General features: G+C 39.4%; 98 protein-coding genes and 2 tRNA genes (2 of these 100 cut by a window edge). 57 read left to right on the top strand and 43 right to left on the bottom strand.

From position 1 onward, the window contains the following. From AB657_RS09975 to tsaB, 5 genes are all read left to right on the top strand, one after another. Positions 1-897, top strand: partial view of an ABC transporter permease gene (locus AB657_RS09975; protein ID WP_047246354.1) — the 3' portion only. It extends 333 nt beyond the left edge of the window; the window shows 897 of its 1,230 coding nt (coding positions 334-1,230); its start codon lies beyond the left edge, outside the window; its stop codon occupies positions 895-897. A 1-nt stretch (position 898) separates the two neighbouring features. Further along, positions 899-2,161: an ABC transporter permease gene (locus tag AB657_RS09970; RefSeq protein WP_047246353.1), complete on the top strand. Its 1,263-nt coding sequence runs from the start codon at positions 899-901 to the stop codon at positions 2,159-2,161. Positions 2,162-2,185: 24 nt separating this feature from the next. Continuing rightward, positions 2,186-3,322 (top strand): efflux RND transporter periplasmic adaptor subunit, encoded by a 1,137-nt coding sequence (locus tag AB657_RS09965; RefSeq protein ID WP_047246352.1) that lies wholly within the window; start codon positions 2,186-2,188, stop codon positions 3,320-3,322. Between the two features lie 27 nt (positions 3,323-3,349). Next, positions 3,350-4,699, top strand: coding sequence for a TolC family protein (locus AB657_RS09960; RefSeq protein ID WP_047246351.1), 1,350 nt, complete (start codon positions 3,350-3,352; stop codon positions 4,697-4,699). 75 nt (positions 4,700-4,774) lie between these two features. Then, positions 4,775-5,449, top strand: coding sequence for a tRNA (adenosine(37)-N6)-threonylcarbamoyltransferase complex dimerization subunit type 1 TsaB (tsaB, locus tag AB657_RS09955; protein WP_047247919.1), 675 nt, complete (start codon positions 4,775-4,777; stop codon positions 5,447-5,449). A gap of 67 nt (positions 5,450-5,516) precedes the next feature. Here tsaB and AB657_RS09950 read toward each other — a convergent pair whose 3' ends face one another. The 4 genes from AB657_RS09950 to AB657_RS09935 form a co-directional block, all read right to left on the bottom strand. Next, a complete protein-coding gene (locus AB657_RS09950) occupies positions 5,517-6,341 on the bottom strand; it encodes a mechanosensitive ion channel family protein (RefSeq protein WP_047246350.1) in 825 nt (274 codons plus the stop codon). A gap of 75 nt (positions 6,342-6,416) precedes the next feature. Further along, entirely contained in the window at positions 6,417-8,465 is a 2,049-nt protein-coding gene (locus tag AB657_RS09945) for a thioredoxin domain-containing protein (protein WP_047246349.1), read from the bottom strand. A 128-nt stretch (positions 8,466-8,593) separates the two neighbouring features. Next, the gene (locus tag AB657_RS09940) at positions 8,594-8,794 is read right to left on the bottom strand and encodes a dodecin family protein (RefSeq protein ID WP_047246348.1); all 201 of its coding nucleotides are present in this window, start codon (positions 8,792-8,794) and stop codon (positions 8,594-8,596) included. Positions 8,795-8,865: 71 nt separating this feature from the next. After that, the gene (locus AB657_RS09935) at positions 8,866-9,774 is read right to left on the bottom strand and encodes a NifU family protein (protein WP_047246347.1); all 909 of its coding nucleotides are present in this window, start codon (positions 9,772-9,774) and stop codon (positions 8,866-8,868) included. Between the two features lie 126 nt (positions 9,775-9,900). Between AB657_RS09935 and AB657_RS09930 the strand changes: the two genes are divergently transcribed. Then, positions 9,901-10,923 (top strand): PorP/SprF family type IX secretion system membrane protein, encoded by a 1,023-nt coding sequence (locus AB657_RS09930; protein WP_047246346.1) that lies wholly within the window; start codon positions 9,901-9,903, stop codon positions 10,921-10,923. 46 nt (positions 10,924-10,969) lie between these two features. Here the strand turns inward: AB657_RS09930 and AB657_RS09925 are convergent, their stop codons facing one another. Together AB657_RS09925 and AB657_RS18235 are read right to left on the bottom strand one after the other, a co-directional pair. Beyond that, on the bottom strand, positions 10,970-11,752 hold the full coding sequence (locus AB657_RS09925) for a hypothetical protein (protein ID WP_316933218.1): 783 nt from the start codon (positions 11,750-11,752) through the stop codon (positions 10,970-10,972). Between the two features lie 44 nt (positions 11,753-11,796). Continuing rightward, positions 11,797-12,144 carry a hypothetical protein gene (locus tag AB657_RS18235; protein WP_316933217.1) on the bottom strand — a complete coding sequence of 116 codons (348 nt, stop codon included), beginning with the start codon at positions 12,142-12,144 and terminating at the stop codon, positions 11,797-11,799. 205 nt (positions 12,145-12,349) lie between these two features. On the opposite strand from AB657_RS18235, the gene AB657_RS09920 reads away from it, so the two are divergent. From AB657_RS09920 to AB657_RS09890, 7 genes are all read left to right on the top strand, one after another. Beyond that, positions 12,350-14,554 (top strand): histidine kinase, encoded by a 2,205-nt coding sequence (locus AB657_RS09920; RefSeq protein ID WP_047246345.1) that lies wholly within the window; start codon positions 12,350-12,352, stop codon positions 14,552-14,554. Beyond that, positions 14,551-15,282, top strand: a complete 732-nt coding sequence (locus AB657_RS09915) for a LytR/AlgR family response regulator transcription factor (protein ID WP_047246344.1) — start codon at positions 14,551-14,553, stop codon at positions 15,280-15,282. The genes AB657_RS09920 and AB657_RS09915 overlap by 4 nt, the downstream gene beginning before the upstream one ends. A 28-nt stretch (positions 15,283-15,310) precedes the next feature. Beyond that, entirely contained in the window at positions 15,311-15,826 is a 516-nt protein-coding gene (locus AB657_RS09910) for a gamma carbonic anhydrase family protein (RefSeq protein WP_394332523.1), read from the top strand. A 69-nt stretch (positions 15,827-15,895) separates the two neighbouring features. Beyond that, positions 15,896-16,777, top strand: a complete 882-nt coding sequence (fabD, locus tag AB657_RS09905) for an ACP S-malonyltransferase (protein ID WP_047246343.1) — start codon at positions 15,896-15,898, stop codon at positions 16,775-16,777. Between the two features lie 162 nt (positions 16,778-16,939). Next, positions 16,940-20,968: a Calx-beta domain-containing protein gene (locus tag AB657_RS17665; RefSeq protein ID WP_052958672.1), complete on the top strand. Its 4,029-nt coding sequence runs from the start codon at positions 16,940-16,942 to the stop codon at positions 20,966-20,968. A 28-nt stretch (positions 20,969-20,996) separates the two neighbouring features. Beyond that, positions 20,997-21,965: a PorP/SprF family type IX secretion system membrane protein gene (locus AB657_RS09895; protein WP_316933216.1), complete on the top strand. Its 969-nt coding sequence runs from the start codon at positions 20,997-20,999 to the stop codon at positions 21,963-21,965. An 11-nt stretch (positions 21,966-21,976) separates the two neighbouring features. Next, positions 21,977-23,893, top strand: a complete 1,917-nt coding sequence (locus tag AB657_RS09890; protein WP_047246342.1) for an OmpA family protein — start codon at positions 21,977-21,979, stop codon at positions 23,891-23,893. A gap of 4 nt (positions 23,894-23,897) precedes the next feature. Here the strand turns inward: AB657_RS09890 and AB657_RS09885 are convergent, their stop codons facing one another. The 8 genes from AB657_RS09885 to AB657_RS09850 all read right to left on the bottom strand — a co-directional run bounded on the left by AB657_RS09885 (position 23,898) and on the right by AB657_RS09850 (position 34,730). Beyond that, positions 23,898-24,089, bottom strand: a complete 192-nt coding sequence (locus AB657_RS09885) for a hypothetical protein (RefSeq protein ID WP_047246341.1) — start codon at positions 24,087-24,089, stop codon at positions 23,898-23,900. 95 nt (positions 24,090-24,184) lie between these two features. Further along, on the bottom strand, positions 24,185-25,438 hold the full coding sequence (locus tag AB657_RS09880) for an NRAMP family divalent metal transporter (RefSeq protein WP_047246340.1): 1,254 nt from the start codon (positions 25,436-25,438) through the stop codon (positions 24,185-24,187). A 38-nt stretch (positions 25,439-25,476) separates the two neighbouring features. Next, positions 25,477-26,112 carry a SanA/YdcF family protein gene (locus AB657_RS09875; protein ID WP_047246339.1) on the bottom strand — a complete coding sequence of 212 codons (636 nt, stop codon included), beginning with the start codon at positions 26,110-26,112 and terminating at the stop codon, positions 25,477-25,479. Between the two features lie 421 nt (positions 26,113-26,533). Beyond that, positions 26,534-28,162: a carboxylesterase/lipase family protein gene (locus tag AB657_RS09870; RefSeq protein WP_047246338.1), complete on the bottom strand. Its 1,629-nt coding sequence runs from the start codon at positions 28,160-28,162 to the stop codon at positions 26,534-26,536. A gap of 242 nt (positions 28,163-28,404) precedes the next feature. After that, positions 28,405-29,553 (bottom strand): alpha-hydroxy acid oxidase, encoded by a 1,149-nt coding sequence (locus AB657_RS09865; RefSeq protein WP_047246337.1) that lies wholly within the window; start codon positions 29,551-29,553, stop codon positions 28,405-28,407. Positions 29,554-29,651: 98 nt separating this feature from the next. Continuing rightward, positions 29,652-30,311 (bottom strand): class I SAM-dependent methyltransferase, encoded by a 660-nt coding sequence (locus tag AB657_RS09860; RefSeq protein WP_047246336.1) that lies wholly within the window; start codon positions 30,309-30,311, stop codon positions 29,652-29,654. Between the two features lie 93 nt (positions 30,312-30,404). Further along, positions 30,405-31,700: a RagB/SusD family nutrient uptake outer membrane protein gene (locus AB657_RS09855; RefSeq protein ID WP_198146895.1), complete on the bottom strand. Its 1,296-nt coding sequence runs from the start codon at positions 31,698-31,700 to the stop codon at positions 30,405-30,407. Between the two features lie 51 nt (positions 31,701-31,751). Then, entirely contained in the window at positions 31,752-34,730 is a 2,979-nt protein-coding gene (locus AB657_RS09850) for a SusC/RagA family TonB-linked outer membrane protein (RefSeq protein WP_047246334.1), read from the bottom strand. A gap of 208 nt (positions 34,731-34,938) precedes the next feature. On the opposite strand from AB657_RS09850, the gene AB657_RS09845 reads away from it, so the two are divergent. The 3 genes from AB657_RS09845 (at position 34,939) to AB657_RS09835 (ending at position 37,578) form a co-directional block, all read left to right on the top strand. Next, entirely contained in the window at positions 34,939-35,688 is a 750-nt protein-coding gene (locus tag AB657_RS09845; protein ID WP_047246333.1) for a DeoR/GlpR family DNA-binding transcription regulator, read from the top strand. 280 nt (positions 35,689-35,968) lie between these two features. Then, positions 35,969-36,670: an NUDIX hydrolase gene (locus AB657_RS09840; RefSeq protein WP_047246332.1), complete on the top strand. Its 702-nt coding sequence runs from the start codon at positions 35,969-35,971 to the stop codon at positions 36,668-36,670. 29 nt (positions 36,671-36,699) lie between these two features. Continuing rightward, positions 36,700-37,578 carry a sugar phosphate isomerase/epimerase family protein gene (locus AB657_RS09835; RefSeq protein WP_047246331.1) on the top strand — a complete coding sequence of 293 codons (879 nt, stop codon included), beginning with the start codon at positions 36,700-36,702 and terminating at the stop codon, positions 37,576-37,578. A gap of 272 nt (positions 37,579-37,850) precedes the next feature. Here the strand turns inward: AB657_RS09835 and AB657_RS09830 are convergent. From AB657_RS09830 to mutS, 3 genes are all read right to left on the bottom strand, one after another. Continuing rightward, positions 37,851-37,934 (bottom strand) — tRNA-Leu (locus AB657_RS09830). A 56-nt stretch (positions 37,935-37,990) separates the two neighbouring features. Further along, positions 37,991-38,063 (bottom strand) — tRNA-Gly (locus AB657_RS09825). A gap of 95 nt (positions 38,064-38,158) precedes the next feature. Beyond that, a complete protein-coding gene (mutS, locus tag AB657_RS09820; protein ID WP_047247915.1) occupies positions 38,159-40,741 on the bottom strand; it encodes a DNA mismatch repair protein MutS in 2,583 nt (860 codons plus the stop codon). 147 nt (positions 40,742-40,888) lie between these two features. Here mutS and AB657_RS09815 point away from each other — a divergent pair, with 147 nt between their 5' ends. Then, positions 40,889-41,419, top strand: a complete 531-nt coding sequence (locus tag AB657_RS09815) for an RNA methyltransferase (RefSeq protein WP_047246330.1) — start codon at positions 40,889-40,891, stop codon at positions 41,417-41,419. A gap of 115 nt (positions 41,420-41,534) precedes the next feature. On the opposite strand, the gene folK is transcribed toward AB657_RS09815, so the two are convergent. Beyond that, on the bottom strand, positions 41,535-42,680 hold the full coding sequence (folK, locus tag AB657_RS09810; protein WP_047246329.1) for a 2-amino-4-hydroxy-6-hydroxymethyldihydropteridine diphosphokinase: 1,146 nt from the start codon (positions 42,678-42,680) through the stop codon (positions 41,535-41,537). Positions 42,681-42,751: 71 nt separating this feature from the next. On the opposite strand from folK, the gene sppA reads away from it, so the two are divergent. From sppA to AB657_RS09795, 3 genes are read left to right on the top strand one after another with little or no spacing between them, the layout of a single operon-like run. Continuing rightward, positions 42,752-44,512 carry a signal peptide peptidase SppA gene (sppA, locus tag AB657_RS09805; RefSeq protein WP_047246328.1) on the top strand — a complete coding sequence of 587 codons (1,761 nt, stop codon included), beginning with the start codon at positions 42,752-42,754 and terminating at the stop codon, positions 44,510-44,512. Position 44,513: 1 nt separating this feature from the next. Continuing rightward, positions 44,514-45,224 (top strand): queuosine precursor transporter, encoded by a 711-nt coding sequence (locus tag AB657_RS09800; protein WP_047246327.1) that lies wholly within the window; start codon positions 44,514-44,516, stop codon positions 45,222-45,224. 44 nt (positions 45,225-45,268) lie between these two features. After that, a complete protein-coding gene (locus AB657_RS09795) occupies positions 45,269-48,019 on the top strand; it encodes an AsmA family protein (RefSeq protein WP_047246326.1) in 2,751 nt (916 codons plus the stop codon). Here the strand turns inward: AB657_RS09795 and AB657_RS09790 are convergent. Beyond that, positions 48,012-48,806, bottom strand: coding sequence for a DUF2797 domain-containing protein (locus AB657_RS09790; protein WP_047246325.1), 795 nt, complete (start codon positions 48,804-48,806; stop codon positions 48,012-48,014). The genes AB657_RS09795 and AB657_RS09790 overlap by 8 nt on opposite strands. Positions 48,807-48,883: 77 nt before the next feature. Here AB657_RS09790 and AB657_RS09785 point away from each other — a divergent pair, with 77 nt between their 5' ends. Further along, positions 48,884-50,422: a GH3 auxin-responsive promoter family protein gene (locus tag AB657_RS09785; RefSeq protein ID WP_047246324.1), complete on the top strand. Its 1,539-nt coding sequence runs from the start codon at positions 48,884-48,886 to the stop codon at positions 50,420-50,422. Between the two features lie 211 nt (positions 50,423-50,633). Further along, a complete protein-coding gene (locus tag AB657_RS09780) occupies positions 50,634-51,203 on the top strand; it encodes a hypothetical protein (protein ID WP_047246323.1) in 570 nt (189 codons plus the stop codon). Positions 51,204-51,217: 14 nt separating this feature from the next. Here AB657_RS09780 and clpX read toward each other — a convergent pair whose 3' ends face one another. The 6 genes from clpX to AB657_RS09750 all read right to left on the bottom strand — a co-directional run bounded on the left by clpX (position 51,218) and on the right by AB657_RS09750 (position 56,651). After that, the gene (gene clpX, locus AB657_RS09775; protein ID WP_047246322.1) at positions 51,218-52,453 is read right to left on the bottom strand and encodes an ATP-dependent Clp protease ATP-binding subunit ClpX; all 1,236 of its coding nucleotides are present in this window, start codon (positions 52,451-52,453) and stop codon (positions 51,218-51,220) included. An 84-nt stretch (positions 52,454-52,537) separates the two neighbouring features. Further along, positions 52,538-53,218: an ATP-dependent Clp endopeptidase proteolytic subunit ClpP gene (gene clpP, locus AB657_RS09770; protein ID WP_047246321.1), complete on the bottom strand. Its 681-nt coding sequence runs from the start codon at positions 53,216-53,218 to the stop codon at positions 52,538-52,540. Positions 53,219-53,307: 89 nt separating this feature from the next. Next, positions 53,308-54,630, bottom strand: coding sequence for a trigger factor (gene tig / locus AB657_RS09765; RefSeq protein WP_047246320.1), 1,323 nt, complete (start codon positions 54,628-54,630; stop codon positions 53,308-53,310). 111 nt (positions 54,631-54,741) lie between these two features. Beyond that, positions 54,742-55,086 (bottom strand): phage holin family protein, encoded by a 345-nt coding sequence (locus AB657_RS09760; RefSeq protein ID WP_047246319.1) that lies wholly within the window; start codon positions 55,084-55,086, stop codon positions 54,742-54,744. Between the two features lie 72 nt (positions 55,087-55,158). Then, positions 55,159-55,941, bottom strand: a complete 783-nt coding sequence (locus AB657_RS09755; RefSeq protein WP_047246318.1) for an alpha/beta fold hydrolase — start codon at positions 55,939-55,941, stop codon at positions 55,159-55,161. After that, positions 55,938-56,651, bottom strand: a complete 714-nt coding sequence (locus AB657_RS09750) for a pyridoxine 5'-phosphate synthase (protein WP_047246317.1) — start codon at positions 56,649-56,651, stop codon at positions 55,938-55,940. The genes AB657_RS09755 and AB657_RS09750 overlap by 4 nt, the downstream gene beginning before the upstream one ends. Positions 56,652-56,743: 92 nt before the next feature. Between AB657_RS09750 and AB657_RS09745 the strand changes: the two genes are divergently transcribed. From AB657_RS09745 to AB657_RS09715, 7 genes are all read left to right on the top strand, one after another. Continuing rightward, complete coding sequence (locus tag AB657_RS09745) at positions 56,744-57,400, top strand: CBS domain-containing protein (protein WP_047246316.1); 657 nt, start codon at positions 56,744-56,746, stop codon at positions 57,398-57,400. A 1-nt stretch (position 57,401) separates the two neighbouring features. Then, on the top strand, positions 57,402-58,283 hold the full coding sequence (locus AB657_RS09740) for an NAD kinase (RefSeq protein WP_047246315.1): 882 nt from the start codon (positions 57,402-57,404) through the stop codon (positions 58,281-58,283). A 109-nt stretch (positions 58,284-58,392) separates the two neighbouring features. Continuing rightward, positions 58,393-59,079 (top strand): type IX secretion system protein PorG, encoded by a 687-nt coding sequence (gene porG, locus AB657_RS09735; protein ID WP_047246314.1) that lies wholly within the window; start codon positions 58,393-58,395, stop codon positions 59,077-59,079. Positions 59,080-59,087: 8 nt separating this feature from the next. Next, positions 59,088-59,828: an isoprenyl transferase gene (locus AB657_RS09730; protein WP_047246313.1), complete on the top strand. Its 741-nt coding sequence runs from the start codon at positions 59,088-59,090 to the stop codon at positions 59,826-59,828. Between the two features lie 4 nt (positions 59,829-59,832). After that, positions 59,833-62,427, top strand: coding sequence for a BamA/OMP85 family outer membrane protein (locus tag AB657_RS09725; RefSeq protein WP_084696408.1), 2,595 nt, complete (start codon positions 59,833-59,835; stop codon positions 62,425-62,427). Positions 62,428-62,531: 104 nt separating this feature from the next. Continuing rightward, on the top strand, positions 62,532-63,395 hold the full coding sequence (locus AB657_RS09720; RefSeq protein ID WP_047246312.1) for an OmpH family outer membrane protein: 864 nt from the start codon (positions 62,532-62,534) through the stop codon (positions 63,393-63,395). Between the two features lie 64 nt (positions 63,396-63,459). Continuing rightward, the gene (locus tag AB657_RS09715; RefSeq protein WP_047246311.1) at positions 63,460-63,969 is read left to right on the top strand and encodes an OmpH family outer membrane protein; all 510 of its coding nucleotides are present in this window, start codon (positions 63,460-63,462) and stop codon (positions 63,967-63,969) included. Positions 63,970-64,027: 58 nt separating this feature from the next. On the opposite strand, the gene AB657_RS09710 is transcribed toward AB657_RS09715, so the two are convergent. The 4 genes from AB657_RS09710 to gcvP all read right to left on the bottom strand — a co-directional run bounded on the left by AB657_RS09710 (position 64,028) and on the right by gcvP (position 69,495). Then, positions 64,028-64,882, bottom strand: a complete 855-nt coding sequence (locus tag AB657_RS09710) for a glycosyltransferase family 2 protein (RefSeq protein WP_047246310.1) — start codon at positions 64,880-64,882, stop codon at positions 64,028-64,030. Positions 64,883-64,891: 9 nt separating this feature from the next. After that, positions 64,892-65,422: a class I SAM-dependent methyltransferase gene (locus AB657_RS09705; RefSeq protein WP_047247913.1), complete on the bottom strand. Its 531-nt coding sequence runs from the start codon at positions 65,420-65,422 to the stop codon at positions 64,892-64,894. Position 65,423: 1 nt separating this feature from the next. Then, positions 65,424-66,479: a 3-oxoacyl-ACP synthase III family protein gene (locus AB657_RS09700; RefSeq protein WP_047246309.1), complete on the bottom strand. Its 1,056-nt coding sequence runs from the start codon at positions 66,477-66,479 to the stop codon at positions 65,424-65,426. 166 nt (positions 66,480-66,645) lie between these two features. Continuing rightward, a complete protein-coding gene (gene gcvP / locus AB657_RS09695) occupies positions 66,646-69,495 on the bottom strand; it encodes an aminomethyl-transferring glycine dehydrogenase (RefSeq protein WP_047246308.1) in 2,850 nt (949 codons plus the stop codon). 127 nt (positions 69,496-69,622) lie between these two features. On the opposite strand from gcvP, the gene AB657_RS09690 reads away from it, so the two are divergent. Then, positions 69,623-70,447 (top strand): UbiA prenyltransferase family protein, encoded by an 825-nt coding sequence (locus AB657_RS09690; protein ID WP_047246307.1) that lies wholly within the window; start codon positions 69,623-69,625, stop codon positions 70,445-70,447. Between the two features lie 225 nt (positions 70,448-70,672). Here the strand turns inward: AB657_RS09690 and AB657_RS09680 are convergent, their stop codons facing one another. The 4 genes from AB657_RS09680 to AB657_RS09665 all read right to left on the bottom strand — a co-directional run bounded on the left by AB657_RS09680 (position 70,673) and on the right by AB657_RS09665 (position 75,302). Then, positions 70,673-71,227, bottom strand: a complete 555-nt coding sequence (locus tag AB657_RS09680; RefSeq protein WP_047246305.1) for a sigma-70 family RNA polymerase sigma factor — start codon at positions 71,225-71,227, stop codon at positions 70,673-70,675. Positions 71,228-71,563: 336 nt separating this feature from the next. Beyond that, positions 71,564-73,585, bottom strand: a complete 2,022-nt coding sequence (locus AB657_RS09675) for a M3 family metallopeptidase (protein ID WP_047246304.1) — start codon at positions 73,583-73,585, stop codon at positions 71,564-71,566. 67 nt (positions 73,586-73,652) lie between these two features. Next, positions 73,653-74,144, bottom strand: coding sequence for a 5-(carboxyamino)imidazole ribonucleotide mutase (purE, locus tag AB657_RS09670; protein ID WP_047246303.1), 492 nt, complete (start codon positions 74,142-74,144; stop codon positions 73,653-73,655). Positions 74,145-74,147: 3 nt separating this feature from the next. Continuing rightward, a complete protein-coding gene (locus tag AB657_RS09665) occupies positions 74,148-75,302 on the bottom strand; it encodes a 5-(carboxyamino)imidazole ribonucleotide synthase (RefSeq protein WP_047246302.1) in 1,155 nt (384 codons plus the stop codon). Between the two features lie 102 nt (positions 75,303-75,404). On the opposite strand from AB657_RS09665, the gene AB657_RS17855 reads away from it, so the two are divergent. From AB657_RS17855 to AB657_RS09630, 8 genes are all read left to right on the top strand, one after another. Then, positions 75,405-76,517: an adenylate kinase gene (locus tag AB657_RS17855; protein WP_084696407.1), complete on the top strand. Its 1,113-nt coding sequence runs from the start codon at positions 75,405-75,407 to the stop codon at positions 76,515-76,517. Between the two features lie 83 nt (positions 76,518-76,600). Next, positions 76,601-76,738: a hypothetical protein gene (locus AB657_RS17975; protein ID WP_157491667.1), complete on the top strand. Its 138-nt coding sequence runs from the start codon at positions 76,601-76,603 to the stop codon at positions 76,736-76,738. A 103-nt stretch (positions 76,739-76,841) separates the two neighbouring features. Continuing rightward, the gene (gene obgE, locus AB657_RS09655) at positions 76,842-77,843 is read left to right on the top strand and encodes a GTPase ObgE (protein WP_047246301.1); all 1,002 of its coding nucleotides are present in this window, start codon (positions 76,842-76,844) and stop codon (positions 77,841-77,843) included. Between the two features lie 12 nt (positions 77,844-77,855). After that, positions 77,856-78,566: an ion transporter gene (locus AB657_RS09650; protein WP_052958671.1), complete on the top strand. Its 711-nt coding sequence runs from the start codon at positions 77,856-77,858 to the stop codon at positions 78,564-78,566. Positions 78,567-78,597: 31 nt separating this feature from the next. Then, positions 78,598-79,119, top strand: coding sequence for a DUF4136 domain-containing protein (locus AB657_RS09645; protein ID WP_047246300.1), 522 nt, complete (start codon positions 78,598-78,600; stop codon positions 79,117-79,119). A gap of 260 nt (positions 79,120-79,379) precedes the next feature. Next, on the top strand, positions 79,380-79,586 hold the full coding sequence (locus tag AB657_RS09640) for a hypothetical protein (protein ID WP_047246299.1): 207 nt from the start codon (positions 79,380-79,382) through the stop codon (positions 79,584-79,586). 266 nt (positions 79,587-79,852) lie between these two features. Continuing rightward, complete coding sequence (locus tag AB657_RS09635) at positions 79,853-80,923, top strand: sensor histidine kinase (protein ID WP_047246298.1); 1,071 nt, start codon at positions 79,853-79,855, stop codon at positions 80,921-80,923. Next, complete coding sequence (locus AB657_RS09630; protein ID WP_047246297.1) at positions 80,920-81,651, top strand: LytR/AlgR family response regulator transcription factor; 732 nt, start codon at positions 80,920-80,922, stop codon at positions 81,649-81,651. Before AB657_RS09635 ends, AB657_RS09630 begins: the two co-directional genes overlap by 4 nt. A 22-nt stretch (positions 81,652-81,673) precedes the next feature. Here AB657_RS09630 and AB657_RS09625 read toward each other — a convergent pair whose 3' ends face one another. The 3 genes from AB657_RS09625 to AB657_RS09615 form a co-directional block, all read right to left on the bottom strand. After that, positions 81,674-87,727 carry an alpha-2-macroglobulin family protein gene (locus AB657_RS09625; RefSeq protein WP_047246296.1) on the bottom strand — a complete coding sequence of 2,018 codons (6,054 nt, stop codon included), beginning with the start codon at positions 87,725-87,727 and terminating at the stop codon, positions 81,674-81,676. A gap of 137 nt (positions 87,728-87,864) precedes the next feature. Next, positions 87,865-88,650, bottom strand: coding sequence for an SDR family oxidoreductase (locus AB657_RS09620; RefSeq protein WP_047246295.1), 786 nt, complete (start codon positions 88,648-88,650; stop codon positions 87,865-87,867). Positions 88,651-88,658: 8 nt separating this feature from the next. Beyond that, positions 88,659-88,976 carry a cupin domain-containing protein gene (locus tag AB657_RS09615; RefSeq protein WP_047246294.1) on the bottom strand — a complete coding sequence of 106 codons (318 nt, stop codon included), beginning with the start codon at positions 88,974-88,976 and terminating at the stop codon, positions 88,659-88,661. A gap of 99 nt (positions 88,977-89,075) precedes the next feature. Between AB657_RS09615 and AB657_RS09610 the strand changes: the two genes are divergently transcribed. The 7 genes from AB657_RS09610 to AB657_RS09580 all read left to right on the top strand — a co-directional run bounded on the left by AB657_RS09610 (position 89,076) and on the right by AB657_RS09580 (position 96,138). After that, entirely contained in the window at positions 89,076-90,434 is a 1,359-nt protein-coding gene (locus tag AB657_RS09610; RefSeq protein ID WP_047246293.1) for a UDP-N-acetylmuramate--L-alanine ligase, read from the top strand. A gap of 75 nt (positions 90,435-90,509) precedes the next feature. After that, a complete protein-coding gene (gene radC / locus AB657_RS09605) occupies positions 90,510-91,208 on the top strand; it encodes a RadC family protein (RefSeq protein WP_047246292.1) in 699 nt (232 codons plus the stop codon). A gap of 48 nt (positions 91,209-91,256) precedes the next feature. Then, positions 91,257-92,504: a polysaccharide deacetylase family protein gene (locus AB657_RS09600; RefSeq protein WP_232304871.1), complete on the top strand. Its 1,248-nt coding sequence runs from the start codon at positions 91,257-91,259 to the stop codon at positions 92,502-92,504. Further along, positions 92,497-93,186 (top strand): YjjG family noncanonical pyrimidine nucleotidase, encoded by a 690-nt coding sequence (locus AB657_RS09595; RefSeq protein ID WP_047246290.1) that lies wholly within the window; start codon positions 92,497-92,499, stop codon positions 93,184-93,186. The genes AB657_RS09600 and AB657_RS09595 overlap by 8 nt, the downstream gene beginning before the upstream one ends. 57 nt (positions 93,187-93,243) lie before the next feature. Then, a complete protein-coding gene (locus tag AB657_RS09590; RefSeq protein WP_047246289.1) occupies positions 93,244-93,789 on the top strand; it encodes a hypothetical protein in 546 nt (181 codons plus the stop codon). After that, a complete protein-coding gene (locus tag AB657_RS09585) occupies positions 93,786-95,222 on the top strand; it encodes a DUF5723 family protein (RefSeq protein WP_047246288.1) in 1,437 nt (478 codons plus the stop codon). The genes AB657_RS09590 and AB657_RS09585 overlap by 4 nt, the downstream gene beginning before the upstream one ends. 64 nt (positions 95,223-95,286) lie before the next feature. Continuing rightward, on the top strand, positions 95,287-96,138 hold the full coding sequence (locus tag AB657_RS09580; RefSeq protein WP_157491665.1) for a hypothetical protein: 852 nt from the start codon (positions 95,287-95,289) through the stop codon (positions 96,136-96,138). Here the strand turns inward: AB657_RS09580 and AB657_RS09575 are convergent. Further along, the gene (locus AB657_RS09575) at positions 96,135-97,412 is read right to left on the bottom strand and encodes a replication-associated recombination protein A (RefSeq protein ID WP_047246286.1); all 1,278 of its coding nucleotides are present in this window, start codon (positions 97,410-97,412) and stop codon (positions 96,135-96,137) included. The genes AB657_RS09580 and AB657_RS09575 overlap by 4 nt on opposite strands. Positions 97,413-97,548: 136 nt before the next feature. Between AB657_RS09575 and AB657_RS09570 the strand changes: the two genes are divergently transcribed. Further along, positions 97,549-98,295 carry a rhomboid family intramembrane serine protease gene (locus AB657_RS09570; RefSeq protein ID WP_047246285.1) on the top strand — a complete coding sequence of 249 codons (747 nt, stop codon included), beginning with the start codon at positions 97,549-97,551 and terminating at the stop codon, positions 98,293-98,295. Here AB657_RS09570 and rlmB read toward each other — a convergent pair. The 6 genes from rlmB to AB657_RS09540 form a co-directional block, all read right to left on the bottom strand. Then, positions 98,292-99,026, bottom strand: a complete 735-nt coding sequence (rlmB, locus tag AB657_RS09565; RefSeq protein WP_047246284.1) for a 23S rRNA (guanosine(2251)-2'-O)-methyltransferase RlmB — start codon at positions 99,024-99,026, stop codon at positions 98,292-98,294. The genes AB657_RS09570 and rlmB overlap by 4 nt on opposite strands. A 76-nt stretch (positions 99,027-99,102) precedes the next feature. Continuing rightward, the gene (locus AB657_RS09560; protein ID WP_047246283.1) at positions 99,103-100,467 is read right to left on the bottom strand and encodes an aryl-sulfate sulfotransferase; all 1,365 of its coding nucleotides are present in this window, start codon (positions 100,465-100,467) and stop codon (positions 99,103-99,105) included. Between the two features lie 73 nt (positions 100,468-100,540). Further along, positions 100,541-101,944, bottom strand: a complete 1,404-nt coding sequence (locus tag AB657_RS09555) for a PQQ-dependent sugar dehydrogenase (RefSeq protein WP_047246282.1) — start codon at positions 101,942-101,944, stop codon at positions 100,541-100,543. A 151-nt stretch (positions 101,945-102,095) separates the two neighbouring features. Continuing rightward, positions 102,096-102,980, bottom strand: coding sequence for a hypothetical protein (locus tag AB657_RS09550; RefSeq protein ID WP_047246281.1), 885 nt, complete (start codon positions 102,978-102,980; stop codon positions 102,096-102,098). Positions 102,981-102,992: 12 nt separating this feature from the next. Beyond that, entirely contained in the window at positions 102,993-104,684 is a 1,692-nt protein-coding gene (locus AB657_RS09545) for a SusD/RagB family nutrient-binding outer membrane lipoprotein (RefSeq protein WP_047246280.1), read from the bottom strand. A gap of 12 nt (positions 104,685-104,696) precedes the next feature. Continuing rightward, on the bottom strand, positions 104,697-107,903 hold the full coding sequence (locus AB657_RS09540) for a SusC/RagA family TonB-linked outer membrane protein (protein ID WP_047246279.1): 3,207 nt from the start codon (positions 107,901-107,903) through the stop codon (positions 104,697-104,699). Positions 107,904-108,306: 403 nt separating this feature from the next. Here AB657_RS09540 and rpsL point away from each other — a divergent pair, with 403 nt between their 5' ends. The 11 genes from rpsL to rpsC form a co-directional block, all read left to right on the top strand. Next, positions 108,307-108,681: a 30S ribosomal protein S12 gene (rpsL, locus tag AB657_RS09535; RefSeq protein WP_027078345.1), complete on the top strand. Its 375-nt coding sequence runs from the start codon at positions 108,307-108,309 to the stop codon at positions 108,679-108,681. 22 nt (positions 108,682-108,703) lie between these two features. Next, positions 108,704-109,180 carry a 30S ribosomal protein S7 gene (gene rpsG, locus AB657_RS09530; RefSeq protein WP_047246278.1) on the top strand — a complete coding sequence of 159 codons (477 nt, stop codon included), beginning with the start codon at positions 108,704-108,706 and terminating at the stop codon, positions 109,178-109,180. Positions 109,181-109,186: 6 nt separating this feature from the next. Beyond that, entirely contained in the window at positions 109,187-111,319 is a 2,133-nt protein-coding gene (gene fusA / locus AB657_RS09525) for an elongation factor G (protein WP_047246277.1), read from the top strand. Positions 111,320-111,328: 9 nt separating this feature from the next. Beyond that, the gene (gene rpsJ, locus AB657_RS09520) at positions 111,329-111,634 is read left to right on the top strand and encodes a 30S ribosomal protein S10 (protein WP_007094989.1); all 306 of its coding nucleotides are present in this window, start codon (positions 111,329-111,331) and stop codon (positions 111,632-111,634) included. Between the two features lie 148 nt (positions 111,635-111,782). Beyond that, positions 111,783-112,400 (top strand): 50S ribosomal protein L3, encoded by a 618-nt coding sequence (rplC, locus tag AB657_RS09515; protein WP_047246276.1) that lies wholly within the window; start codon positions 111,783-111,785, stop codon positions 112,398-112,400. Then, positions 112,400-113,032, top strand: coding sequence for a 50S ribosomal protein L4 (gene rplD / locus AB657_RS09510; protein WP_047246275.1), 633 nt, complete (start codon positions 112,400-112,402; stop codon positions 113,030-113,032). The genes rplC and rplD overlap by 1 nt, the downstream gene beginning before the upstream one ends. Before the next feature lie 4 nt (positions 113,033-113,036). Continuing rightward, a complete protein-coding gene (rplW, locus tag AB657_RS09505; protein WP_047246274.1) occupies positions 113,037-113,327 on the top strand; it encodes a 50S ribosomal protein L23 in 291 nt (96 codons plus the stop codon). Positions 113,328-113,336: 9 nt separating this feature from the next. After that, positions 113,337-114,161: a 50S ribosomal protein L2 gene (rplB, locus tag AB657_RS09500; RefSeq protein ID WP_047246273.1), complete on the top strand. Its 825-nt coding sequence runs from the start codon at positions 113,337-113,339 to the stop codon at positions 114,159-114,161. A gap of 14 nt (positions 114,162-114,175) precedes the next feature. Then, positions 114,176-114,454 carry a 30S ribosomal protein S19 gene (gene rpsS / locus AB657_RS09495; protein WP_047246272.1) on the top strand — a complete coding sequence of 93 codons (279 nt, stop codon included), beginning with the start codon at positions 114,176-114,178 and terminating at the stop codon, positions 114,452-114,454. A gap of 3 nt (positions 114,455-114,457) precedes the next feature. Next, the gene (gene rplV / locus AB657_RS09490; RefSeq protein ID WP_047246271.1) at positions 114,458-114,865 is read left to right on the top strand and encodes a 50S ribosomal protein L22; all 408 of its coding nucleotides are present in this window, start codon (positions 114,458-114,460) and stop codon (positions 114,863-114,865) included. Position 114,866: 1 nt separating this feature from the next. Continuing rightward, positions 114,867-115,343 carry the 5' portion of a 30S ribosomal protein S3 gene (rpsC, locus tag AB657_RS09485; RefSeq protein WP_047246270.1) on the top strand. 243 nt of this gene lie beyond the right edge of the window, so only the first 477 of its 720 coding nucleotides appear in the window; it begins with the start codon at positions 114,867-114,869; its stop codon lies beyond the right edge, outside the window.

Genomic DNA, 115,343 nt, shown 5'->3' with positions numbered 1-115,343 from the left:
GTAAAATATAAGAACGAATCCAATAATTATACGACACGGGGTGTTAGCGAGGCGTATCAGTTTGCCGAAAAGACCATTATAATGAAGGGGCGATACCTCAACAAGCAAGACATCAAAGAAAAAGCAAAATATGCCGTTATCGGCAGACTTGTGGAGAAAGATCTTTTTAAAAACGAGGATGCCCTTGGTAAGTATATAGATATAACGGGCAGTGTATTTAAGGTCATCGGGGTTTTTCAAGACGATGCAGGTGACGATGAGGAGCGTAGAATATATATACCCTATACCACGCGGCAGTTGATCGAGAAAAACACCGATAAGATCAATCAGATCGTAATCGGTTTTAAGCCCGAAATAGGATATGCCGGGGCTATGGCTTTTGAAAGAAAGTTGGGAGATTTTATTAGGGAGAAAAAATTTATAGACCCCAATGATCAGCGTGGGTTTTTTATCCGAAATGTTGCCGACCAATTAAAGCAGAACCAACAGTTTGCTGGGGTTTTGCAAATTATAGTGGGCTTTGTGGCATTCGGCACCATTATCGCCGGTATTATCGGTATTAGCAATATTATGGTTTTTGTGGTCAAAGAACGAACCAAAGAAATTGGTATACGTAAAGCCTTGGGGGCCACACCTAAATCTGTAATCAGTACCATACTGTTAGAGTCTGTTTTCATTACTACGGTTTCTGGTATTGTGGGTATGGTCTTGGGGGTGGCAATGCTAAGTTCTTTAGGTGATTCTTTAAAGGACTACTTTATTACCAATCCTTTTATTAATATGGGCACCGCCATTTTTGCAACGGTAGTTTTAATATTCTTTGGCGGTTTGGCCGGTTATATACCTGCACGAAGAGCGGCCAGAATAAAACCAATAGTAGCTTTAAGAGACGAATGATATGAAATTTATTTTTGATAGAAATACATGGCAAGAGATATTCGGTTCTATAAGTAAGAACAAGACCAGAACCATTATAACCATTGTAGGTGTGCTTTGGGGAATCTTTATATACATCGCATTGTCCGGTGCGGCAAAGGGTATGGACAATGGTTTCGAAAAGGTTTTTGAAAGCGTGTCGATGAACAGTATGTTCGTTTGGGGGCAGAGTACCAGTATGCCTTATGAAGGTTTTAAAACGGGTCGTCCCATGCAGTTGAAATTAAGTGATGTTACGACACTGGAAAATAGGATTCCCGAAATACAGAATATCGCACCCCGTATTACATTGGGTAATTTTGGTTCTGATCCCGTCTTTACCGTAAGAGGACAAAAATCGGGTTCTTACCCCGTAAATGGGGACTATCCGGTTTATACGAGAATAGCCACCAAAAAAATATTTGATGGCGGACGTTTTATTAATGATGAGGATATTGCCCAGGCAAGAAAGGTGTGTGTGATCGGTGAAAGAAATCTGCAAGAGCTTTTTGAAAAGGACGAAGACCCTATAGGTCAGTTTATACGAATAGGAGATGTGTATTTTCAGGTGGTCGGGGTTCATAAACTGTCCCAAGGTGTCAGTTTCGATAACGATAACGCCATTTTTATTCCTTTTACCACCTTTCGGAAATTATACAATACGGGAGAGAACGTAGATTATTTTTGTATTGCCGCTTATGATGATGTTGATGTAGTACAGGTAGAAAAGGATGTAAAATCCCTATTAAGAAATATACACCGAGTAAACCCTGAAGACGAAAGGGCATTTGGCTCTTTCAATCTAGGTGAAATGTTCACTAAGGTTTCTGGTTTCGCCAAAGGTATGACCTTTTTGAGTCTGGTGGTGGGTATTGCCACTATTTTGGCAGGGGTCATTGGTATCGGTAACATTTTATTGATATCTGTTAAAGAACGTACCAAAGAGCTGGGAGTAAGAAGGGCTCTGGGAGCCACGCCAAAAGAGGTGCGGTCACAGATTATTTTAGAATCGGTTTTTTTAACAATGATCGCGGGCGTAATGGGGATCATATTGGGGGCGGGCGTATTGTCCATTATCAATAGCTTGACCAAAGATCTCGATTTTCCGTATACCAATCCGACAGTGCCCATACCCTATGTTTTGGGAGCACTTTTAATTATGGTAGTATTGGGCACTTTGATAGGGTTGATACCTGCACAGAGAGCCGTAAGTATAAAACCTATTGACGCATTAAGAGAAGAGTAACAACCAATTTAATAAACATTTAAAATGAATAAGATCGTAAAGTATATTTTAATAGGAGTACTGGTGCTTGGAGCACTATGGGCAGCTGTGTTCTTTATAAAATCAAACAGTAAATCTGCTATTACGTACGAAACAAGTCAACCTTTTATATCTAGTATAGAAAAGAAAACAGTGGCCACTGGTAAGGTTGTTCCAGAGGATGAGATAGAAATAAAACCTCAGATTTCAGGTATTATAGAGAAAATTTATCTGGAAGAGGGTGCAAAGGTAAAGGCTGGAGACTTGATCGCCGTGATCAAAGTGGTGCCCAATGAGCAATCTTTAAACCAGGCAAGCGGTCGTGTAAGAAATGCGGAGTTGGCCCTGAACAATGCCAAAATTGAATTTGATAGAAATAAAAAACTATTCGATAAAGGGGTTATAAGTAGTCAAGATTTTAACAATATTCAATTGACCTACAATCAGGCAGAGCAAGAGCTGAACAATGCCAAGGCCGATTATCAGATTATCAGAAGAGGTTCGGCAGGTGGTTCTACCAGTGCCAATACCAATATTAGGGCAACTGTAGATGGTACTATTTTAGAAATCCCGGTTGAGGAAGGTTTTCAGGTAATACAAAGTAATAACTTTAATGATGGTACTACGATTGCGACCATTGCAGATTTGAGTAGAATGATATTTGAAGGAAAAGTAGATGAGGGTGAGGTCGGAAAACTCAAGTTAGGAACTCCTTTGAAGATAAGTTTAGGCGCAATAGAAGGGGTAGAATTAGATGCAAAACTAAGGTTTATCGCCCCAAAAGGCATTGAGGAAACCGGTGCGGTGCAATTTAAGATCGAGGCAGATGTTGATGTAACGGACGATATTTTTATTCGTGCAGGATATAGTGCCAATGCTTCTATGGTCCTAGAAAAGAAAGAGGATATATTGGTGATACCCGAGGCTTTGCTACAGTTTGATAAAGAAACCGACAAGCCTTATGTAGAAGTGGCCGTTGGTTCTGTAGATGAACAAAAGTTTGAGAGAAGAGATGTGGAAACAGGTATTTCAGATGGTGTAAACGTTGAAATTATTTCCGGCCTTTCAGAAGAAGACAAAGTAAAGCATTGGAACAAAACGGAACCTATTAAAAAAGGTGACGAAGAAACAGAAGAAGAGTAATCATCATCAATCAAAAATAAATAAAACATGAAACTTAAGATAACCATAATGTTTCTGCTGATGGCAGTTGGCACAACACTGGCCCAAAATAAGAAGTGGACTTTGGAAGAATGTGTTAACTACGCAGTGGAAAACAACCTATCGGTAGAGCAGTATGAGCTGGACCTAGAAAGTGTGAAGATAGATGAGAAAGATGCTTTTGGTAATCTTTTGCCCAATCTTAATGCCACTGCATCGGTTTCCAGTAATACCGGTTTTTCTATAAACCCCACCAATAACCTACCTACAAACAGTACGGCAAATAATGTGAATGCCGGATTTTCTTCCAGTGTCACGTTGTTCGATGGTCTGCAAAATATAAAAAGGGTACAAAGGGCAAAATTGGCGGCATTATCCAGTCAATACCGTTTAGATGACCTTAAAGATGATATTCGTCTCAATGTGGTGAATGCTTATCTGCAAATACTTTCGAACAAAGAGGCGCTTAAAGTGTCGAGGGCCCAGTATGCCGTTACCGAACAAGACTTAAAAAGAACCAAAGAATTGGTGGAATCTGGAGTAGTGCCAAGGGGAGACTTGTTGGAAATAGAGGCTACGGCCGCAAACCAAGAACAGCAAATTGTCAATAATGAAGGCTTGGTGTTGATCTCTAGAATAAACCTTGCCCAATTGTTACAGATTACGGATTATGAAAATTTTGATATTGCGGACGAGTCGTTTGATATTCCACTATCCGATATTCTGAATAACACACCTAAAACTATTTTTTCCAAAGCACTGGAATTTAGAAATGATATCAAGTTTTCCGAGTCAAATGTAGACTTGGCGGAAAAAGATCTGGAAATTGCAAAAGGTGCTTATGCACCAACGCTATCAGCTTTTTTTCAATATGGTACCAGATATTCTGACGTAACACAGATCCCTGATGCTACCGGCATGCCTTATACCCCAAGTTTTACAGATCAAATGTGGATTTTTGATGGTATATCCTATGGTGCACAGCTTAACGTACCAATATTCAATGGTTGGAGTACGCGCAACAATGTTAAACGTTCACAAATAAGTTTAGAGAAGTCAAAATTACAGTTAGAGCAAGACAAACTTGCCTTGGAGTCAACGGTGAACCAAGCTTACATAGATGTTACTACATTTCGTAAGTCTTATGAGGCGGCCGAGAAAACACTTGAGGCAAGAAAACTGGCGTATGAGTATTCTAAAGAGCGGTTTGATGTAGGCTTGATGAATTCTTTTGATTTTAGTCAGGCCCAGGCCAGGGTAGATGATGCGGAAGCCCAAGTAATAAGAACCAAATATGAATATATTTTTAGATTAAAGTTGTTGGAGTTCTATTTCGGAATTCCGATTACCTTAGATTAGTTTTAATAGGTGTAATTAAAAACCTGCAAACATTTATTTGCAGGTTTTTTTATGCTTATTCAATACCTTTGGGCTATGGGATTGATTTTAAATTTAGAGACCGCAACTACCAATTGTTCGGTGAGCCTTGCCCTTAATGGTGATGTTGTTGCCATTAGGGAAAACAATACACCAAATTACTCACATGCTGAACAGCTACACGTATTCATTAAAGAATGTTTAGAAGAGGCAAAGAAATTACCTGGTGATATAGATGCGGTAGCCGTTAGCAAGGGGCCGGGGTCGTATACCGGTTTACGAATAGGTGTGTCGGCGGCAAAAGGGCTGTCTTTTGCTTTGAATGTTCCATTAATTTCCATTGCTACCCTAAAGAGTATGGCGTCGCAGTTGAATGTGGAAAGGGATGATGTTATTGTTCCCGTGTTGGACGCCAGAAGAATGGAGGTGTATTCAGCGGTATTTGATGCAAAATTACATGAGGTAAGAGAAACCCGTGCAGAGATTATAGATGGGGGGTCTTTTAAAGAATACACTGCTAACGGTAAAGTTTATTTTATTGGTAGTGGGGCCGAAAAAATAGAATCTACCTTAGATGGTGATAATTTGGTTTTTAAGACTAAGGCGGTACCTTCTGCAAAAGAAATGGCAGTGTTGTCCTATCAAAAATTCTCTTCAAAAGATTTTGAGGACGTAGCCTATTTTGAGCCTTACTATCTAAAAGATTTTTTAGTTACCAAGAAAAAGGGGTAGGGCCTACAAATAATAAAAAGCCCCTTAGACTTATCTAAGGGGCTGTTTCTTTTTTTACGGTTATGGCTTATTCTTTCATCTGGTGCACAACTCTTTGTGGAAAAGGAATTTCAATACCTTCGGCATCGAACCTGTATTTAATTTCTTCCATTACGTAAAAATGAGCTTTCCAAAAGGTATCGTTATCGGCCCAAAACCTAAGTGTTAGGTTTACGGAACTATCGGCCAATTCACCTACATATACTTCGGGCGCCGGATCTTTGTGTATATCCTTATTGTCGTTACAAATTTGAAGTAGTATGTCTTTTGCCTTTTTAATGTTGGAATCATAGCCTATACCTACGTCAATTTTGTCTCTTCTGGAGTTTTCGGCGTTATAGTTAATAATGTTGTTGTTCGACAATTGGCCGTTTGGAATAATGGCTATTTGGTTACCAAAGGTTTTTAGCTTTGTGGTAAATATGGATATTTCCTTGACCGTACCATCTACCCCTTGGGCGGAAATAAAGTCACCGACCTTAAAGGGTTTAAAAAGTAATATAAGCACCCCTCCGGCAAAATTGGCCAAAGAGCCTTGTAGGGCCAGGCCAACAGCAAGACCTGCGGCACCTATTATTGCTACCAGTGAAGATGATTGTACCCCCAATTGGGTTATGACCAGTACAAATAGAAGAATCTTGAGAGCTATGGATATTAAGCTCTGCAAGAATGTTTCTAAAGAGGGGTCGTAGTCTTTTTTTGCGAAGAACTTACGTATTAGTTTGTTTATGACCCGAATAATATACGTACCCACTACTAATAACAAAATAGCCAACAGTAAGTTTGGTAGGGCATCCCAGAACCATTTAATGGCCTTGTCAACATGTTCTTGATAGTTCATTATCTCTTCCATAAATAAATTTAAATTTTAGGGCACGAACTTATATGATCTTAGTGCCTTGAACAAGAAATTTTATTTAAACAATTGTTAATGCAGGCTGTTTTTGAGCAGTTGCGTCAAAGCTTTGTCCGTATGAGTCAAAGGCAACTGGCAGGCGCCATGGCTGCATATACATATATGGGTGCTTTTGTCTATATATCTATTCTTTAACAAAGAAATGCCTCCTTCTTTTTCTGCTCCGCAAATAATGGTGTGCGGCAAATAGTTTTTGTTGATTTCCATGGCTTTTTCTACATAGTCGTCGCCAACAATGGCAATCTCGTAAAAAGGCAATTGTTCGTTGAGTACCAGATCCAACCAATTGGCGTAGCTCTGTGTGTTTTGCGAAAAATTATCCTGCACGTTTTTTAGCATTTTTATATAAATGTCGGTATAGCCTAGCTCTGGGTAGTACTTTGACAATTTTAATAGGTTTTTTGCCATGATGGAATTGGAAGAGGGTATAACGTTGTCACCAACTTCTAATGTTCTTCGTATTACATAGGCGTCTTTTTTTGAGGTAAAGAAGAACAGTCCACTTTCGTCATCCATAAAATTGGATAAACAATAGGATGTTAAATTGTTGGCCTGTTGGATCCAATGTTCGTTAAAGGTTACTTCATAAAGGCCTATAAAGGCATCTATAACGGCGGCATAGTCCTCAAGGTAACCATTAATGGAGCTTTTTCCATTTTTATGGTTATGGTAAAGACCGCCATCATTTCTAAAGAGATTTTTGGTAAGAAACTTGGCGTTTTTTAGGGCAAGGTCCAAAAAAGTCTCTTTTTGCAAATACTTGTATGCATCGGTAAGGCCTTTTAACATTAAACCGTTCCAAGAGGTTAGTATTTTATCGTCCAATCTTGGTTTGGGCCTATTGTTCCTTTCTTTTTTTAAAGTTGCTTGGCATCTTTCTAACAATGCTTCTAGTTCTTTGTGGGACAATGCGTGTTTTTTTAAGAAGTCTTCATCAGAGGTGTCCCTTATCAATACATAGTTGCCTTCTTCCCATTCTCCGTAAGGATTTATATTGTAGTATTCTTTAAACAGTGCGTAGTCTTTTTTGAGAAGGGATTGCAGCTCTTGTTCTTTCCATACATAATAGGCCCCTTCTTCCAATATTCCTTTTTCGTTTAAGCTATCGGCATCTAAAGAAGAGTAGAAGGCATGGTCGTTAGACATGAGCTCTTCGGTTACAAATGCAATGGTCTTCTCTACGGTTCGTTTGTAAAGGTCGTTTTTCGTCGCGGCATACGCTTTGGCATATAGGCTTGTTAACAGGCCATTGTCGTACAGCATTTTTTCAAAGTGGGGGATATGCCATTTCGTATCAACGGCATACCTTGAGAATCCTCCCCCTACATGGTCGAAAATACCTCCATAGGCCATTCTGGTCAAAGTAGTGTTTACGTAATCCATTATGGTTTCGTCTTTTAACGATGTCGCATAATGAAGTAAAAACTCCATGTTTACGGGCATCATAAACTTTGGTGCTCGTTTGTAGCCTCCTAAAAAAGTATCAAAATATTGTGACCAATTTTCTACGTCTTCCTTAAGGTTTTCAATGGAATATATAAAGGTGTTCTGTTGGTCTTCAATGATGTTTATTTGTTGTATTCCTTCGGCCATTCGCTGTGCGTAGCCCAAAACTTTTTCGGTATCGGATCTATATAGCTCAGATAGGTCCTTAAGCACTTTAATCCAGTCTTCTTTTCTTAGATAGGTGGCCCCCCAAAAAGGACGTCCATCGGGCAGGGCGACAATATTAAGTGGCCAACCACCACTACCGGTCATCATCTGAAGCGCATCCATATAAATATGGTCAATGTCCGGGCGCTCTTCGCGGTCCACTTTTATATTTACATAGTGTTGGTTCATTACTTTGGCTACCTCTTCGTCTTCAAAACATTCATGCTCCATAACATGGCACCAATGGCAGGCCGCATAACCAATACTAATTAAGATCAGTTTGTTTTGCTTTTTTGCCTTTTCCAAGGTCTGTGGGTTCCATGCGTGCCAGTCAACAGGGTTATGGGCATGCTGTAACAAATATGGACTTGTTTCTTTTATGAGGTCGTTCGTGAATTTTTGGGCCATATAGCAATTAGTTTAAACGGTAATTATTGTTTGTTCAAAGTGTGTGTTTTCTCAAAGATAGCCTTTGGTGTATCGAAACAAAAAAAGCACCCAAGGGTGCTTCTCTAAAACGTATTTCAAAATTACGGTTATTTGACCTCGAATGTAATTTTTACATTGACTCGGAAATTCACCATTTTACCGTCCTCGACCACCGCACTCTGTTCGTTAATGTATACAGACCGGATGTTTTTAACGGATTTTGATGCTTGCTCTACCGCATTTTTTGTTGCGTCTTCCCAACTTTTGTCGGAATTAGCCAATACTTCTATAACTTTTAATACTGCCATAATTAGTGTTTTTAATGTTCTTTACAATTTAACGATTAATCATGGCTTAATTGACTGATTTACAATTTTTTTTAGCCGTTCAGCGCAACGACTTCGTTTACCTTGTCCCCCATCATATTCTTTAACATGGTTTCTATACCGTTCTTTAAGGTAAATGTGGAAGACGGGCATCCGCTACAGGCGCCTTGTAGAATTACGTTTACGGTTCGGCTTTCTGCATTATAGGATTTAAAAAGAATATTTCCGCCGTCACTTGCCACTGCAGGCTTCACGTACTCTTCTAAGATATCTATGATTTCCAGAGAGGTGTCGTCCAAATCTTCGGGTATGTTATTATTTGTAACGGTAGGGGCCTGGGTACCGCCAACAGGTTTTGCATTGTCGTTGACAATTTCTTTTCCTTCGGCGATAAAGTTTCTTATCAACTCTCTAAGCTCAATGGTAATATCTTCCCATTCGGCCACTTCGTATTTGGAAACGGAAACATAGTTTTCATCGATAAAAACTTCCTTTACAAAAGGAAATTGGAACAGCTCCATAGCCAAAGGCGATTCTCTGGCCTCGTCGATGTTTTTATACTCAAAAGTGGAACCGACAATTTTTTTACTTGCCACAAATTTCATGGTAGCGGGGTTCGGGGTTACTTCTGCGTAGACAGTAACGGCAATTGGCTTATCGCTATCTTCTTCTATGACAATGGGCTCTCCCGCGTTTAAATACTCTACTAGTTGTTGGGCTACTTCATCCTTTACGTCTTGCCATTCCACAATATCATATCTTTCCAAACCGATAAAATTACCGGAGATATACACCGTTTTTATAAACGGAAGGTGAAAAAGCTGTTGCGCCAGAGGTGAATTTTTGGCCTCATCAATATTTTTGTACTCGTAGTTTTTGCGTTTTACGAGCATATGGTTAGATTCGAACTTTAGTATGGTAGGGTTGTTGGTCTTAACTACGGTAATAGAATACTCTTTCATCTCAATTTTAGTTTGAGTACAAAAGTACAAAGGAAATCTAAGTTAAGGGCTATATAATAATGTTACCTATATGTCGTTATACTATATATTTAGAGCAATTTGAACCTATATCCTCATTTCCCACAGATGAAATTTAAGCTGATACTTTTGTTTTCTTTCCTAGTTTTTGGAATGAAATCCAATGCTCAGGAAGGAATACCTGTTTATTTTGATTATTTATCTGATAACTATTACTTGGTTTTTCCTTCTATGGCAGGTATTAGTCAGGGTGGAAAAATCAGGGCAACGGTAAGGAAGCAATGGTTCGATGTAGATGATGCACCTAACTTACAGACAATAAACGCACATTTTAGGTTGGGCGATAGCCCCAGTGGTATTGGAGCCATCGTTTTTAACGATGCAAACGGGTACCATTCTCAAACCGGACTCAAAACAACGTATGCCCATCACTTAAGAATGGGAAGCCAAGATATAAGGGTGTTGAACCAATTGTCGTTTGGCCTTAGCGCCACGGTATTGCAAAGTAGCCTTGACGAAACGGAGTTTAGGTCTGCAACACCCGATCCTGCCATAGCCGGTATAAAATTAAGTTCTACCTATTTTAATGTAGACTTAGGGGTGTCTTACAGTTATCAAGAATTCTATGCCCATTTTGCCGTTACCAATGCCCTTACGGGTAGTCAAAGAAATGTGTATTATAGAGACAGGCAAGATAATCCGGATGCATTGGTGATAGATAATATTAGAAGATTTTTGATCTCTACGGGGTATGTATTCGGTAAAAGTGAATGGCAAGTAGAGCCTTCGGTACTTTTTCAATTGACCGATTTTACCAAGGAAAAAACGATGGATGTAAATGCCAAAGTTTATAAAGATGTCGATTTTGGTCGTATTTGGGGAGGACTTTCCTACCGAAGAAGTTTTGATGGTGCTCAATATCAAACGACCGATAGTTTTGGGGAGCAGCGTTTACAGTTGATTACTCCTATTATTGGCGCCAACATCAAAAATTTCTTGGTCTCCTATAATTATTCTTATCAAATGGGAGATATCCGTTTTGATAATGGCGGGTTTCACCAGATTACTTTAGGGTACGATTTCGGACAAAAAGAACGTAAGTACGATTGTTACTGTCCTGCGGCTAACTAATTGTTAAGAGGCCTTTTTTTTGATAAAAAAGACCTCTTGTATTTGTTTACTCCCAGGTATAATTTTTTACGGAAGCCTGTCTTTTAATGGCTTTTAACATGGCGCTTTCCAACTCGCCTTTGTTGCTCTCATCTTGTTTTTCAGAAATGTAAAGCTCTCGTTTTTTATTGAGTTCGGCAATCTCCTTTTGTATTTTTTCTCGTTCGGTTTGCTTGTCTTTTATATATGCTTCTATTTCTTTTTCCGATTTACCTTGTAGGTGTTCTGGAAGTTCATTGTCTTTCAGCTCGCCAAGTTCAAATTCTTCGTCGGCATAGGCGTCCACTAAGTCCCAATTTTTATTGTTGTACAATCTAGAGCTTTTGCTAACGGCCCTTTTTACGGCCACCGTTTCTTCCATGGCCATTGCGTTTTGGTCTTGGGTGCGTTGCATTTCCATTTTTGAAGCCCCCAGACTACCATAAGAAATATAGGTCTTATTGAGTTTTGAGTTTAGTTGTATAATGATATCGTCATAAGGTGTTTTAATATGTACCACTTCTCTGTTGTGGTCAATGGCCATATATTCGCCCCCTGTCAATACGGCCCCCTTTTTCCATTCGGTACGGATGCCTTGTTCGTAGTTACCGCAGAAAATGGTATTCACGACAATATCTTTTTCCTTGGCATTGGTAATGGCATCCCTATAATTTAATTTTCCTTGTGTAAAGGGTTCGTTGCCAGCAATGAATATCATTTTTAGATTATCCGGATTTTTGCCCCATTCCAGTTGTTTTATAGAGGTTTGTATCACTTCTCCACAAAATTCTTCGCCCCCGTTGGTGGTCAATGAGAATAATTTTTCTGAAATCTCGTCCAGGTCGTTACTGAAATTCAGTACCTGTTGAATGTATCCTTCCCTAGAAGACAGGTTGTCGTTGCCGTATTGATAAATGGCAATTTGCAGTTCGGGTCGGGTTTCGTTTCCGCATTTGGCATGTGTAAATTCGTTGACAATATCCCAAAGTCTGATTTGGCTTGGTTTATTAAACCGTCCATGCTATTGCTGGTATCTAAGAGCAATGCTATTTTGACCGTGTTTTTATTTGAAGTTTTTACCAATGGGGTAGCTTGAGCCAATAACACTTTTTTGTTGGTGTCCTTTCTCGTCTCACACCCATAACCCATGGCCATTGTTAAGGCCAGGAAACTTAGAACACCTATTTTTTGATGCTTTTTCATAACATATATTTTAAAGTTTACGAGATAAATCTATGTGTAAACTATAGGTTAAAATAGGGGCTTTGAGGGAAACGATGGTTTAAATGAGTAAAGAGGGCCTTTGCCTTCGTAAAGGCTTAAAAAGCACTCCGATTACTACGTAATATGCAATATCTATATTTTTTAGTGAGCTATAAATCAGCTAAGTTTACGGTAATTATAAACGATGCACAAACAGGGTTTTTACATATTTGTTTTATTTCTTTTGGTTGGCTTTGCAGGTTTTTCCCAGCATAACCAAACGTCACGCTTTACCGTTAAGGGCAGCGTGGAAGCCAAAGAGACCCACGATCCTATTTCGGGGGTGTCGGTTACTACCAGTGCCGGTGCACAGACTTTTACCAATGCCTTGGGGGAGTTTAAGATAGTTACTGCCATCGGTGAAGAGTTGATTATTGAACATTCCGGTTTTCAAACGGTAAGGTATCAGATTAGGGGTAAAGACGATATTAAGGTGCAGGTGGAGGGTTATGGAGACAGGCAGAAAAGAAGTTCAGATAGCCAATACTCCTCTAGAAAACCTGGAGCAAGTAGAATGTACTTGGATTCTGCACAATTTTACAAGAAAAATGATATCGCCAAAAGTATAGATTATGTGGCCAGATATATAGAAACTCTGGGCAGTAATGGTAGTAAAGACGAATTGGCTAGGTCATTGACAACCTTGGGGGAGATTTATCTTTTTCATAAACAGTACGATTTGGCCATCGATAATTTTGAAGATGCCTTGGAGGCCAATAAAACCATAGCCACTTCTTTACTTTTGGCGGAGACCTATGTATTGACAGACCAATTGGAAAAGGCCGAAGAAACCCTAAAACCGATACAGGAAATTCGTAGTATGCTGCCTTTTCAAAGGGTAGCGCTCTATGAAATACTGGGCGATATTAAAAGGAAAAAGAACGATGTGGATATGGCCGTTAAATTTTACAATGAAGGGTTAACGGTGGCTACCAAAAACCAGATTACGCCCAAAATGACAGATTTAACTTCTAAGATCGCAGATACCTATGCGCAGGGCAATAGGTTAACGGAAGCGGAAGCCTATTACGATAATTCTGTAGAACTGGCCACCAAAATGGCGGCTAAAAGAGCCTTGCAAGAGAAAGAGAAAGTCGCCGATTTTTATAATAAAAAAAATGAATACCAAGAGGAGATCGCCATTCGTAAAAATAGCTTGGCCGAATTGGACAAATTAAATAAAGTACAAGGGCAAGCTTCTGAAGCTGGGGTAGGCGATACCATTACTTCCCAAAGAATAAACTATAAAATCGCCAATGCCTACATTGCCCAAGATAAATACACCGAGGCGATTCCCTATTTGGAAAGAAGTATCGTTCAGGCAGATTCTAAGAACGACCTGGTGGTGCAAAAAGATGCTACAAAAAAACTATCGGAGGTGTATGGCCATAGGGGGGACTATAACAAGGCACTGGAAACATACCAAACCTATGTGGCCCTGGTAGATACCTTGTACAAGCGTAAAGAGCAAGAAATTTCAAGGGCCGCCCGTTTTAATAGAGAGATAGCAAGTACACAAAGTAGAATTACCGGGCTAGAGCAAGAAAGAGAGCTTTCACAGAGCAAATATGATTTGGCGTTGACCCAGCAAGAGTTGGCCGAAGAAAGTTATAAGCGGCAACGGTGGGTAATTTATTCCCTCATCTTTGGGTTGCTGCTAACAATCTTGGCAGCCTTCTTTTTTTACAGAAGCAACCAACAACAAAAATTGGCGAACAACCTATTGGCATTAAAATCTTTGCGTTCGCAAATGAATCCCCATTTTATTTTTAATGCCCTTAACTCTGTCAATAACTATATCTCAAAAAGTGATGAACGTAGTGCTAATAGGTATTTGAGCGATTTTTCTAAACTGATGCGCTCCGTGTTGGAGAATTCGGAAGAAGACTTTATTCCCTTGACCAAAGAGTTGGAGCTTTTAGAGCTGTATATAAAATTGGAGCATTCCCGTTTTCCCGATAAATTTGACTATACCATAACGGTAGACGAACATTTGGACGTCTCCTCATTTCAAATACCCCCTATGCTTTTACAGCCCTATATCGAAAATGCAATTTGGCACGGACTTAGATACAAAGAGGGGAAAGGCCTGTTGGAAGTGAACGTGGGTTCTGAGAATGAAAGGGAACTAAAGATCGTTATTACAGATAACGGGATTGGTAGAACCAAATCAGCGGCCTTAAAAACCAAAAACCAAAAGAGTCAGAAATCTAAGGGAATGGGAAATATAAAACAACGATTGGCAATTTTGAACGATATGTATAAAGACAAGGTCGATGTTTCCATTTCCGATGTAACTTTAAACGGTGAAGGAACACGGGTTGTTTTCACGCTAAAAAAAGATAAATGAAATTAAAGGCCATTTTAATAGAGGACGAAGCCAACAGCCGAGAGATTTTAAGAAATTATCTTAAAAAATATTGTGCCAACGTTGAACTTTTGGGGGAGGCCGCTTCTATTAAAGAGGGGCTGGAACTGATAGAAAAAAATAAACCGGACCTTGTTTTTTTAGATGTGGAAATGCCTTTTGGCAATGCTTTTGATCTGTTGGACCAAGTGCCCGATCGTACTTTCGAAACCGTTTTCGTTACCGCTTATGACCATTATGCCAAAGATGCCCTAAACCATCATGCGGCATATTATTTGACCAAACCCATCAATATAGATGAGTTGATAATGGCGGTGGAATATGTAGAGGAAATTAAAGCCAAGGAAGACAACTTGCAGGAGAAAGTTTTAAATACGAATTCAAAAAATATAAAGGGTAAGTTAACTTTGCCACAACAAGATGGTTTTCAGATCTTGAATGTGGAAGATATTCTGTATTGCAAGGCAGATGATAATTACACAGAGATATTTTTGGAGAACAAAAAGATATTGGTAAGCAAGACCCTAAAGTATTTTGAGGATGCCTTGGTGGATTTTCCGTTTGCACGCATCCATAAATCATATTTGGTAAACGTAAACGAAGTAGTTAAATATAAAAAGGGAAAAGGAGGTAGCGTAGTGGTCTCAAACGGAAAAGAACTACTTGTTTCGGCCTCCAAAAAGAAGGAGTTTCTTTCTTTTTTTGATTGAATCGAATTTAATAGAGAATAAGAACATAATGATTAAAGGAGTAAGGGGCAAAATGCCCAAGATCGGTGAAGATTGTTTTATAGCCGAAAATGCAACCATTGTAGGAGATGTTACTATAGGCAATCAATGCAGTGTATGGTTCAATGCCGTTTTAAGGGGCGATGTACACTATATAAAAATGGGCGATAAGGTGAACGTGCAAGATGGGGCGGTCATACATTGTACCTATAAAAAATCGCCCACGAATATTGGTAACAATGTTTCTATAGGTCACAATGCCATTGTGCACGGTTGTACTTTAAAAGACAATGTACTTATAGGTATGGGGAGTATTGTAATGGACGATTGCGTGGTAGAAAGTAATAGCATCATAGCTGCCGGTGCCGTACTTACCAAAGGCACCCATGTACCTTCGGGCAGTGTATTTGCAGGCACACCAGCAAAGAAAATCAAGGATATAAGTCCGGAGCTGAGTTCGGGCGAAATAAATAGGATCGCAGAGGCGTATACCATGTATTCTGGATGGTTTAAAGAAAATGATTAACCTGTTCCGTTAACGTAGATTGCGCTTACATTCAATATTATTACTTTTGCACACTTAAATTTAAAACACATGAACGCATATATATTTCCCGGACAAGGGGCTCAGTTTGTAGGAATGGGATTGGATCTTTATGAAAAATACCCAGTTGCCAAAGAAATGTTTGAAAAAGCCAACGAAATTCTTGGCTTTAAGATTACCGATATTATGTTCAACGGAACCAAAGAGGGGTTGCAACAAACCAAGGTAACCCAGCCCGCCATATTTTTGCACTCTGTAATATTGGGCAAGGTAATGGGCGATAGCTTTAAACCCGATATGGTCGCAGGCCATTCTTTGGGTGAATTTTCCGCTTTGGTCGCCAACGGCACCTTGAATTTTGAAGATGGTCTAAAATTGGTTTCAAAAAGGGCCTTGGCCATGCAAAAAGCCTGTGAAATGCAATCGAGTACCATGGCCGCCGTATTGGGCTTGGACGATGCCGTGGTAGAAAAAATATGTGAAGAAACCGAAGGTGTCGTGGTAGCTGCCAATTACAATTGCCCTGGGCAATTGGTTATTTCGGGAGAGGTGGAAGCGATAAACACCGCTTGTGAGAAATTAAAGGAAGCAGGTGCCAGAAGAGCCTTAGTGCTGCCTGTGGGGGGTGCTTTCCATTCCCCGTTAATGGAACCTGCCCGTGAGGAGTTGGCTTCCGCTATTGAGAATACCGTATTTGCAGAACCTAGTTGTCCGGTATATCAAAATGTAACCACTACGCCGGTAAAGGATTCTTCCGAGATAAAGAAAAATTTGATGCTGCAATTGACGGCTCCCGTAAAATGGACCCAAAGTGTTAAGAACATGGTGGCCGACGGAGCTACCGTATTTACCGAAATAGGGCCTGGAAAGGTATTACAGGGCTTGGTCAGGAAAATAGATTCGAGTGTAGAAACACAACAGCCTGCGTTATAATGTAGGTATTTTCGGTACAACCGGTATTTTATCAAGAAAATATTCTTTTTAATCTGTTAATTAAGAGATTAGGAATATTTTTTTAGTATTATTGACCCCCATTTATCCATGGTGCCTTTAGTGTGCGTAGAACACCGCTAGAGTGCTTTTAAAGGGAATGCTATGAAGTTGAAAAATTATCCTGTATTGCTTAGTGGTTTGCAAAAAAGCAACGTAAAAAAATCGCTATCGGTTTTTGTGTTTTTGTTTTTTGCGGTTACGCTGTTTGGTGTGTATGGTCAGACCGTTTCCATTTCGGCATCCCAACCCAATGCCGATGAGAATGGCCCTGTTGATGGTGAATATACTATAGCGGTCACAGGAGCAGGTGGGATTACTGGTACAATTGATGTTTTCTTAGCTGTTAGCGGTGGAAGTGCGGATTCCGGTGATGATTTTACGCCGTTACCAACCATTGTTACCGTTGGTTTGTTTTTGGGTGATGGTACAGCAATCGTACCACTTGAGGTTATCGATGATAATTTTGTAGAAACTACGGAAAATGTAGTTTGGAATATCATTGATACGGGAGATTATGATGTTGCAATAGGGAGTGGGTCTGCCACGATTAACATAATAGACAATGATGTCGCTGGGGTAAATGTAAGTGCCATAAGCGGTAATACCACCGAAGCTGGTGGTACGGCCACGTTTAATGTATCCCTTACCAGCCAACCTACCGCGGCTGTAACGATAGCACTTTCTAGTAATGATACTGATGAAGGTACCGTTCCAGCGTCTGTGACCATACCTGTCGCCAGTTGGAATACAGGGGTGCCGGTTACCGTAACGGGAGTGGACGATGATGTTGTTGATGGAAATGTAAATTATACTATTAATACAGGAAATGTCACTTCTGCAGATCTTAATTATAATGCCTTGGGAGGTGGGGCGGTTGCCGATGTTTCGGTAACCAATATAGACGATGATGTCGCCGGGGTAATTGTTGGGCCCATAAGTGGCAATACCACCGAGGCAGGGGGCACGGCCACCTTTACGGTATCCCTTACCAGCCAACCTACCGCAGCTGTTACGATAGCACTTTCTAGTAATGATACTGATGAAGGTACCGTTCCAGCGTCTGTGACCATACCTGTCGCCAGTTGGAATACAGGGGTGCCGGTGACGGTAACGGGAGTGGATGATGCCATAGCCGATGGTGATCAAACATATAATATAATAACGGGAAATGTCACTTCTACAGATCCCAATTACAATGCTTTGAACGGTGGGGCGGTTGCCAATGTGGTGGGCATAATCAACGAAGACGATGAGTTTACGGCAACCATTACGGCTAGTGACGGTGCTGCGGCAGAGACCGCCGCAGGTAATAACAACGGAACATTTACAGTTAATCTAGATGAGGTAAATACCACGGGTGGCGGTGTGGTCGTAGATTATACTGTCACGGGTACGGCAGATATTGGAGTGGATTACACGAGCATTGGCACCAGTGTTACCATACCCAACAACCAACAAAGTGCTACCATTACCATTGCACCTATAGATGATGCGATCCAAGAAGGTGCGGAAACCGTAATAGTTACCTTGAATGCAGGTACGGGTTATGCCCTCGGAGGGGCTGCAACAAGGTCGGCGACCGTTACTATTGCAGATAATGATCAGGCAAGTTTAAGTATTGCGGATCAAGCGGTCAATGAAAATGTTGCTTCTGGGAATATGCAGTTCGATGTTGTACTGGATATTGCCGTTGACGGAGGTACTTCGGTTGCGTATTCTTTTTCCGATGATACCGCTACGGGTGGTGGGGTAGATTATATCGCTACAAACGGAACCCTTAACTTTAACGGCACCGCCAATGAGGTACAAACCATTACGGTAGGTATTGTAAATGACCAAATTTTAGAAGATACAGAAACCTTTACGGTACAGTTGGCGACACCTTCAAATAATGATATTAATCTGACCAATGGGGGCACGGCCAAGGGCACTATAAACGATGATGACAATTGTGTGGCGGCTCCTATTTTAAATACAGATGTAGAGACTGTTTTTTGTGGTGCGCCGGGTGATCCTATTTTTGCAAATAGTTCTGTAAGTAGTCTAAACGATTATACCGATTCTACGCCTCCCGCCGGAACAACATTGACCTGGAGTAGAGATTCCGACCCGTTAAATGAAGGTTCTTATTTAGAGCCTGCGGAGCTGTCAGATCCTGGAAATACAGGTTCTTATTTTGGATTTTTCTTGGATGATAATGGTACTCCGACCGATTATTCGGATGACTGTGCCAGTAGTGTAATAGAAGTGGAGTTGGTGTTGAATGTAACTCCCGATAATCCCGTAGCGGAAGATGTGGAACGCTGTGGTCCGGGAACGGTGCTATTATCGGCTACTAGTTCTAGCCCTACCGCTACGATCAATTGGTATGCTTCCGAAGATGCCGATACGCCACTAGGGTCAGGTAGTAATTTTACGACCCCTAGTTTAAATACGACCACTTCTTTTTATGTGGAAGCAGTGGAGAACGATTGTCCTTCCGATAGGGTCGAGGTGGTGGCCAGTATAGCTTTTCAGCCTTCGGCAGGTACGGCAACGGATGTTTCTTTGTGTAGTACGGCATTGGATTCCAATACGGCAATATTGGATCTAGACACTACTTTGTCCGGTCAAGATGAAGGGGTGTGGACCATTACGACAGATCCATCGAACGCTATTCAGATAAATGCTGAAAATGAGGTGGATTTTACAGGGCTCCAAGATGGTAGTTACGTGTTTACCTATACTACTATTGGTGCTGAAGCTCCATGTACGAATGAATCGGTAGATGTGACGGTTTTATTGAACACGAGTGAAACGGATGATGATAACGATGGTCTTACCGGTTGTGAGGAAGCCACCATAGGTACCGATCCAAATGAAGCCGATAGCGATGGTGATGGTATTAATGATGGTGATGAGGTTGGGGGTGATGTTACTAACCCGTTGGACGAGGATGGTGACGGAATCATAGATGCCTTGGATTCTAATATATTGGATTCTGATGAAGACGGGGTGAACGATCAACAAGACCCTGCCAATTTAAATCCGTGTATTCCCGATAATTCCAGTCCCGATTGCCCTGTGGACCTGGCTATTACAAAAGATGCTGATCTATTGGATGCCACACCTGGTGATACGGTAGTGTTTACGGTTACGGTCAGTAATTTAACAGATAAGGTGACCAATGAAGCTACGATCGGTGAGCTTCTGGAAACAGGTTTTGCATATGTATCACATACGGAGTCCTTGGGTACATATGATAATGAAACAGGTATATGGACGATTGAAGATCTGCCGGCCTTAGGGGAAGCGACCTTGGATATTACGGTAGAGGTGTTAGATGATGGGGTGTATACCAACACCGCTGAATTGTTGAACTCCACACCGTTGGATGAAAATCCGGATAATGACACGGCAACGGTAACCATAGAAACCGAAGTACCAGAGGGTATAGATATAGCCATAATCAAAGAAGCAAGTTCTGAGGCTCCGCTTGTGGGTGAAACGATAACGTTTACCATAACGGCCGTCAACAACTCCCAAGATGATTATGTAGTGTCGAACATAGTTATCACAGATTCTATTCCCAACGGTGTAAATTCGGGTTTTGTATACCAAAGCCATGAGGCCAGCGTAGGTACTTATGATCCCAATACCGGATTGTGGACCATAGAGTCTTTAGAGACAGGTGAAGCTAATGCCGCTACCTTAAAAATAACGGTGCTGGTGCCTGTAGAAGGGAAGTTTACAAATACCGCAAGCTTGGTGCGCTCTTCACCTAGAGATAACACCAATTTAGATGATAACGAAGATTCGGTGGAGGTAACCGTAAGTGCTCCAACACCGGCAGATCCCGGCTTTTTATACAATCAGTTTTCGCCGAATGGAGATGGTACGAACGATGTGCTTAGGATAAACATGACTAATTTTGATTCGGGTGAAACAGTATCTGTAAGTTATAATATTAAGATATTCGATAGGTATGGTAATAAGGTGTTTGAAGCTAAAAAAGTAAATGACCCTGATATATGGGACGGTACTTATGAAGGAAAAGAGGCGCCTAGGGGAACGTATTTCTACATTCTATGGTACAGTGTCAACGGAGGAGAGCCGATATTGGATAAAGGATGGATTCAGTTGATTAGATAAAGCAGGTATGAATTACAAAATATTCAAATTGAAAACATATATAGGCCTTTCTTTTATGATGTTGGCTACTGTTTTTTTTAACCTTGTTTACGGCCAAAAAGAACCGCAGTACACCCAATATATGTATAATATAGGAAGTTTTAACCCTGGTTATGTGGGGTCTGTGGAGACACCCGAAATTATAGGGTTGTATAGGGCACAGTGGGTAGATATTCCCGGAGCGCCAAGAACGATCCGTTTTGGAGCAAATTTGCCCTTTAAGAACGAAAAGATGGGCATGGGCTTGAATGTCGTCAACGACCAATTGGGGCCATCGACCCAGACCTATGTAGATGTATCGTATTCATACCAAATAAATGTTTCCGATGAAACCCTATTGTCTTTTGGGATGGATGCAGGCGGCTCTTTTTTAAATGTGGATTTCTCCAAAGGTACTTTTGAAAACCCCGGAGAACCACTTAATGAAGAGATGGTAAACAAGTTTTATCCGACCATAGGGGCAGGCTTGTTCTTGTATAGCGATCATTGGTATTTTGGAACATCGATTCCTAATTTTTTGACAGAAGGTATCTATAACGATGATGTGGCCTCTATAGTCGAGGATAAACTGCAGTTCAATTTTATAGGGGGGTATGTGTTCGACCTCTCCGATAACTTAAAATTTAAACCTGCATTTTTAATAAATACGTTAAAAGGAGCTCCGGTTAATATCAATGTCTCCACAAATTTTCTAATTTCAGATGTGTTTACGGCCGGTGTTTCTTACCGAGTGGATAATGCATTTAGCGGTTTGGCGGGCTTTCAAGTTTCGAACAGCACGTTCATAGGCTATTCATACGATTATAATACCAATATATTGGGAGAATACAATAATGGCTCCCATGAGATAATATTGAAATTTTTCTTAGGAAAAGGTAGTGGTAAAAGCTCCAAGGATTCGAAAAATAAAAATGCAAAAGGAAAACCAAAACAAATTGATACACCAAGATTTTTCTAAAGCGGACAGGTATGAAATTTAAAGTATTAGTCTTATTTCTTCTAATGGTACCATCATTGATGCTGTCGCAGGATAAAAAATCCAAAGGGGATGTCTATTTCTATGGGTATCAATACGAGAAGGCCATAGAAGAATATAGAAAAGAGATGGCAAAAGGTCCGTTGACCAACCGTCAGCTTTTAAACCTGGCCGATTCTTATTTTAAAGTAGGTAGCTATAGCGATGCTTCCGAGCTTTATATGGAAGTAAATAAGAACGATACCATTATGTCTGTTCACCAGTTCAACAAATTGTTGCAAAGTCTATCCAAGAGTATGAAAGGTGAAAGGATAGAGAGCTTTTTGCGCTCCAAGTCGTCTTTGCTGTCAAAAGAACTGTTGGAAAATGCCGAGTTTAACTATAAACTTTTAAAAGAGCATGGTGCTCCAGACAATACTGTGGTCAAAAATCTTTCGGTGAACACGCCGCAGGCCGATTTTTCTCCGGCTTTCTATAAGAACAAAATTCTTTTTAGTAGTAGTAGACCGTTAAAATCAAAAGAAGTATATGAGCCATCGGGGGAATCTTATTTGGATATTTTTGAAGCTACGGTAGATAAAAACGGGAACCTCTCCAATGCAACGGTTTTTAATAAGATCCCAGATTCTAAGTTTCATAAATCTACACCCTACTATTCGAGTAAGTTAAATAGGTTCTTTTACATTCTATCAAATACAGAGGAAGGGGATCTGGCCTTTGACGATAATGGTAAAAATGCATTGGCCGTAGGCATGTTGTATGACTCGGGGCAGTTTAGGTTTCTCTTAAAAGATTTGAGCACCTCTTTTTACTATCCCTTTTTTGATGAGAATACGGACAGGCTGTATTTTGCGGCGAATTTTGATGATAGTTTTGGTGGTACGGATTTATATTATGTTATGACCAATAATGGGCAAATTATGTCGGCACCTATAAATTTGGGGCCAAGGATCAATTCCCCTGGAAATGAAATAGCTCCCTATATATATAATAACAGTCTTTACTTTTCTTCCGATGTTTTTTATGGTCTTGGTGGCATGGATGTGTACAAGGCCAATATACTGGGCGACAATAGCTATAGTATACCTGTAAATATTGGAGAGGGAATTAATTCTAAAAATGATGATTTTGGTTTTATAATAAAGGAAAATGAAGGAAATGAGTTTGTTGGTTTTTTCGCCTCTAACAGAAGCGGTGGAAAGGGAGGCGATGATCTTTACGGTTTTAAAATGAACAAACTTCCGGGCCTAAAAACATTTATTTTAAAAGGGAGTGTCGTTAATTTATCTTCAAAGACAGGTATCTCTAAAGCACAGGTTTTATTGTTAAACAATACGGGAGAAGTTCTAAAGGAGGTTTACTCATCGGAAGATGGATCTTTTTCGGCAGAGATTCCTTGGGAAGAACAAATAACGGTAAAGGCGACCAAAGAGTCCTTTTCCATTTTTTCAAAGACCTATTCGGAAAAAGAGATGGAGGAGGTTCAAAAATCTGCTTATGATATAGGATTGGTTTTGTTAGATGACCTGGTAGAAGAGGTAGAAGGTAAGCGTGTGCTAAAATTGAGGAAATTCTATTTTGATAAAAACAAAAGCGAGGTAACCGCATCTGTGGCTACCGAATTGAAAAAAGTAATAGAGGCCGTTGCCAGCTTTCCGGACCTTAGGCTAAGGATAGAAACACATACCAACAGTAAAGGTAGCAATGCCTTTAATAAAAAACTATCGCAGCAAAGATCCGATGCCATTAAAAATTACCTTCTTAAGAACGGATTGTCTTCAGAAAATATATTGGAAGCCATAGGCTATGGGGAAGAAAAGATAATAAACAATTGTACCAATGGTGTTTATTGTCTAGACTTTTTACATAAGCAGAACGAGCGTACTTTAATAGAGGTCTTAAATAGGTAAAACCCTATCTCGCAAGAACGCATTTGTGGCAATCTTTTGTCTTGCCATAATAGGTTTCCCTATACTTATGTAAGGTTTTAATGGGGATGCCCAACAATGTCTTCTTGATATAGGTGACATTGGTGTAGAGAATTCCCATTTTTTTGGTATACCTTTTTTCTTTTTTGGTTTTTCTTTCAACAGTAATCAATTTCATAGAACCCTTTTTTTGTTTTTACAAAGGTTTATAACACAGAAACCAATCACAAATTGAAACTGTTAAGTATAATATAAAGTCTTTTTTTTACGTTTTTATTTAAAAATAACGATCCAGAAATAGTAGATAGAAAACAGGGACAAAAAAACAATACCTAAATAAGTAAGTATCCGTAGGTTGGTTTTGGGTCGGTAAGAGACGGGAACATCCTCGCTCATTACATTCTTTAAATTCATATATCCTATAATCGGAGCAACTACAAAAGAGACAAAGGTCGCAAGGGCCACTAAATTGCCCATATTGGCAGAAAATAAGGCGATTACCAAATAATTTATTAGTGCAAGTAACACAACTATGAGTGCAAAATTAAATTTTGTCTGTCTTGTGGTGTTGGACGGAAACAGTAGGTCAATAATGTCTAGGCTTACCCTGCCAATAGCGTCGTGGGCCGTCATACAGGTACTGAACATAGTGGCAAAGGCAGAAATGGCAATAAAAATGTAGGCCCATGAACCAATGTGTGTAGTGAACAGGGTCACCACCTGATCTGCAAAACTAACGGCATTGTTGCTAAGTTGGGTGTTGGTGCCATACAGGGTAAATAAACCAATAAGCATAAAAAAGATAGCCAACAACCCTGTTATAAAATAACCGATTCTAAATTCTTGCAATGATTCTTTTAAAGTCGGTTTCTTTTTCGTTTTCCATTTTTCTATACTCCATAGACTTACCCAGCTAGAAGCTTCTACGGTCGTGGGCATCCACCCCATAAGGCCAATTAAAAAAAGGATGCCGGCTTCGTTAAAGACAGAGGGCGCTTCAAAGTCGTCTACGGGGATTACCGGCCCTTGAAACAATACCAATGCCGTGGTAACCAATAAAGCAACAAATAGAATACTGACAACGAATTTCAAGCTAATTTCCAAGAATCTATATTTACCTACGATCAGCAGAATACTGATCAGGACAAAAAGCCAAAGTGAGACACTACCAATAGAAACCCCTGTTACTTTGAACAGGTTGATAAAGAGGCCTGCGGTAACCGTATATAAGGCCGCTAATATCGTAAATGTAGAAAATAGGGTAATGATGGCATAAAACCACAAGTAGCCTTTACCCCTGTTTAAATAACCTTCAATAAGTGTTTTGTTCGTGACACTGGTGTATCTGACACCAAATTCAAAAAAGGGGTATTTAAGTATATTGGCCAGTACAATGGGTATGATCATTAGCCAACCGTATTGGGCACCCGCCTTGGTAGAAAGTACCAGGTGTGACGTGCCTATAGCCATGCTGGCAAAAAGTAATCCGGGACCCAAGTTTCTGAACAATATTTTTAGTCTGGTCATGGTCGGTGGTCATAAAGACTTCATAGACACTAAAATAATCATTCAATTTTAATTTTGTCGCCTATAAATTTTGGTCTCGTTTTAAGTATCAAGTCGATAAAAACCTTGACCCTGGCGAAATATTCCCTGAACTGTACTTTTAGACCCGATTCCAATGATATGTCCTCCGCATTGAAGCCAATTGCTTTAAGGTCATTTTTATAGGCAAGGTATATGGCCCGTTCATTATGGAATTTTTGGGATATCACCGTTAGTTCGTTCAAACCAAATACCTCTTTGGCCCTTACCATAGAATCTAAGGTTCTAAATCCTGCGTAATCTAGAAAAATCTTTTCTGAAGGTATGCCTTGGTCTACAAGGTCGTTCTTAATAGTGGTAGGTTCATTGTAATAAATACTGCCGTTATCGCCACTTACCAGAACATAATCTATTTTACCTGCTTTGTACAAGGCAATGGTGGCCGTAATTCTATTGGCGTAATAAGGGTTTGGAGCTCCTCCTTTTAACTTTTTGGCGGTACCTAGAATCAATCCCACTTTATTCTTCGGAACTTCTTGCACAGAACTATATGTTTTTCCTTCACCAAAAGAATTTATGATATAGTTACAAATTATCAAAGCCAGTAAAGGAATGCTTAGTGCTACGATCGTAAATTTTAGTAGTTTACTTTTCATTTTAAATAGCTGGTCCTTTAGGTTTTTATCGAAATATAATTTGTGTCATATGGGTAAGGATATGACAGTAGGGTTACGGAAGAATCTAACCACATCACCAGCTAAAAAACACTTCTTCTGTCTCTTTTCAAAAATAGGCAATCTTTTTAATTGGTATCGTCTTTATCGTAAGAACCAGAATTCAATTTTAGGGTGAGATGTATAGTGTTGATACACTGATTGATAAGGGGGTGTTGAGGGAGTGGTATACAAGAAAATGTCTAGTGTAAGTAGTAATTGTGGGCCTGCGGTTTATTGAAAAAAAAGTAAGAAAGGTAAAATACCTTTCTTACTTTTTTGTTTTTCATTGCACTGTAATCTATTGCTGTTCCATTTGAAAACACAAGAACTATAACTATATATTTGTAGTAGTGATATGGTTTTATTTGTTGTATATTTTGTCCAATAGCTCGTATCGAGCATCGTTCTGTGCCTCTATCAGCTTGCTTTGGGTGTCTATGACCATTACGGAAGGAGTTTTATCCTTGGGGCTTACGGGTTCCCAGTTTGGTAAACCTTCCCCATTAGGATTTCCTGTTTTAATAAAATTGGCAAAATAGGTCATCATTTCTTTTGATACTTTATAATCGTCGGTAGTCCATGCATAATCTTTTACCAAATGAAGGTTACCCATACAATATTCAATTTCACAGGCATGAGGTGCCCCGATGGGTTCTGGCATTTTTGGTGCTTCGGAACCCTTTTCTATGGTGCCTCCGGCAAGACCCGAAGCTAAGGAGTTATCTACTAGGGGAGGCCTTAGTTTACTATATAGATAGCGATAAACAGGTTGGTCGCTATTTTTTCTATGTAGATCAAACCATTTCCAGGTACTATACGATATAAAGCGATCGGAAGCTAGATCGGTAGCGGATCTTTCAATTTCTTTTGTAGACCCATAAGGGTACAGCTTTAAAATTTTATCGTGGTATTGAGGAAATGCTTCTTTTACCTTTTCAACGTAGTTTTCTTTGGTATAGGGGCCTTGTGTAAAGGCCATGCCCGGAATTTCGGCCGAGTTCCAACCTAGTAACAGGGGAACCATTGCCTGTTCTTTGTTCTCGAAAATTTCTGGAAGATTTTTCGGTAAAAAATAACCATCTAAAACGGCGGGAAAACCGAACCTTTTTGACTCGTTATATATTTCGTATACCTCTCTGGTACTTAATTTTCGTAATGCTCCCAGGGATGAGTATCCTGCTTTTTTAGCAAATTCAAATCCTATGTTTTCTGCTTCTTTTAAGGGGACAGCAGTCATTGTGGGGTTAATGGCTGCTCCACTTTCACCTATTGCTCCCGCAATTAGATGTTTAGATAAGGGAGAGGCCATATGCTGGCTTACCCCTATGGATCCGGCAGACTCGCCCGCAATGGTAACTTTGTTTGGGTCGCCACCAAAGGCGGCTATATTTTTGTGTACCCATTTAAGAGCTGCATTTTGGTCTAGTAGCCCGTAGTTTCCAGAAGCTTTATACGGCGCTTCGGCACTTAATTCAGGATGTGCCAAAAAACCAAAAATATTAAGTCGATAATTGGCTGTTACCACAACAATACCTTCTTTGGCCATGCTTTCACCATCATAGCGAGGTTCCGATGCATCACCGGCAACATTTCCACCACCATAAAAATAGACCAGAACAGGTAGGTTTTTGGTGTTTCTTTTGGCCGGGGTCCAAACATTTAAATAAAGACAATCTTCGCTAACTCCGTTGGATCTAGACTTCATGTCCCCAAAGACCATGGTTTGTATGGGTCTTGGGCCAAATACCTTTGTTTCTTTGACACCATCCCAATTAGTAAGCGGTTGAGGTGCTTTCCAACGCAGTTCTCCTACGGGAGGTTTTGCAAATGGAATTCCAAAATATCGTTGAATACCTGTATGCGTATCATAATTACCTTCTATGGTGCCATTTTCGATGGTTACCTGTACGGGAAAAGAGTTTGTTTCTTGGGCATTGCCATGGCTGTAGAACAAAATCAATAGGACGAGTAGAATTTTAAATGTTTTCATTTTATTTTTTATTGTCTCATTTTGTGACAATAATACGATAAATTTTTTAAAATTGATAATATGATAAATTTAGTGGGTGAGTACTGATGAATTTATTGTCGATTATTGTTGATGTGTGAGAAAATCGTAAAGACGGGATAGGTGAATTGTTTGTTTTTTACTGCTCTTCTGATTAATGAGAGGGTAAATAGGTGTCTACTGATAATTGGATAAAGTTGATACATGTAGCTATGTACCGTTGATTATTGTTTGATCAGGTGTTTTGGTAAATCCTCGACACGTTCGCAACAAAGTTGGTCCATTACCTGTTTAAATTGGGTCTTTAGCATAGTAATAGTGTGGTCGCCTCCTTTGTTTCCCAATGCGCCTACGCCGTACATAAAGGATCTGCCCATAAAGGTAAATCTTGCTCCACAGGCCAAGGTTCTGGCTATGTCAGGACCCGAACGCAGGCCACTGTCCATCATAATTTCAATTTGGTCACCGTATTTATGGGCAATATTTTGAAGTGTGGCAATAGTGGATTGTGCGGCGTCTAACTGCCTGCCTCCGTGGTTGGATAGAATAATACCGTCGAACCCCATTTTTATGGCATCTTGCGTGTCTTTTTCAGAAGCAACCCCCTTCAGTACCAATTTGCCTTTCCATTTGTCCCTTATCGGTTTTATTTTTTCTTCGTTCAGCCTACCGGAGAAAGTTCTGTCCATAAAAGCACCCAGTTGCTTTAGGTTCAATCCTTCTGGGGTGTAGGGCTTTAGGTTTTCAAAAGTTGGTTGTCCAAATTTTAGAGTATTGTACGCCCATGTTGGCTTGCCGAGAATTTGTAGAATATTTGAAATTGTCATTTTTGGCGGCAGCGCCAATCCGTTTTTAAAATCCCTTGGTCTAAACCCGAATGTGGGAACATCGCAAAGTAGTACCAGTACCGGGCATCCGGCTGCATCGGCTCTTTCTATGATGTTGTCACGAATGCTATCTTCTACGGGATTGTATAATTGAAACCAAGCATTTCCTTCTGTAAGTTCACAGGCCTTTTCAATATTCATCGTGGTGACCGTACTCAGAATAAACGGGATATTGTGGTTATAAGCGGCTTTTGCGAGTATAGCAGGGGAATTGGGCCACATTAACCCTTGTAGTCCAACTGGTGCTATGCCGAACGGGGCATCGAATTCCATGCCCAAAATTTTTGTCTTACTAGAACTGGAACCGTAATTCTGAAGATACCTTGGCTCTAGTTGCACCTCTCTAATTTCTTCCGTATTTCTTGTAAGGCTTACATCCTCGTTGCAACCACCGTCTAAATACTCGAAGGCAAATCGCGGTATTCTTGTTTTTGCTTTTTTTCTTAGATCGTCTACTGAGGGGTAATTGGTATCAAAGCCTTGCATTGGAGGAGAATATTTAATATCAAAAGGTACATATTTTTTTAGCAATATCTCCCGGCTTTTTCTATCGAATGTGTTAGCTTGTAATATTCGACAAGCAATTACATTATTTTTAGAATCAATGATATTGGATGGTCTTGGTCATTGGTCACCTCTTTCATGTATGATGTGTACAAGCCTGCGGCTTGGATAACTTTGGTCCAATCCTCGAACGTGCGGGCATACCAACCATGGCCATCCGTAAAATTTCCGGGGAGGCCTTTCCATGAATCGGATATTAATTGGCTCTGGTATTGTAACCCATTTGCTATTATAAAATAGGGGTGAAGGGTCTGTATTATAATACTCCCATCTGGCGTTAAGAGCTCTTTTACTTTCTTTAATAGTATATCCAGCCCTTTTTCTTGGTATAGGCTAAAGTTGAAAATGGCCGTATCAAACGGTGCAGGTGGGTGGGCCTTTCCATTTACGATTTCATCATAGGTTATATTGTAATATTCTTCACTACCTTTTTTTCGGGCATTTTTCAATAATGCTTCCGTGGCGTCCAAACCAACGGCATGTTTGCCCATATTCGAAATACTTCGTGTTAGCCAACCTTCTCCACAACCTATATCCAAAATTTTTTGGCCACTATCTTTTTCTATTGTTTTGATGATGGCTTTGTTCGTAAAGACTCTTGAAGGTATTTTGTCATTATCGATAATTTTGATCCATTCTTCTGCGTTTTTGTTCCATGAATCTAAAATGGGTCTGTCCATAGGGCTATTGATTACTTTTGATATACAATTAAAAAAAGGCCTGTCAATAAATATAACAAGCCTTGTTTTTAGTTTAAAATCACTTACGCTTTTTTATATGCTAGGGTCATCGGGAGTGTTAGGGTTACTATTTCTCTCCGTATCCGGATAGGGGTAAAAATTCCTGTTTCTCTCCTCGTCGTAATTCATAGAGGCGCCGCTTGGCTCTGGTCTTCCAAATCTTCTACTGTCTTCTAAACTTAAGCCAGAAAGAAAAAGTTCTGCCCTTCTGTTCTTGTACGTTTCCAGAAGCAATGCTTCTACGGTACTGGCTCCACTATAGGCAGCTGCATTGGCGTTGATGCCGAATACATCGTCCGTATCTGTCAAGACATCGTTTAAAGCGTTTATGGCCGCTGTTATATCCGGACTGCTTTTTCTAAGATTGGCTTCGGCCAAAATTAAATTCATTTCATCGGGTATATAAAGAGGGATAGATCCGGTGTTCACATTAAAGAATCCGGAAAGATCCTCGATTGGCAATCCATTTTGATTGGTCTCGTCTAGAGGAACCAGGTAAAAATCGAATCTGCCGTCTGCAGGGTCAAATACAAACTCTGAAGGAAGTCCAAAATTGTCCCTAGGTTTAAAGTTAGGTGCGTTATTTAAAAAGACCCTATTCCATATTGGGTTTAGGTTTTGCGAATCATACGCAAAAGTAGAGGTAGAGCTTGGATCAACGTCATTTGCCGCCGTAATGGCCGCTTCATAGTTGCCTGCAAATAGGTTGTACCTCGCCAAGTAGGCATTGACCGTATTGGTTAAATCTATATTGCCCAAGGTAACGGCATTCGTAAATTCCGATGATACGGGAGTGGTTGCTATGGTGCTTTTAGCTTCGTTCAATAAAGAGATGGCAGTTTCGTATGCCTGAATACGAGAAACGAATTCTGCGCTATTGTCATTATTGGTCTCAACTACCACTTGTTCAAAATTCTGGGCTAAACTTCCAATGGCCATGGCCTTAAAAAGTTTGGCGTGGGCTATTAGGCCTGCTTGGGTGCCTGCTTCCAAATCTATGTTCAATGCATTGCTCTCAATATCCTCTGCAATTTTAACTACCCGCAGCATTGTGGACCAAAGACCTTGTACATTTGAGTTGAAGTTTGGTAGGGCGGTGCCTCCATCCTCTAATTCTATCATATTTTGATAGGTTGTGGTAATACCTCCTTCTCTTGTTGTAATAGCGGGTGTTTCAACGATCCATCTAACACCAGTGGTAGAGTAGAGTTGTTGTAGGCCTACGGCAGAGGCTAAAATTCCTTCCCTTGTAGAGAATGTTTCCTCGGCCGTTGCGGCATTCGGATTGTCAAAATCAGTTTCGCAAGATGCCAACAATATGATTGACATAAGGGCGAAAATCGTTTTATTTAATTTATATGTTTTCATCATGTTCTTTTTTTAGAAGTTGACATTAATACCAAGTTGATAGGTGCGTGGAATTGGAACGCCTGCAAAATCGAACCCTCTTACACCATTGCTCTGGCCTGCTGTGTTGATTTCTGGGTCCCAGCCACTATAATCGTCCCAAGAAATAAGGTTTCTACCGATTAAGCTGAACTTTATGTTGTCAACACCGTTAAAAGGTGTTTTTAGATTATAGGATAATGCCAATTCCCTTAATTTAACAAAGGAGCCATCTTCTACAAATTCTTCAAAAATATTTGCTTGGGCGCTTCCATACCCTTTGGGTTGGTTGCCTAAAAGTTCTTGGCCTACATTGTACCCGCCCCCAAAGATGACATTGTCCATAAGTCTTCGGTTCCAGTTAAAGACATCAAAACCTTGTACGGCATCAAATTGAATTCTAAGGGCAAAGTTCTTATAGGTAAATTCATTGATAAGGGAACCGAACCAATCTGGATTTGGGTCACCGATCACTTTTGACGATGTGCCATCCTCGTTGGTGCCGGCATATGGGTAGCCATCGGCATCAAGGGCAATACTGCCGTCCGCTTCCCTGGCATAGAACTGACGATAGAAGACACCTAGTGGCTCGCCTTCGATGACATAATTTGTTGAAAAGCTACCATCAAGGGCAAACTGTCCGCCTCCGGCAACATCGGTTACCACATTGTCGTTTTTAGAAAATGTGGCAGTGGCTTCCCATGTAAAATCATTGGTTTTTATTGGACTACCTTTCAATAATATTTCTATACCCTTGTTTTCTAGGTTGCCCACGTTTTCTATTCTTGATGAAAAGCCTGTTGAAGGGGCTAATTCTCTAGGTAGTAGAAGGTCGGTAACTTTTTGTTTGTAATAGGTAAACTCCAAACCTAATCTATTGTTTAAGAATCCGGCATCGAATCCAAACTCAAACTCATCCTGTCTCTCGGGCGCTATGTCCAAATCTCCCTGTTGGGTGTTTGGTATTAAGCTTGTAGACCCGTTAATGGCAGAAGGGCTTAACAAAGTGTAACGTTGAAAGGCGGATAAGGCGGTAAGGTTACCGGCCTGCCCCCAAGAAGCTCTTACCTTAAATGTTGGAAAAGCATCCCCGAAAGTATCTTCCCAAAAATCTTCTTCCGATACTACGTAAGAAGCACTTGCCTTGGCATAGAGTTGGTTTCTTTGATCTTCTCCAAAAGTAGAGGCTCCGTCTAATCGGATAGCTCCGTTTACATATAATTTGTTCTTATAACTAAAGGATTGTTGTAAGAAAGAACCCCAGTATGAAATTTGGGAGCGGCTTTCGCCTTGGGCAAGAATACTACCGCTTTCGGCAGTTTCTACAATAGGGGGCAATCCGTCGGCGCTAATGCCTACTCTATCAAATTCTTCATATTGCCATGATCCACCTAAAGTAGTAGTAGACGAAATATCTTCGTTCAAATCTGTTCTGTAGGTGAGGTTGAGGTCACTATTGTATTGAAAATTATTGATATCCGATCTTCTGGCAAATCCGTTTGCATTCGTAGAAGTATTGTTTATGGGGATAAAGGCGGTAGCCGATTGGTTAAAGTAATCTACCCCCAAAGTATAGTTAGCACTAAGGTGCTCCGTAATTTTTGCATCCAGACCGATGTTCGAAATAATACGATTTATTTTTTGTCCGAAATCAAATCGGTTTACGGCCTCTAACGGATTGGTCCTGGGAACCAAAAGCGAGGTTACAGGGTAAACTCCCGATTCGTTAGGGTAGGGGTTTATGGAGTTGTCGCTAAAGACAAAACCGGTAATGGCACCATACGCAGAATTGATACCACCATTGGGTACATCGTTACTTTGACTGCGAACATAGTTTAAACCGGCGTTGATGGTAAGCCAATCGGTCGCTTTTTGAGTAAGGTTTACTTTAAAACCAAGTCTTTGAAAATCAGAATTTTTTATAATTCCTTCATTATCTAGGTGAGATGCGGATAAAAAATAGGAGGTTTTATCGTTACCACCATTTACCGACAGGTAATTTTCTATACCAAAACCTGTTTCAAAGAAGGTGTCCTGTAAATTATATCGTGTTGCCGGTACGGTATTTAAATTAGTACGGTCAAAAGGATCCTCCCAAGCCAATGGCACGGTATTGTAATCGATTTCCTTTCTTAGTTCGTTAATTTTAATATTGGTAGAAAAACTAAATCTAGGTTCGCCAGATTTACCTTTTTTTGTAAATATTTGAACCACACCGTTACTGGCCCTTGAACCATAAATGGCAGCGGCAGCCGCTCCTTTTATTATTTCAATTCTTTCTACATCGTTAGGGTTAAGGTCGGCCAAACGGTTTTGGGCGTTACCCCCAAGGTCGATCAGTTCGTTACTGGAATTACTGAAGATAATACCATCTACAATATACAAAGGGTCAGAACTACCTAATACGGTACTGGGCCCCCTTAGTCTAATGCTTATTCCACCTGCGGGGTCACCAGAGTTCTGCTGTACTAGTGCACCTGTAGTCTTTCCTGAGATTGCCTGGTCTACGGCAGTAGCACCATTATTTACCAAGTCTTCTGCACTTACCGAAGATATGGCGTTACCTAAGGTCCGTTTGTTGACACCCACGGTGTTTCCTGTTACGATTACCTCGTCAAGACTTAAAAGGTCTTCGCTCATTGTTATATCGGTAACAATAACATTGCTGGATCCCAAGTTAATGGGGATTTGCTTGGTGGAATATCCTAAATAACTTGTGGTTAATAGATACTCTCCTTCAGGTAAATTGGCGGTTAATACATAATTACCGTCAAAATCTGTAACGGCACCGAACGACGTGCCTTTTATGAATACCGATGCACCGGGTATGGGTTGGTCGTTATTCGCATCTGTAATAGTTCCCTTCAGGGAATACTCCGTTGTTTGTGCAAAGGAGAAAGCGCTGTAAAGCATTAGTAGCATGAACGCTAATCTAGAAGCGGTTGGCTCTAGTTTTAATCTACATTTTTTCATAGAGTATAGAGTTAGTTAAATTAATGGGGTGTCTGTTTCAGCAATTTCTAAAAGAGACGTTAATTCTGAATAAAAATACTAAAAAAAAGATATCTTGCAGTTTTGTGCAATTTTAATTTGCAAAATACCGAAATTTTTTAAAATATGTTGGTTATTTTTTTAATTTGGCCATACATTCGTTAAAATTTTGAGAATAGAATTATAGGCAGTGTTAAAAGCGGAGAGACATCGGGTTATTTTAAATGAAGTGGCGATTCACAATCGGATATTACTCACAGATATTTCAGAGGTCTTAAATGTTTCGGTAGATACGGTTAGGCGTGATGTGACTCAGTTAGATGCCGAGAAAAAACTACAAAAAGTCCATGGAGGGGCTATAGCCCTTGGTTACGTCAACAATACGGGCGAACATGATAAGGTGTATGCTCTTAATGAAAAGGGGCAGATCGCGAAGAAGGCCTTGGGGCTTCTTGAAAATGGAAATGTTATTATTATACATGGGGGAACTACCTGTTTGGAATTGGCAAGAATGATACCCTCGAATATAAGTCTCACCTGTTTTACGTTAAGTTTGCCCGTAGCGGTTGAGCTTTGTAAAAAACCAAAGTTAGAAGTGATAATGATAGGGGGCACAATGGCTAAGGAGTCACAGATAGCTTCCGGTGGTAGTGCAATTCACGATTTAATGAATATTAAGGTAGACTACAGTTTTATCGGTACCGGGTATGTTGATGTAAATTTTGGACTTACGGAGTTCGACTACGAAAGCGTTCAGGTAAAAAGGGCCGTGGTAAATGCTTCCAAAACACCGGTACTACTGACCATATCAGAAAAATTAAATTCTAGAAACCGTTATAAGACTTGTGAATTGAACGATATTGCCGTGATGATTACAGAGCTGGATCCGACAAATGAAAAATTACGTGAGTTTAGGGATTCTGGTATTAAAATTTATTGACACACTCTTTTTTTTGATCAGGTTTTCTGGTAGCTTACATACCAAAATAATCTGCAGTTATGGAGACCATGATTTGTGCCCTAGTTGAATTTGTATTCCTTTTTAGAGGGTTTTCATTTAATTTATAGCATAAAAATAGCTGATTTTGCGCGGCGTTAATAGCCTAAATCACTTGTTTTTGTCGTTATCGATATTATTGTCTCTTTTTGTTACAATAATGTTTTGTTTTCTTCTTCTTTTGTTGGTTCTTTGATATATCTGAATTTTAAAACCATAAAAATTGAATAATAGACTCGAAAAGGATGATTATATTCAAAATATCTCATATGATTCGGTCATCTTCGGATTTAACGGTACACAGTTAAAAATTTTGATATTGGAGTATCACAACACTGGGTTGTTCGCGCTACCAGGTGGTTTTGTCAAAATAAACGAAGATTTGGACGAGGCCGTTAAAGATGGGGTTAGTAAGAGAACGGGGTTAGAGAACATTTATCTGGAGCAATACCACACTTTCGGCAGTTTGTCGCGTTCTGATTCGACCGCCATGAGAAGAATTATCGAGGAAAGTGATTTGGATGTGAAAGATTGTGAGTGGATGTTTGGTAGGTTTATATCCGTCGGGTACTATGCCTTGATCAATTATGAAGAGGTTTCGCCAAAACCAGATGCGCTTTCCGATAGCATTAATTGGTACCCTATCGATTCTTTGCCTAAGCTTATGATGGATCATGAGGAAATGGTGGCCAAAGCGCTTCAGGTGCTAAGGGCAAACTTTGAAAACAAATTAATAGGGATGAATCTTTTGCCTGCAAAGTTCACAATGAAACAATTGCAGCAAGTACATGAGGCCATTCTAGGGGAAAAATTAAGAAGAACTACGTTTCAAAGAAAAATGCTTTCCAAGGATATTCTGGTAAGACATGAAAAACTTTTTCAGGGCAAAGCCCATAAGGCGCCTTATTTATACAGTTTTAAATAGAACAATAATTAACACTTAACTCTATAACAATGAAAAAAACAACTCAAAAAACACTATTTCAATTAGCCTTTGTGGCTCTTTTTCTTATAAATGCCGCTTCTATGTATGCACAAGATAAATTTGGAGGCCTGGCATTATATACAGTACGTGATGATATGGGGACAAATGTAAAGGCGACATTGCAGGCCGTGGCCGATGCAGGTTATAAGAACATTGAAGCTGCCGGATATGAAGATGGAAAATTTTATGGTCTTAGTCCAAAAGAATTTAAATCTATGGCGAAATCTATGGGATTAAAACCAATTAGTACACATCAGGGAACCGTTACTATGGAGAATGCCGATAAAATGATGGCAGATGTCAAAGCGGCAGGTTTCAAGTACTTTGTTATTCCTGTTCCTCCAATGGGCATGTTCGAGTTTAATATGGAAGAAAAAACAATGAATATGAAGGGCAGCGCCGCCGAATTGGCGGAAATTTTAGATGTCTTAGGGGAGAAAGCCCATAAGGCAGGGCTAAAATTATTGTACCACAACCATAATTTTGAATTTGAAAAGAATGCAGAAGGTATTGTTACCATCGATTATTTGTTGGAGAACTGTAATCCTAAGTTTGTCAATTTTCAAATGGACCTTTATTGGGTGACAAAGGCCGGAGCGGATCCTGTGGCCTATTTTGAGAAATACCCTGGTAGATTTAAGATTTGGCATGTAAAGGATATGGACGAACAAGGTAGGTTTGCTCCCGTTGGTAATGGAAGCATTGATTTCAAACGCATTTTGGATAACAAAAAATTATCCGGAATGAAATATTATATGGTCGAACAAGATATGACCTTCGACGGGTTAAAACCGTTGGAAGCTATAAAAATCAGTCATGACGGATTAAAAAAGTTCGGCTTTCATTAATAGGTCGAGCTGGGTATAGACCGAGCCATGTTGTATTTGAATATAGACATGGTGCTATGACCTGTTTGTTTTCTTTATGAATATAGGTGTACTACCCGTGTAAAGAAATACAGGTAATAATAAACCAACATTGCGTTAAAGGCCTTGACAAAAGTAATTGTCAGGGCTTTTTTTGTTTCTGTTATATTGGGGAAACGTAGCTTATGCTGTTTTTGATTTTGGTAACGTGATAGCTAAAAACGAAAAAACCCCCTATAATTAGGGGGCTTAAGTACTCGAGGCGGGACTTGAACCCGCACGGCCCAAAGGCCACAGGATTTTAAGTCCGGCGTGTCTACCAATTCCACCACTCGAGCCTAAATACCTATCGATGGTATTGGACTAAAAAAAAACGCTGTAACCAGCGTTTTTGAGCGAAAAACGGGATTCGAACCCGCGACCTCCACCTTGGCAAGGTGGCGCTCTACCAGCTGAGCTATTTTCGCAAGTTTAAAGAACGTGCATCTATATCTAAAGATGCGGGTGCAAATTTAATATAATTCTATAAATTCCAAAGCAAAATTCGAAAAAAGAAATATAATTATGAGGTCGCTTTCTTCTTCTTTGATAATAAGCGTTTTATTTCATTGAGCTTCATTAATGCCTCTACCGGAGTTAGCGTATCAATGTCTAAATGCAATATTTCTTCTTTTATTTCTTCTAAAAGTGGGTCGTCTAGATTAAAGAAACTCAATTGCATTTCGTCTTGGGCCGAGTTGAGCTTATCGGTCAACTCTTCATTGGAATGCGATTTTTCCAGTTTCTTTAATATTTTATGGGCTTTGGCGATTACCTGTTGTGGCATGCCGGCCATTTTAGCTACGTGTATACCAAAACTATGCTCGCTTCCTCCCGGTGTAAGCTTTCTGAGAAACAATACGTTGTCCTTCAGTTCTTTTACCGAAACATTGTAGTTCTTAATACGGTCAAAAGTGGCCGACATCTCATTAAGTTCGTGGTAATGGGTGGCGAACAACGTTTTGGCCCTTGCAGGGTGTTCGTGTAAGTATTCTGAGATGGCCCATGCAATGGATATACCGTCGTACGTACTGGTACCTCGTCCTATTTCATCTAAGAGTACCAAACTTCTTTCGCTGAGATTGTTCAGTATAGAAGCGGTTTCGTTCATCTCTACCATAAAAGTAGATTCGCCCATAGAGATGTTGTCACTGGCACCCACTCGAGTAAATATTTTATCTACGTAGCCTATTTTAGCAGCTTCGGCAGGAACAAAACTTCCCATTTGGGCCAATAGTACTATGAGTGCGGTTTGCCTTAGAATGGCCGATTTACCACTCATATTTGGCCCGGTTATCATTACTATCTGTTGGTTGTTGCGGTCCAGGGCTACATCATTGGCAATATAGGCTTCTCCAATGGGCAATTGTTTTTCAATGACAGGGTGTCTGCCGTTTATGATGGATATATCCGTAGAGTCGTTCAGTTCGGGGGCGACATAATTGTTTTCCTTTGCCAATTGTGTAAAGCCGCATAAACAGTCCAATTGGGCAATAAGCTGGGCATTGTTCTGTACCGGTTGAATGTATTCTTGCATCCAGACCACCAATTGTGAGAACAACTGCTGCTCCATGGCCAGTATGCGTTCTTCGGCCCCCAGTATTTTAGACTCGTATTCTTTGAGCTCTTCAGTGATGTAACGCTCCGCATTGACCAAGGTCTGTTTTCTGATCCAAGTTTCCGGAACTTTGTCTTTATGGGTGTTTCTGACCTCTATGTAGTAGCCGAAAACATTGTTGGAGGCAATCTTTAATGATGTGATGCCCGTAGCTTCGGTTTCACGCTCCAGCATTTTGTCCAAATAGTCTTTGCCCGAGGTGGCCAAGCCTCTAAGCTCGTCCAATTCTTCTGAGAATCCTTCGGCTATAACATTTCCTTTTAAGATATTGACGGGCGCCTCTTCGTTGAGCATTTCTTTGATCTTTGTTCTTAATAGATCACAAGATTGTAGTTGATCACCGATCAGGGCCAATGCCTCGTTTTTGGAACTGGAAGCCAGTTGTTTAATGGGGATGATGGCTTCTATCGAATTTTTTAGTTGTACTACCTCTTTTGGATTTACTTTCCCGGTAGAAACTTTTGATATAAGACGCTCCAAATCGCCCATTTGCTTTATATGGGACTGAAATTTATGGAGTATGTTTTCATTTTCGGATAGGTGGGATACCACCTCATGCCTGCTTTTTATTTTTTGAACGTTTTTTAGCGGTAAGGCCAACCATCTTTTTATCATTCGGCCTCCCATTGGTGAAATCGTCTTGTCGATAACATCGAGAAGGGTAACCGCATTTTCGTTGTAAGAATGGTATAGTTCCAAATTTTTGATGGTAAAGCGGTCCATCCAAATATATTCGTCCTCGGCAATGCGTTGCAAGGTATTTATGTGCTGCAATTGCCTATGTTGTGTTTCCGATAGGTAATGCAATACTACACCAGAGGCTATGATGCCATCCTTTAGATGATCTACTCCAAATCCTTTCAAGGTTTTGGTCTTAAAGTGGTTGGTGAGGTTTTCCAATGCATAATCTTCCTGAAAAACCCAATCCTCAACAAAAAAGGTATGGAATTGCACCCCGAAAACTTCCAAAAATTCTTTTTTGTGGGCCTTTGATATCAATACTTCGTTGGGAGCAAAATTCTGTAGAAGTTTGTCGATTTGTTCTTCACTTCCTTCAGAGGTCAAAAATTCTCCTGTTGAAATATCTACAAAAGCAACGCCTATTTTTTTTCTACCGAAATGTACGGCACATAAAAAGTTGTTACTCTTGGCACTTAATATATCGTCATTAAGTGCAACGCCCGGGGTAACCAGTTCGGTAACGCCTCTTTTTACAATGGTCTTGGTCTGCTTTGGGTCTTCCAATTGGTCGCAAATAGCAACTCTTTGGCCGGCTTTTACAAGCTTTGGCAAGTAGGTATTTAACGAGTGATGGGGGAAACCGGCTAATTCTGTACGGTCCCCACCATTGTTTCTGTGGGTGAGGATAATACCCAGAATCTTAGAGGCCTTAACAGCGTCTTCTCCAAATGTTTCGTAAAAATCACCAACACGAAACAGTAACATGGCATCAGGATACTTGGTCTTGATGGTATTGTACTGCTTCATCAAAGGGGTTACCTTTTTTGTCTTTACTTTTTTGTCCGCCACTTGTTTTATCTACCTATTTTTGTTGTAAAAAGACGAATATATAGCATTCTCAATGCTATTTGAATTTTTGTTGATATTTAAGGTCTATAGTTGAAAAGTATCTAGATGAGAAAATTAAAGAACGAAGAACTGGGAAGGTTGAATGTTGATCAGTTTAAAAAAACGGAGAAAATACCGGTTAGCATTGTTTTGGACAATATTAGGAGCTTAAATAATATAGGGTCGGTATTTAGAACGGCCGATGCTTTTCTTATCAAAAAGATATACCTCTGCGGAATAACGGCTACCCCGCCACACAAAGATATTCATAAAACGGCCCTTGGTGCTACCGATAGTGTAGAGTGGGAGTATGTGGAAGATATTATGGTGCTGTTGGAAAGGTTAAGGAAAGAGGAGGTCAAGACCATTGCAATAGAACAAGCGGAAGGGGCAGAAATGCTTCATGAGTTCAAACCTGTACCCCAAGATTCCTATGCTTTAATATATGGTAATGAAGTAAAAGGGGTACAGCAAAAAGTAGTGGATAGTTGTGATTCGGTATTGGAAATTCCGCAATTCGGAACCAAGCATTCTCTGAATATATCTGTAAGTGCAGGAGTGGTTATTTGGGATTTTTGGTCAAAATTAAACGCATAAAAAAAGCCCAGCGAATGCTGGGCTTAAGGTATAGTTTGAGTTAGTTAGTTTCTCCTAAGAGTTACACAAGAAAGCAAAATCATTTCTATTGTGCAAGAAATTTACTAAAATTATGTTAATCGTATTTTGAAAGGGCAAAATTCTGAATCTGTTCTAAAATGGTTTCGTAATCTTCTTTTTTGTTCACAAAATCTAACGAAGAAACATCTATAATCAGTTGGTTTTGTGGTGGATATGTTTTTAAAAAATCTAAATATCCCCTGTTGATGTTTTCAAGATATTGACTGTCAATACTTTGTTCGTAATCCCTGCCTCTTTTTTTAATTTGTTCCAATAATCTTTCAGGTGTTTGGTACAGATAAACATAGATTTTTGGCTTTTTCACCTCCTTGTACATGAAATTGAAAATCTTTCGATACAGGTCAAATTCATCTTTTTGAAGGGTTACATTCGCAAAAATCAAGGATTTAAAAATATCGTAATCGCTCACCATAAAGTTCTTGAAAAGGTCAAATTGTTTGGTGTCGTCCATATACTGTTGGTATCGGTCTGCCAAAAAGGACATTTCCAAAGGAAAGGCATAACGGGCCTGGTCTTTATAGAAATTGGGCAAGAACGGATTGTCGGCAAATCTTTCCAGAATTAATTTGGCATTAAAATCTTCCGATATTTTTGTGGCCAAACTTGTTTTTCCCGCTCCAATATTCCCTTCAATGGCAATAAACTGCGTTTCAGAGAAGAGGCTGGTACGGTTGGGGAAGAGCTTTTCTTTCAATTTGGTCAATTTGCTTTTGTCCCTACATTCTTGCAAAAGGTTTCGAGTGTCCTTGTTAAAGATAGGGTGGTAAAACTGTGGAGCAACGTCGGCCAACGGTTTTAGCACAAACCTCCTTTCTTGCAATCTTGGGTGGGGTATGGTCAAGTTTTCATTGTTTACGATTTCGTAACCGTAGTAGATGATATCCAAATCTATGATCCTGCTTTCGTAGCCATCACTTTTTTTTCTCTCCCTTCCCATATTTTTTTCGATAAGCATTAACTTATCTAACAGGGTTTCGGGATTCAGAGGCGTTTCTACCTTGACACATGCATTGAAAAAGTCATCGGATTCAAAGCCCCACGACGGGGTATTGTATATGGGCGATAATGCCGTAATTTCTCCAATATGCTTTTCAATTGAAAAAACTGCATGTTGAAGGTTTTGTCTTTTATGTCCTAAATTGCTTCCGATGGAAATATATACGGTCGTTGTTCTTGTCATAATATGATAGCAAAATAAGTAAAACAATTTCACATTAGTTATCTTTGTCGGCTAATAAAAATTGATGTTGCATGAACTTTTTGAGAAATTTTTTGGCATCCATACTAGGAAGCTTATTTGCTTTTGGTATTGTCTTTGTCATGTTTTTGGTATTGGTGAGTCTATTGGGGAGTGGTGAAGATGTTGTGGCGGTGAAAGACAATTCAGTGTTGGAGATACAGTTGCAACGTCCTATTTCCGATTATACCGGTAGCGGTGAATCGGACCCCTTTTCTGGAATATTCGAGGAGTCTCAAGGATTGGATGAAATTTTGCACGCCATAAAAGTGGCAAAGAACGATGAGCGTATCAAGGGTATAAGCATCAATAATAATTTTATTCTTGCAGGTCTGTCACAAACCCAGACTTTACGAAAGGTCTTAAAAGATTTTAAGGCATCAGGTAAGTTCGTATTTGCCTATGGTGATTTTTATTCGCAAAAAGACTACTATTTGTCAAGTGTGGCCGATTCGGTTTTTATGAATCCCGTAGGGGTGTTGGATTTTAAGGGGTTGTCTTCGGAAGTTTTATATTATAAAGATCTTCAGGAGAAAACAGGTATTAAAATGGAGGTAGTGCGCCATGGTAAGTATAAAAGTGCCGTAGAACCTTATCTGGAAAATCAAATGAGCGATGCAAATAGAACGCAGATCAAAGAGTTGATACAGTCTTTGTGGAATTCCATGCTTTCCGATATTTCGGAAGATAGAGGTATTACCATGCAAAACCTGAATGTTATCGCCGATACCTTGGGGGGCAGGTTGCCAAAATATGCAAAAGAAAATGGGTTGATAGATAATATTCTTTTTTATGATGAATATGAAGGTAGAATTGCTAGCTTATTGTCCGCAGGGGAAAATATGGATGTGAACTATATTGCTTTAGAGGATTATACTAAATATTCTAACAGTAAAAAGCTTAAGACAGGAAGCGATAAAATTGCCGTAATATTTGCGCAAGGAGAGATTTTGTATGGAGAAGGAGGTCCGGACATAATAGGCCAAGGTTTAATAAACGAAGCATTGATAAAGGCAAAAGAAGATGATGAGGTAAAAGCCATAGTTTTAAGGGTAAATTCGCCGGGTGGTAGTGCGCTTACTTCCGATATTATTTGGAGAGAAGTAGAACTGGCCAAGGAAAAGAAACCTGTAGTGGTATCTATGGGTGATGTAGCTGCATCTGGTGGATATTATATCGCGGCAGGTGCCGATAAAATATTTGCTGAACCTACGACGATTACAGGATCTATAGGGGTGTTTGGTACCGTGCCGAATATTAATGGTCTTGCAACGGATATAGGTATCAACGCAGAGCAGGTGGGTACCAATAAGAACTCTGTAGATTATTCATTGTTCGAACCTATGAGCGATGCCTTTAGAAATCAGGTGCAAGAGAGTATAGAGGTGACCTACAATACTTTTTTAAGTAGGGTAGCCGCCGGCAGAAATATTTCTATGGCACAGGCCGATAGTGTGGCACAAGGAAGGGTTTGGAGCGGTGCCGATGCTATGCGCTTGGGGCTTGTAGACGAACTGGGAACTTTGGAGGATGCCATATCGGAAGCAGCCAACATGGCCGGGGCAGAAACCTATGGTATTAAAAAATTTCCAAGGTATAAGTCTAGCTTTGAGAGGTTTATGGAAGATTTTTCGGGTGCTACCGCGAAAACAAAAAACAACCTTATCAGGGAAGAAATAGGGGACAAAGCTTATAACGTGCTAAAAGAGGTGCAGGCTATCATGAACCAAAAAGGGGTACAGGCTAGAATGCCCTTTACTTTAAACATAAACTAGAATGCTCCACAAGGATAAATTGTTGGCCCGTAGAATATATTTGTATTTGGGGGCGCTTTTTATAACCTCTTTAGTGGTTTCCAATTTAATATTTCAAAAATTCTTTTACTGGAATCCCTTTGGTGATGTCACAATTTTTGGAGCTCCTTTGTTTGAAATATCCGTAGGGGTGCTGCCTTATCCCATAACTTTTTTGATAACCGATTTAATATCCGAAATCTTTGGTAAGAAAAAGGCGAACCAGATAGTGGTAGCGGGTATTTTTGCGTCCTTCTTTTCGTTGCTCATCGTTTACACTGGCAATGTGGTGCCCGCAACCTCATGGTCACCGGTAAACGATGATTTGTTTACTTCGGTGTTCGGTAATACCATTATAGCGGTTTTTGCCTCTATGATGGCCTATTTATTGGCTCAGTTCGTAGATATACAGATATATCATTTTTGGAAAAACCTTACAAAGGGAAAATATCTTTGGCTGAGGAATAACTTTTCTACGTTTTCTTCTCAACTCATAGATACCTTTACGGTAGTGTTTCTTTTGTGCTCTTTTGGAGAGATACCATGGGGTAGATTCACGGGTCTTGTGATCAGCGGATTTATTTTTAAGATAATTATAGCACTTTTAGACACCCCTTTTCTATACTTCTTCGTATATATAATAAGAAAACGCTTTAAATTATCAGTGAATCAAGAAATTGATTTGGACGCATAATATAAAGCTGATTTTTCTGTTTTTATCACATACACATTGTAATTATGAAAAAGAAGATTTTAAAGATCGTAGGGGTCTTGTTTTTATTGGTAATTGGGCTGTTGGTGGCCATACCCTTTTTTCTTGAAGCCAAGATCGGTGATATTCTAAAAACCAACGTAAACAACTCGGTGAACGCCGACTTCGATTTTTCGGATGCAAGCTTAAGTCTGATCCGTAGTTTTCCAAATGCTGAAGTCCGTCTAAAAGATGTAAGTATGGTCAATAGGCAGCCTTTTGAAGGTGATACTTTGTTTGCGGCAAAAGAGGTTTCGCTGTCCATGGGGCTAATGCAATTGTTAAAGAGTGGTGATGAGCCAATTTCGATAAAAAATATTGCAATAGGAGATGCTTTGCTTCAGATTAAAGTGGATAAGAATGAAAATGCAAATTATGACATAGCCAAAGAGACTGGTTCTGGAACTTCTTCTGATGCGGAGTCTTCTTCGACCGATGGTTTTTCTTTTAATATGGAATCGTACGAAATAACCAACACAAAAATATTTTACGATGATTTATCTACAGGTATTCATTTGGGTATTACCGATATGAACCACCGGGGAAAAGGAGATTTGTCGTTGGAGACCTCTGAGTTGGATACGCATACCGATGCCTTGGTGTCATTTGAAATGGATAGCGCCAATTATTTGAACAATAACAAAATACAATTGGATGCCTTGATAGGTATAGATCTAAAAGAGAACAAGTATTCTTTCTTAAAGAACGAAGCGCTGTTGAATCAACTTCCTTTGGTATTCGATGGTTTTATTAAAATGAACGATGATAACCAAGAGGTAGATATCAGTTTTAAAACACCTTCGTCCGATTTTAAAAACTTCTTGGCAGTTATTCCAGAGGCATATTCAAAAGATATAGCCAATGTTACTACCACCGGTAATTTTGAGGTGCAAGGTAAGTTTGAAGGGGTCGTGGATGAAGAGCATATTCCTAAATTCAATATTACGATCAATTCGGACAATGCTTCTTTTAAGTATCCCGACTTGCCAAAATCGGTAAGAAATATTTTCATAGATGTAGCTATCAATAATACCTCAGGTATCGTGGAAGATACTTACGTGGATATTAACAAGGCATCTTTTATGATCGATGAAGACAAGTTTAACCTTACCTCAAAAATAACGCAGCTCATGGGCAATACACATGTAAATGCCCATATGGATGGCAAGATGAATTTAGCTAATTTAGAAAAGGCATATCCTGTGCCAGAGGGACTTAGTTTAAAAGGACTTTTAGATGCCGATATTAGTACTGCCTTTGATATGGAAACCTTGGAAAAAAAGCAGTATGAAAATACCAGGACCGAGGGACAAATGACCTTGAGCGATTTTGAGTATAAATCGGAAGAAATGCCCAATCCTGTGGTTTTAAAAACTACTTCTGTCAGTTTTAATCCGAAAACGGTGACTTTGAAAGAATTAGACGGTTCTACCGGTAAGACCGATTTTAAAGTGACGGGTGTTGTTAATAATTTCTTGGGCTATTTTTTCAATGATGAGAATATAGAGGGTAATTTTAATCTAGACTCCAATACCTTTGCCTTGAGCGATTTTATGGTAGAGGAAGCTCCACAAGCGGAAAGTGGTGAGGAGGAAACCGGTTCCTCGGACTCAACAACAGAAAAAATTAAGATACCTTCTTTTTTAGATGCCACCTTTGTTGCATCGGCCAATACGGTATTGTATGATGATATTACGTTGAAGAACGTAAAAGGAAACTTGAAGATCAAAGATGAAAAAGCCACGTTGAGCAATATGACCTCGTCTTTATTCGATGGGCAAGTTGCTTTTAGCGGAGAGGTTTCCACTAAGGCCGATACCCCTACGTTTGCCATGAAATTGGGAATGGACCAGTTGAAGATCAGCGAGACTTTTGAGGCTTTGGAGCTTTTTAAGGTGTTGGCTCCGGTTGCGCAAATTATAAAAGGAACTTTTAGTTCCGATATTTCCCTCTCCGGAAATTTGACCGATGATTTTTCTCCAGACCTTTTGTCTCTAAGCGGTGATATACTTGCTGATATTTTAACAAGGGAAATAAGTGCAGAAAAGGCGCCCATGTTAACAGCTCTGGATAGCAAGTTGGATTTTCTTGATTTGGAACAATTGAACCTTAAGGAACTAAAGACGAAATTGTCTTTTAAGGACGGATTGGTTTCTGTGAAGCCGTTTACCATTAATTATAAAGACATAGCCATTAATGTTGACGGTAACCACACTTTTGACCAAAAAATGAATTATAAGGCGACCTTAGAGGTGCCTGCCAAATATTTGGGTAAAGAAATAACTGATTTAATTGCCAAGATAGATGATAGTTCTTTAGATGGCTTAACCATTCCAGTAACCGCCAATATTGGAGGAATGTATAATAGTCCGGAGGTGACCACAGATTTGACTTCTGGGGTAAAGAATTTGACCAATCAATTGATAGAGGTACAGAAGCAAAAACTTATCAGTACGGGAAAAGATAAGGCCAAAGATTTAATAGGGGGTATCTTATCCAATAATACCGAAAAGGATTCTACCTCTGGCAATAATGGTAAAACGGATGCCAAAGAAGTGTTGGGTAATATTTTAGGAGCCACTAAAAAATCTGATACGGCTACATCAAGTGCCGATACCACCGCAACAACACCAAAAAAAGAGGAGGCCGTCAAAGAGGCTGCCAAAGATATTCTCGGGGGCTTGTTCGGTAAGAAAAAAACAAGTGAAACAGAAACAAAAAAAGACTCCATCAAATAATAGAGATACCCACGTAATAACCTTCGTTTCCCCGAATATTAAAGACGGTGCCATCATCAAAGATGAGGTATTGGCCTTTAATGCCCATTAATGTTCCTGAATAGGTTGGGGTTTTGTCCAAATTTAAGCTTTTTACTTTTTCGGGGTATTTTAACACGGGAAACTCAAGATTGGTCTCTGAGTTGTCGGTAATGTAAAAGGGCAGAGCCTCTTCGGGGATGTATTGTTTTAGTTGGTTTCGCCATGCAACCAAATCTTGGTCCTCGTTATTGTTCGTAAGCATCTTGCGCCAATTAGTTTTGTCCGAAAGATGGTCTTTTAGTGCTACTTCCGTAATTCCTGCCAAATATCTGTTGGGTACTTCAACTATTTCGATGGCTTCATGGGCGCCTTGGTCTATCCATCTTGTGGGAACCTGTGATTTTCTGGTAACCCCTACCTTTATGTTGCTGGAGTTGGCGAGGTAGACAATGTGCGGCTGTAATTGTACTTTTTTCTCATAGGCCAAATCGCGGTCTTCTATATCCAAATGGGCCTTGCTTAGTTCCGGTCTCATGATCCAATCACCGGCAGACGGAATCTCGAAAAAACACGATTTGCAAAAGCCCTGTCGGTAAATAGGTCGGTCATTACCGCAATTTAGGCATTGGTGTTTTATGAAATCTATCTTCATCTTCTTGCCCAATACTTGGTTGAGGTTCAGAAAATCTGATTCGAATACTAAATAATACTGAATAGGGCTATCGAGCTCGGTCTCCATTTTTCTTAAGACTCCTTCGTATTGCATATATGGCCTAATTAAAATTTCAATTTGAAAATGATTGGGATAAACCCTATTTTTAGGGCGTAAAGATACCCAAAAAAATGTCCATTCCTCTGTTCAATTCAATAGCGTCCTGGTTGTTAAAAAAGCGCTATCATCAAATAGAACTTTTCTTGAAATATCCTGAAGAGGTACAGGAAGAAGTATTATTACAATTATTGGAAATTGCGGAAGATACCGAAGTGGGGCGTGCATATGATTTTGAATCCATTAATTCATATGGCACTTTCAAAGAGCGTGTTCCCGTGGTCTGTTATGAAGATGTGGAGCCTATTATAGAAAGAACCAGAAAAGGGGAGCAAAATCTTTTTTGGCCTACTACGGTAAAACTATTTGCAAAAAGTAGTGGAACCACCAATGCAAAGAGCAAGTTTATACCGGTAAGTTCCGAGGCTTTGGAAGACTGCCATTACAAATCGGGAAAAGATTTACTGTGCCTTTATTTGAACAATAATGAAAACTCCCAGCTTTTTACCGGTAAGAGTCTACGGTTGGGGGGCAGTAAAGAACTCTACGAGGACAATGGGTCGTTTTTTGGGGATCTATCCGCTATATTGATAGATAATATGCCTTTGTGGGCAGAATTCAGCAGTACGCCGAGTAATAAAGTTTCACTTATGAGTGAGTGGGAAATAAAACTAAAGGCGATTATAGAGGAAAGTGTGCAAGAGAATGTTACAAGTTTGGCAGGGGTGCCTTCTTGGATGTTGGTTTTGTTGAACAATGTACTGCAAGAAACAGGTAAAGAACATCTTTTTCAGGTTTGGGAAAACTTGGAGGTCTATTTTCATGGGGGCGTAAGTTTTAGTCCTTATAAAGAACAATATAAGAAACTATTGCCCAGAAAACAGTTCAGGTATTACGAGATATATAATGCTTCTGAAGGTTTTTTTGCCATACAGGACCGTAACAATGCCGATGATTTGTTATTGATGTTGGATTATGGCATATTCTATGAGTTTATTCCCATGGATGTTTATGGAAGCGAAGATCAGCAATGTATACCTATTTGGGAAGTAGAAGTTGGAAAAAACTATGCTATTGTCATTACTACTAATTCCGGTTTATGGCGATATAAGATAGGTGATACTGTTCGTTTTACTTCAAAGAATCCGTACCGTATTCGTGTTACCGGGCGTACCAAGCACCATATCAATGTTTTTGGAGAGGAATTGATTATCGAAAATGCCGAAGAGGCATTAAAGACCGTATGTGTTAAGACGGGTGCGGAAATTAAGGATTATACCGCGGGTCCTATATTCATGGAAGGTAGTGAAAAAGGAGCGCATGAGTGGATCATAGAATTTAGAAAACCGCCAAAAGACCTGGATTATTTTACCGAATTTTTAGACAATGCTTTAAAATCGTTGAACTCTGATTATGAAGCAAAACGATACAATAATATTACGTTAAAAATGCCCAAGGTGCATATAGCACGTGAGAACCTTTTTTATGATTGGCTCAAGGTGAATGATAAATTGGGAGGGCAACATAAAATTCCTAGGCTTTCCAATCGGAGAGACTATTTAGAAGAACTACTCCTTATGAATAAAGAGAAAGGCAACCTTGTTGTAAACTGATGATGTAAACTGATAGTGTAAATGTGTTTAATACGCTGATAATGTGCTGTTTGCAATATCTGTTTTTTGTGATATACCTTATTCTCTATAAATTGAAAAACCGTGTTACATCGAGTAATTGTTGCCTCTAAGCAAATAAATTCTCGTTTTCGGCGTTAATAGATCAATTTAGTAATGCAGTTCCCAAATTAATAATTTACCAAATAGTATTATGACACAAAGATTAGTAATAGTATCCGACATGTGGGGAGCAAAAAAGGGTCTGTGGATAACTTCATATCTTGGTTATCTACAGCAATATTTTGATATTACTTTTTATGATAGTCAGCAATTGGCAAATTTGGATTTGGCCGTGCAGACAGAGAAAAATGTGCATGAAGCGTTCTTAAACGGAGGAATTGATACAGCTGTATCCCATCTGTTGAAGAAAGAAAAAACACCTAGCTATTATTTGGCCTTTAGTACTGGTGGTACCATTGTCTGGAACGCAGCAAAAAAAGGGCTTCCCGTTAAATCATTGTATTGTATATCCGCTACAAGAATTAGATTGGACAACAGTAAACCGAATGTTCCTTTTAGTTTGTTGTACGGAGGTAATGATAGTAATAGGCCCAGTGAGGTTTGGGCAAGCAATTTAGGGATTGAAATGGAGGTGCAACCTAATTTTGGACATACCCTTTATGAGGATGAAAAAATCATCAAAAAGGTGTGTTTAAGTCTTTTAAAAGAGGTTACCAATATAACCATACCCCAACAGCCGCTAGAAAAAAAGGTAGTTTAGCGATCTACTAATAATTAGGAGACCGCCTTTAACTTTTTAACTGTTTCGTGCGACAATTTTTGTTCGGCGTAGGGTTTTGTTACCTTAAATTCAGTTTCTTCGGTGCTTGGCATTTCAAACATGGCATCGGTGAAGATTGCCTCGCAGAGCGATCTTAGTCCCCTTGCTCCAAGCTTGTACTCTACGGCTTTGGCAACTATGTAATCAAGAGCCTGGTCTGTAATGGTGAAAGTAATATCATCCATTGCAAACAATTTTTCATATTGTTTTATGATAGCATTTTTAGGCTCTGTGAGAATAGCTCGCAATGTTTTCTCGTCTAAAGGGTTCATGTGGGTCAATACCGGTAATCTTCCGATTATCTCAGGTATTAATCCAAACTCCTTTAAATCTTTTGGAATAATATATTGCAAGATGTTTGTTTCGTCCAGGTTTTCCTCGGCCTTAGAGGCGCTATAACCTACGGCCTGTAGGTTAAGCCTTTTGGTGATGGCTCTTTCGATGCCGTCAAAGGCCCCACCTGCTATGAACAAAATGTTTTCTGTGTTTACTTCTATAAATTTTTGGTCTGGATGTTTTCTTCCTCCTTTAGGTGGTACGTTTACCGTGGTTCCTTCCAATAATTTAAGCAAGCCCTGTTGTACACCTTCTCCAGAAACATCACGTGTAATGGATGGATTATCGCTTTTTCTGGCGATTTTATCTATCTCATCGATAAAGACAATTCCTCTTTCGGCTTTTTCCAGATTGTAATCTGCTGCCTGTAATAATCTGGTAAGGATACTTTCTACGTCTTCACCTACATAGCCGGCTTCGGTAAGTACAGTAGCATCCACTATGGCCAAAGGTACGTTCAACATTTTGGCAATGGTCTTGGCCATAAGGGTTTTTCCGGTTCCTGTTTGGCCCACCATTATGATATTGCTCTTTTGTATTTCAATATCATCTTCTTTGGAAGAAGGCTGTAAAAGTCTTTTGTAGTGGTTGTATACGGCAACGGACATTACTTTTTTTGTACGTTCTTGGCCAATAATAAAACCGTCCAAGAAAGCTTTTATCTCTTGTGGTTTCTTTAGGGTCAGTTCTGAAGAAAGGTCGTTGGTTTTTGTTTGCCTTGATTCTTCCGCCACTATACCATGCGCCTGCTCTATGCAACGATCACAAATGTGAGCGTCCAAGCCTGCGATCAACAAATTTGTTTCAGGTTTCTTCCTTCCACAAAACGAACATTCTAAATTTTCCTTTGCCATAATTATATAAACTGTCCAAAAGTACAACGTGGTTATGTTGCCTTTGGTTCAAAAAAATACTAAAATTCTAGGTTTTGGAACAAGTTATTCTTTGTCTCGAACCAAAATTTCGTCGATCATACCATATTCTTTGGCTACATCGGCCTTCATCCAGAAATCACGGTCACTGTCCTCATGGATTTTTTCTATAGGTTGTCCCGAGTGTTTAGAGATGATCTCGTAGAGTTCTTCCTTGAGTTTTAGAATTTCTCTGGCCGTAATCTCAATATCACTAGCCTGTCCTTGTGCACCTCCCATTGGTTGGTGGATCATTACCCTAGAATGGCTAAGTCCACTGCGTTTTCCTTTTTCTCCGGCACAAAGAAGTACTGCTCCCATAGAGGCTGCCATGCCTGTGCATATGGTGGCTACATCAGGTTTTATGAACTGCATGGTGTCATAAATGCCTAAACCGGCATAAACACTGCCTCCTGGTGAATTAATATATATCTGTATGTCTTTAGAGGCATCGGCGCTTTCTAAAAACAATAATTGAGCCTGAACAATATTGGCGACCTGATCATTTATTCCGGTGCCTAAAAATATGATCCTATCCATCATCAAACGAGAAAATACATCCATGGCAATGGCATTGAGCTGTCTTTCCTCAATTATATTCGGTGTCATGTTTGTAGGGTACATGCTACTCATGATTTTGTCATAGTACATGCTGTTGATCCCTTGATGCTTTATGGCGTAATTCTTGAACTCTTTTCCGTAATCCATAAATTCCTAAACGATTTTTAAGTAGTAAAAAAAGGTGCCGAAAAAAAGATTTCCGGCACCGTAAAGATACTTAAATTATTGTTTGGATACTATCCGTAAACTTCTTTCACGAAGTTTTCGTAAGTAACCTCTTTTGTCTTAAGATTGGCCTTTTCTTTGTAAAGGTTCAATAGTTTTTGGCTCATAAGCTGCTCAGATAGGCGTCTAACCTCGTCTTGGTTTCCTAAGACACGGGCCGCAATGTTGTCCAATTCTTCTTCTTTTGGGTCCATTTGGCCAAATTGTGCCATCTGCGATTTTATGAATCCTTTAGCAAATTCCTTCAATTCCTCGAACTGGACCTGAAGGTCGTTGTCCTTTATAATCTTGCCCTCTATAAGTTGATAGCGCAAGCCCTTTTCAGACTTCTTGTATTCTTCGCTGGCCTCTTCCTCGGTTAATTCTTTTTCACCGGTCATCTGTATCCACTTGGTCAAAAATCCTGCTGGAAGGTCAAATTTGGTATTTTCTATAAAATACTCCGTTACGTCGTTCAACAATTTTTGATCGGCCTGTTGTTCGAATTGTTTTTCAGAATCTTCGGCAATGCGGTCTCTAAGCTCTTTTTCAGATTTAATAACGTCTTTGCCAAAAAGCTTGTCGAACAATTCTTGGTTTAGTTCGGCGGGCTCTCTTTCGTTGATTTCGGTAATGGTGAAGGTGACTTCGGTATCAAGACTGTCTGCTTTGTCCTTGGCTATTCCCAATACGCTGGACAATAGGTGCTCCTCTTTGAACAAGCCTTTGGTTTTTAAAGTAACAACATCGCCTACTTTTTTACCTACAAGGCTGTCGATCGCTTTTTTGCTTTTAAGGCCGTCCATCTCTATCAAGGTCTGGTTGTCTATACCTTCCTCTTCATTGGTGAACTTACCCGAAACTTCGTCCTTTTTGCCAATTGCATCCTTGCTTACCAATTTTCCGTATTGCTTTTGAATACGCTCTACTTGTTCGGTAATCATCTTTTTGTCCGCAACTATCTTGTAGTGGGTAATGGGCTTTTTGGTTTTAAGGGATACCTCAAAATTAGGAGCTAGGCCCAACTCAAATTCAAAATCAAGTTCTTCTTTGTCCCAATCAAAATCGTCTCTTTGTTTTGGTAATGGGTTTCCTAGTACATCTAATTTTTCTTCGGTAAGGTACTTGTTCAGGTTGTCCTGTAACAATTTGTTTACCTCGTCTACCAAAACAGCTTTTCCGTACTGCTTTTTTATAAGACCCATAGGCACTTGTCCTTTTCTGAAACCGGGTATATTGGCCTGTTTCTTATAATCTTTAAGGATAGTGTCTACTTTATCTTGATAGTCCTCTTTGGTAATAGCAACTTTAACAACAGCGTTTAAATCGTCTATTTGCTCTTTTGTAATATTCATTCCTTCGGTATCTACTTAAATTACTTATATAAAAATGGGATGCAAAATTACTCTATTTTATAATGTTGACCAAGTTTTTAAAGCCTTGAATTTCAAATAATAACTTGCTTTTTATTCATCTTCTTTGAGTAAAGAAAACAGAATGGATTGTAAAAAAGACAATAGAAGGCTAAAAAGAAGGGCCCACCAAAGTCCGTCAACATTAAATCCATCGATTAAATTATCGGCCAATAATATGAGTATGGCGTTAATAATCAGCAAAAACAACCCAAAGGTTACAATGGTGACCGGAAGTGTTAGTATCACCAAAATGGGTTTTACCAAGAAGTTTAGAAGACTCAAGACTATGGCTACTATTATGGCGGTCATGTAGGAGTCAACAGATACATGGGGTAAAAAGTTCGCTAAAAGTATAACGGCCAATGCGCTTAGTAGTATTCTGATTATAAGTTTCATGTTGGGTGTGTTTAGGTGTTTTATAGATAGATTTTGATTGTTATTAAAGATAAAAAAATAAGTCGGTATGTGTTAGGGCAGGTCGTTGTTTAAAAAATTCAGTGATTTTTCTAAAAATTGAGTCGGGTTCTCTGCATGCAGCCAATGACTGGCATTGTCGATAGTCTCGATTTTGGCATTGGGAAAATGTCTTTTTATTTCTGGTATATCGGCTTCGGTAATGTATTCTGATTTACTGCCTTTTAAAAATAGGGTAGGGCCGTTGTAGTGGTCAGTACTGTTGATGTTTTCCCCTACCTCTTCCATTTTGTTGCTGAGTACATCCAAATTAAACCTGAAAGCTAGTTTCTTGTCTTCTGTCCTATATAGGTTTTTTAATAAAAATTGACGGACGCCAAAATCGCTCAAGTATTGTTGTAGTTGTTCGTCTGCTTTACTTCTTGATTTTAATTCGGATAAATCAAGGGCGTTAAGGGCATTGATGATATCGTGGTGGTGCGGCGGATAAAATTTAGGGGCAATATCGGCCACTATTAGTTTTTGTGTTTTTTCGGGATAGGAACACGCGAATTGCATGGCTGTTTTTCCTCCCATCGAATGGCCTATTAAAAAGGTGCTTTCGATATTCTTGGCAAGTAGGTAATCGTTGAGGTCATTAACAAGAAAATCGTAGTTAAAATCTGGAGAATGAAAACTTCTGCCGTGGTTGCGTTGATCTATTAAATGTACTTCAAAACCATTTTCCGCATAGGCGGACCCCAGTGTTTTCCAGTTGTCCGACATTCCTAAAAAACCATGAAGTATGCAAAGGGGCTTTCCAGAGCCGATGATATTCGAGTATAAAATTCGATTCATTTTAATTTGTTCAAATACATGTTTATTACATTCTCTAGCCCTAGATAAATAGATTCGCATATTAAGGCATGTCCGATGGAAACCTCCAACAGTCCGGGTATGTTCTTGTGAAAATATTCCACATTGTCAAGGCTTAAGTCGTGCCCTGCATTAATGCCCAAACCTAGTTCGTTGGCTTTTATGGCGGCCTCTATAAAGGGTTTTATGGCTTTCTCTTTGTTTGTGGGATATTCTTTGGCGTAGCTTTCGGTATATAATTCTATACGGTCGGTATTCGTAGCTTTGGCACCTTCTACCATATCTGTACTGGGATCTACGAAAATGGAGGTCCTGATACCCGCTTTTTTGAATGTGGCGATGACATCCTTTAAAAAATCGGCGTGTTTAATAGTGTCCCATCCGGCATTTGATGTAATGGCGTCAACGGCATCTGGCACCAAGGTTACTTGTTCTGGCTTTACACTCAACACCAAGTCAACGAATTTGGGGTTGGGGTTTCCTTCGATATTAAATTCTGTCGTTACTATTTTCTTGAGGTCTTTTGTGTCTTGGTACCTTATATGGCGTTCATCTGGTCTTGGGTGTACGGTGATACCTTGGCCACCAAACCTTTCAATATCCTTTGCTACTTGTAAAAGATCGGGTACATTGCCGCCCCTTGCATTTCTTAGGGTGGCAATCTTGTTTACATTAACGCTAAGTTTCGTCATATTATCGATTCTGGGTTAAAACGACTTCAAAAATACGAATTAGGCATGCCTTTTGATATTATTAATTGTTATTTTGCGTTATAATTTCGTCTATGTATATTCAAAAACATATTATCCATAACATACCTGTCTTCGATGTTCAGGATTCTTTTGAGAAGGTGCTCGACTTTTTCAAGGAAAATACTTTCTCGCATATTGCTATTATTGAAAAGGGAAGGTTTTTGGGGGTCTTTTCCGAGAATGATATCGATGTCATTTCACCGACGGCCAAAATAGATGAGTACAGATATGATCTTGAGGCTTTCTTTGTGAGAAATGACACCAATTGGCTAGATGTGCTGGAAGTGTTTGCTAGAAACGAGGCAAATTTGGTGCCGGTTCTGGGAGAGGGCGAAGAAGTTGTGGGCTATTATGATCTTACAGATGTGGTGGCCGTATTTATCGATACCCCATTTTTTACGGATCCAGGTAATATCTTGGTGGTCGCTACCGGTATTAAAGACTATTCGTTCAGCGAAATTGCTCAAATAGTAGAAAGTAACAATGCAAAACTGATAGGTGGTTTTATAACCGATATGCAGAATGATGTAGTGCAGGTCACCATTAAGATCAGTACCGTTAATTTTGATAAGGTGGTGCAGACCTTTAGACGTTATAATTATCATATTATATTTGGAAATAGCGACGATCAGTTTTTGGAAGATCTAAAAAATAGGTCGGACTATTTGGATAAGTACCTAAATGTCTAATATGAAGGTAGCCATCTACGGTCAAACGTATCAAGACAACGCAATAGAGTATGTGATAGAGCTTTTGGACGAACTTAAGAAAGAGTCGGCCGAGGTTTTTATTGAAGAAGAGTTTTACTTATTGTACCAAAAAAGTGCGGACGCTTTAACTTTTCCTGTTTTTAACACTAAAGAAGGGCTCGATAGTTCTTTTGACATGTTTGTTAGTTTTGGGGGCGACGGTACCATATTAAGAGCAACTACATTTGTAAAGGATTTAGGTATTCCTATTGTAGGGGTAAACACCGGTAGACTTGGGTTTTTGTCGACCTTTAAAAAAGAGGATGTTAGAAAAGTGGTGCAAGAGTTCGTGCACGGTGCCTATACCGTTGTAGAAAGAAGTTTGGTGCAAATACATGCCAATGCGCTGGAAACTGAGTTCGGCGACCTTAACTTTGCCTTGAACGAGATTACCGTCAGTAGAAAAGATACCACGTCCATGATTACCGTTGAAACCCATTTAAACGATGAGTATCTGACGTCTTACTGGGCCGATGGCCTTATAATTTCTACACCAACTGGTTCTACGGGCTATTCATTGAGTTGTGGAGGTCCGGTCATAGTGCCAACTGCCAAATCTTTGGTGCTAACACCCATTGCGCCCCACAACCTAAATGCGAGGCCCTTGGTTATTTCCGACGATACCAAAATAAGGTTACGGGTTTCGGGCAGGGAAGAAAACCATTTGGTGTCATTGGATTCTAGAATTGCATCTTTAGAGAATGGTCAGGAAATTACTATTACCAAGGCTCCCTTTACCGTAAAGATGATAGAATATACCTCTGAAAGTTTCTTAAAAACACTTAGAAACAAATTATTGTGGGGCGAGGACAAAAGAAATTGAACTTTTGTTGAAACAATAAATGCCTTCAAAAGCTGTTTATCTTGTGAGAACTCAATTATTGTGTGGCGCTGAAATATGTGGCCATATCGGATTACAAACCTTTAGAGATATGCGTAAACTTGTTTTTTTTGCTCTTTTGTCCGTTTTTTTTGGGGCAAATGCACAAACCTATGAGGTAGGTGTTTTTGCCGGAGGGGCCAATACTATCAGTGATGTGGGCAGGACAAATTATATTTTGCCTTCCGATGTTGCCTTTGGTGGTATTTTTAAATGGAACAAGAGTAAAAGATACGCTTGGCGAGGTAGTATCATGTACGGCAAGTTTACTGCCGATGACAATAAGTCGAATATGGCCTCGAGACAACAAAGGGGCTACGTGGTGGACAATTCCATTTTTGAAGTCTCGGCGGGTCTAGAGTTTAATTTTGTAGAATATAATTTGCATAAGTTGGGGCCCGCCTTTACCCCATATCTTTATACCGGAGTTACTTATTTTAGGTATGATTTCGAATATTTTAACGGAGGTGTTTTACAAGAGACAGGGCAAAGAGACGGTTCTTTTGCCGTGCCAATGACGGCAGGTTTTAAGTATCGTATCAATCAGTTTCTTATTTTTGGGGCAGAAATAGGGGCAAGGTATACTTTTACAGATAACTTGGATGCCAGTAATCCCGTAGGTTCCAATTTTGAAGAATTCAGTTTTGGAAATATTTTTAGTGACGATTGGTACGTTTTTTCTGGGGTGACATTGACATACACCTTTGGTAGAAAACCATGTTCCGATTGCTTCGAATAAAAACATCAATGAATAAAATAGAGGATATTGAGCCAATTAACTTGCCAAAGCACATGGCCATCATTATGGATGGTAATGGAAGATGGGCGAAGCAACGAGGGAAGATGCGTGTGTTTGGTCATGAAAATGGGGTAAAAACAGTTAGGTCTACCGTAGAGAACTGTGTTAAAATAGGAATAGAGTACCTTACTTTATATACATTTTCTACCGAAAATTGGAACCGGCCAAAATACGAAGTGGAGACCCTTATGCGTTTGTTGGTTTCTTCCCTTAGAAAAGAGCTTAAGACCTTTAATAAGAATAATATAAGGTTAAATACCATCGGTAATATTTCTGCATTGCCCGATAAGGCTCAAAAAGAATTGGAAGAGGTGATGAGGAAAACTGGGAAAAATACAGGAATGACCCTCACTTTGGCCTTGAGTTATGGTGCTAGGGAAGAGCTACAATCTGCAGTTAAGTCCATAGCTATCAAAGTTAAAAATAATATAATTTCGCCTGAAAATATTGACGAAACCATTATTAATAACCATCTTTACACGCAAAATTTGCCAGACGTGGACTTGCTTGTACGTACTAGCGGAGAGCATCGGATAAGCAATTTTTTATTATGGCAGATAGCATATGCCGAATTATATTTTATTGATGTATTTTGGCCCGATTTTAATGAGCATCATTTGGTAGAGGCCATAAAAAATTACCAGAACAGAGAACGAAGATTTGGAAAAACTAGCGAACAACTCACTTAAAGATATGACCAAGTTCATGTCCTTGAACCCATTATTTACAATCCTATTAATTTTTATTGCAACCAATGTTTTTTCCCAGGACATGTCCTATGAAAACGGAAAAAAATACATCTTGGGGGGGCTTGAAGTAGTAGGTCTGGAAAGTTATAACGAGCAAACCGTTAAAACCTATACGGGCTTAAGGGTCGGGCAACCAATTACCTTGCCCGGAGAAAAAATCAGTGAAGTAATCAATAAATTATGGGGGCTAGAGCTCTTTAGCGCTATAGATTTTTATATTACCAATATAGAGGGGGACAAGGTTTTTCTAGAGCTTAATATTGTGGAGCGTCCTACGTTGACGAACGTTACTTTTTATGGGGTAAAAGAAAGAAAGGTTGAGGAGCTGATAGACGATACCGATCTGAAAAAAGGGAAAAAGATTACAGAGAGTCTTATCTCAAATACCAAAAATTATCTTGTCAACAAATACAAAAAACAAGGGTACCTTAACACAAAGGTAAGCATAACCACAGCGGTGGATACTTCTGCTACCAATGCAAGAAGTATGGTTGTGAACATTAATAAAGGAGATAAGGTAAAGATTAAAGATATAGTGTTCGAGGGCAATGAGCAGATGTCGAACAAAAAACTTAGAAAGGCACTTAAGAATACTAAAAAGAAAAGATTTGGTCGTTTCTGGAAAAAATCCAAGTTTATCAAGGATGATTACGAAGAGGATTTAGGCTCTCTAATAGATAAATATGCCGAAAACGGATTTAGGGACGCCCGTATTATCTCTGATACCGTTGTAAAAGTAGATGAGAATAATATCAACTTGAAAATAAAGGTAGAGGAAGGCAATAAGTATTATTTCGGTGATATAGATTTTGTTGGTAATACGGTATATACCGATCGTCAACTAAACCAGGTTTTGGGAATCAAAAAAGGAGAAACCTATAACGGGGTTCTTTTAAGGGAGCGTATTGCCGATAACACCAAACCAGATCCTAATGATATTACCAGTCTGTATCAGAACAACGGGTATTTGTTTTCGACTATCAACCCGGTAGAGGTATCTGCAGAAAATGATACCATAAATTTTGAAATAAGAATTATAGAAGGTAAGGAGACTTTCTTGGATCACGTTACCGTTTCTGGTAATGATAAGACTAACGATCACGTTATTTTCAGGGAATTGCGAACACGCCCTGGGCAAAAATATAATAAGTCGGATATTATTAGGAGTATCCGTGAATTAGGGCAACTCGGTTTTTTTGATGCAGAGCAGATTACCCCAGATGTTTTAAATGCCAATCCTAATGAAGGTACGGTAGATTTGGCTTGGAGCTTGGTAGAATCTGGGTCCAGTCAAATAGAATTACAAGGTGGCTATGGTGGCGGTGGTTTTATTGGTACCCTAGGGCTATCTTTTAGTAACTTCTCTATTCAAAACTTGTTTAATGGTGAGGCTTACAAGCCGGTACCTATGGGAGATGGACAGACTTTTGCCCTTAGGGTACAGGCCAGTCGTACCTTTAGGGTGTATAGCTTAAACTTTTCTGAACCTTGGTTAGGAGGCAAAAAGCCTGTTCGTTTTAGTTTAAACATGTCTAGAACACAACAGTTTGCCGCCTCATATAGTAGTAGTGGTAGCATACAGGTGAATAAAGATCAACAATTTTCTATTACCGGTGTAACCTTGGGTCTGGCAAAAAGAGTGCAATGGCCCGATGATTATTTTACGATATCCCATTCTCTTGGTTACCAATTGTATGATTTTAGAAATTATAACATAGGACTGTTCAACTTTGGTAATGGTAAGGCAAATTCATTGGCATATACACTAGGTATTTCCAGGAGTTCTCAAGGGCCAAGTAGAATATTTCCTATGACAGGTTCTACTTTTGAATTAACGGCCAAGTTTACTCCGCCATATTCGCTTTTTAGTAATAAGGATTTTGCCTCTTTAAAAGAAAGAAGTGAGGAATTGACCGAAAAACAGTATAGTGAAGGGCTATCTGCTTCCGAATCAAGTGAGTTGGAAGATATAGATCAAGAAAGGTTTAAATTGTTAGAGTATTATAAAATAAAGTTCAAAGGAGATTGGTATACTACCTTGGTCGACAAGTTGGTGTTGAGAACCAATGCCGAGTTCGGATTTTTAGGAAGCTACAACAGTGATATTGGAGATGTGCCATTTGAGCGATTTTTTGTAGGTGGTGATGGTCTAGGAAACTTTACTTTAGATGGTAGGGATGTTGTGCAGTTACGTGGTTACGACGAACAGGCCCTAACGCCATTAGATCCTATTACAGGGCAACAAGAAGGTGGTTTGATCTATAATAAGTTTTCGATGGAACTTAGATATCCGTTGACACTTAAGCCATCTGCATCTATCTACGGACTTGCATTTTTAGAAGGTGGTAATGCGTTCAACAATTTTCAGGAGTTTAATCCGTTTCAATTAAAACGATCGACCGGAGTGGGGCTTAGGATTTTTATGCCGGCATTTGGTTTACTGGGTATTGATTTTGGTTATGGCTTCGATGAAGACAATACCGGTGCTACAGGACCCAGTGGATGGCAAACACACTTCATTATTGGTCAGCAGTTTTAATTTAATTGTAAAATTATGCAATCGGTCAATATGCTAATCTGTTCATTTTAAAAGTTTTAGTAATTTTGGCACGATATTTTCTACTGGATTAAACGATATCAAAGATGAAGTCAAAAACAAAAGTTCTTATATTTCTTGTTACCGTAATTATAGGGGTGTATGCGTCAGCTCAAAGAGGTGTGCGAATAGGTTATGTGGATATGGAATATATACTGCAAAATGTTGAAGAGTACCGTGAGGCTAGTGAGCAACTAGAGGCCAAAGTACAAAAATGGAAGATAGAGATAGAGCAGAAGCAAAGTGTGGTCGAGCAAATGAAGAAAGATTTAATGGCGGAAAAAGTGTTGCTTACCCCAGAACTTATTGAGGAACGAGAAGAAGAGATCCAAATTTTGGAGCGGGAGATGATAGAGTATCAGCAAGACAGGTTTGGGCCACAAGGAGATTTGGTACTGCAGAAAAGAAGATTGATACAGCCAATACAGGACCAAGTGTTCAACGAAGTGCAAAAATTGGGTGCAAATAAAAAATATGATTTTATTTTTGATAAATCTGCGGATGTTGTAATGTTGTATTCCGAAAAAAGGCACGATATTAGTGATTTAGTGTTGAGAGGTATTGCAAGAACCAGAAAAATAAGCAAGCCAAAACAAAAAAATAACACTAAAAGTGAATTGGATAATTTTGAGGACGAAGAGGAAATTAGCGAAGCTTTGCAAGAGAGGATAGATAAGGCAAAAGAAGCGGAGGAAGCCAGGGAAAAAACGGCAAGTGAAAAGAGAGAAGAGCAGCTTAAGTTAAGGGAAGAAAGAAAAAAGGCCTATGAGGAGCGAAGAAAAAAATTATTGGAAGAAAGAGAGGCAAAACGCAAAGCGAAATTAGAAGAGAGAAAGAAAGATGATAATGAGGAAGAGGAAAGCCAGGAGAATGAAGGAGAAGGAAATAATGAAAACGATAATAACAATTAACCAGAATAATCAGTAAAATCAATAACCATTAATTAATACTTAAATAAGAATTAAATTTTAACTCATGAAACAAGTAAAGAAAATTGCGGTAGCCTTAATGTTGTTCGTGGCGGCGACCAGTTTTGTTAATGCGCAGAGTAAAGTAGCTCATATAGATGTTACACAATTATTATCTGCCATGCCTGAAATGAAAGCCGCTGAAGCAGAGCTTAAAAAACTTCAAGAAACATATAATGCCGATATACAAGCTTCCATGACCGAATTGCGTAATAAATTTACACAGTATCAGAACGAGGCAGCTTCTAAATCTAAAGAAGAGAACGACAAAAGAGCAGCAGAACTTCAAGGTTATGAAAAGAACATAGGAGAGGCACAGCAAGCGGCTCAGCAAGAGTTTCAAAAGAAACAGGCCGAACTGTTCGCTCCGATATCGGAAAAGGCAAAAGCGGCCATAGAAAAGGTTGCTGCCGAACAAGGATTTGATTATGTAATCGATTCGCAAGCTGGCGGTGGTCTTATCGTAGCAAAAGGAAAAGACCTTTTAGCGGACGTAAAGAAAGAATTAGGTTTCTAAGAGATAGATAAAAGAAACAACGATTTAAAAAACCATTCCTAAAAAAGGAATGGTTTTTTTATGCAATAATTTTTTGTTTAATATTCTTCCAACGAAGCTTTCTTATGAACTTACCCTCTTGGACGGAAACTAGAAAAGGGGTTTTTTCTTTTTGGGCTTCAAAGTAACCGTACATGTTATCGGATAGGGCTTGTAGCTTTTTATTTTTGATGGCCATCTTCAAAGATGCTATAAAGGTTATCCAAAAACCATAGCGCATGGTGTACATGGCTTTTCCCTGTAAAAGTTTTGCCTTGGGGTCGTAAGCGTTTCCGGTAGGTCTTAAATGTTTTACTTTTAAAGTATCGTCGGTGTAAAGTTCAAATCCATGGTGCTGTGCCAGAAGCTCGTCTACCGTATCCCATCCCATGGCATTTTTAAGCCCTCCTATGGCTTTAAAACAATTTTTGGAGTATGCCTTAATGGCCCCTCTGATATGGTCTTTGTTCATAGGATGATTTAGTACCCAGGCACCCTCGTTGTCTTTCTCATATATAAACCCACCGGCAATACCAATTTGTGGTCTTCCTTTAAAAACATGGGCTATTTTTTCAAAATAGTTGTTAGGTAAGATGATATCGGCATCCAGTTTTACGATAAATGCGAAGTTGTCATCCAATAATTCCAATCCCTTTTTAAAGGCGTTTATAACTTTGCTCCCCGGCATATGAAGAGTAGAGGATGCCGTGTTTAATTTTGTAATGAATGGGTGGGTAGAAGCAAATTCGTCAATAATTTTTTCTGTATTATCCGTAGAATTGTCGTTGACAACGATTACTTGTTTGGGGCGAAGTGTTTGTTTTAAGATACTATCGAGGGTTAGCCCTATAAAGGTCTCCTCGTTATGTGCCGGAATAATAACATAGTAGTCCATTTTAAACCTTTAATTGTCGGTTTTTCTGATGGCGTACACGATATAATACCTAGGGGTAAATAACCTTAGAAAAGGCCGAAAACCTATTTTTTTAACAGGATGGGTCCATTTTTTAGTTTCCTTTATTTCCCAACCGGCTTTTTCTAGAAGCCAGTTAAACTGCCAATCTTCAAATTCATGGTAATGACGGTCCCATGGGTCTGTTTTGCTTCTGTATGCCGGTGAGAACCATAATCGAAGGGGAATACTGGCCACTAACTTGTTTGCTTTGATCTGTGATAGTACGTTCAAAGGCGCCAAAAGATGTTCAAAGATTTCAAAAGCGGTAACGACGTCGGCATCCGAGTTTAAAACCGATGAAAAGTCCTTATCCAAATCCTCTCCTTTTGTGTTTTCTGTCGAATAGCCTTCAGACCGCATGATCTTAGAGAGAGGGTTTTCTACTCCTAAGTCTAAAATCCGCTCGTTGGGCGAAACGTGTTTCTTTAAAAAATCGAGGGTATGTTTAAATCTTTTGCTCGGAAAACTGTTTTCGTACATTTTAGATTCTGTAAACGATTGCATTGACGTTCATTCCTGCGCCAACACTTGCAAATATAATAACATCGCCCTTGTCTAGATGGTGATTTTCTATTTTTCCGTTTAAAATACGGTCCAATAGGGTCGGGATGGTAGCCACGGAGCTATTGCCCAGTTTTTCAATTGTCATGGGCATAATGTCCTTTGGAGCTTCCATTTCATACAGTCCATAAAACCTCTCGACGATTGCCTCGTCCATTTTTTTATTGGCCTGATGTATAAGTATTTTTTTTACTTCGGTAATGTCGACGCCACTTTGCTTTAGGCAGTCTGCCATGGCTTGGGGAACATTCGTTAAGGCGAACTCATAGATTTTACGCCCGAACATTTTAATGTATTTGGTGTCCTGTTCAGATTTATTATAACTATTTCCGTTAAATAGGAAGTAGGCTTCTTCGTAGGTGAACGAAGCGCTGTTATGGGCCAAAATGCCGTTACCGTCATTCGTTTTTTCTATAATGACTGCACCGGCCCCATCGGCATAAATCATAGAATCACGGTCATAAGGGTCTGTTAATCTGGATAATGTTTCCCCTCCGATTACCAGGCATTTTTTTGCAATACCACTTTTTATAAAAGCATTTGCCTGAATTACGGCTTCTATCCATCCCGGACACCCAAAAAGCATATCATAGGCAACGCATTTCGGGTTTTTGATTTTAAGTTTGTGTTTAACACGAGATGCCAAACTGGGTACGGCATCACTTTGCGATTGCCCGTAGGAGACGTCGCCAAAGTTATGTGCAAAAATAATATAGTCTATTTCTTCCTTGTTTATGCCCGCATCTTTTATGGCTTTTTCGCAAGCTATAAACGCGATATCAGAATTGTTTAGGTCATTGGTGACATATCTTCTTTCCTTAATGCCTGTGATAGCCTCAAACTTGCGAATGATCACATCATTGCTTTGAGGAAATTTGCTGCCATCGTTGTTTAAAAATGTATTGTTTATAAAAGCTATATTTTCTATAGTGTTGGTGGGGATATAGCTACCTGTACCGGTAATACTTACACTCATATGCTTTTGTCATGATTAGAGTGTAAAAGTTATAATAAAAAACAAAACTTGTTATGCATGCATAACAAGTTTTACGATGTTCAGAGTTCATTGTTTTTTGGCTATATGAGCCTCTGTAGGTTCTGATCTGGCCAAAAGTCAATGTTTACAATGGTTATGGTGATGTCTATGCTTCTACATATGCTTCAATAGGGGTACAGGTGCATATTAAATTACGGTCTCCATAAGCATCATCCACCCTACGTACCGATGGCCAAAACTTATTTTCTGAAACGTATGGTAAAGGAAAAGCGGCCTGCTGTCTGCTGTACGGAAATTCCCAAGTGTCGTTGGTAACCATATCCATGGTATGCGGAGCATTTTTAAGCACGTTGTTAGGGTCTTCGGCTACTGCTTGGTCAATCTCTTTTCTTATAGATATCATTGCATCGCAAAAGCGGTCCAGTTCTTCTAGGCTTTCACTTTCCGTAGGTTCTATCATTAACGTTCCTGCTACTGGAAAAGATACCGTTGGGGCGTGAAAACCATAATCCATTAAGCGTTTTGCTATATCTGTAACTTCAATGCCATTTTGTTTAAATGGCCTGCAGTCGATAATCATTTCATGGGCGGCCCTACCTTTTTCGCCACTATAGAGAACATCGAATTTTCCGTTTAAACGATGTTTTATATAATTGGCGTTCAATATGGCTATTTTGGTAGATTGCGTTAAACCTTCCAAACCTAACATTTTTATATATCCGTAAGATATTAAGCATACAAGGGCGCTTCCCCAAGGTGCTGCGGAGACAGCTGTTATGCCTTTTTCGCCACCAGTTTTAATTACAGGGTTGCCCGGTAAGAACGGTGCTAACTGAGGAGCCACACAAATAGGGCCTACGCCAGGTCCGCCACCACCATGGGGTATAGCGAATGTCTTGTGTAAATTTAGGTGGCATACATCTGCGCCGATGGTTGCAGGATTGGTTAATCCTACCTGGGCGTTCATATTGGCACCATCCATATACACTTGCCCTCCGTGGTCATGAATCAATTTTGTAATGTGTTTAATGGAAGATTCAAAAACACCATGTGTTGATGGGTATGTAACCATTAAGGCGGCAAGATTGTCGGCGTGCAGTCTTACCTTGTCTTCAAGGTCAGAAACATCAATATTTCCTTTTTCATCCGTTTTGGTGACTACAACTTTCATTCCGGCCATTACAGCAGATGCCGGGTTGGTACCATGTGCAGATGCGGGTATGATACAGATATTTCTATGTTCTTCTCCTCTAGATTTGTGATATGCCCTAATTACCATTAGACCGGTGTATTCACCTTGAGCACCAGAATTTGGCTGTAAAGATGTATCGGAAAAGCCTGTGATTATAGATAGGTCCTTTGCCAACTCCTTTAGAACAATTTGATAACCTTCCGCTTGTTCTACGGGTACAAATGGGTGTATGTTTCCCCAACTGGCGCTGCTTAATGCCAGCATTTCAGAAGCGGCATTTAATTTCATGGTACAGCTTCCTAAAGAAATCATGCTATGGTTCAGAGACAAATCTTTACGTTCCAGTTTTTTGATGTAACGCATTAGTTCTGTTTCTGAATGATAACTGTTGAATACTTTATTTTCTAAAAATGGCGATGTACGTCTTACTTGATCTAAAATAGCAGATTCGTTCAATAGCCCATCAACCTGTATGCTTTCCTGTTCTTTGGCTTTTGCAAAAATGGAAATGATCTGGTTAAGGTCTTTTATAGAGGTTGCCTCGTTTATAGAAATTGAAATGGTTTCTGCGTCTATATATAAGAAATTGACCTCTTCTTTTTCTGCAATTGGCCTAACTACATTGGCATCCGCTTTTATTACCACGGTGTCAAAATAAGAAGTATTAAGTTGATAGTAACCTAGTTTTTCTAAAGAATCGGCCAAAGTTTTGGTGGTTGCGTGTACCTTGTTGGCAATATATCTGAGTCCTTTTGGTCCGTGGTATACAGCGTACATACCTGCCATAACAGCCAATAATACCTGGGCGGTGCATATATTGGAGGTGGCCTTGTCTCTTTTTATGTGCTGTTCGCGGGTTTGTAAGGCCATTCGCAAAGCTGGTTTGCCGTCCTTGTCTTTGGTGATACCTATAATTCTACCGGGTATGTTTCTTTTATATGCTTCTTTGGTAGCGAAAAAAGCGGCATGTGGCCCTCCGTAACCTAGCGGAATTCCAAAGCGCTGGGTAGTTCCTACGACCACATCTACGCCAAATTCACCCGGTGGTGTCAATAATACCAAACTTAAAATATCTGCAGCAACGGCGGTTTTTATGTCAGCTTCCTTTGCCTTGTCTACAAAAGAGGAGTAATCATAAATTTGGCCATATTTACCAGGATATTGTAACAAGACGCCGTAAAAATCGGAACCAAATTTGAACTCCTCGTGATTACCTATAACAAGCTCAATACCCAATGGTAGTGCTCTTGTTTTAAGTAACGATATGGTTTGGGGCAATACTTCTTCGGATACGAAAAATTTAACAATGTTATTTTTTTTCTGATCTCTTGAGCGAAGGTCAAAGAGCATGGTCATGGCTTCGGCTGCCGCTGTACTTTCATCCAATAACGAAGCATTGGCCATTTCCATTCCGGTAAGATCCGATACCATTGTTTGAAAATTTAACAAGGCTTCTAGCCTGCCTTGCGCTATTTCGGCCTGGTAGGGGGTATAGGCCGTGTACCATCCCGGGTTTTCTAAAATATTTCTTTTGATCGCTGACGGCGTAAGACTTTCGTGGTATCCTAGACCGATATAAGAGCGAAAAATTTTATTTTTTTTGGATAGGGCCTCAAGGTGTGCCAAGAATCTATGTTCGCTCATGGGAGCTTCCAGGTCTAAGGGCTCTTTTAATCGAATATCATCCGGTATTGTTTCAAAAATCAACTGTTCCAAACTATCTGCGGATACAGTTTCTAGCATGTGTTGGAGGTTTTCCTCTCTTATTCCAATATGTCGGGATGCAAACACGTCAGTCTTCATAAGTTGTTCGAATTAATTGTGCAAAATTAGCGATTAATTATCGCAAAAATGATAAGTATGGTTATAAGGAAAGCGAAAGTTTTTAACCAAAAACCATGGTTATAAACAGTTTGGGTATTTTTGTACAATGAAGTTTTGGCAACGTTTTTTAGAATTTTATGTCAATGCCAGTATACATGTTGCTTTTGGGGTGTTGGCCCTAACGCAGGTTACTATTTTAACATTCGACATTCATGGAGATGAACATCTTGCTTGGTTCATATTTTTTGGAACCATAGCATGTTATAATTTTATAAAGTATGGGGTGGAGGCAAAGAAGTATATTATAGTTGCTACACCTTATCAAAAAAACATACAGATTGTAAGTTATATAGCCATTGTACTGGGGTTGTACCATGGATATTTCTTAAGTACATATGTGTGGACAGGTATCTTGTTGTTGCTATTTTTAACAGGACTCTACGCAGTGCCCGTATTGCCGCGAGCAAAGAATTTGAGGAATTTGGGTGGGCTAAAGATTTTTATTGTGGCTCTAGTATGGGCGGGTACAACGGTTGTTCTTCCTTTTGTAAACATTAACTACACCATTACATGGGATGTTTGGGTAGAAACTTTTCAGCGTTTTTTGTTCGTGCTAATATTACTTGTTCCTTTTGAGATAAGGGACTTAAAATTTGATGATCCTGCTTTGAAAACATTGCCACAACGTTTTGGTGTGGCCAATACTAAGGTAATCGGGGCCTTTATGGTAATTGTCTTTTTCTTTGCAACCATGTTGAAAGACACCGTTTCTACAGGCGAAATATGTATGAAGGGAGTTTTGTTTCTTGGCTTGGGAGCTTTAATGTATGTTACCAAAAGACATCAATCAAAGTATTTTGCTTCTTTTTGGGTAGAGGGTATTCCTATTCTGTGGTGGGGTGGGTTATGTCTGTTGGATTTGGTTGTTTAGGGTTGTCTTTAAGCTGCTTTTTAATGGCGGTTTTCTCTTGCTCGGTAAGACTGTGCAGATTCGCTTTTTCGCATAATTTGGACAATTCCGTATTTTTTTTTGAAAACGTCTTACATGTTTTACAAACCAATAAATGCAATCTGAGCTTCAATTTCTCTGATAAGGATGCTTCCTTATATTGAATTTTATTACAGATAGTGGCCGCTTTGTCGCAAGAAATCATAGTTAAAACCAATTTTCGTTTAAACAATCCATTAAAGATGTTCTGGCACGATGGATCATCACCCACAAGTTTGACGGATTTATTTCCAGTTCATTACAAATATCATCGGTACTAATGCCTTGAATCGTTTTCATATTAAATACCAAGGCTTGTTTTTTGGGTAATTTTGAGATACATTTTTGTATGGCCAGGCCAAGTTCTTCGTTTTCTATAGCACTGTTCTCAAAATTACTAAAAGGGTCGGCCACTTGCTCTTCTAGCCAATCGCCATCGGTATCGGTGCCCGAAGCATAGCTTATTCTAACTTCCGCTTTACCTTTGTTGGAGTTTATTTTTCTGTAATAGTCTATTACTTTTCGTTTAAGTATGGCGATTAACCATGTTCTTTCGGCCGCGTCTCCTTTAAAATTTTTTGCGGATTTAAGAGCTGACAAGAACGTTTCGGATACTAAATCTTTGGCAACTTCACTATTGCTCACCCTACCAACAGCGTAGTTGTATAGGTAATCCGCGTAATTGTCTACCCAATTATCTGGTTGAAGTCGATGTGGTGCCATTTGTTTTAATTGCTGTCAAAAGTAAAGGTATTTTATTTTATATGTTTAATTTTTACGATTCATAGCTGTGCTGCTTCAAAAATTTTGTTGTGAAGAGTGAGATGTAACTCTTTAATTTTTATTGGGTTGTGATTCTAAATTTAAATTTATGACATTTATCTTTAGTATGACCAGCTAGGGTATACCCAAAATTTTCTTCGCCTATTTTTTCATATTAATTTGTTGTGTTGGTATGCCAACTAGTCGTAATGATTATCAAATTCTTTCAGAATTTGAATTTTAAGGGGTTTCTCTTTCCGTTTTCTTTAATGCCGACAAAAAACGAAGCAGTGGTTACTACAGTAACCCTGCCCGTTCTAACAATGCTTCTACTTTTGGTTCTGCGCCCCTGAATCTTTTGTATAGTTCCATAGGGTTTTCTGTACCTCCTTTAGAAAGTACGTGCTCTTTAAATTTGCTGGCGACTTCTTTGTTGAAAATGCCTTTCTCCTTAAAATAGGCAAAAGCATCCGCATCTAATACTTCGGCCCACTTGTAGCTATAATAACCAGAGGAATAACCACCTTGAAAAATGTGTGAGAAAGAGGTGCTCATACAGGTCTCCGGTGTATCTGGGTACAGCTGTGTGTTTTTAAAGGCTTCTGTTTCTTGTTCTTTTACATTGTTTATGTCTGTGGGGTCTACGCTATGCCAAGACATATCCAATAAACCAAAGCTAAGTTGCCTTAGGGTTTGCATGCCTTCTTGAAAAGTGGCCGTATCCTTAATTTTTGTAATCAGGTCCATCGGAATCACTTCACCTGTTTCGTAGTGTGTGGCAAAAAGTTCCAAGGCCTCTTTTTCGTAACACCAGTTTTCCATTACTTGACTGGGAAGTTCTACAAAATCCCAATAAACAGATGTACCCGATAAGCTTGGGTAAGTCGTATTGGCCAACATACCATGAAGACCATGACCAAATTCATGAAACAAGGTGGTTACCTCGTTAAAGGTCAATAGCGAAGGTTTGCTTTTTGTAGAAGGGGTAAAGTTGCACACATTGGAAATATGTGGGCGTATATTTTCTCCATTTTTTTTCCATTGCGATTTATACGAGGTCATCCAGGCTCCACCACGTTTTCCTGGTCGTGGATGAAAGTCTGCATAAAATATGGAAATAAAATTTTTGTCTTTGTCATATACCCTGTACGTTTTTACATCTTCATGGTATTTGTCTATGTCGAAAACCTCTTCGAATTGTATGTCGTAGAGTTTTTCGGCTACCTCAAAGACACCGTTGATAACGTTCTCTAATTTAAAATAGGGTTTCAGCTGCTCATCGTCCAGGCTATAAAGTTTTTGTTTCAGTTTTTCTGAATAATAGCTGCCGTCCCATTTTTCAAGAGAATCGATACCGTCCAATTCTTTGGCAAAATCCTGTAACTGTTTAAATTCCCTTTCGGCAGCCGGTTTGGCTTTTTCCAAGAGTTCGTTTAAAAAGGAATGTACTTTTTCGGGGGTTTCGGCCATGCGCTCTTCCAAAACAAAATGGGCGTGTGTTTTGTATCCTAACAATTGGGCTCTCTCAAAACGTAGTTTTGCTATTTGTAGCACGTTGGCTTGGTTGTCCAGCTCGTCGCCATGAAAGGCTTTGCTACCAAAGGCGATGGCAAGTTCCTTTCTTAAAGACCGTTTCTTGGCATATTTCATGAACGGAATATAACTTGGGTAGTCTAGGGTTATTAACCAACCACTCTCTTTTCCTTTTGATAATGCTAGTTGTGCCGCCGCTTCTTTGGCACCCTCGGGCAGACCTTCCAAGTCAGATTCATCCGTTAAGTGCATCTCGTATTTGTTGGTCTCCGCCAATACGTTTTCACCGAATTTTAAAGACAGCTTAGAAAGTTGTGCGTCTATCTCCCTAAGTCGTTTCTTTTTGTCTTCGCTCAGGTTGGCACCGTTTCTGCTAAAGCTTTTGTATTTTTTTTCTAACAGTGTCTTTTGTTCAACGTTTAGGTCTAGGCCATCTATTTGTTCGTAAACGGTTTTTATTCTTTTGAACAATTTTTCGTTCAACGTAATATCATTACTAAATTCTGATAGAAGCGGAGATACTTCTTGGGCTATTTTTTGAATTTCTTCGTTGGTTTCGGCAGAGTTGAGGTTAAAGAAAATACTGGATATCCTATCTAGCTGTTGCCCCGAGAACTCTAGGGCTTCAATAGTGTTTTCAAAAGTAGGAGCTTCTGTATTCTCTGTGATAGCATTTATTTCTGCACGCGCATCTTCCATTGCCTGTAAAAAGGCAGGTTTAAAATGTTCGTTTTTAATTTTGGAAAAGGGTGCGGTATCGAATTTCTGTAATAACGGATTCGTCATGAATTTTATAAATTTTTGTAGAAGTGTGGTGAAAAAGTTGTTTTCACCTTAGTTTTAAGTGAACGTACTATTTTTTGTCCTTAACTTGTTTTGCGCCTTCTATGACCTTTTGTTTTAGGCCTTCTTTGTAAAAAATAATTTTGTCCAAGATACATTTGTCCGAACTGCCAATTATTTGGGCCGCCAAGATACCGGCATTCTTTGCTCCGTTCAAAGCTACGGTAGCTACGGGAACACCCCCTGGCATTTGTAATATGGATAAAACAGAATCCCAGCCATCTATGGAGTTACTGCTTTTTACAGGTACACCGATTACGGGTAGGGGAGACATAGATGCAACCATACCGGGTAGATGTGCGGCTCCACCCGCACCGGCAATTATTACCGCATAACCGTTGATGTGTGCGTTTTTGCTGAATTCAAAAAGTTTTTCGGGCGTTCTGTGGGCGGAAACAATATCGACATCTACTTCAATATCAAAACCTTTTAAGATGTCAATAGCGTCCTGCATAACAGGTAAATCGCTAGTGCTTCCCATTACTACGGCTACTTTGCTCATAATTTATTTACTGATTACTTTAATCGTTTCCTTTACTTTTTGGGCTATGGCCCTAGCTTGTTCAATGTCTTTGTCAACAATGGTCACATGGCCCATTTTACGAAAAGGCCTTGTTTTTTTCTTCCCATATATATGTGGGGTCACCCCGTTCATTTGTAAGATATGGTCCATGTTTTTATAGACGACATCACCCTCATGGCCTTCTTCGCCAACGAGGTTAACCATAATACCGGCAACCTTACTTTCTGTTTTGCCTAAAGGTAGGTTTAGGATACAGCGGATATGTTGCTCAAATTGATTGGTGTAGCTGGCCTCTATACTGTAATGTCCACTATTATGTGGTCTTGGGGCCACTTCGTTTACTAGAATTTCATCTTCCTGGGTCTGAAACATCTCCACGGCCAATAAACCTGTCAGTCCAATTTTTTCGGCCACCTTTAGTGCTAGTTCCCGTGCTTTTTGGGCTACCTTGTTATCTATTCGTGCTGGGCAGATAACGTACTCGACTTGGTTGGCTTCTGGGTGAAATTCCATCTCCACTACCGGGTAGGTCTTAATGGCCCCATCATTATTTCTTGCAACAATAACGGCAAGCTCGTTTTTGAAAGGCACCATGCTTTCTGCGATACATTCGCCTGGTGGTAATCCTTCCAAGTCTTCTATTTTTCTGATAACCTTTACGCCTTGTCCGTCATAGCCGAACTGTGCCGCTTTCCATACAAAAGGGAAAGAGAGCCCGCCATTGTGAATGGTATCGTCTATTTCGCTCAGGTAGGCAAATCGTAGAAATTTGGCCGTAGGTATGTCATTGTCTACATAAAAGAGTTTTTGTTTTGCCTTGTTCTGTATAATGCGAAGGGCCCTTGGTTGTGGAAAAATCTTTACTCCTTCTTTTTCCAGCTGTTCCAAGGCATCAAGATTTACGTTCTCTATCTCTATGGTGAGTACGTCTACATCCTTGCCAAAATTATACACTGTGTCATAATCCAATAAATTGCCCTGTACAAATTTGTTACAAGCCAATTTGGATGGCGCTTCGGGCGATGCATCCAATACTTTGGTCCATATATCCCATTTACGGGTTTCGTAGAGCATCATCTTGCCCAATTGGCCTCCCCCTAATATTCCGAGCCTAAAATTTGAAGAAAAATAATCCATATGAGATACAAAAATACGCTTAAATCTTAGAATGTAATTCCTCAATTTTCAAAAACACAGGTCAAAACCCTATATTTGCCAACCTTATTAATTTAATTAGAATTGATACAGTTACACGACAAGTTCTTTAAACCTTTTCTGAGTGAAGAGGAAATTATGCAAGCCATACAGCGTATGGCCGATGATATTGCCGTGGACTATAAAGACGAGACCCCTATTTTCGTAGGGGTGTTGAACGGGGCATTTATGTTCGTTTCCGATTTTTTAAAGGCCTATCAACATCCATGTGAGGTTTCATTCGTAAAATTAAGTTCATATCACGGACTCACATCTACAGGTATTGTTGAAACCCTTTTAGACGTACCCGACAACATAGAAGGCCGTAGTGTCATTATCTTGGAAGATATTATAGATACGGGCCGAACGTTAAAAGAACTCGTTCATTTGTTCAGCAATACAAAAGTGAAGGAGTTTAGGATAGCTAGTCTGTTTTACAAATCGGAAGTCTACAATGGAGAATACGCCATAGATTATGTAGGACTGGATATTCCCGATAAATTTATAGTGGGGTACGGTCTAGATTATAATGAGCTAGGTAGAAATTTAAGAGAAGTATACCAATTAAACCAAAAACATATGATAAATCTTGTACTCTTTGGGAAACCGGGAGCAGGTAAAGGGACCCAAGCCCAATTTTTAAAGGAAAAGTACAACTTGAAACATATTTCTACGGGAGATGTGTTTAGATATAATATTAAGAACGGAACCGAACTTGGTACCTTGGCCAAGTCATATATAGATAAAGGCGATTTGGTGCCCGACGAGGTCACCATTAAAATGTTGGAAGATGAAGTCTGCAAAAATCCTGATGCAGATGGCTTTATTTTTGATGGTTTCCCCAGAACAGCGGCCCAAGCGGAGGCCTTGGATAACTTTTTGGAGTCAAAGGACATGAAAGTTGATGCCACTATTGCTTTAGAGGCCAATAATGATGTGTTGATAGAACGTTTATTGGAAAGAGGTAAGGTGAGCGGAAGGTCTGACGACCAAGATGTGGAAAAAATCAAAAACCGTTTTGAAGAGTATAATCTAAAAACGGCTCCCTTAAAAGAATACTATGAAGAACAAAACAAGTTTCATAGTGTTAACGGTATAGGCTCTATCGAGGAAATTACCCAACGGTTGACCAAAGTAATAGAGTCTCTTTCTAATTAGTTTTAGGGGGCCGGGTTTCTGGGCCAAAGAAATCTGCATGGCAGAATTCTGTTGAAGACAGAACGCTTTTTTTAATTTATGGTATGGCAGAAGAAGTAATAAGACCCAAAGATGCATTAAAAGGATGTTTTATAACAGGGTGTTCTTCTGTACTGGTAGTGGTTATAATCGCCATTGCATACCTGGTCTACTTGTATTATTTTAATGACCCCTTAACGTAGACCAAGATATATAGGGTTTATCGTAAAGGGTATAAGTTACATCGTTTTTAAATTGCCCATGGCTATATTGTGTACTTTTGTGGGCTAATAAATAATTGGGAAAATGACCGAAGGTAATTTTGTAGACTATGTAAAAGTGTTTTTGGCTTCTGGAAATGGAGGCAAGGGATCTGTGCATCTACACCGAGAAAAGTATATTACCAAAGGTGGACCCGATGGTGGTGACGGTGGACGTGGGGGCCATGTTATAATTCGTGGTAACCAAAACCTATGGACCTTGGTGAATTTTAAGTTTAAAAAACATTTTAAGGCCGGTCATGGAGAACATGGCAGTAAAAGTAGAAGCACGGGAGCCGATGGGCAAGATGTGTATTTAGATGTACCTCTTGGTACAGTGGTAAAGAACCCTGAAACCGGTGAGGTATTGTTTGAGATAACCGAACATGGTGAAGAGAAAATTGCCTTGGAAGGGGGCATGGGAGGCCGTGGTAACTGGCACTTTAAATCGGCAACGAATCAGACGCCCCGGTACGCTCAACCAGGAGTAGAGGGCAAAGAAGGTTATTTTCTACTGGAATTGAAAATATTGGCAGATGTAGGTTTGGTCGGTTTTCCGAATGCCGGAAAATCTACCTTATTATCGGTAATTACCTCTGCCAAGCCCAAAATAGCGGATTATGAGTTTACCACCCTAAAGCCAAATCTTGGAATTGTGGAGTACCGTGATTTTAAGAGTTTTGTAATGGCCGATATTCCCGGTATTATAGAAGGTGCCGCAGAAGGCAAGGGGCTAGGTCATTATTTCTTAAGACATATAGAACGTAATGCAACCTTGCTGTTCTTGATTCCTGCGGATAGTAAAGACATTAGTAAAGAATACGAGATTTTGTTGGATGAGCTACGAAGGTACAATCCGGAACTATTGGATAAAGAACGGTTGGTGGCCATTTCTAAAAGCGATATGCTCGATGAGGAATTAATGGATGAAATGAAAAAGGAGCTCGATATTGAGTTAAAGGGAGTGCCTTACATGTTTATTTCGTCTGTTGCCCAGAGCGGAATTACCGAACTTAAAGATAGGCTCTGGAAAATGTTGAACGCATAAAAGTATTTTATAATGAGACGGTATTTGAAAAATATTGTTGAATTAAACGATAACCCCAAGAGTAGATACTTTGCCTATTTTATCCAGATTTTAATATTCGTTTCCATTGTTTCGTTTTCTGTAGAAACGGTTCCCGACCTATCAGCTTCAACAAGAAGTGTATTAAGGGTTATAGAAGTTTTTTGCGTGGTAGTGTTTACGGCTGAATACCTCTTGCGGATCTATGTGTCGGATCGTAAATTAAGATTTGTTTTCAGCTTTTATGGTATCATCGATTTTTTGGCCATATTGCCATTTTACCTGGCTTTGGGGATAGATTTAAGGTCATTAAGGGCACTAAGGTTCTTGCGCCTTTTTAGATTGTTGAAATTGATGAGGTATAATCGTGCTATCAATCATTTTACAAGGGCCATAGCCACGGCAAAAGAAGAGATTGTGCTGTTCTTGATCGTTACTCTTATTCTTATCTATATTTCTGCCGTAGGCATCTATTATTTTGAGAATGAGGCCCAGCCAGAACATTTTGCTTCTGTTTTTGACAGTCTTTGGTGGTCTATAATTACATTGACCACGGTCGGTTATGGTGATGTATACCCGGTGACCGTTGGAGGTAAGGTGTTCACTTTTTTTATTTTGATGATCGGACTGGGGATAGTGGCCATACCTACCGGCATAATTTCATCGGCACTTACAAAGAGCGTGGATAAGAAGGCAGAAGATTGATTTTTTCTTATCTTAGGATAAAATGTTGATAATGAAACCCTTTAATCTTATTTTGATCATATTGTTAATTACTTCGTGCAGTGCGGTGAAAGTTAATTACGATTATGAAAAGGAAACCGATTTTTCGGGGTACAGTACCTATGGTTATTTCAATGATATGCAAACAGGACTAAGTGAGCTTGACGAAAAGAGATTCTTAAGGGCCATGGATATCGCCTTGCAGAGCAAAGGACTTAAATTTTCTGAAGAATCAGACCTTTTAATAGATGTTAAAAGTACCGTTTATGAAGATGGATCCCAAAATACCGTTGGTGTGGGTATCGGAGGGGGTGGACGTAGTATGGGCGGAGGTGTCTCTGTCGGTATTCCCGTTGGAGGACAGAAGCTGAAAAGAGAACTACAAATAGATTTTATAGATGCCAAAAAAAATGAGTTGATATGGCAGGCTATAAGTGAGAGTGCTTTTAAAGAATCAGATCCACCTGTTGTCAAAGAAGAAAAAATGCAAGAATTGGTTTTCAAAATATTTGAAAAGTATCCTCCCAAAAAATAGAAAACACCACTGATTCAAAAGAAAATCCATTTGTTTTTAAATAGGCCCAAAAACGTGTAAAGCACCGTTTTTTCTAAAGAAATGCCTATTTTTATTTTATTTTTTAATTTATAAGTTACTTGTAATCAGATTATTACATTTTAGTTAGGCAAAATATCCGTTCGGTCATTTCTTTCTACCGTTCATCATAATTCATTCATTTTATCCCTATTTGCTCTTTAGTTTTACATCGTATTAGAAACAATTAAAAACTTATAATCATGAAAACTTTAGACAGAACAAAATTAACGGTATTAATTATTGGAACTTTAACAACGGTGATATCACTTATCGGAGTGGCAATAGATTTAAATTTGACAAACTATTTCTTTCCTTTATATGCCGGGTTGACTTTGGTAGGCGTATCCCTTTTACATAACGACGTAACAAACGACACTAAGAGTGATAATCTGGTAATAGAAAAGTAATTGTTAAAACGTACCATAAAATGATAATAACGGGTTTGGTGCAAACCATTTAGATTACTCTTTTTGCCGCTTATCATATTATGGTCCGATTTGACCGACCCATCCATTAAATTTATCTCAATATTTAAAAAAAACGTACTATGATAGCAATCGTTAAAATACTATTAGTGCTTATTATCTATATTTTTATTTAGGACTACATCAACATTCATGAAATTAAAAAGAACAGTATATTCCGCTATATTTGGCTTTAAAATTGGGCAAGCATGACTTCTTTTGTTAAAAAAAACAGATGGTCGATATCTTTTTGGATCGTTCAGCTAATGTCTTGGGGAGGTCTAGTGTTTATCGCATATGCCTTTACACCGGATATGGATGGCTATAAAAGTAGCAAGGTATTTAGTTATGGTCTAATTTCTACTTTTTTAATAGGTATTGTATCAACAAGTTTATTGCGTTCATACTTAAAGGGAATTATAAATTTTGATGCCTTTGAGAAAAACCAGATAGTAAAAATTCTTTTGGGGGTAGCCTGTGCTTCTTTGCTATACTTTGCACTTTCTTATGGGTTTGGATATTGTATGGGCAAATATTCTGAAGAAGATGTAAAGGTGCCGGAAATGTATAAAAATTTCGGTATTGGGCTAATGATCGTAAATTCTTTCATTACCATTTTCGGATGGACCATTTTTTATCTTTCGGTCAAGGTTGCGGCAAAATTAAACGCGAACAGGGTGGAGCGAGCCGAACTTAACGCTACCCTAAGGCAAGCGCAGTTGAATACTTTAAAAGGGCAGATAAACCCTCATTTTATGTTCAATAGCTTAAATAATATTCGAGGGCTAATGCTCGAAGATGTAGAGAAATCTAGAGATATGCTGACAAAGTTGTCAGAGATGTTGCGTTATTCTTTGACCAAGAACAATGTCAACGCCATTAATTTAGAGGAAGAATTGGATATGGTAGATAATTATATCGCCCTTTCTAAAATTCAATTTGAAGATCGACTGGATTTTGCTAAGAATATAGACAAAAATACTTTGGACATAAAAATTCCGCCGATGATCATACAGCTTTTGGTAGAAAATGCCGCTAAACATGGTATTGCCAATCTAAAAGCTGGGGGAGTAATAAAATTGATTACGGAGAGATCTTCTGAGAATCTGATAATTAAGGTAGTAAATACCGGTAAACTTACAATCGCTGAGGACTCTACGCAATTAGGTCTCAAAAATATAAGACAACGATTACGGTTGTTGTATGGTTCCAGCGCTTCTTTTACCATTAATGAAGTAGATGAAGAGGTCGTCGCCACTATAAAAATTCCTTTGTCATGACCCATATAAAAGCTGTGATTGTTGAAGATTCCCGTTTGGCCCGTAACGAGCTTAGGGAGCTAATTAAGAAATACCCCCAATTAGAGGTAATAGGGGAGGCTGAAAATGTGGACGATGCATATACCCTTATTCAAGAAACAAGGCCCCAGTTGCTTTTTTTGGATATTAATATGCCAGAGAAAGATGGATTTGAACTATTAGAGATGTTGGATCATATACCCATTACCATTTTCACGACGGCCTTTGATGAGTACGCCATAAAATCTTTTGAATACAACGCGTTGGACTACTTGTTAAAACCGATCAACGAAAAACGGTTTGCCCAAGCAATTGAAAAGATAGAGGAAAAATTGAATGCACAAAAAGAAGAACCAGTTTTGGAAAACCGGCGGTTAACGGGAAACAGTCAGATTTTTATCAAAGACGGTGAAAAATGTTGGTTGATCAAGATCGGTGATATTTCACACTTCGAAATTGTAGGTAACTATACCCGTGTATTTTTTCAGGATGAAAAACCCATGCTCTATAAATCATTGAACCAAATAGAGGAGAAATTGCCCCAAAAGTATTTTTTTAGGGCCAATAGACAACAAATAATCAATACCAATTATATTGTTGATGTAGTACCGTGGTTTAATGGAAAATTAAAGTTGACGATGGCCAATGGTGATGAGATAGAGGTGTCTAGAAGACAATCGTATCTTTTTAAAGATAAGATGAGTCTCTAGTTATGTTCTTTTTAGCTTATTTCTATTCTGATACGGAAACCCTGACCCCTTCACTATGACTGCTAAATTCTGGGGCATACATGCTCTGTACGGTCGTAATACCATTACTAAAATTTCCGGCATTGTTTACCCTTAGGTCATATTCGAATACATAGATTCCTTTTGGCAGGTAATCAAAAAAGAAATTGGTGCTGGCGTCCTTTGTACTTTCATAATATCCTAATCCATCTTGCCATTTATATTGAGAGATTACATTTACTGGTTCAAAACCAGCGGCGCGCATGTCTTTCATATGAACAAACTCCATGTCCCTATCTGATCTTAGTTCAATTCTGACACGGATGAGGTCTCCCACCTCTAAATGGGTGTTGGTATTTATTTCCGTTATTTTTTCCCCGATGTCGGTGTTCTTTTTCAAGAAAAGCTTTTTGTCCAATTGTAGTGGGGTTTCAGCAGTGGTTATTTTGTCCAAATCCTCAAAATACTGCCAGTATAGGGCTCCCCAAGCAATCCCCTTTCCCTTTTTCCTGATTTTTACTGTGGCCATTTTTGGAGATATTTCATTGGTCTCCCAAGAGGTTTTGTAGTACCCCGTACCCGCCTCTGTTTTAATATTTTCAATGTCGGCCGGATCTATATGTTTTTCGCCTATTTGTACTTCAACGGCATCGGTTACAGAAAGCCAATCACTGCCTTGTAACAACAGCGCGTAGACAGCTTCGGCGGTAGCTTTGGTTGTTTTCCATTGATTGGTCTGTTTGTTTTTTAACAACCATATTTTAAGGTTGTCGATTGTTGTAATATCGTTTTCTATTTCTGAAAAGGCCTCTATTAGTAAAGATTGTGTTTCTATGGGTGCTTGGTACCAAAACCATGAGTTCGTGTTTTCTTTCCAATACATTCCCAGTTCGTCGGATACAATACTATTTTCTCTTAAAGATCTAAGTATTTTTTCAGGTGTACCAGAATCGCCCATTCTATGTAAGGCCAAAGCCAACATACCTTTGGAGTATAAATTTCGGTTGGGCCAATACTTGCGAGCCTGCTCTTTGTAATATTCCATTACCTCGGCTACTTTTTTTGAAGTTTTAATGTCCTTGTAGAAACTTCTCATGTACAGATAATGAGTTTGTGTATGGCTCAAATGATCTTTGGATAGGTCTTTGGAGTATTTTTTCATATGCTCGTACTCCTTTAAAAACTCATTGTCCAAATATTTGATGGCACTTTTTATGATGGAATTTTTGATGTTTTCGGGTAGTTTGGTCAGTTTGTCCAAGTGTCCAAAACCCGTTACGATATATTGGGTTATGTACCTGTTTTCCCGACCACCTTTAAACCATGGCCAAGCTCCCGATAACATTTGGTTCTCTTGTAGTTTCTGTAAGGCCATTGCTTGCTCGTTCCTCATCTTGTTCAAATTGAAAAGTAAGGCGATCCGTTTTTTTTGTTCGCTTTCAGATTGGGCGTCCCGTAACCATGGGGTTTCTTGTATCAAAAGCGATTTAAGTTCTAGGTTCTTTTCCAAGTTGCTTACCAAGGCGTCTGCATTTGCCCATTGGTCAAATACGGCTTTTATTTTTGGGCTCGTATTGGCTATGTGGCTTGCCAAGGTGTTCGCATAATATTTAGAGAACGTTTGTTCATTGCATTCATATGGGTACTCCATTAAATAGGGTAGTGCCTGTACCGCGTACCAAGCGGGGTTAGAGGTTATTTCCAAACTAAGTTTATGGTTGCTAAGGGTACTCGACGTGTTGTTTTTTAGCTTGTCTAGCACAAAGGTTTTACTTTGGTCTTTTCTTGCCCACATGGGCAAGGTTTCGGTTACCAGCATACGGTTGGTCAATACCGGAAGTACATTTTTCTCCCCGTCGCTAAAATTCCCTGCCTTGGCCACGATTTTATATTCTACCCCCTGTAGCGCTTTGGGTATGCTTATGCTCCACGATAATTGTGTGTTGCCTTTTGCATCTACTTTAAAAGATTGCTTTTTATCGGTATTCAGAAATAAATGGTCAATGGTTTTTCCGGTTACCACATCGGTCAGTTCCAATTGTCCAACACCTTCCAAAGTCTTATCTGTTAAATTTGATATTTTGCTGCTTATGGATATAGTGTCTCCTTCCCTTAAAAATCTTGGGGGGTTGGGTAGCACCATTAACTCTTTTTGGGTGACCGTAGAAAGAGTTTTTATAGCCGATTTAAGGTCTTTGGTATATGCCAATAATTGAAGGTTCCAACGGGTAAGTGCTTCTGGGGTGGTAAAGTTGAACGATACATTCCCTTGTTCGTCCGTTGTTAAATGGGGGAAGAAAAAGGCTGTTTCCTGTAAATTTTCACGGATTTGAACATCATTGAAATCTGTATTTTTAGAACTTTCCGTTGTTGCTTCTTCTGGCTGTGGAACACTGGATCCGGTGATTACGACCTCTTCCAATGCTGCATCTTCTGTTTCTATTATGTCCATTTTGGGAGCGTTCATGGCGATATCGTTTTGTGCCATTTTACGTGTTGTTCTATTGATTCCAAAAAGGGTATTCGTACGTTGCCCGAAATAGAACCCGAACCATGCCAAACGATCATAATTTATTGTGGGGATACTTGGGGACCTATAGGTAATATCTTGATGGTCGCTAAAACGGGAGGTGGCAAAACTGTTATTGGCATGTGTGTGGAAACTAGAGTAGTAATGCGGCCTAGACAGCGGGGCAAAATTCCAACTGTGAAAAGCAAATTGATCCAAAGAGGCATCGTACATACTTGCCAATAGTTCTGCGGTTACTTTTTCTCCTTTTTCCCCTTTTATTTTAAAACTCCAACTTTCATCTGCTCCAGGCTGCATTTTGTCTCTAAAAGTGACGGTTTCTATTTCAAGGTCACTTTTTGGGTACGGCACTGCAATGCGAACGTTGCTAGATTGAAAAGAGTTGTAAATAGAAAAACTATATCCAACAAGAAAGCCTCCTTCGTCTTCTTTGGTAACAGGAACGTGTATGGATTCACACCCTTCGTTAATATGCAATATTTTGGTGTTGGTCCGTTTTCCGTTCTTTTCTATCCAAGTGGTAATATGTATATCTTTTGAGTTGCTATAGAAAGTAATTTCTGCATTATCACCGGGTCGGTAGGTATTCTTATCCGTTTTTACTTGAAAAAGTTGATTGTCGGGCAATGATTTTTCTTTGGTACCCATAATCATGGTTTGGGCTTTGGCGGTAACCTTTTGTCCAAAGATATCTGTGGTCTCCAATGTAATTAGATAGCGGCCAGATGACCATTTTTTAATACTTTTTAAATTGATGTCATTACTGTCCTCGGTATTAAAACTGGTCTTATATACAAGCTTTCCTTTTTCCCAGGTATTGGGGTCATGTTCATTGGCATAGGCATCGTGGGGGTATAGTGCCTTAAAATCTTCTTTGCTCCAATATTGGTAATCAGGTGCTTGCCATGGTCTAGGCCTAATTACCTGGTTTGGAGCCTTTAGTTTATATATTTTGATGTTCCCCTGGGCGGGTACAGCCTGTCCGTTCAGGTTTTGGGTGAAAACCTGAAAGATATTCTCTTCGTTTTCCTTGAGCAAGGGATCGTTTACGGATATAGTTGCGTTCAAAGCATGGTATCCCACTTGTACTTGGGTTTGGGTGCTGCGTGTTTCTCCATTAATATCGGTTACATCGGCAGTTACATGGTACGAAAATATAGGAAGAGCGTCTTTATCCGATTTTAAGTCGGGAATTGCCTTGAAGGTTATCTGAAAATTACCATGTTCGTCGGTCGAGGTCTCACCGTGGGTTATTTCTTGGTCCTCTCCATAAAAATAGGGCTTTCTCCAATAGTACCAGTATGGGTAATTTATGGTGCGTTGAACACGGTAGTTCACCTTGGCATTGGTAATATTGCTTCCGGCAAAGGCCATGGCTTTTCCATATACAGTAATACTGTCGTTTACTTTATAAGTTTCCGTTACAGGTTCAAAAGAGGTTTCAAATTTTGGACGTTTGTATTCTTCTACCCTAAAAAAGTAAGATTCGTTAATAAGGCCAGAAAGCCCTGTTACCTCTATATAATGCCCCCCTGTTAATCCATTGTTGGGGATTATAAATTCGCCCGAAAATGAGCCAAAATCATTGGTTTTGGTATCCAGTTCACTTATTTTTTGTCCGTTAGCATCATGTAATTCCACAGTAAGCAATTCTTCCACAGCAACTTTTGAATTGCCTTTATAATTTTCGATGAGCACACCTTTAAAGTATAGGGGTTGCCCTGGGCGATAGATGCTTCTGTCCTTGAACAAGAAGCATTTGTAAGTTACACTTGGCTCCGTTTTGCTTTCTTGTTTCCGGTAGATATTGGTGCCTTTAAAAAAAGCGGTTTCTTCCTTGTAGGTTATTTTTGAATGTTCTATGACTATGGTATTCTTTTCTCGTTCTAAAAGGGCAAAGCCGTTTTTGTCGGTCGTTAGCGTTTTTGAGCGGATCTTATCTCCATAATTGTGTCTATATGTAACAGTTATTTGGGCATTTTTGATTTCTTCACCATTTTCCCTATCAATAACCTGAAAGATATGCTCTGCCGGTGTGCTTGTCTCTACAAGTGCCAAATTGGTTACTTGGATAGGACTAAAGGAAAAACTATTGTCCGCATCTTCCGTAGCCTCTTTTTGAGGGGTGGCAATAATTACATATTGACCATTGGGAAGCTTAGGAACCGGAATCTCTATGCTATGTTGTTGATGATCGCCTTCATTTTTTAATGATACCGACCAGGAGGTGTTCAATTTCAGTTTTTTGATGTACGAAAGTTCTTTTTCGGGTTGGTAAATACCTTCTAATTCCTGAAGTTGTTTTTGCGAAATATAATATACCTTAAGATCAAGTCTTTCTCTATTCTTATAATTTACCAATAATCGAGAAGTACTATTGTTCGGTACGTATTTTTCGCCAATAATGTGAAGGGATGGTGCTAGTATGTGAGATTTTAATACCTCGCATTTTTTAGCACCTCTACTGTTCGGGTAGTTGGAAATAACTTGGTCGCATAGTGTAACGGCTTCTTTTAATTTCCACTGATTGTGTGTGTTTTCTGCAGTATAGCTATCTCCTTGGGTTTTTAGAATCTGTGCTATCTGAAAATTATAAAGCCCCGAAATTTCATGATGTTTTAGGTTATCGGCAGATTGTTTTAGGGTTTCTAAAAACTGTGTGTCCTTATCCTCGAAAACCGCTTTTGAGTAGATGTAGTTTAATCGTTCTATGTCTACATTCACAAGGGCATCCAATTGCACGTCCGAAAAATGGAAAGCAATCAGCTGTTGATATATTTTTAGTGCTTTGGCCTGTAGCGATGTTTCGTCGTTGGTTCGTATATCCAATTGGGTAAACGAATATGCATCACAAAGAATATCACGAGAATTTATTTCAAATTTGTCTGCCGGCCTTGTAATGCTATTTTCATCTGTTTTGTAGAAATTAAGGGCATTATGCGCCAATAGGTCATAAAGTGTGGAACGATAGGTCTCAGAACCCTCTTCTTGGTCTATAATCTCCTTAAAATTGGTTAAACCTTCTTTTTGAAGTGCTTCTGGATTGTCCAGGGCATTTTTAAAATGTGTGTCTATTTCCTTGAAAAGAGTGGTTAGGTCCCATGTCCTAAAATCGGTACTGTCCACTTTGGTATCGGTGGCCGTTCTATTGTAAAACTTATATCTGTTCTGTTGAAAATACTGCCAATACATATCGGCCAAATAACTTTCCAGTATATTTTTGACAGGAAATTTGGCTTTCGATATTTCTTCATTGAAATTGTTTATAATCGATAACTCGGCGTCTTCTTCTAATATTAGGGCGTATTTTGAAGAAAATAATAGCGATTTTATAAGCTGACCGTTATGCTGTTCCTTTTTCGCTTTGGAATAAATGGTCTCCACTACTTTTAAAGCTGATTTGGTGTAATTGTCTTTCTCCAACTTCAAGACCTTTGACCATAACTCATTGTACGATTCTGGTGTTTCTTGTGTATAGGTCATTTGAGAGAAGAAAACTATGGATAATATTATAGATATATTTTTCATCATGTTAAAGATATAATACAAAAGTGTGCCAAAAATAGCCTGCAAACAATGAATATTGAGTGTGTGGCACATCTTGGTTAGTGAACACTACTTTTTTGGGGAGGCATACAAGAATAGGATGTATTCAACTTTTTTTGTTACAGCGATTTTAAAAGTCCGCCATCTATAGGTATATTGGTGCCAGTAATGAAAGCTGCGTTTTCAGAAGCCAAAAATGTAGCCAAATAACCATATTCCTTGGGGTCTCCAATACGCTTTAATGGAACCTTGAACTCCATTTCCTTTCGTACTTCACTTTGTGGAACACCCATTTGTTCAGCCTTTTTTGCGTTCAGTTGTGCAATTCGGTCGGTATCAAAATAACCTGTTAAAATATTGTTTACGGTAATATGGTATGGGCCTACATCGTTGGAAAGAGATTTTGCCCATGTAACCACCGCTGCCCTAATAGAGTTGGATAATGCCAAATACGACAAGGGTTCTTTTACCGAAACAGAGGCTACGTTTATAATGCGTCCCCATTTGTTTTTCATCATGTTTTTTAACGCTAGTTCGGTTGTCAGTACTACTGTTTTAAAAAGAAGGTCAAAGGCTTCTTGGTAGTCTGCCGTGGTTTTCTCCAAGGCGCTTCCGGCACTGGGCCCCTGTGTGTTGTTCACCAATATATCTACGCTATTTACTTCGAAGAAGTTTTCTATAATCTCTTTATAGTTTTTAAAGTTGGTAAAATCGACGACTAAAAAGCGGTGTTTTTGACCTTGGTGCGTGGGTAGACCGGCAATTATGTTCTTTAGTTTATCGGCGCTACGGCTCATTAAAGTGACACTGGCACCGCTTTCCGCCAATTGTTGGGCTATTGCTTTTCCTATTCCTCCACTACTTCCGCCCACTAGGGCGGTTCTTCCTTTTAAGGATATATTCATGTCTAAACCTATTTGTATTCTTCCCTTACGGGGCTAAAAACATCCATTAATTTACATGGGGTCAATGCTTTTCCGCTATGTTTTTTGTGAGAACCTATTACTACAATATCACCTTTGGTATATACCTTGGTATGGCCATCTAAGGTAAACTCGAAATCTCCTTCCATAACATGCATGATCTGTTCGTGCATGTGTGCGTGTTCGGGTACTTCGGCCCCTTTTTCGACCTCCCAAAATACAAGGCTTATAGTGTCGCCATGTACCAGTTTACCATGGTAGCCCGGCATTATTTCCTTTGTAGGAATATTGTTGGTGTTTAAGTTCATGTCTGTAGATCTGGTTCTAAGTTAAAAAGAATATTACTGTTCTTAAAATCATTTGCGCTAACTATGTCAATATGTATCTTTACCCCATAATTAATGATGATGAAGATACATTTTATAGCGATTGGGGGTAGTGCAATGCATAATTTGGCCCTAGCCTTACAGCATAAGGGATACATAGTGACCGGCAGTGATGATGTTATATTTGAACCTTCTAAGTCTAGGTTGGAATCAAAGGGACTGTTGCCCAAGCAATTTGGATGGTTTCCGGAGAAAGTACATAAAGATTTGGATGCCGTGGTATTGGGAATGCATGCTAAAGAGGATAACCCAGAATTGTTACGGGCGCAAGAATTGGGTTTAAAAATATATTCGTATCCCGAGTTCTTGTATGAACAATCTAAGAACAAGACAAGAGTAGTGATAGGTGGTAGTCATGGTAAAACCACTATTACCTCTATGATTCTACACGTGCTTAATTATCATGATATTCCAGTAGATTATATGGTAGGGGCCCAACTGGACGGTTTTGATAGAATGGTGCATTTGACCGAAGAAAACGATTTCATTGTTCTAGAGGGTGATGAATATTTGTCGTCGCCTATAGATCGTAGGCCAAAGTTTCATTTGTACAGGCCCAATATTGCTTTGTTGAGCGGTATAGCTTGGGACCACATCAATGTATTTCCTACTTATGAGAACTATGTAGAACAGTTTAAAATATTTGTCGATAGTATCGTAAAGGGCGGAAGTATTACCTATAACGAAGAAGATGCCGAGGTAAAAAATGTAGTGGAGGCTTCTGAAAACCCTATAAGAAAATTACCTTATACTACCCCCGAGTATGCTGTAGAGAACGGTCAAACCTTATTGCAGACGAGCGACGGACCAATGCCAATAGAGATTTTCGGTAAGCATAATCTTAGCAATTTGGCAGGGGCAAAATGGATCTGTCAAAATATGGGAGTGGACGAGGAAGATTTTTACGAGGCCATTGCCACTTTTAAGGGAGCTTCAAAAAGACTGGAGAAAATTGCTGAGACACCTCACAGTGTGGCATTTAAAGATTTTGCCCATTCACCAAGCAAGGTGGCTGCAACTACGAAAGCGGTAAAAGAACAATACCCCGACAGAAAACTTATTGCCTGCCTTGAGCTGCATACCTATAGTAGTTTTAATCCAGAGTTTCTTAAAGAATATAAAGGAGCCCTGGATGCGGCAGATGAGGCGGTAATATTCTATTTGCCAGAATCTGTGGCCATTAAGAAATTAAAAGAAGTGACACCTGGTCAAATTTCCGAAGCTTTTGAAAGAAAGGACTTGAATGTTTTTACCGAGGCTTCTTCGTTTCATGACTTTATAAAGACTCATGATTATACCAATACAACTTTATTGCTTATGAGTTCTGGTAATTATGGCAGTTTGGATCTAAATGAGGTTAAGGCGATCATAGAGTGTTAATAGCCATGTTCGTGCGTTTGTTTTGATAATCGTTTTAGATCTGCATTAGAATAATTAGTTCAGTATCTTTAACAAATGCAAGAAAAACAAACCTCGTTTTCTATAAAGCATTGGTCCGACGATGACAAACCAAGGGAGAAATTGGTACATAAGGGGCGTTCTGTTCTTTCTGATGCCGAATTAATAGCGATACTTATAGGGTCGGGTAGCAGGTCTGAAAGCGCCGTAGAGCTTTCCAAAAGAATTTTGGCATCGGTAAACCACAATTTAAACGAGTTGGGAAAGCTATCCGTTCAACAACTAATGCAGTTTAAGGGAATAGGGGAGGCCAAGGCTGTTACCATTGCGGCCGCATTGGAAATGGGAAGAAGAAGAAGAGGGGAAGAGGGCGCCCAGATCAATAAAATAGGAAGTAGTAAGGATGCCTTTGAAATTTTACAGCCTATTATGGGAGAGTTGGAACATGAAGAATTTTGGATCTTGTACCTAAACAATTCCAACAGGGTGTTGCATAAGGCTCAACTGAGCAAAGGTGGTATTACGGGAACATTGGTAGATGTGCGTTTAATAATGAAACAGGCGTTGGAGATAGGTGCGGTAGCATTAATTCTGGCGCATAACCATCCTTCGGGTACATTAAGGCCCAGTATGGCCGACGAGCAGATAACAAAAAAAATAGTTCAGGCCTCCGAGTCATTGGATATAAAGGTTTTGGACCATCTTATAATTACGCAAAAGGATTATTTTAGTTTTGCAGATAAACAGGTATTGTAAATGCTGTTGATTTATACACATAAGATTACGCCACGCGTAACCTACACAATGAAGCAGATCTTCACTACAATGTTGGGTATAGAAATTGGTTTTACAACCAAAGTAGAGGATTTTATAAAGCATGGCGATGAAAAGATTACTTATACCAAACAGCCTTTGCAAAACGAATTCTTTATTAGAAGTCATGGGCTTCTGTTCGAACAGGGGATCCACGACGTAGAAATACAGGTAAAGAGTTGGGACAATGTTCCTTGTTTTTTTTCTACGGGAGAAAGGAGCAATTTGCCCTTTGATGTTTTTGCCGCTACTTTTTATCTAATAAGCAGGTATGAAGAATATTTGCCACATGTGAAAGATGCCCACGGGCGTTTTTCGTATAGGGACAGTCTGGCATACAAACATAAATTCTTGGAAAGGCCCGTAGTGGATATTTGGGCCATGAAATTGTTTCTGATTCTTAAACAGCGTTTTCCTAGCTTAAAACAGGGGCCACGAAAATACGAATACCTATCCCTCATAGATGTAACTACTTCACATTGTTACGCAAACCGAGGTGTTATTCGTGGGTTGGCGGGCTTTTTATTGGATTTGGGAACCTTTAAGTTTAAAAGACTGGTAGAAAGGGTAGCCGTAAGTTTAAATATCAAAAAGGATCCCTACGATAATTTTGAGACACTGATCGAGTGGCATAGAGAATTAAAGGTGAAAAGTATCTTCTTTTTTCAATTTGCCAATTATTCAAAGTACGATAAAAATGTATCTACTAATAGCAATAAGTTTAGGGCATTGATCAAACACGTAGGCGATTACTCTAAAGTGGCCCTAGCGGCCTCGTATAGCTCTTTTAACGATTTAGATCTTTTGAGAAATGAGAAAAATAATTTGGAACATGTTGTAAACAGACCTGTCAATTACTCAAGAATGCGTTATAACCGTGTAGATATACCGGATACATATAGAAACTTGATCGCTGCCGAATTTACAGATGATTATACCATGGGCTATAGTCATAAGATAGGTTTTAGGGCAGGTACGTGTACCCCGTTTCAATTTTATGATATCCCCTTAGAGGTAAAGCAACCTATTAAGGTGTACCCTTTTGTATTGCACGATTATGCCTTGTTGGACCTAAAAAAGAAAGCCGAAATAGAAAAAAGAATGGATGTGGTCTATCAAGAAATAAAATTGGTAAAAGGTATGTTCATATCGGTATTCTCCAATGAACTGCTTGGTAGCAATGATAAATATAACTGGAAGGAAATCTATAAATATATAATCGCAAAATATAATGTTTAAAGACTTAGTTACCGATGTCTTTTTTGATCTGGACCATACCCTTTGGGATTTTGAAAAGAATTCTTCATTGACTTTTGAGAAAATATTGGCCGAACATAAAATTGATATCGCCCTTGAAAGTTTTTTAGAAGTATATGTCCCGGCCAATTTGTCTTTTTGGAAATTGTACCGTGAAGAAAAAATTACAAAGGCAGAATTAAGATATCAACGACTAAAGACCGTTTTTGATCAAATAGGCTATTGTGTTACCGACGACATCATTCACAGCCTATCTGATGAATACATTAACCATTTGTCATCTTACAATCATCTTTTTCCGAACACCATATCTGTTTTAGATTACCTACGTCCCAAATATAATTTGCACATTATCACCAATGGCTTTCAAGAGATTCAAGAGAGAAAATTGAAAAACTCCGGTATCCATCATTATTTTAAGCAAATAATAGATTCGGAAATGGCGGGTGTTAAAAAGCCCAATCCGGTTATTTTTGAACTAGCTCTACAAAAGGCAAGTACAGATCCTGATAAATCCATTATGATCGGTGACAGTTTGGAAGCCGATATATTGGGTGCCAAATCCGTAGGGTTCCATACCATACATTTTAATCCGCACGAAGAACCTGTACATGATTATAGTCCGATAATTACAGAATTGCAGGAAATAAAAAGTTATTTATAGAGTTGTTATTTGTAGGTGGTATCCTGTGATAGGATTTGCGGGTAAAATTTACTCTATATGAAAGCTTTAAGATATTTTGGACTGGTTATTTTAAGTGTCTTTTTACTTTGGTCATGTTCAGAAGAGCAAGATTTTGGACAATATGACGAGTTGTCCGTAACCCCGACTTTTGAAACTAGTATTTTTTATATAAAGACCCAAGAGTCTGTCATTAACGGGGTAACAGGACCGAACTTTTTTACACAAGACTTTAATTTCGATGCTTTCGAGGAAGATTTTTTTTCTGAAAGGGTGCTAGAAGGGGTTATTGCCTACGAGCTTGAAAATACGACCAGTAAAGAGGTCGAAGTTTTAATAGAGTTCTTGGACGATAATGATACGGTACTGGACAGTGAGTTTTTTCTAATGAGTGAAGCTCCCACGGCCCAACTAATTAGAGAGGTGTCGTACGGTAATACAGGAAAGAATTTGGATATTATCAGAAATACCTCTGAAATCAGGTTATCGGTAAGAAACCTAGGGGACAATAGCAGCACCTCAGATCTGCCAGATCCGGCAATAATTTTAAGGTCCAGTGCTAAATTCACGGTACGGGTAAAATGATATTCTCTAGAAATCTTACCGTGTTTCTTTTGCTTGTCTGTAATCTATTGGCCTCTCAGAACAAACAGTTGCTTTATGACTTTACCGAAATACCACAATCGTTGATGGTAAATCCGGGAATGGAAACCAGTTTTAAATGGTATGTAGGCGTTCCCCTGTTGTCAGGTGTATCCGGTTATGCAGGAAGTAATGGAGTATCCGTCAACGATATCTTTGCAGATGATGGCCTTGATATTAATGATAAGGTCCGCGATCGTTTGGTTGGTGGTCTATCAACAAGGGACGAGTTAAGCGGTAATCTACAAATAGAACTTTTTAATGTGGGCTATAGAGGCGTAGATCCTGATATATTTTACTCTTTGGGGGCCTATATAGAAATGGACAATATTTCATATTGGCCGCAAGACTATGCCGTTTTGGTTTTTGAGGGCAATGCGGATCAGTTAAACAGAAGGTTCGACCTTAGCGATTTAAAGGCAAGGGGCTCTATGGTGAATGTGTTTCATTTTGGGGTCAACAAAAAAGTAAGCCATAGTTTAAGTATTGGGGCAAGGGGTAAATTATATTCGGGAATTTTAGACTATACATCTACACACAACAAGGGGTACTTGGTGAATACCCCAGGTAGTAACAATACCTATACTACGACCTTGGTCTCCGATATGAAACTAAAAACCTCGGGCTTAAGGGAGTTGGATGAGGCACAAGAAAACGACGAGCTTACGAATGCAATAATGAAACGCGCTTTCTTTGGAGGTGATTTGGGCTTGGGGCTGGATGTGGGATTTTCGTATAACCTAAACGAAACAACCATCGTCACTGGTAGCCTGTTGGATGTAGGTTTTGTATATCACAGTGGAGATGTAGTAAGTTACAGTCTAAAGGGTGCCGCCAGCACAGAAGGAATAGAAATAGATGTTTTGGAGGATTTTACCAATCTTAATAGGGATTATTGGCAAGATTTGGTAGATGAGGTAGAAGACCTGGTGCCGTTTAAAAAATATAGTAAGGGGTATGTTACCTTTAGACCAACGAAGCTGAATGTTTCTTTACGTAAAGATTTTGGTGAAGCAATGGGTGGGGCGTCAAATGGTTGTGACTGTGATCCCTTAAAAGGTACAAGTGTCGGTCTAAGAACGCGTTATAGAAATTCTGTGGGGGCACATTTATATATGATCAATAGGCCTCGGGGACCGCAGATGGCCTTGACAGGCTTTTATACCCGTAGAATCGGAAATGTATTGGCCTTGAGAGGAACCTATACCGCAGATAAATTTACCTATACCAATGTGGGTCTAGGACTTAATGTGCAAGCCGGACCCGTAAATATTTATGCCATGGCCGATAATTTGTTTTCTTATAGCAATATCGCCGCAAGCCATTATGCTTCTTTTCAATTAGGATTAAATATTATATCTTGGGGCCGAAAGTAATTCCTGTATACCATTCTGGCATGCTTTTTTCATATCCATCGGTAATAATTAAACATAGAATATTTTGAGAACCCTAGTATTGTCATTTTTTGTGATGTTGAATTTCATGATGTTTGGTCAAACAAACCTAAACGATTATAAGTACGTTATCGTGCCAAAACATTTTGAAGCTTTTAAAAAGGAAAATGAACATCAAACAAGCACTTTGGTGAAGTTTCTTTTTGCTGAAAAAGGATTTAATGTGGTGTATGACGACGCGTTGCCCGATGACTTGAAGTTTAATAGATGTTTGGGGCTTGTGGCTTCTTTGATCGATGATTCCACGATGTTTACGACAAAGACCTCGATTTCGCTGATCAATTGTAATGGGGATGAAGTGTTCAAGACCCAAGAGGGAAAAAGTAAGGTCAAAGAGTTCAAGGGAGCATATTCCGAAGCCATTAGAATGGCAATGAAAAGCTTTAACGGAGTAAATTATGTGTACAACAATAAAGGAGGGGAGAAAGAGACGGTAACGCTCAATTTTAAAAATGACGTAAAAAAACTGGAAGAGAAAAATGTTGAGGCCGAGGTTGCCGAAAGACAACCAAAGAATGCGAATCCTATGGTGGTACAGCAGGCTACCACCGAAGATCAGTTGTATAAAAATAGGGAACCCGTTTCTTCTGATATAAAATCGGATAAGATAGATAAATCGATAGAGGTATTATACGCCCAAAAACTAGCCAACGGGTATCAACTTGTAGATAGCACCCCCAAGATCAGAATGAAGTTGATGAAAAGTTCTACCGACAATGTATACATGGCACAAGGTGATGGTAAAAGTGGCATGGTCTACGAAAAGGATGGAAAATGGGTCTTTGAATATTATGAAGGGGATAAGCTGGTACAAAAAGAACTGAACATTAAGTTTTAGAAGTCATATTTGTCTTTCCATCTTTTTTTTAAAAAATCGCTGAGCGCATTTTCTCGCTGGTTATTACCGGGTTGGTAAAACGAGGTACCCGTAAGTTCATCCGGTAAAAACTCTTCGTTCACAAAGTTGTTCTGGTAGTCATGGGCATATTTATAGTCTGTACCATAGCCAAGATCCTTCATAAGTTTTGTTGGGGCATTTCTTAAATGAAGAGGAACAGATAGGTTTCCTGTCTGTTTAACGGTCTGTTGTGCTTTTCCTATGGCCATATAACTGGCGTTACTTTTTGCCGAGGTGGCCAAATAAATGGCACATTGGCTCAAAATAATACGAGCCTCCGGGTAACCGATGGTGGTTACCGCCTGAAAGGTGGTATTGGCAATGACCAATGCGGTGGGGTTGGCCAATCCTATATCCTCAGAAGCGGAAATAAGCATTCTTCTGGCAATGAACTTTACGTCTTCGCCTCCCTCGATCATTCTTGCCAACCAATAAACGGCCCCGTTGGGATCGCTGCCCCGGATCGATTTTATAAAAGCTGAAATGATGTCATAATGCTGTTCTCCTGTTTTGTCATATAGAACAGTGTTCTTTTGGGCCTTTGACAGTACCAAATCGTCTGTTATGGTTATCTCGTCATTAGGTTCGGAATTAACGACCAGTTCAAAAATGTTCAATAGTTTTCTACCATCGCCGCCAGATAGTCTCAATAAAGCTTCCGTTTCCTTTAGCTCGATCTTTTTTGATTTTAGAACATCGTCTTTCTTAATGGCACGTTTTAAAAGTTGTTCTAAATCTTCCTTGTCAAAAGCGTTGAGAACGTAGACCTGACATCTTGATAAAAGGGCAGGAATTACTTCAAAACTTGGGTTTTCGGTAGTGGCACCTATAAGTGTTACCCAACCTTTTTCTACGGCTGCCAAGAGCGAATCTTGTTGCGATTTACTAAACCTATGTATCTCATCTATAAAAAGAATGGGGTTTTTGGTCGTAAAAAGCCCCCCTGCTTGTTTGGCCTTGTCTATAACTTCCCTAATGTCTTTTACGCCACTGTTGATCGCACTTAAAACATAGAAAGGTCTTTTGCTTTCTTCGGCAATAATATTGGCCAACGTGGTTTTTCCCGTTCCTGGAGGGCCCCATAGTATTAAAGAAGGGATGATGCCCTTTTTTATCTGATGGGTCAAAGAACCATTTTCTCCTACCAAATGGTTTTGGCTTATGTATTCCTCTAAATTTTTTGGACGTACCCGCTCTGCTAATGGCTGATTCATGGTATAAAAATAGAATAAAGTTTACTAAACGCATTTGACGGATAGACAATATTGGATAAAAATTTAGACTTATTTTTGGTAAATGACATTTTAACCGATTTTTTATTTTGGCCAATTAATTGATACTAAGTGTAAAATGTTAGAGAATCAACATTTTAAGTTTTCGAACAAGGTGATTTTTGTTCCTTTGGTAGCCGTTCTGACCATATGGACGGTTTATTGGGTAGAGTTGTTGATGGGAACAAACTTTAACGACTACGGTATTTATCCAAGAACGGTCACGGGGTTAAAAGGGATTGTCTTTAGTCCTTTTATCCATGGTTCTCTAGAGCATCTGTGGAACAATACCATTCCGCTTGCGGTTTTGCTTTCGGCCCTATTTTATTTTTATGATAAAGTAGCTTTTAAAGTATTGGTAGGCGGGGTGTTGTTATCGGGAGCGATCACTTGGTTGATCGGAAGGCCGTCATACCATATTGGTGCCAGTGGGCTTATTTATGTGTTGGCAAGTTTCGTTTTCTTCAAAGGTATTTTTACAAAGCATTATCGGTTGGTGGCCCTTTCTTTGGTGGTAGTGTTTATATATGGGAGTCTTCTGTGGTATATATTTCCGGTTAAAGAAGGTATTTCATGGGAAGGTCATTTGGGTGGTTTTATAACAGGGCTGTTCTTTGCACTGATATTCAAGGTGCGAGTGCCGTTGCCCAAAAAGTTTGAATGGGAAAAAGAAGGTTATAACGAAGAGGAAGACCCTTTTTTAAGGCATTTTGATGCAGAAGGTAACTTTATTGAGTCGATACCAGAGGAGGAATCTCAAGAATCGATAAATTATAAATATCATTACAAGGAAAGTAATGATGGTGAAAGACCTACGGAGAATTAGCCTTGTAGACGTTGCCTGACCGCTTCGTATAAAAATACGGCACAAGCGACGGAAACGTTCAATGATTCAATTTCTCCTAACAAGGGTAATTTGGCCTTGTAGTCCGAAGCTTTTAAAATAGAGGGGGAAATACCTTGGTCTTCGGCCCCCATTACGATAGCAATGGGTTGGGTGAATGAAACATCATATATGGAATCCGTTGTTTTCTCGGTCGCCGATACCACCTTAATACCAGAGGCTTGTAAATAATAAATAGCGTCCTTTATATGGTCTACTTTTGCAATAGGAACTTTAAAAGCAGCACCTGCCGAGGTTTTAATCGTGTCTGCGGTTACTGGGGCGGCACCCTTTTTCTGAATTATAATGCCATCTACACCGGTACATTCCGCTGTTCTGATGATGGCCCCAAAGTTACGAACATCCGAAAGTTGATCTAAAAGGAGAAATAGGGCATTGCTCTCTTTGTTCGATACTGTTTCTACCAATGTTTCAAGGGTATGAAATTTAATGGGAGATATACTCGCCACGGCTCCCTGATGGTTGTTTTTGGTTAGCCTGTTGAGTTTTTCAACAGGTACATATGAGCAAATAAGATCGTTTTTCCTTATGGCAGACTCCAGTTCTTTGAAAAGTTCGCCACTAAGCCCTCTCTGAAGAAAGATTTTATTGATTGGCTGTTCGGAATCGATAGCTTCTAAAATGGCCCTTATGCCATATATTTGATCATTCATGGGGCGAAGATACTTAATTTGAGCATCAGGTGTGAATTTTTTTCAACTCGGCATACATAAAAACAAGCGACATTTTTTAAAGATCTAAGGCCAATATTGCCGGATCATCCTTGGCATAATGGTATGCCCTCCAGAAAAAACCTACAGCCGAAAATTTCCATACGATTTCACCTTCGGTGGTAACTTCCCATATGCCGTAGTCACCTTCGGTAATTAAGGTGTTTCCATTGGGTAAACGTACAGCTCCCGATACTTTTGGGGAATAAATTTCCGGGTTAGAGTAACTCCATGTAATTTCGGGGTTTGTAGTTTCTGGAACGGTTTTAAGGGAGAGTTCATTTGGCAAATCAAATTCATAAACGGTAGATTGTTCCAAGTCTCCTCCATTTGAAAAAATCAACATTTTCCCGTCCTCATATAAGTTTGGGAAATGATTGTTGTGGAAAAGCCGATTTGTTTCTCCTTTATTTTGGGTGCTTGGGTTACCGAACCTGTATAGTAGGTCGCCGCCTCTTTCAAAATTTCCACTGGTATGGCCGGCCGCTTCTTCTGTACTGGTAGAATGGTCTATGACCCAGACTTCACTATAATAATTGACACTTAGATAAATAAGGTCGTTTAGTCCGTCATAACCAATACCATTTGCATGCATTATATTTCCGTCGGTGGCCTCGTAGTAATTAAGATTTATTAATTGAGGATTGTTTTCTACTACTCCATAATTTAGCTTAGAGCTATCGTAGTCTTGCACGAGGTGGTCTTTGGCATGCCATTCCCATGTAATGCTGTTGGTGTCTGGGTTTATTTCTATAATAGATTCAGGGTATAGGTCTGTTCCATATTTAGAGCCGTTTTCCAAAGCTTCGGCTTCTGACATTTTTTCCCAAGCAATTGCTAAAATATTACCATTTGGAAGTAACTCCACATCATGATGAGATCGGTGCTCGCTATTAGAATAACTATAATCCCATAAAATCTCGCCATCTTTTGCTATAATCTGAATTTTACCGCCAAAGCCTCCGAATAAAATCTCTGGATTATCGTCTTGTAATGAGGCTAATAAGGTGCCGTCTTGAAGTATTACGGCATCATTCCCGATTTTTTGACCTCCTAAGGGCCATTCGTAGACCATGTCCGCATTCTTGTCCATTAAATAAACCCTATTGCTCATGGCGTCGTTTACAAGAATGTAATGGTCCTCAGTCAGGTTTTTATTGTAAAAAGTGACGGTACCCATTTCACCTTCTATAGTCTCCCCGGTATTTTCGGATGTTTCTTCTTCTTCTTCTTCTTCTTCGTTACCTTCCTGATTCTCGTCCAATAAGATTTCTTCCTCTTCAGAATGAGGTGGTGTAAAATCGTCATCGGAACATGAAAATAGGCAGCATGCTAAGAGCATGTATGCCAGGTTCATTTTTAGGAGAGAAGAAGATTTGCTCATGATATGGGTTATTGGATGATGATCGGTCGTTTTTTTGATTGGAATAAATTACTTTTTTTATTGATAATAAACACTAAGGTTTTTCAGGAGTTTTTAAATGGGGTCGGGATTTTCGTTTTTCCATTTTTTCTAGTTCTTTGTCGCCAAAGATTTCACGGTCTCCATTAAAGTTAATTCGCCATATTTTTCCCTGTTTTGATTCTGAGATATAAAGCGATCCATCTTTACCTTGAGATAGTCCCATAGGGCGGTATTTTGCGTCGTCGGTGGTTTGGGCGGAATCTACCCCAATAAAACCATCGGCGAAAACTTCCCATTTGCCGGTTGGCTTTCCTTTTTTGAAGGGAACAAAGGCCACAATATAACCTCCTTGGGGGTAAGGACCTCTATTCATTGATCCATGAAAGGCAATAAATGCTCCTTCTTTATATCTAGGGGGGAATTGGTTTCCGGTGTAGAATAATAGATCATTAGGTGCCCAGTGTGCCGGTAGGCCTATAATAGGATCTTTAAAGCCCACAGCTTCTTTTTGGCCATCCCCTCCATATTCGGGGGCTACCATTTTTTTGTTTTTAAAATGGTCGTAGTAGCTATAAGGCCATCCGAAGTTATCACCTTCCTCTATTTTCATAAATTCTTCGGCAGGTAATACGGCTTGGTCCCATTTACTATAATATTGTGGTGCATGGTTGTGTAGGTAATCTCGGCCATGTTGTACACCGTACAAGGTGTTGTCCTCATGGTTCCATGAAATGGCCACCATGCTCCTGATGCCGGTTGCATACAGTTGACCATCTTGTTGCGATTGTCCCAATTTGTTTTCATCAAATTTCCATATGCTGCCCAATACATCTAGGCCAGGACAGGGGTACATACCTTTTATTTGCCCTTTAGAGTTGGCATCCTCGCAGGCATTGGTAGGGGCACTAAAAGTAACATACATATTTCCTTCTTCGTCAAAAGCCAAAGATTTGGCATTGTGCCATCTTTTAGGAAAGTGATCTGTAAGAACAACCTCTGGTTTTCCTTCCGGAATTAATTCGGAATCGGATAGCTTTTGTCTATAGATTACTTGTTCTGAGCTAAAGTAGAGATAACCGTTGTGAATACGCATTTCTGTAGCAAAGGTGCCGTCGTTGGGGTAATCGCCAAAACGTTTTATAATATCGGCTTTTCCGTCGCCGTCGGTATCCCTTAGGGCCATATTGCCGTTAATTCTCTTAGGTTCCCTCAATTTAACATAGATATCACCGTTGTCGTTGACCGCTATATGGCGAGAAGGGCCTATACTGTCTACAACTACTAACGCAGAAAAACCATCCGGTAAGAATAACCCCCCGTTTGTCTGCTCTTTTTCTTCCTTTGCCCGATTTTCAGAATTGGTAGGTGAGGCAACTTTTTTAGTTTCTTTTATCGGGTTCTCTTTGCAAGAGTTAATTAGCACGATAAATAATAAAACTAATTTTAATTTTTTCATATTGGTTGTATGGACTGGGTTATATTTTAAAGGTAAGAAATATGTGAAAAAGGCAAGGGAATTGAGAATACCGAATTTTTATTGCTACATGAGTAAACAAAAAAAGGTGCAAACATATGTTTGCACCTTTTTACATATTCTATAAATTATATTATAAATTCAAAGGTAGACAGAAATCAAAAAGACTTGCTCCAGCTTTTGGTTCTGGGCCTAAGTCCAAAACGGTCTCTCCATTTGCAGAAGTTACTTGAAAAGTATTTTCTTCGTCATAAGAGCCACTGTTATAAACAATTTGAATTAATTCTGCTCCTGTAGGAACATCAAATGTAATAGTTGTGCTATCACCTCCATCATGAGTATAATTTGTGATAGTGCCATCAATGTTCACGTCCAAAGAAGCGCCATTCCATGAGTCACCATAAGAATCGTTCAATACCATTGTCCATGTTCCTGGAGTTGGAGCTATTGGAGGGCAAACCAATGGAATGGTGTAGATAAAAGGAGACCTAAAGTAAGATCCACCCGATACCGTACTGTTCAAGTTGGTATTGGTAAAAGATCTTCCATCTGTAAGATTAAGAACGTATTTGATCGTAAAACTGTCTCCACCAAAATAATCTCCATCAGATAAACCATTGGCAGCAACAAGTTCTCCTAGGGTTAAAACAACGGTTATAGATGGAAGTCCATCTTCATTAGGGGTGAACTCGGAAGCAGAAATCGTTTTAAGCAACGTTGATGTAGTTGATAAAGCGTCATCTGCTATACTGGTGAAAGAAGTATAGATTTCAACATTGTCCAATAACTCGCCTTGAGCATTATCTTCGACCTCAAAGGTGACAGAATATTGGGCATTGGGATCTTCATAACTAAATTCCTGTGCGGCTACTTCTGAAGCCGAGGTCGTTGATCTAAAGACAGCCCCCCTGGTCACTTCTTCGAAGACATCGTCTATAGTCTTATTGCTGGATTCGCAGGCCAAAAAGCCAGCGGAAACCAACGATAACATTAATATGTTTTTAATATATCTTTTCATAATTCTATTTTTTTAATTTGATAAAGGAAAACCGCTATCAGGGTTGTTGTCCCAAAAAACTTTTTCTGTTACTGACGTCTTTTGCGTTACATTACTGTTATTGTTGGCATAGACCGCAGGGTAAAGGAACGATCTGATGAAGGCACCAGGATCTGGTTCCAGGTTTGGTTGAAGGTCATTTGGATATCCTGTTCTTCTATAAAAGTTATATGCATCTATTCCGTTACCAAATAATGATACAAAGAATTCTTTTGCCAATAGATTTAACTTTTCATCACCAGCAGCGGCATCATATTCTGCTTCGACCTCTGCAAGGTAATCGGTAACGTCGGTGGCGGTAGGTTCAAGTGATAAATCTGCACCACCATCCAAGACACCAAAAGCCATTGTTTTTTCAATCGATTTTTCTATTCCGTCTAGCATATATGTTTTTGCATCTTCAAGCTCGTTGTCAAAATAAGCCATTTCTGCTTTAAGGAAATCTATTGTCTGTGCCAAGAAAATGGGGGTTATACCGGCACCAGCAGCACCAGAGCCTAAATCAACCCCAGCAAAAGTACTGTCATCGAACTCACCACCAGCTGGATAAACACCATACGTGGTTTTCAATTCCCCATCTGGAGGTGTACCATCGTCATCACCATGGTCTCTACCCCAATAACCATTAGGTAGGTAGCAGAAAGTGAAGTTTCCATCAGCATAATGATCAGGGATAGGCTCTACACTACAAGAAAGAGTCTGTTGGTTAGGGCCATCGGAATCAACTGCACCTGGTGTGGTTGGGTTTTGTCTATAAAAGTAGTAACGAATTCTTGGGTCGCTGTCATTGTAGATGGTTATGGCATTATCTTTTTTGGAATTGTCCATATAATTCATCAACCAATTGGACATATAGTCTCCAGCACCAGTTGTGGTGTAGTTATCGGCATAATCAGGATGTCTAGCATCAGGGTTGACCACGTTGGTTCCCCAAGAAAATTGAAAATCTTCATCTACAGAAGTGATATAGTTACCACCGGTAATAATTGTCTCAAAAGAGGCAGCTGCACTGGCATCTACCAATCTTGTCTGTGCATAAATTTTCAATTTTATAGAGTTGGCCAATTTCACCCAAGTATCCCAATCTCCACCATAGTAATAATCATTCTCAGGATCAGCGGCATTATCGTCAGTTGTAAAGTTAGCGATTGCATCGTCCAACAAATCCATTGCGGCAGCGTAAATAGATGCTCCGCTATCGGCTGTTGGGTTTAAGTTATCTATACCTGAAATGGCTTCGGTGTATGGAACATCTCCATAAAAATCTACCAAGGTGACTATTGTAAAGGCTTGCATTACTTGCCCCATACCTATATGACGCTTAAAGTTAGCTTCGGTAGCCAAAATATTCATGGCGCTAATATCTGTTAACATAGAGGAATAGGCATATCTCCATTCTCCGTCTTGAGATGCTGGAGAGTAAGCTTGTTGGTACAAACGTGTGCCCATGTTTTCCAATCTTGTTACCTCGGCACCATTGGATCCCATGTCTTCGTTGAATCTTGCAAATTCTTCTTGTACACGATTCAGATAAAAATCTGGAGTAGCTTGATCAGGACTCACCGCATTTGGGTCGGTAATTAAATCAAGTTCCGTACTCTCACACGAAAGAATAAGCCCCGCGGAGAAAACTGTTAGAACTAAGTTTTTAATAAATATTTTCATTTTCTTTTTTTTTTAAAATGTTGCTTTTATAGACATACCATATCTTCTTGAACCTGGGCTATTGATAAAGTCAAATCCTAGTGCATTACCTACACCGACCCCTAAGTTTTCTGGGTCAAAATTAGTGCCCTCAGGTATGTTTATACCTTTAAACCATAGGTTTTGACCAGTTAAGGTAAAACTTAAAGATCCAAATGGAGTTCTTTCCAATGCCTTGCTAGGTACTGAATATCCTAACCTAACTTCTCTTAGACGAATGGTACTACCATCGTAAACCTGTAATTCGCTTGGGCCAAAAGCCACGTTGCTGAAGTAGTAGTCAGAGTTGTTGATTTGAATGTCATTTACCGAACCATCAGCTTTAACACCTGGTAAAATGAATGTGGATACACGGTCTTGAGTATCGGTAGTTAAACCACGACCTACCAAAGCAGAGATGGTATTTGCGTAAACATCACCACCATGCCTGTAAGATATATCGAAGTTAAAACTAAAGTTCTTGAACCTGAATCCATTACTTACGTTCAATCTCCAATCGGCATTAGGATCACCTATTTCAAACAATCCATTTTCCTCGGCATAACTACCTGTACTGGTAACTACTTTGTTGCCTGCATCATCTCTTAAGACTCTAGAGCCCATGATAATACCGAATGGCCTTCCTGCTACGGCAAAGTTGGAAAGGTCAGAGAACAGACCTCCAATGTTAATGTTGTCCGTATCCTGTCCTAAGTCGATTACTGTAGATTCATCAGCCGTAAAGTTGGCGTTTACATCCCAGTTAAAACCACCTTCGTTTTCACTTCTAAATAGAGAAACACCTAAATCAGCTTCTATACCCTTTACCTGAACCTCACCAATATTTGTTACAGTTGAAGTGTAACCGGATGAAGGATCCAATGGTTGCTCTGAAATTAGATCTGTAGTGGTTTTCTTGTAAATGGATACGTCCAAGGATACCCTGTTTTGGATGAATCTTGATTCAAGACCAAATTCAAGCTCTTGTAATAATTCTGGACTTAGAGCTGGATTTGCCAATTCGTCATCTACTGTAATAGAAGAGACCAAAGTACCATCTTTAAGGAATTCTCTAGTGTCCAAAGTTGCCGTGTTGGCTACAGGATACCCGCCAAAGAAACCTGCAGAGGTACCGTAACCAGCTCTTAATTTTAAGAAGTTAAGACCGTTTTGAGACTGCAACCCATCTATAAGTGCCGTAGGCAATATTGATAAACTGGCAGAAGGATAAAAGATAGAGTTTTCTATAAAATTGGAAACCCAATCATTTCTTGCCGCCAAGGTTAAATATGCAAAGTTGTCGTAACCAAATTCTGTTTGTGCGTAAACACCCATAATGTTCTGGATCTCGTCATACTGAACTGGCGCAGATGTTGCAAAGTTGTAATGCTTAAAGACATTGAAAATAGATTGTTGGTCACTGGTAACACCTTGTCTAGAAAATTCTGTTCTTCTAGAAGTTGCACCTAAGTTAACATTCATGTCTAATTTGTCCGTTAATTGCCACATACCGTTTAACTGTGCGGTATGATCCCAAATGGTATTTTTGTTGTCATAGGTTTGATACCTACCTTGCACATATCCTTCGGCACCACCTTTGTTTTGACCGATCTCGTTACGTTCAGTGTAGAAATCTAAACCTGTTCTCCAGAAAACATTGATATTGTCGTTTATCTTGTAGCTGAACTGGGTGCTACCAAATACCCTGTTGGTGTTTTGATTGGCAAAGGCATTCTCTGCGGTCCATCGTGGGTTTTGAATATCGTTACCACCTCTGTAGTAAACACTGCTTCCGTCAATAGGATTTTGATAAGGAAGTCCCATTAGGTCAACACTTCTTGGCGTAAAGAACAAATGGCCGAATACCGAAGCACCGTCACCAAATGCACCGTTACCTGTACTGGCAGCGATAGGAGGTGATTTAACATCACTTTTCGTAAAGTTCATGGTTCCGTTTACGGTGAACTTATTACTTAACTCAGCTCTACCACCAACACTAAAGGTAGTTCTTTGTAGTTTGTTTCCAGGTGTAAAACCTTCATCCTTTAAATTACCAATACTGGCGTTATAAGATAGTTTGCCATCCTCAGAAGCACCGGAGGCGTTAATGGAGTTATTGGTAACCGTTCCCGTACGGAAAAAGTTTTTTACGCTATCATAAGGCTTAAACTCATATGTAGCACCTTGATACTCTGGAAATGCAGCACTTACCGCACTATTTACTGAATATGGGTGTCTGATTAAGATTGTACCTTCGTCGTTGGTACCGGCCCAAGTTGCTCCAAAGTTATTTGGTTCAGGTATATTGAAATCAGGTCCCCAGTTACTAAAGAACTCACCATAAGCCTGGTCAAAACCATTACCATATTGGTCTTGGTAATCTGGCAATGTTGAGATTTCGTTGAAGAAAATGGAAGAAGTAACCGTTATTTCAGATTTCTTTTTACCAGTTCCGGCAGCACCTGCCTTGGTGGTAATCAATATAACACCGTTTCTACCAGCGGTACCATATAAGTTGGCCGCGGCCAAACCTTTTAACACGTTTACATTGGCAATGTTGTTAGGGTCTAAGTCCAAAAATCTACTTGAACCTACATTTCCGTCAATTGCATCACCTTGTGCATTGGTGTCTGAACTGAAAGGAACACCATCAACAATGAACAATGGTTGGTTAGAACCAGAAATGGAGGTAAAACCACGTATTACAATGTTTGTGGCGGAACCAGACATACCACTTGCGGCATTGATCAATACCCCAGAGGCCTTACCGTTAAGTACCCTACCTACATCACCTTCTGCTTTTTGTTCCAAGTCTTCGGCATCTACAGAAGAAACCGCATAACCTAGCGATTTTTTCTCCCTTTTAATACCTTGGGCCGTAACTACCACTTCTTCAAGAGCCTGTGCATCCTCTGTCATTTGAACATTGATAGTGTTACTACCACCAACTGTCTGGGTGGTGTTCTTCATACCAATATAAGTAAAGAGCAATGTTTGGCCCTCAGACGCTGTTATGGAATAATTACCATCAAAATCTGTTTGAGTACCATTCGTAGTTCCTGTTACAATAATGTTAACTCCCGGGAGTGGTAACCCATCCTGGTCGGTAACAGTACCGGAAACTGTTTTTTCTTGTGCATACGAAATATGCACAATTAACGCTAACAAGAGCGTCAACAATCCATTTAGTTTTGTTCTCATTTTTTAATTATTTGAATTAGCTAGCGACAAAAATCAAAATAAAGTGTTAATAATCCAAAGGAATTTTAATAAAACTTTAAGAATGTGTTATAAAATTCAAAGTTATAGATTAAACAGTATTGATATTTTAGTATGTATAATATAACAAGTTCTATTTTGAGAATATCGCAAAAAACCTAAGTATTGCGTTTGTTTTGAAATGCTGTTTTTAGAAAATGAATGATTTTTTTTAAACCTAAAAAATATGTTAAAATGAAGGGCGTTAAGAATAATTTTGGAAGTTGAAAAACTATGGTTAAAAAAAACTTTGAAAATATTTGCTCTATGGTTTGAATTATTCTGAAATATCACTACATTTGCCGACCCTTAAACAAGGGGTAATTTTTATACATATTTATATAGTATGCCAACAATTTCACAATTAGTACGAACAGGAAGGGCCACAATTACTAAGAAGAGTAAATCGGCTGCTTTGGATTCGTGTCCTCAGAGAAGGGGTGTATGTACAAGGGTATATACGACAACTCCAAAGAAACCGAACTCGGCAATGAGAAAAGTTGCAAGGGTGAGGTTGACCAATGGAAAAGAGGTGAATGCCTATATTCCAGGAGAGGGTCACAATTTACAGGAGCACTCGATAGTATTAGTAAGAGGCGGGAGAGTTAAGGATTTGCCAGGAGTTAGATATCATATCGTTCGTGGGGCATTGGACACAGCAGGTGTGGCCGGTAGAACACAGCGTAGGTCTAAGTATGGTGCAAAACGACCTAAGAAGTAATAACACTTTTTAAAAAGAAGTAATGAGAAAAAGACAGGCAAAGAAAAGACCACTTTTACCGGATCCAAGGTTTAACGATCAATTGGTTACAAGGTTCGTTAACATGATGATGTGGGACGGTAAAAAATCTGTAGCATTCAGTGTTTTTTATGATGCGATAGATATAGTAGAGGCTAAGAAGACCGATGAGGAGAAAACGGCTTTGGAGCTTTGGAAGGACGCATTGAGTAATGTGATGCCTCATGTAGAGGTGAGAAGTAGAAGGGTTGGAGGGGCGACTTTCCAAATTCCTATGCAGATAAGGCCAGATAGAAAAATTTCTACCGCAATGAAGTGGTTAATTAGTTATGCTAGAAAGCGTAATGAAAAAGGAATGTCCCAAAAACTGGCTGCCGAAATCTTGGCGGCTGCCAAAGAGGAAGGCGCTGCTGTTAAGAAAAGGGTGGATACCCATAAAATGGCAGAAGCAAACAAAGCATTTTCCCACTTTAGATTTTAATCAGAAATGGCAAGAGATTTAAAATATACAAGAAATATAGGTATTGCGGCTCATATTGATGCTGGTAAAACAACAACGACCGAGCGTATACTTTTTTATACAGGTGTTAGTCATAAAATTGGAGAGGTTCATGATGGTGCCGCCACTATGGACTGGATGGAGCAAGAGCAGGAGCGTGGTATAACCATTACTTCTGCTGCAACAACATGTGAGTGGAACTTTCCAATGGAAAACGGTAAAGCTACTGCGGAGACAAAACCATATCATTTTAATATTATAGATACCCCGGGACACGTTGACTTTACGGTTGAGGTTAACAGGTCTCTTCGTGTTTTGGATGGTTTGGTCTTTTTGTTTAGTGCGGTTGATGGTGTGGAGCCTCAATCTGAAACTAACTGGAGGTTGGCCGACAATTACAAAGTGCCTCGTATTGGTTTTGTTAATAAAATGGACCGTCAAGGATCTAACTTCTTAAATGTCTGTAAACAGGTAAAAGAAATGTTAGGTTCAAATGCCGTGCCTATTGTTTTGCCTATCGGTGAGGAGGCGGATTTTAAGGGTATTGTGGATTTGGCCAAGAATAGGGCTATTGTATGGCATGACGATAACTTTGGGTCTACATTCGATGTAATCGATATTCCTGAAGATATGAAAGCCGAGGTTAAGGAGTATAGGGCTGCTTTAATCGAGGCTGTTGCGGAATATGATGAAAAGTTAATGGAGAAATTCTTCGAAGATGAAGATTCTATTTCTGAAGAAGAGGTTCATGCGGCGTTAAGAGCGGCGGTTATGGATAGGGCTATAATACCAATGGTATGTGGTTCTTCATTTAAAAATAAAGGTGTTCAGTTCTTGTTGGATGCCGTTTGTAGGTATTTGCCTTCTCCTGTAGATAAGGAAGCCATTATTGGGGTAAACCCAAGTACAGGTGAGGAAGAATCTAGAAAGCCTGATGTAAAGGAGCCTTTTGCGGCTCTAGCGTTTAAGATTGCGACAGATCCTTTTGTGGGTAGGTTGGCCTTCTTTAGAACGTATTCAGGAAGATTGGATGCTGGTTCTTATATATTGAATAACCGTTCTGGAAAAAAAGAGCGTATTTCAAGAATTTATCAGATGCATTCCAATAAGCAAAATGCTATCGATTATATCGAAGCTGGAGATATTGGGGCTGCGGTAGGTTTTAAGGATATTAAGACGGGGGATACCATGTCGGATGAGAAGCATCCTATTGTTTTGGAGAGTATGGAGTTCCCTGATCCTGTAATCGGTATAGCTGTAGAGCCCAAGACAAAAGCTGATGTAGATAAGTTGGGTATGGCCTTAGGAAAGTTGGCCGAAGAGGATCCTACGTTTCAGGTAAAGACTGATGAGGCGTCCGGTCAGACCATTATCTCGGGAATGGGAGAATTGCACTTGGATATCATTGTTGATAGATTAAAAAGAGAATTCAAGGTAGAGGTGACACAAGGTGAACCTCAGGTTGAATATAAAGAAGCCTTGACCAAAACTACTTCGCATAGGGAAGTTTATAAGAAGCAGTCTGGTGGTCGTGGTAAATTTGCTGATATTGTGTTCGAAATGGGTCCAGCGGACGAGGATTTCGAGGGTACAGGTATTCAGTTTGTGGATGAGATCAAAGGTGGTCGTATTCCAAAAGAATTTATCCCATCTGTAGAGAAAGGATTTATTATGGCTATGCAAAATGGTCCATTGGCCGGATATGAAATGGATACAATGAAAGTTGTATTGAAAGATGGTTCTTTCCACCCGGTGGATTCAGATGCTCTTTCTTTTGAGCTAGCCGCTAAAATGGGTTATAAGGCCGCTGGTAAAGCTGCTGGAGCTGTAATTATGGAGCCTATCATGAAGATTGAGGTTATTACGCCTGAGGAAAACATGGGTGATATAGTTGGGGATTTGAACAGAAGACGTGGTACTATTAGCGATATGAGCGATAGGGCCGGGGCAAAAGTTGTTAAAGGTATGGTTCCTTTATCCGAGATGTTCGGTTATGTAACCTCTCTAAGAACACTTTCTTCCGGTAGGGCAACATCAACTATGGAATTTTCACACTATGCCGAAACACCTTCGAATATTTCTGAAGAGGTTATTAAGGCGGCAAAAGGAATAACAGCATAATTTAAGGAAATGAGTCAGAAAATTAGAATAAAACTTAAGTCTTACGACCATAATTTGGTAGACAAATCTGCTGAGAAAATCGTAAAAACGGTAAAGACTACCGGTGCTGTTGTAACGGGACCAATTCCTTTGCCAACACATAAGAAAATTTTTACGGTATTGCGTTCACCGCACGTAAATAAAAAATCTAGAGAGCAATTCCAATTAAGTTCTTACAAGAGGTTGTTGGATATCTATAGCTCTTCATCAAAAACTATTGACGCTCTTATGAAGCTTGAGCTTCCGAGTGGTGTTGAAGTTGAGATAAAGGTATAAGTAGAGAGCTCGCCCCAATAGGGGCGGTGAACATGTCCTGAGCTGCGGGCGAGGGAAAAACGGAGATAAAATAATTTCAGGGTTGAATTATTTTTGACCCTATTTTTTTGAGTGAATTTTAATAATTAGTAATTAATATAATTTAAGTATGTCTGGGTTAATAGGAAAGAAAGTAGGCATGACCAGTATTTTTGACGAGAACGGGAAGAATATTCCCTGTACCGTTATACAAGCTGGGCCATGTGTAGTTACCCAAGTCAGAACCGAAGAGGTAGACGGGTATAGTGCCCTTCAGCTTGGTTTCGATGACAAGGCAGAAAAACGTGCTAATAAGGCTGAATCTGGCCATTTTAAAAAAGCAGGTGCTTCTCCCAAGAAAAAAGTCATTGAATTTCGAGATTTTGAAGGTGAGTACAAATTGGGAGACACTATTGGTGTCGATGTTTTTGTTGAAGGTGAGTTTGTGGATGTAGTTGGAACATCAAAAGGTAAAGGATTTCAGGGTGTTGTTAAAAGACATGGTTTTGGTGGTGTAGGACAATCTACACACGGTCAACACAACAGGCTTAGAGCTCCAGGTTCCATTGGTGCGGCATCATATCCTGCTAGAGTTTTCAAAGGAATGAAAATGGCAGGAAGAATGGGTGGAGACCGTGTAACGGTTCAAAACCTTAAAGTATTAAAGGTAGTTCCGGAGAAAAATCTTTTGGTAGTAAAGGGTTGTGTACCTGGTCATAAAAACGCTTACATAACTATAGAGAAGTAATGAAAGTAGCAGTTTTAGATATAAAAGGAAAAGATACGGGTAGAAAGGCAGACCTTTCTGATGACGTATTTGCTATAGAGCCAAATGATCATGCGGTCTATTTAGATGTAAAACAATATTTAGCACATCAAAGACAGGGTACGCACAAATCAAAAGAGCGTGGTGAGATTGCTGGTAGTACCAGAAAAATTAAAAAACAAAAAGGTACAGGTACCGCAAGGGCCGGTAGTATCAAATCTCCGATCTTTAGAGGTGGAGGTAGAATCTTTGGGCCTAGACCTAAAGATTATTCACAAAAATTGAACAAGAATTTGAAGCGTTTGGCAAGAAAATCCGCTTTGAGTCTAAAATCAAAAGAGAAGGCAATTATGGTCGTTGAGGATTTTGATTTTGACGTGCCTAAAACGAAAGATTTTGTTAATGTGCTAAAGTCGTTGGGCTTAGAAAACAAAAAATCCTTATTTGTGTTGGGCGATTCAAATAAAGGCGTATATTTGTCTTCGCGTAATTTCAAGGGTTCTGAAGTTATAACTAACTCAGAATTAAGCACTTACAAAATACTTAACGCATCAAGTGTTGTGTTGTTGGAGAGCTCTTTAGAAGGAATCGAATCAAACTTAAATAACAAGTAGAACCATGAGTGTGTTGATAAAGCCAATTATTACGGAAAAAATGACTGCTGATAGCGAGTTAAACAATCGTTATGGTTTTGTAGTCGATCCTAGGGCTAACAAGATTCAGATTAAGGAGGCTGTTGAGGCTACTTATGGTGTTTCTGTTAAGAAAGTTCGAACAATGAATTATGGGCCTACAAGAAAGTCCAGATATACAAAAACTGGAGTACAGCATGGAAAAACAAATGCTATTAAAAAGGCGATTGTCGATGTTGTTGAAGGTGATATAATTGATTTTTACAGTAATCTATAAAGACAAGAAATGTCAGTTAGAAAATTAAAACCAATCACTCCTGGGCAGCGTTTTAGAGTAGTAAATGGGTTTGACGCCATTACTACTGATAAGCCGGAGAAAAGCTTGCTTGCTCCGTTAAAAAAGTCGGGAGGTAGAAACAGTCAAGGAAAAATGACCATTCGCCAAAAAGGGGGAGGTCATAAAAGAAGGTATCGTGTAATAGATTTTAAAAGGGATAGGCAAGATGTGCCTGCTGTGGTTAAGTCTATAGAGTATGATCCCAACAGAACGGCTTTTATCGCTTTATTGGAGTATGCCGATGGTGAAAAAAGATATGTTGTTGCTCAAAACGGATTAAAAGTAGGGCAGCAAGTTTCTGCTGGTGAGAGTGCAGCTCCAGAAATTGGAAACGCGTTGCCGCTTAGTCAGATTCCTTTGGGAACTATAATTTCTTGCATAGAGTTGCGTCCCGGTCAAGGGGCCGTAATGGCAAGAAGTGCTGGAACTTTCGCTCAGTTAATGGCGAAGGACGGTAAATTTGTTACTGTAAAAATGCCATCTGGAGAAACAAGACTTATCTTGTCCGGTTGTATGGCTACTATAGGGGCTGTATCTAATTCGGATCATCAGTTATTGGTGTCAGGTAAGGCCGGTAGAAGTAGATGGTTGGGTAGAAGGCCTAGAACAAGACCAGTTGTTATGAACCCTGTAGATCACCCAATGGGAGGTGGTGAAGGTAGAGCATCTGGAGGTCATCCAAGGTCAAGGAACGGTATTCCTGCCAAGGGCTTTAGAACTCGTTCTAAGACAAAGAGTACCAATAAGTATATAATAGAACGTAGAAAGAAATAATAAAGTAGAAAGAAATGGCACGTTCACTAAAAAAAGGACCTTACGTTCACTATAGTCTGGAAAAGAAAATCCAGCAGACTGTTGCATCCGGTAAAAAATCGGTTATCAAAACTTGGTCTAGAGCATCAATGATAACTCCAGATTTTGTAGGGTTGACTATAGCTGTTCACAATGGAAGACAATTTGTACCTGTTTTCGTTACGGAGAATATGGTAGGGCATAAATTAGGAGAATTTTCACCAACTAGATCGTTTAGGGGTCATGCTGGTGCTAAGAATAAAGGAAAGAAGTAAGCTATGGGAGTTCGTAAAAAACAGATGGCCGAAAGAATAAAGGCTGAAAAGCAAAAAGTTGCTTTTGCAAAATTGAACAACTGTCCTACTTCACCGAGAAAAATGAGGCTTGTTGCTGATTTGGTTCGTGGTGAGAAAGTGGAAAAAGCTTTGGCAATCTTAAGATTTAATCCAAAGGAGGCTTCGCGTAAATTAGAGAAGTTGTTACTTTCCGCGATTGCCAATTGGCAAGCGAAAAATGAGGATGCCAATATAGAGGATGCTGATTTGATCGTGTCCGAAATTAGGGTAGACAGTGGTGCAATGTTGAAAAGATTGCGTCCGGCTCCTCAAGGTAGGGCACATAGAATAAGAAAGCGTTCGAACCATGTAACTTTGGTTTTGGGGTCTAATAATAATACAGAAAGCTAGAATGGGACAGAAAACAAATCCGATAGGGAATCGTCTAGGAATTATCAGAGGATGGGAGTCTAACTGGTACGGTGGAAACGACTATGGTGATAAGCTGGCCGAAGATGATAAGATTAGAAAATACATTCACGCTAGGCTTTCTAAAGCAAGTGTCTCAAGGGTAATCATTGAGCGAACTTTAAAGTTGATAACCGTTACGGTTACAACGGCTAGACCTGGAATTATCATTGGTAAAGGAGGACAAGAAGTTGATAAACTTAAAGAAGAGCTTAAGAAAATTACCAATAAAGAGGTTCAGATCAATATATACGAGATCAAGAGACCAGAGGTAGATGCAAACTTGGTTGCTGCAAGTATAGCAAGGCAGATAGAGAGTAGAATTTCTTTTAGAAGGGCTATCAAAATGGCCATTGCCGCAGCAATGAGAATGAATGCCGAAGGTATAAAAGTTCAGATATCCGGTCGTTTGAACGGAGCT

Source organism: Maribacter thermophilus, assembly GCF_001020565.1.
GTDB classification, from domain to species: Bacteria; Bacteroidota; Bacteroidia; order Flavobacteriales; family Flavobacteriaceae; genus Maribacter; species Maribacter thermophilus.
The sequence above is the reverse complement of the archived record's forward strand: the minus strand, read 5'-3'. Positions and strand labels throughout refer to the sequence as shown.

Coding starts and splice junctions, on each gene's coding strand:
- AB657_RS09970 (WP_047246353.1), top strand. CDS start 899: ATGAAATTTATTTTTGATAGAAATACATGGCAAGAGATATTCGGTTCT.
- AB657_RS09965 (WP_047246352.1), top strand. CDS start 2,186: ATGAATAAGATCGTAAAGTATATTTTAATAGGAGTACTGGTGCTTGGA.
- AB657_RS09960 (WP_047246351.1), top strand. CDS start 3,350: ATGAAACTTAAGATAACCATAATGTTTCTGCTGATGGCAGTTGGCACA.
- tsaB (WP_047247919.1), top strand. CDS start 4,775: ATGGGATTGATTTTAAATTTAGAGACCGCAACTACCAATTGTTCGGTG.
- AB657_RS09950 (WP_047246350.1), bottom strand. CDS start 6,341: ATGGAAGAGATAATGAACTATCAAGAACATGTTGACAAGGCCATTAAA.
- AB657_RS09945 (WP_047246349.1), bottom strand. CDS start 8,465: ATGGCCCAAAAATTCACGAACGACCTCATAAAAGAAACAAGTCCATAT.
- AB657_RS09940 (WP_047246348.1), bottom strand. CDS start 8,794: ATGGCAGTATTAAAAGTTATAGAAGTATTGGCTAATTCCGACAAAAGT.
- AB657_RS09935 (WP_047246347.1), bottom strand. CDS start 9,774: ATGAAAGAGTATTCTATTACCGTAGTTAAGACCAACAACCCTACCATA.
- AB657_RS09930 (WP_047246346.1), top strand. CDS start 9,901: ATGAAATTTAAGCTGATACTTTTGTTTTCTTTCCTAGTTTTTGGAATG.
- AB657_RS18235 (WP_316933217.1), bottom strand. CDS start 12,144: ATGAAAAAGCATCAAAAAATAGGTGTTCTAAGTTTCCTGGCCTTAACA.
- AB657_RS09920 (WP_047246345.1), top strand. CDS start 12,350: ATGCACAAACAGGGTTTTTACATATTTGTTTTATTTCTTTTGGTTGGC.
- AB657_RS09915 (WP_047246344.1), top strand. CDS start 14,551: ATGAAATTAAAGGCCATTTTAATAGAGGACGAAGCCAACAGCCGAGAG.
- AB657_RS09910 (WP_394332523.1), top strand. CDS start 15,311: ATGATTAAAGGAGTAAGGGGCAAAATGCCCAAGATCGGTGAAGATTGT.
- fabD (WP_047246343.1), top strand. CDS start 15,896: ATGAACGCATATATATTTCCCGGACAAGGGGCTCAGTTTGTAGGAATG.
- AB657_RS17665 (WP_052958672.1), top strand. CDS start 16,940: ATGAAGTTGAAAAATTATCCTGTATTGCTTAGTGGTTTGCAAAAAAGC.
- AB657_RS09890 (WP_047246342.1), top strand. CDS start 21,977: ATGAAATTTAAAGTATTAGTCTTATTTCTTCTAATGGTACCATCATTG.
- AB657_RS09885 (WP_047246341.1), bottom strand. CDS start 24,089: ATGAAATTGATTACTGTTGAAAGAAAAACCAAAAAAGAAAAAAGGTAT.
- AB657_RS09880 (WP_047246340.1), bottom strand. CDS start 25,438: ATGACCAGACTAAAAATATTGTTCAGAAACTTGGGTCCCGGATTACTT.
- AB657_RS09875 (WP_047246339.1), bottom strand. CDS start 26,112: ATGAAAAGTAAACTACTAAAATTTACGATCGTAGCACTAAGCATTCCT.
- AB657_RS09870 (WP_047246338.1), bottom strand. CDS start 28,162: ATGAAAACATTTAAAATTCTACTCGTCCTATTGATTTTGTTCTACAGC.
- AB657_RS09865 (WP_047246337.1), bottom strand. CDS start 29,553: ATGCAAGGCTTTGATACCAATTACCCCTCAGTAGACGATCTAAGAAAA.
- AB657_RS09860 (WP_047246336.1), bottom strand. CDS start 30,311: ATGGACAGACCCATTTTAGATTCATGGAACAAAAACGCAGAAGAATGG.
- AB657_RS09855 (WP_198146895.1), bottom strand. CDS start 31,700: ATGTCAATCATATTGTTGGCATCTTGCGAAACTGATTTTGACAATCCG.
- AB657_RS09850 (WP_047246334.1), bottom strand. CDS start 34,730: ATGAAAAAATGTAGATTAAAACTAGAGCCAACCGCTTCTAGATTAGCG.
- AB657_RS09835 (WP_047246331.1), top strand. CDS start 36,700: ATGAAAAAAACAACTCAAAAAACACTATTTCAATTAGCCTTTGTGGCT.
- mutS (WP_047247915.1), bottom strand. CDS start 40,741: ATGAAGCAGTACAATACCATCAAGACCAAGTATCCTGATGCCATGTTA.
- AB657_RS09815 (WP_047246330.1), top strand. CDS start 40,889: ATGAGAAAATTAAAGAACGAAGAACTGGGAAGGTTGAATGTTGATCAG.
- folK (WP_047246329.1), bottom strand. CDS start 42,680: ATGACAAGAACAACGACCGTATATATTTCCATCGGAAGCAATTTAGGA.
- sppA (WP_047246328.1), top strand. CDS start 42,752: ATGAACTTTTTGAGAAATTTTTTGGCATCCATACTAGGAAGCTTATTT.
- AB657_RS09800 (WP_047246327.1), top strand. CDS start 44,514: ATGCTCCACAAGGATAAATTGTTGGCCCGTAGAATATATTTGTATTTG.
- AB657_RS09795 (WP_047246326.1), top strand. CDS start 45,269: ATGAAAAAGAAGATTTTAAAGATCGTAGGGGTCTTGTTTTTATTGGTA.
- AB657_RS09790 (WP_047246325.1), bottom strand. CDS start 48,806: ATGCAATACGAAGGAGTCTTAAGAAAAATGGAGACCGAGCTCGATAGC.
- AB657_RS09785 (WP_047246324.1), top strand. CDS start 48,884: ATGTCCATTCCTCTGTTCAATTCAATAGCGTCCTGGTTGTTAAAAAAG.
- AB657_RS09780 (WP_047246323.1), top strand. CDS start 50,634: ATGACACAAAGATTAGTAATAGTATCCGACATGTGGGGAGCAAAAAAG.
- clpX (WP_047246322.1), bottom strand. CDS start 52,453: ATGGCAAAGGAAAATTTAGAATGTTCGTTTTGTGGAAGGAAGAAACCT.
- clpP (WP_047246321.1), bottom strand. CDS start 53,218: ATGGATTACGGAAAAGAGTTCAAGAATTACGCCATAAAGCATCAAGGG.
- tig (WP_047246320.1), bottom strand. CDS start 54,630: ATGAATATTACAAAAGAGCAAATAGACGATTTAAACGCTGTTGTTAAA.
- AB657_RS09760 (WP_047246319.1), bottom strand. CDS start 55,086: ATGAAACTTATAATCAGAATACTACTAAGCGCATTGGCCGTTATACTT.
- AB657_RS09755 (WP_047246318.1), bottom strand. CDS start 55,941: ATGAATCGAATTTTATACTCGAATATCATCGGCTCTGGAAAGCCCCTT.
- AB657_RS09750 (WP_047246317.1), bottom strand. CDS start 56,651: ATGACGAAACTTAGCGTTAATGTAAACAAGATTGCCACCCTAAGAAAT.
- AB657_RS09745 (WP_047246316.1), top strand. CDS start 56,744: ATGTATATTCAAAAACATATTATCCATAACATACCTGTCTTCGATGTT.
- AB657_RS09740 (WP_047246315.1), top strand. CDS start 57,402: ATGAAGGTAGCCATCTACGGTCAAACGTATCAAGACAACGCAATAGAG.
- porG (WP_047246314.1), top strand. CDS start 58,393: ATGCGTAAACTTGTTTTTTTTGCTCTTTTGTCCGTTTTTTTTGGGGCA.
- AB657_RS09730 (WP_047246313.1), top strand. CDS start 59,088: ATGAATAAAATAGAGGATATTGAGCCAATTAACTTGCCAAAGCACATG.
- AB657_RS09725 (WP_084696408.1), top strand. CDS start 59,833: ATGACCAAGTTCATGTCCTTGAACCCATTATTTACAATCCTATTAATT.
- AB657_RS09720 (WP_047246312.1), top strand. CDS start 62,532: ATGAAGTCAAAAACAAAAGTTCTTATATTTCTTGTTACCGTAATTATA.
- AB657_RS09715 (WP_047246311.1), top strand. CDS start 63,460: ATGAAACAAGTAAAGAAAATTGCGGTAGCCTTAATGTTGTTCGTGGCG.
- AB657_RS09710 (WP_047246310.1), bottom strand. CDS start 64,882: ATGGACTACTATGTTATTATTCCGGCACATAACGAGGAGACCTTTATA.
- AB657_RS09705 (WP_047247913.1), bottom strand. CDS start 65,422: ATGTACGAAAACAGTTTTCCGAGCAAAAGATTTAAACATACCCTCGAT.
- AB657_RS09700 (WP_047246309.1), bottom strand. CDS start 66,479: ATGAGTGTAAGTATTACCGGTACAGGTAGCTATATCCCCACCAACACT.
- gcvP (WP_047246308.1), bottom strand. CDS start 69,495: ATGAAGACTGACGTGTTTGCATCCCGACATATTGGAATAAGAGAGGAA.
- AB657_RS09690 (WP_047246307.1), top strand. CDS start 69,623: ATGAAGTTTTGGCAACGTTTTTTAGAATTTTATGTCAATGCCAGTATA.
- AB657_RS09680 (WP_047246305.1), bottom strand. CDS start 71,227: ATGGCACCACATCGACTTCAACCAGATAATTGGGTAGACAATTACGCG.
- AB657_RS09675 (WP_047246304.1), bottom strand. CDS start 73,585: ATGACGAATCCGTTATTACAGAAATTCGATACCGCACCCTTTTCCAAA.
- purE (WP_047246303.1), bottom strand. CDS start 74,144: ATGAGCAAAGTAGCCGTAGTAATGGGAAGCACTAGCGATTTACCTGTT.
- AB657_RS09665 (WP_047246302.1), bottom strand. CDS start 75,302: ATGGATTATTTTTCTTCAAATTTTAGGCTCGGAATATTAGGGGGAGGC.
- AB657_RS17975 (WP_157491667.1), top strand. CDS start 76,601: ATGGCAGAAGAAGTAATAAGACCCAAAGATGCATTAAAAGGATGTTTT.
- obgE (WP_047246301.1), top strand. CDS start 76,842: ATGACCGAAGGTAATTTTGTAGACTATGTAAAAGTGTTTTTGGCTTCT.
- AB657_RS09650 (WP_052958671.1), top strand. CDS start 77,856: ATGAGACGGTATTTGAAAAATATTGTTGAATTAAACGATAACCCCAAG.
- AB657_RS09645 (WP_047246300.1), top strand. CDS start 78,598: ATGAAACCCTTTAATCTTATTTTGATCATATTGTTAATTACTTCGTGC.
- AB657_RS09640 (WP_047246299.1), top strand. CDS start 79,380: ATGAAAACTTTAGACAGAACAAAATTAACGGTATTAATTATTGGAACT.
- AB657_RS09635 (WP_047246298.1), top strand. CDS start 79,853: ATGACTTCTTTTGTTAAAAAAAACAGATGGTCGATATCTTTTTGGATC.
- AB657_RS09630 (WP_047246297.1), top strand. CDS start 80,920: ATGACCCATATAAAAGCTGTGATTGTTGAAGATTCCCGTTTGGCCCGT.
- AB657_RS09625 (WP_047246296.1), bottom strand. CDS start 87,727: ATGAAAAATATATCTATAATATTATCCATAGTTTTCTTCTCTCAAATG.
- AB657_RS09620 (WP_047246295.1), bottom strand. CDS start 88,650: ATGAATATATCCTTAAAAGGAAGAACCGCCCTAGTGGGCGGAAGTAGT.
- AB657_RS09615 (WP_047246294.1), bottom strand. CDS start 88,976: ATGAACTTAAACACCAACAATATTCCTACAAAGGAAATAATGCCGGGC.
- AB657_RS09610 (WP_047246293.1), top strand. CDS start 89,076: ATGAAGATACATTTTATAGCGATTGGGGGTAGTGCAATGCATAATTTG.
- radC (WP_047246292.1), top strand. CDS start 90,510: ATGCAAGAAAAACAAACCTCGTTTTCTATAAAGCATTGGTCCGACGAT.
- AB657_RS09600 (WP_232304871.1), top strand. CDS start 91,257: ATGAAGCAGATCTTCACTACAATGTTGGGTATAGAAATTGGTTTTACA.
- AB657_RS09595 (WP_047246290.1), top strand. CDS start 92,497: ATGTTTAAAGACTTAGTTACCGATGTCTTTTTTGATCTGGACCATACC.
- AB657_RS09590 (WP_047246289.1), top strand. CDS start 93,244: ATGAAAGCTTTAAGATATTTTGGACTGGTTATTTTAAGTGTCTTTTTA.
- AB657_RS09585 (WP_047246288.1), top strand. CDS start 93,786: ATGATATTCTCTAGAAATCTTACCGTGTTTCTTTTGCTTGTCTGTAAT.
- AB657_RS09575 (WP_047246286.1), bottom strand. CDS start 97,412: ATGAATCAGCCATTAGCAGAGCGGGTACGTCCAAAAAATTTAGAGGAA.
- AB657_RS09570 (WP_047246285.1), top strand. CDS start 97,549: ATGTTAGAGAATCAACATTTTAAGTTTTCGAACAAGGTGATTTTTGTT.
- rlmB (WP_047246284.1), bottom strand. CDS start 99,026: ATGAATGATCAAATATATGGCATAAGGGCCATTTTAGAAGCTATCGAT.
- AB657_RS09560 (WP_047246283.1), bottom strand. CDS start 100,467: ATGAGCAAATCTTCTTCTCTCCTAAAAATGAACCTGGCATACATGCTC.
- AB657_RS09555 (WP_047246282.1), bottom strand. CDS start 101,944: ATGAAAAAATTAAAATTAGTTTTATTATTTATCGTGCTAATTAACTCT.
- AB657_RS09550 (WP_047246281.1), bottom strand. CDS start 102,980: ATGAAAAGATATATTAAAAACATATTAATGTTATCGTTGGTTTCCGCT.
- AB657_RS09545 (WP_047246280.1), bottom strand. CDS start 104,684: ATGAAAATATTTATTAAAAACTTAGTTCTAACAGTTTTCTCCGCGGGG.
- AB657_RS09540 (WP_047246279.1), bottom strand. CDS start 107,903: ATGAGAACAAAACTAAATGGATTGTTGACGCTCTTGTTAGCGTTAATT.
- rpsL (WP_027078345.1), top strand. CDS start 108,307: ATGCCAACAATTTCACAATTAGTACGAACAGGAAGGGCCACAATTACT.
- rpsG (WP_047246278.1), top strand. CDS start 108,704: ATGAGAAAAAGACAGGCAAAGAAAAGACCACTTTTACCGGATCCAAGG.
- fusA (WP_047246277.1), top strand. CDS start 109,187: ATGGCAAGAGATTTAAAATATACAAGAAATATAGGTATTGCGGCTCAT.
- rpsJ (WP_007094989.1), top strand. CDS start 111,329: ATGAGTCAGAAAATTAGAATAAAACTTAAGTCTTACGACCATAATTTG.
- rplC (WP_047246276.1), top strand. CDS start 111,783: ATGTCTGGGTTAATAGGAAAGAAAGTAGGCATGACCAGTATTTTTGAC.
- rplD (WP_047246275.1), top strand. CDS start 112,400: ATGAAAGTAGCAGTTTTAGATATAAAAGGAAAAGATACGGGTAGAAAG.
- rplW (WP_047246274.1), top strand. CDS start 113,037: ATGAGTGTGTTGATAAAGCCAATTATTACGGAAAAAATGACTGCTGAT.
- rplB (WP_047246273.1), top strand. CDS start 113,337: ATGTCAGTTAGAAAATTAAAACCAATCACTCCTGGGCAGCGTTTTAGA.
- rpsS (WP_047246272.1), top strand. CDS start 114,176: ATGGCACGTTCACTAAAAAAAGGACCTTACGTTCACTATAGTCTGGAA.
- rplV (WP_047246271.1), top strand. CDS start 114,458: ATGGGAGTTCGTAAAAAACAGATGGCCGAAAGAATAAAGGCTGAAAAG.